The sequence below is a fragment of the Streptomyces daghestanicus genome (assembly GCF_020521275.1).
Taxonomy (GTDB): Bacteria; Actinomycetota; Actinomycetes; order Streptomycetales; family Streptomycetaceae; genus Streptomyces; species Streptomyces griseoviridis.
This window is the reverse complement of sequence record NZ_BNDX01000008.1, coordinates 1,199,220-1,310,779: the sequence shown is the minus strand read 5'-3', so window position 1 is coordinate 1,310,779 and position 111,560 is coordinate 1,199,220. Positions and strand designations below refer to the sequence as shown.

The 111,560-nt window shown below is 73.1% G+C and carries 109 protein-coding genes and 1 pseudogene (2 of these 110 cut by a window edge); 55 read left to right on the top strand and 55 right to left on the bottom strand.

Going from position 1 to position 111,560, the window contains the following annotated elements; genetic code table 11:
• Positions 1-1,668 carry the 3' portion of a glycosyltransferase gene (locus Sdagh_RS15310; RefSeq protein WP_190008467.1) on the top strand. 666 nt of this gene lie to the left of the window's left edge, so 1,668 of the gene's 2,334 nt are visible here — the last part of the coding sequence; its start codon lies beyond the left edge, outside the window; the stop codon is at positions 1,666-1,668.
• A 58-nt stretch (positions 1,669-1,726) separates the two neighbouring features.
• Here the strand turns inward: Sdagh_RS15310 and Sdagh_RS15305 are convergent, their stop codons facing one another.
• From Sdagh_RS15305 to Sdagh_RS15295, 3 genes are all read right to left on the bottom strand, one after another.
• Positions 1,727-2,713 (bottom strand): hypothetical protein, encoded by a 987-nt coding sequence (locus Sdagh_RS15305; RefSeq protein ID WP_189417579.1) that lies wholly within the window; start codon positions 2,711-2,713, stop codon positions 1,727-1,729.
• Between the two features lie 162 nt (positions 2,714-2,875).
• Positions 2,876-4,213 carry a polysialyltransferase family glycosyltransferase gene (locus Sdagh_RS15300; RefSeq protein ID WP_189417576.1) on the bottom strand — a complete coding sequence of 446 codons (1,338 nt, stop codon included), beginning with the start codon at positions 4,211-4,213 and terminating at the stop codon, positions 2,876-2,878.
• Entirely contained in the window at positions 4,210-5,190 is a 981-nt protein-coding gene (locus tag Sdagh_RS15295) for a glycosyltransferase family 2 protein (RefSeq protein WP_190076742.1), read from the bottom strand. The genes Sdagh_RS15300 and Sdagh_RS15295 overlap by 4 nt, the downstream gene beginning before the upstream one ends.
• Before the next feature lie 198 nt (positions 5,191-5,388).
• Between Sdagh_RS15295 and Sdagh_RS15290 the strand changes: the two genes are divergently transcribed.
• The 5 genes from Sdagh_RS15290 to Sdagh_RS15270 all read left to right on the top strand — a co-directional run bounded on the left by Sdagh_RS15290 (position 5,389) and on the right by Sdagh_RS15270 (position 11,613).
• Entirely contained in the window at positions 5,389-6,711 is a 1,323-nt protein-coding gene (locus tag Sdagh_RS15290; protein ID WP_189417571.1) for a DUF6716 putative glycosyltransferase, read from the top strand.
• Between the two features lie 89 nt (positions 6,712-6,800).
• The gene (locus Sdagh_RS15285) at positions 6,801-8,021 is read left to right on the top strand and encodes an acylneuraminate cytidylyltransferase (RefSeq protein ID WP_189417568.1); all 1,221 of its coding nucleotides are present in this window, start codon (positions 6,801-6,803) and stop codon (positions 8,019-8,021) included.
• A gap of 7 nt (positions 8,022-8,028) precedes the next feature.
• Positions 8,029-8,967 (top strand): N-acetylneuraminate synthase family protein, encoded by a 939-nt coding sequence (locus Sdagh_RS15280; RefSeq protein ID WP_189418027.1) that lies wholly within the window; start codon positions 8,029-8,031, stop codon positions 8,965-8,967.
• 52 nt (positions 8,968-9,019) lie between these two features.
• Positions 9,020-10,084, top strand: coding sequence for a hypothetical protein (locus Sdagh_RS15275; protein WP_190076743.1), 1,065 nt, complete (start codon positions 9,020-9,022; stop codon positions 10,082-10,084).
• A gap of 293 nt (positions 10,085-10,377) precedes the next feature.
• Positions 10,378-11,613 carry a M20 family metallopeptidase gene (locus tag Sdagh_RS15270; RefSeq protein WP_189418025.1) on the top strand — a complete coding sequence of 412 codons (1,236 nt, stop codon included), beginning with the start codon at positions 10,378-10,380 and terminating at the stop codon, positions 11,611-11,613.
• A 369-nt stretch (positions 11,614-11,982) separates the two neighbouring features.
• Here Sdagh_RS15270 and Sdagh_RS15265 read toward each other — a convergent pair whose 3' ends face one another.
• The 3 genes from Sdagh_RS15265 to Sdagh_RS15255 form a co-directional block, all read right to left on the bottom strand.
• A complete protein-coding gene (locus Sdagh_RS15265; protein ID WP_226535139.1) occupies positions 11,983-12,294 on the bottom strand; it encodes a hypothetical protein in 312 nt (103 codons plus the stop codon).
• Between the two features lie 268 nt (positions 12,295-12,562).
• The gene (locus tag Sdagh_RS15260) at positions 12,563-13,015 is read right to left on the bottom strand and encodes a hypothetical protein (RefSeq protein WP_189417564.1); all 453 of its coding nucleotides are present in this window, start codon (positions 13,013-13,015) and stop codon (positions 12,563-12,565) included.
• Positions 13,016-13,109: 94 nt separating this feature from the next.
• Complete coding sequence (locus tag Sdagh_RS15255) at positions 13,110-14,321, bottom strand: helix-turn-helix domain-containing protein (protein ID WP_189417561.1); 1,212 nt, start codon at positions 14,319-14,321, stop codon at positions 13,110-13,112.
• A 270-nt stretch (positions 14,322-14,591) separates the two neighbouring features.
• Between Sdagh_RS15255 and Sdagh_RS15250 the strand changes: the two genes are divergently transcribed.
• The 8 genes from Sdagh_RS15250 to Sdagh_RS15215 all read left to right on the top strand — a co-directional run bounded on the left by Sdagh_RS15250 (position 14,592) and on the right by Sdagh_RS15215 (position 23,421).
• Positions 14,592-15,644, top strand: a complete 1,053-nt coding sequence (locus Sdagh_RS15250; RefSeq protein WP_189418022.1) for a BMP family lipoprotein — start codon at positions 14,592-14,594, stop codon at positions 15,642-15,644.
• 211 nt (positions 15,645-15,855) lie between these two features.
• Positions 15,856-16,908 (top strand): BMP family lipoprotein, encoded by a 1,053-nt coding sequence (locus Sdagh_RS15245; protein ID WP_189417559.1) that lies wholly within the window; start codon positions 15,856-15,858, stop codon positions 16,906-16,908.
• A 209-nt stretch (positions 16,909-17,117) separates the two neighbouring features.
• Positions 17,118-18,674, top strand: coding sequence for an ABC transporter ATP-binding protein (locus Sdagh_RS15240; protein ID WP_189417557.1), 1,557 nt, complete (start codon positions 17,118-17,120; stop codon positions 18,672-18,674).
• The gene (locus Sdagh_RS15235) at positions 18,674-19,801 is read left to right on the top strand and encodes an ABC transporter permease (RefSeq protein ID WP_189417555.1); all 1,128 of its coding nucleotides are present in this window, start codon (positions 18,674-18,676) and stop codon (positions 19,799-19,801) included. The genes Sdagh_RS15240 and Sdagh_RS15235 overlap by 1 nt, the downstream gene beginning before the upstream one ends.
• Positions 19,798-21,063 carry an ABC transporter permease gene (locus Sdagh_RS15230; RefSeq protein ID WP_189417552.1) on the top strand — a complete coding sequence of 422 codons (1,266 nt, stop codon included), beginning with the start codon at positions 19,798-19,800 and terminating at the stop codon, positions 21,061-21,063. The genes Sdagh_RS15235 and Sdagh_RS15230 overlap by 4 nt, the downstream gene beginning before the upstream one ends.
• A complete protein-coding gene (locus Sdagh_RS15225; RefSeq protein ID WP_189417551.1) occupies positions 21,060-21,452 on the top strand; it encodes a cytidine deaminase in 393 nt (130 codons plus the stop codon). The genes Sdagh_RS15230 and Sdagh_RS15225 overlap by 4 nt, the downstream gene beginning before the upstream one ends.
• Positions 21,453-21,464: 12 nt before the next feature.
• Positions 21,465-22,742, top strand: a complete 1,278-nt coding sequence (locus tag Sdagh_RS15220) for a thymidine phosphorylase (RefSeq protein ID WP_190008477.1) — start codon at positions 21,465-21,467, stop codon at positions 22,740-22,742.
• A 94-nt stretch (positions 22,743-22,836) separates the two neighbouring features.
• The gene (locus Sdagh_RS15215) at positions 22,837-23,421 is read left to right on the top strand and encodes a Uma2 family endonuclease (protein WP_190076744.1); all 585 of its coding nucleotides are present in this window, start codon (positions 22,837-22,839) and stop codon (positions 23,419-23,421) included.
• Between the two features lie 6 nt (positions 23,422-23,427).
• Here Sdagh_RS15215 and Sdagh_RS15210 read toward each other — a convergent pair whose 3' ends face one another.
• Positions 23,428-24,348: an AEC family transporter gene (locus tag Sdagh_RS15210; protein ID WP_190076745.1), complete on the bottom strand. Its 921-nt coding sequence runs from the start codon at positions 24,346-24,348 to the stop codon at positions 23,428-23,430.
• Positions 24,349-24,530: 182 nt separating this feature from the next.
• Between Sdagh_RS15210 and map the strand changes: the two genes are divergently transcribed.
• Both map and Sdagh_RS15200 read left to right on the top strand, forming a co-directional pair.
• Positions 24,531-25,307, top strand: coding sequence for a type I methionyl aminopeptidase (gene map, locus Sdagh_RS15205; protein ID WP_189417539.1), 777 nt, complete (start codon positions 24,531-24,533; stop codon positions 25,305-25,307).
• Positions 25,308-25,376: 69 nt separating this feature from the next.
• Positions 25,377-25,709 carry an STAS domain-containing protein gene (locus tag Sdagh_RS15200; RefSeq protein ID WP_226535137.1) on the top strand — a complete coding sequence of 111 codons (333 nt, stop codon included), beginning with the start codon at positions 25,377-25,379 and terminating at the stop codon, positions 25,707-25,709.
• On the opposite strand, the gene Sdagh_RS15195 is transcribed toward Sdagh_RS15200, so the two are convergent.
• Together Sdagh_RS15195 and Sdagh_RS15190 are read right to left on the bottom strand one after the other, a co-directional pair.
• Positions 25,602-26,606 carry a sigma-70 family RNA polymerase sigma factor gene (locus Sdagh_RS15195; protein WP_189417533.1) on the bottom strand — a complete coding sequence of 335 codons (1,005 nt, stop codon included), beginning with the start codon at positions 26,604-26,606 and terminating at the stop codon, positions 25,602-25,604. The two genes, Sdagh_RS15200 and Sdagh_RS15195, sit on opposite strands and share 108 nt — an antisense overlap.
• A 163-nt stretch (positions 26,607-26,769) precedes the next feature.
• Positions 26,770-28,047, bottom strand: coding sequence for an MFS transporter (locus Sdagh_RS15190; RefSeq protein ID WP_189417531.1), 1,278 nt, complete (start codon positions 28,045-28,047; stop codon positions 26,770-26,772).
• A 63-nt stretch (positions 28,048-28,110) separates the two neighbouring features.
• Between Sdagh_RS15190 and Sdagh_RS15185 the strand changes: the two genes are divergently transcribed.
• On the top strand, positions 28,111-29,061 hold the full coding sequence (locus Sdagh_RS15185) for a LysR family transcriptional regulator (RefSeq protein WP_190076746.1): 951 nt from the start codon (positions 28,111-28,113) through the stop codon (positions 29,059-29,061).
• A gap of 71 nt (positions 29,062-29,132) precedes the next feature.
• Here Sdagh_RS15185 and Sdagh_RS15180 read toward each other — a convergent pair whose 3' ends face one another.
• Positions 29,133-29,891: an alpha/beta hydrolase family protein gene (locus Sdagh_RS15180; RefSeq protein ID WP_189417527.1), complete on the bottom strand. Its 759-nt coding sequence runs from the start codon at positions 29,889-29,891 to the stop codon at positions 29,133-29,135.
• 140 nt (positions 29,892-30,031) lie between these two features.
• Between Sdagh_RS15180 and Sdagh_RS15175 the strand changes: the two genes are divergently transcribed.
• Positions 30,032-31,150 carry an adenosine deaminase gene (locus Sdagh_RS15175; RefSeq protein ID WP_189417525.1) on the top strand — a complete coding sequence of 373 codons (1,119 nt, stop codon included), beginning with the start codon at positions 30,032-30,034 and terminating at the stop codon, positions 31,148-31,150.
• 177 nt (positions 31,151-31,327) lie between these two features.
• Entirely contained in the window at positions 31,328-31,696 is a 369-nt protein-coding gene (locus tag Sdagh_RS15170) for an ATP-binding protein (protein ID WP_189417522.1), read from the top strand.
• Positions 31,697-31,794: 98 nt separating this feature from the next.
• On the opposite strand, the gene Sdagh_RS15165 is transcribed toward Sdagh_RS15170, so the two are convergent.
• The 5 genes from Sdagh_RS15165 to afsQ1 all read right to left on the bottom strand — a co-directional run bounded on the left by Sdagh_RS15165 (position 31,795) and on the right by afsQ1 (position 35,616).
• Positions 31,795-31,998 carry a PspC domain-containing protein gene (locus Sdagh_RS15165; RefSeq protein ID WP_189417520.1) on the bottom strand — a complete coding sequence of 68 codons (204 nt, stop codon included), beginning with the start codon at positions 31,996-31,998 and terminating at the stop codon, positions 31,795-31,797.
• Positions 31,999-32,091: 93 nt separating this feature from the next.
• Positions 32,092-32,643, bottom strand: coding sequence for a VanZ family protein (locus Sdagh_RS15160; protein WP_189418020.1), 552 nt, complete (start codon positions 32,641-32,643; stop codon positions 32,092-32,094).
• 93 nt (positions 32,644-32,736) lie between these two features.
• A complete protein-coding gene (locus Sdagh_RS15155; protein ID WP_189417518.1) occupies positions 32,737-33,342 on the bottom strand; it encodes a hypothetical protein in 606 nt (201 codons plus the stop codon).
• A gap of 4 nt (positions 33,343-33,346) precedes the next feature.
• The gene (locus Sdagh_RS15150; RefSeq protein ID WP_190008486.1) at positions 33,347-34,933 is read right to left on the bottom strand and encodes an ATP-binding protein; all 1,587 of its coding nucleotides are present in this window, start codon (positions 34,931-34,933) and stop codon (positions 33,347-33,349) included.
• Positions 34,934-34,938: 5 nt separating this feature from the next.
• Positions 34,939-35,616 carry a two-component system response regulator AfsQ1 gene (afsQ1, locus tag Sdagh_RS15145; RefSeq protein ID WP_024883374.1) on the bottom strand — a complete coding sequence of 226 codons (678 nt, stop codon included), beginning with the start codon at positions 35,614-35,616 and terminating at the stop codon, positions 34,939-34,941.
• Positions 35,617-35,849: 233 nt separating this feature from the next.
• On the opposite strand from afsQ1, the gene Sdagh_RS15140 reads away from it, so the two are divergent.
• Positions 35,850-36,632 carry a SigE family RNA polymerase sigma factor gene (locus Sdagh_RS15140; RefSeq protein WP_190076769.1) on the top strand — a complete coding sequence of 261 codons (783 nt, stop codon included), beginning with the start codon at positions 35,850-35,852 and terminating at the stop codon, positions 36,630-36,632.
• A gap of 231 nt (positions 36,633-36,863) precedes the next feature.
• Here Sdagh_RS15140 and Sdagh_RS15135 read toward each other — a convergent pair whose 3' ends face one another.
• Complete coding sequence (locus tag Sdagh_RS15135) at positions 36,864-37,568, bottom strand: uridine kinase family protein (protein ID WP_189417513.1); 705 nt, start codon at positions 37,566-37,568, stop codon at positions 36,864-36,866.
• A gap of 80 nt (positions 37,569-37,648) precedes the next feature.
• Here Sdagh_RS15135 and Sdagh_RS15130 point away from each other — a divergent pair, with 80 nt between their 5' ends.
• On the top strand, positions 37,649-38,056 hold the full coding sequence (locus tag Sdagh_RS15130; protein ID WP_189417511.1) for a hypothetical protein: 408 nt from the start codon (positions 37,649-37,651) through the stop codon (positions 38,054-38,056).
• A gap of 54 nt (positions 38,057-38,110) precedes the next feature.
• Here Sdagh_RS15130 and Sdagh_RS15125 read toward each other — a convergent pair whose 3' ends face one another.
• From Sdagh_RS15125 to deoC, 3 genes are read right to left on the bottom strand one after another with little or no spacing between them, the layout of a single operon-like run.
• The gene (locus tag Sdagh_RS15125; RefSeq protein WP_189417509.1) at positions 38,111-39,022 is read right to left on the bottom strand and encodes an aldehyde dehydrogenase family protein; all 912 of its coding nucleotides are present in this window, start codon (positions 39,020-39,022) and stop codon (positions 38,111-38,113) included.
• Entirely contained in the window at positions 39,015-40,451 is a 1,437-nt protein-coding gene (locus Sdagh_RS15120) for an aldehyde dehydrogenase family protein (protein WP_189417506.1), read from the bottom strand. The genes Sdagh_RS15125 and Sdagh_RS15120 overlap by 8 nt, the downstream gene beginning before the upstream one ends.
• Before the next feature lie 5 nt (positions 40,452-40,456).
• Complete coding sequence (gene deoC / locus Sdagh_RS15115; protein ID WP_190076770.1) at positions 40,457-41,434, bottom strand: deoxyribose-phosphate aldolase; 978 nt, start codon at positions 41,432-41,434, stop codon at positions 40,457-40,459.
• 112 nt (positions 41,435-41,546) lie between these two features.
• On the opposite strand from deoC, the gene Sdagh_RS15110 reads away from it, so the two are divergent.
• Positions 41,547-42,230 carry a PH domain-containing protein gene (locus tag Sdagh_RS15110; protein WP_189417503.1) on the top strand — a complete coding sequence of 228 codons (684 nt, stop codon included), beginning with the start codon at positions 41,547-41,549 and terminating at the stop codon, positions 42,228-42,230.
• Between the two features lie 180 nt (positions 42,231-42,410).
• On the opposite strand, the gene Sdagh_RS15105 is transcribed toward Sdagh_RS15110, so the two are convergent.
• The 3 genes from Sdagh_RS15105 to Sdagh_RS15095 form a co-directional block, all read right to left on the bottom strand.
• Entirely contained in the window at positions 42,411-44,042 is a 1,632-nt protein-coding gene (locus Sdagh_RS15105; protein ID WP_190076747.1) for a phospho-sugar mutase, read from the bottom strand.
• 116 nt (positions 44,043-44,158) lie between these two features.
• Positions 44,159-44,983 (bottom strand): purine-nucleoside phosphorylase, encoded by an 825-nt coding sequence (locus Sdagh_RS15100; RefSeq protein WP_189417497.1) that lies wholly within the window; start codon positions 44,981-44,983, stop codon positions 44,159-44,161.
• A gap of 80 nt (positions 44,984-45,063) precedes the next feature.
• Entirely contained in the window at positions 45,064-45,501 is a 438-nt protein-coding gene (locus Sdagh_RS15095) for a gamma-glutamylcyclotransferase family protein (RefSeq protein WP_189417494.1), read from the bottom strand.
• Between the two features lie 84 nt (positions 45,502-45,585).
• Between Sdagh_RS15095 and Sdagh_RS15090 the strand changes: the two genes are divergently transcribed.
• Positions 45,586-47,034 carry an NAD(P)H-quinone dehydrogenase gene (locus tag Sdagh_RS15090; protein ID WP_189417492.1) on the top strand — a complete coding sequence of 483 codons (1,449 nt, stop codon included), beginning with the start codon at positions 45,586-45,588 and terminating at the stop codon, positions 47,032-47,034.
• Positions 47,035-47,167: 133 nt separating this feature from the next.
• Positions 47,168-48,145, top strand: coding sequence for a DeoR/GlpR family DNA-binding transcription regulator (locus tag Sdagh_RS15085; protein WP_190076748.1), 978 nt, complete (start codon positions 47,168-47,170; stop codon positions 48,143-48,145).
• A 499-nt stretch (positions 48,146-48,644) separates the two neighbouring features.
• Here the strand turns inward: Sdagh_RS15085 and Sdagh_RS15080 are convergent, their stop codons facing one another.
• Entirely contained in the window at positions 48,645-50,417 is a 1,773-nt protein-coding gene (locus tag Sdagh_RS15080) for an acetyl/propionyl/methylcrotonyl-CoA carboxylase subunit alpha (protein ID WP_189417487.1), read from the bottom strand.
• Between the two features lie 370 nt (positions 50,418-50,787).
• Between Sdagh_RS15080 and Sdagh_RS15075 the strand changes: the two genes are divergently transcribed.
• Entirely contained in the window at positions 50,788-51,228 is a 441-nt protein-coding gene (locus Sdagh_RS15075) for a hypothetical protein (RefSeq protein ID WP_370594917.1), read from the top strand.
• Here Sdagh_RS15075 and Sdagh_RS15070 read toward each other — a convergent pair.
• From Sdagh_RS15070 to Sdagh_RS15060, 4 genes are all read right to left on the bottom strand, one after another.
• Positions 51,197-51,817, bottom strand: coding sequence for a nucleoside triphosphate pyrophosphatase (locus tag Sdagh_RS15070; protein WP_189417484.1), 621 nt, complete (start codon positions 51,815-51,817; stop codon positions 51,197-51,199). The genes Sdagh_RS15075 and Sdagh_RS15070 overlap by 32 nt on opposite strands.
• 32 nt (positions 51,818-51,849) lie before the next feature.
• Entirely contained in the window at positions 51,850-51,978 is a 129-nt protein-coding gene (gene mmpB / locus Sdagh_RS36480) for a morphogenic membrane protein MmpB (protein WP_264201191.1), read from the bottom strand.
• 126 nt (positions 51,979-52,104) lie between these two features.
• Positions 52,105-52,314, bottom strand: a complete 210-nt coding sequence (locus Sdagh_RS15065) for an acyl-CoA carboxylase epsilon subunit (RefSeq protein ID WP_189417483.1) — start codon at positions 52,312-52,314, stop codon at positions 52,105-52,107.
• A gap of 17 nt (positions 52,315-52,331) precedes the next feature.
• Positions 52,332-53,930 (bottom strand): acyl-CoA carboxylase subunit beta, encoded by a 1,599-nt coding sequence (locus Sdagh_RS15060; protein WP_189417482.1) that lies wholly within the window; start codon positions 53,928-53,930, stop codon positions 52,332-52,334.
• 110 nt (positions 53,931-54,040) lie between these two features.
• Between Sdagh_RS15060 and Sdagh_RS15055 the strand changes: the two genes are divergently transcribed.
• From Sdagh_RS15055 to Sdagh_RS15040, 4 genes are all read left to right on the top strand, one after another.
• On the top strand, positions 54,041-54,907 hold the full coding sequence (locus Sdagh_RS15055; protein ID WP_189417481.1) for a biotin--[acetyl-CoA-carboxylase] ligase: 867 nt from the start codon (positions 54,041-54,043) through the stop codon (positions 54,905-54,907).
• Between the two features lie 109 nt (positions 54,908-55,016).
• Positions 55,017-56,135 carry an adenylate/guanylate cyclase domain-containing protein gene (locus Sdagh_RS15050; protein ID WP_189417480.1) on the top strand — a complete coding sequence of 373 codons (1,119 nt, stop codon included), beginning with the start codon at positions 55,017-55,019 and terminating at the stop codon, positions 56,133-56,135.
• A 44-nt stretch (positions 56,136-56,179) separates the two neighbouring features.
• Entirely contained in the window at positions 56,180-56,980 is an 801-nt protein-coding gene (locus tag Sdagh_RS15045; protein ID WP_189417478.1) for an enoyl-CoA hydratase/isomerase family protein, read from the top strand.
• A gap of 42 nt (positions 56,981-57,022) precedes the next feature.
• Positions 57,023-58,174, top strand: coding sequence for a GGDEF domain-containing protein (locus Sdagh_RS15040; protein WP_190076749.1), 1,152 nt, complete (start codon positions 57,023-57,025; stop codon positions 58,172-58,174).
• Here Sdagh_RS15040 and Sdagh_RS15035 read toward each other — a convergent pair.
• From Sdagh_RS15035 to Sdagh_RS15025, 3 genes are all read right to left on the bottom strand, one after another.
• A complete protein-coding gene (locus Sdagh_RS15035; RefSeq protein ID WP_226535135.1) occupies positions 58,171-59,301 on the bottom strand; it encodes a hypothetical protein in 1,131 nt (376 codons plus the stop codon). The two genes, Sdagh_RS15040 and Sdagh_RS15035, sit on opposite strands and share 4 nt — an antisense overlap.
• On the bottom strand, positions 59,298-59,882 hold the full coding sequence (locus tag Sdagh_RS15030) for a hypothetical protein (protein WP_226535133.1): 585 nt from the start codon (positions 59,880-59,882) through the stop codon (positions 59,298-59,300). The genes Sdagh_RS15035 and Sdagh_RS15030 overlap by 4 nt, the downstream gene beginning before the upstream one ends.
• 125 nt (positions 59,883-60,007) lie before the next feature.
• Positions 60,008-60,313, bottom strand: coding sequence for an LAETG motif-containing sortase-dependent surface protein (locus Sdagh_RS15025; RefSeq protein WP_189417462.1), 306 nt, complete (start codon positions 60,311-60,313; stop codon positions 60,008-60,010).
• Between the two features lie 109 nt (positions 60,314-60,422).
• Here Sdagh_RS15025 and Sdagh_RS15020 point away from each other — a divergent pair, with 109 nt between their 5' ends.
• The 5 genes from Sdagh_RS15020 (at position 60,423) to Sdagh_RS15000 (ending at position 68,439) form a co-directional block, all read left to right on the top strand.
• On the top strand, positions 60,423-60,842 hold the full coding sequence (locus Sdagh_RS15020; protein WP_226535131.1) for a hypothetical protein: 420 nt from the start codon (positions 60,423-60,425) through the stop codon (positions 60,840-60,842).
• A gap of 221 nt (positions 60,843-61,063) precedes the next feature.
• On the top strand, positions 61,064-62,311 hold the full coding sequence (locus Sdagh_RS15015; RefSeq protein ID WP_189417459.1) for a L,D-transpeptidase: 1,248 nt from the start codon (positions 61,064-61,066) through the stop codon (positions 62,309-62,311).
• A gap of 169 nt (positions 62,312-62,480) precedes the next feature.
• Positions 62,481-63,971 carry an ABC transporter permease gene (locus tag Sdagh_RS15010; protein ID WP_190076750.1) on the top strand — a complete coding sequence of 497 codons (1,491 nt, stop codon included), beginning with the start codon at positions 62,481-62,483 and terminating at the stop codon, positions 63,969-63,971.
• A 90-nt stretch (positions 63,972-64,061) separates the two neighbouring features.
• On the top strand, positions 64,062-64,745 hold the full coding sequence (locus tag Sdagh_RS15005) for an ABC transporter ATP-binding protein (RefSeq protein ID WP_189417453.1): 684 nt from the start codon (positions 64,062-64,064) through the stop codon (positions 64,743-64,745).
• Between the two features lie 352 nt (positions 64,746-65,097).
• Positions 65,098-68,439 (top strand): S8 family peptidase, encoded by a 3,342-nt coding sequence (locus Sdagh_RS15000; protein ID WP_190076751.1) that lies wholly within the window; start codon positions 65,098-65,100, stop codon positions 68,437-68,439.
• Positions 68,440-68,498: 59 nt separating this feature from the next.
• Here the strand turns inward: Sdagh_RS15000 and Sdagh_RS14995 are convergent, their stop codons facing one another.
• Both Sdagh_RS14995 and Sdagh_RS14990 read right to left on the bottom strand, forming a co-directional pair.
• Positions 68,499-69,377, bottom strand: coding sequence for an alpha/beta fold hydrolase (locus Sdagh_RS14995; protein WP_190076752.1), 879 nt, complete (start codon positions 69,375-69,377; stop codon positions 68,499-68,501).
• Between the two features lie 73 nt (positions 69,378-69,450).
• Positions 69,451-69,627, bottom strand: coding sequence for a hypothetical protein (locus tag Sdagh_RS14990; protein WP_190076753.1), 177 nt, complete (start codon positions 69,625-69,627; stop codon positions 69,451-69,453).
• Here Sdagh_RS14990 and Sdagh_RS14985 point away from each other — a divergent pair.
• Positions 69,608-70,000 carry an MmyB family transcriptional regulator gene (locus tag Sdagh_RS14985; RefSeq protein ID WP_190008505.1) on the top strand — a complete coding sequence of 131 codons (393 nt, stop codon included), beginning with the start codon at positions 69,608-69,610 and terminating at the stop codon, positions 69,998-70,000. The genes Sdagh_RS14990 and Sdagh_RS14985 overlap by 20 nt on opposite strands.
• 50 nt (positions 70,001-70,050) lie before the next feature.
• Here the strand turns inward: Sdagh_RS14985 and Sdagh_RS14980 are convergent, their stop codons facing one another.
• Both Sdagh_RS14980 and Sdagh_RS14975 read right to left on the bottom strand, forming a co-directional pair.
• Positions 70,051-70,467 carry an ATP-binding protein gene (locus Sdagh_RS14980; protein WP_226535127.1) on the bottom strand — a complete coding sequence of 139 codons (417 nt, stop codon included), beginning with the start codon at positions 70,465-70,467 and terminating at the stop codon, positions 70,051-70,053.
• Positions 70,464-70,676 carry a hypothetical protein gene (locus Sdagh_RS14975; RefSeq protein ID WP_189417441.1) on the bottom strand — a complete coding sequence of 71 codons (213 nt, stop codon included), beginning with the start codon at positions 70,674-70,676 and terminating at the stop codon, positions 70,464-70,466. The genes Sdagh_RS14980 and Sdagh_RS14975 overlap by 4 nt, the downstream gene beginning before the upstream one ends.
• Positions 70,677-70,794: 118 nt before the next feature.
• Here Sdagh_RS14975 and Sdagh_RS14970 point away from each other — a divergent pair, with 118 nt between their 5' ends.
• Positions 70,795-71,658 (top strand): helix-turn-helix domain-containing protein, encoded by an 864-nt coding sequence (locus tag Sdagh_RS14970; protein WP_189417440.1) that lies wholly within the window; start codon positions 70,795-70,797, stop codon positions 71,656-71,658.
• Positions 71,630-71,833, top strand: a complete 204-nt coding sequence (locus tag Sdagh_RS14965) for a DUF397 domain-containing protein (RefSeq protein ID WP_190076754.1) — start codon at positions 71,630-71,632, stop codon at positions 71,831-71,833. The genes Sdagh_RS14970 and Sdagh_RS14965 overlap by 29 nt, the downstream gene beginning before the upstream one ends.
• Positions 71,834-71,839: 6 nt before the next feature.
• Here Sdagh_RS14965 and Sdagh_RS14960 read toward each other — a convergent pair whose 3' ends face one another.
• Both Sdagh_RS14960 and Sdagh_RS14955 read right to left on the bottom strand, forming a co-directional pair.
• Positions 71,840-72,736 carry a DUF5829 family protein gene (locus tag Sdagh_RS14960; RefSeq protein ID WP_190076772.1) on the bottom strand — a complete coding sequence of 299 codons (897 nt, stop codon included), beginning with the start codon at positions 72,734-72,736 and terminating at the stop codon, positions 71,840-71,842.
• Between the two features lie 65 nt (positions 72,737-72,801).
• Positions 72,802-73,686, bottom strand: coding sequence for a helix-turn-helix domain-containing protein (locus Sdagh_RS14955; RefSeq protein ID WP_189417438.1), 885 nt, complete (start codon positions 73,684-73,686; stop codon positions 72,802-72,804).
• A 181-nt stretch (positions 73,687-73,867) separates the two neighbouring features.
• On the opposite strand from Sdagh_RS14955, the gene Sdagh_RS14950 reads away from it, so the two are divergent.
• Positions 73,868-74,908, top strand: coding sequence for an NAD(P)-dependent alcohol dehydrogenase (locus Sdagh_RS14950; protein WP_189417437.1), 1,041 nt, complete (start codon positions 73,868-73,870; stop codon positions 74,906-74,908).
• A gap of 152 nt (positions 74,909-75,060) precedes the next feature.
• Here the strand turns inward: Sdagh_RS14950 and Sdagh_RS14945 are convergent, their stop codons facing one another.
• Complete coding sequence (locus Sdagh_RS14945) at positions 75,061-75,654, bottom strand: DUF4291 domain-containing protein (protein ID WP_190076755.1); 594 nt, start codon at positions 75,652-75,654, stop codon at positions 75,061-75,063.
• Between the two features lie 169 nt (positions 75,655-75,823).
• Between Sdagh_RS14945 and msrA the strand changes: the two genes are divergently transcribed.
• Positions 75,824-76,336, top strand: coding sequence for a peptide-methionine (S)-S-oxide reductase MsrA (gene msrA / locus Sdagh_RS14940; protein WP_189417434.1), 513 nt, complete (start codon positions 75,824-75,826; stop codon positions 76,334-76,336).
• A gap of 23 nt (positions 76,337-76,359) precedes the next feature.
• On the opposite strand, the gene Sdagh_RS14935 is transcribed toward msrA, so the two are convergent.
• From Sdagh_RS14935 to Sdagh_RS14925, 3 genes are all read right to left on the bottom strand, one after another.
• On the bottom strand, positions 76,360-76,635 hold the full coding sequence (locus Sdagh_RS14935) for a hypothetical protein (protein ID WP_190076756.1): 276 nt from the start codon (positions 76,633-76,635) through the stop codon (positions 76,360-76,362).
• 120 nt (positions 76,636-76,755) lie between these two features.
• Positions 76,756-77,223, bottom strand: a complete 468-nt coding sequence (locus Sdagh_RS14930) for a hypothetical protein (protein WP_190076757.1) — start codon at positions 77,221-77,223, stop codon at positions 76,756-76,758.
• A gap of 66 nt (positions 77,224-77,289) precedes the next feature.
• Positions 77,290-78,408 carry a hypothetical protein gene (locus Sdagh_RS14925; RefSeq protein WP_190076758.1) on the bottom strand — a complete coding sequence of 373 codons (1,119 nt, stop codon included), beginning with the start codon at positions 78,406-78,408 and terminating at the stop codon, positions 77,290-77,292.
• Between the two features lie 155 nt (positions 78,409-78,563).
• Between Sdagh_RS14925 and Sdagh_RS14920 the strand changes: the two genes are divergently transcribed.
• Positions 78,564-79,718 carry a cystathionine gamma-synthase gene (locus Sdagh_RS14920; protein WP_189417429.1) on the top strand — a complete coding sequence of 385 codons (1,155 nt, stop codon included), beginning with the start codon at positions 78,564-78,566 and terminating at the stop codon, positions 79,716-79,718.
• 10 nt (positions 79,719-79,728) lie between these two features.
• On the opposite strand, the gene Sdagh_RS14915 is transcribed toward Sdagh_RS14920, so the two are convergent.
• The 3 genes from Sdagh_RS14915 to Sdagh_RS14905 all read right to left on the bottom strand — a co-directional run bounded on the left by Sdagh_RS14915 (position 79,729) and on the right by Sdagh_RS14905 (position 81,179).
• Positions 79,729-79,977 (bottom strand): hypothetical protein, encoded by a 249-nt coding sequence (locus tag Sdagh_RS14915; RefSeq protein ID WP_189417428.1) that lies wholly within the window; start codon positions 79,975-79,977, stop codon positions 79,729-79,731.
• An 84-nt stretch (positions 79,978-80,061) separates the two neighbouring features.
• Positions 80,062-80,580 carry a sigma factor-like helix-turn-helix DNA-binding protein gene (locus Sdagh_RS14910; protein WP_189417427.1) on the bottom strand — a complete coding sequence of 173 codons (519 nt, stop codon included), beginning with the start codon at positions 80,578-80,580 and terminating at the stop codon, positions 80,062-80,064.
• Positions 80,581-80,678: 98 nt separating this feature from the next.
• Positions 80,679-81,179 carry a MarR family winged helix-turn-helix transcriptional regulator gene (locus tag Sdagh_RS14905; RefSeq protein ID WP_189418009.1) on the bottom strand — a complete coding sequence of 167 codons (501 nt, stop codon included), beginning with the start codon at positions 81,177-81,179 and terminating at the stop codon, positions 80,679-80,681.
• Between the two features lie 169 nt (positions 81,180-81,348).
• On the opposite strand from Sdagh_RS14905, the gene ilvA reads away from it, so the two are divergent.
• The 3 genes from ilvA to Sdagh_RS14890 all read left to right on the top strand — a co-directional run bounded on the left by ilvA (position 81,349) and on the right by Sdagh_RS14890 (position 84,760).
• Positions 81,349-82,578, top strand: a complete 1,230-nt coding sequence (gene ilvA / locus Sdagh_RS14900; protein ID WP_189417426.1) for a threonine ammonia-lyase — start codon at positions 81,349-81,351, stop codon at positions 82,576-82,578.
• A 341-nt stretch (positions 82,579-82,919) separates the two neighbouring features.
• Positions 82,920-83,906 (top strand): ATP-binding cassette domain-containing protein, encoded by a 987-nt coding sequence (locus tag Sdagh_RS14895; RefSeq protein ID WP_190076759.1) that lies wholly within the window; start codon positions 82,920-82,922, stop codon positions 83,904-83,906.
• Positions 83,903-84,760: an ABC transporter permease gene (locus Sdagh_RS14890; RefSeq protein ID WP_190008526.1), complete on the top strand. Its 858-nt coding sequence runs from the start codon at positions 83,903-83,905 to the stop codon at positions 84,758-84,760. Before Sdagh_RS14895 ends, Sdagh_RS14890 begins: the two co-directional genes overlap by 4 nt.
• 315 nt (positions 84,761-85,075) lie before the next feature.
• Here the strand turns inward: Sdagh_RS14890 and greA are convergent, their stop codons facing one another.
• Together greA and Sdagh_RS14880 are read right to left on the bottom strand one after the other, a co-directional pair.
• On the bottom strand, positions 85,076-85,573 hold the full coding sequence (gene greA, locus Sdagh_RS14885) for a transcription elongation factor GreA (RefSeq protein WP_189417419.1): 498 nt from the start codon (positions 85,571-85,573) through the stop codon (positions 85,076-85,078).
• Between the two features lie 185 nt (positions 85,574-85,758).
• Complete coding sequence (locus Sdagh_RS14880; protein WP_190076760.1) at positions 85,759-86,157, bottom strand: DUF4307 domain-containing protein; 399 nt, start codon at positions 86,155-86,157, stop codon at positions 85,759-85,761.
• A gap of 150 nt (positions 86,158-86,307) precedes the next feature.
• Here Sdagh_RS14880 and mca point away from each other — a divergent pair, with 150 nt between their 5' ends.
• Both mca and Sdagh_RS14870 read left to right on the top strand, forming a co-directional pair.
• On the top strand, positions 86,308-87,189 hold the full coding sequence (gene mca, locus Sdagh_RS14875) for a mycothiol conjugate amidase Mca (protein WP_189417414.1): 882 nt from the start codon (positions 86,308-86,310) through the stop codon (positions 87,187-87,189).
• Positions 87,182-87,427, top strand: coding sequence for a hypothetical protein (locus Sdagh_RS14870; RefSeq protein ID WP_190008528.1), 246 nt, complete (start codon positions 87,182-87,184; stop codon positions 87,425-87,427). The genes mca and Sdagh_RS14870 overlap by 8 nt, the downstream gene beginning before the upstream one ends.
• A 36-nt stretch (positions 87,428-87,463) precedes the next feature.
• Here Sdagh_RS14870 and Sdagh_RS14865 read toward each other — a convergent pair whose 3' ends face one another.
• Complete coding sequence (locus tag Sdagh_RS14865) at positions 87,464-90,667, bottom strand: tetratricopeptide repeat protein (RefSeq protein ID WP_189417409.1); 3,204 nt, start codon at positions 90,665-90,667, stop codon at positions 87,464-87,466.
• A 171-nt stretch (positions 90,668-90,838) separates the two neighbouring features.
• Between Sdagh_RS14865 and Sdagh_RS14860 the strand changes: the two genes are divergently transcribed.
• On the top strand, positions 90,839-92,845 hold the full coding sequence (locus tag Sdagh_RS14860; RefSeq protein ID WP_189417406.1) for a thioredoxin domain-containing protein: 2,007 nt from the start codon (positions 90,839-90,841) through the stop codon (positions 92,843-92,845).
• A gap of 661 nt (positions 92,846-93,506) precedes the next feature.
• On the opposite strand, the gene Sdagh_RS14855 is transcribed toward Sdagh_RS14860, so the two are convergent.
• From Sdagh_RS14855 to trhA, 3 genes are read right to left on the bottom strand one after another with little or no spacing between them, the layout of a single operon-like run.
• Positions 93,507-94,220, bottom strand: coding sequence for a Mut7-C RNAse domain-containing protein (locus tag Sdagh_RS14855; RefSeq protein WP_189415513.1), 714 nt, complete (start codon positions 94,218-94,220; stop codon positions 93,507-93,509).
• An 18-nt stretch (positions 94,221-94,238) separates the two neighbouring features.
• Positions 94,239-94,874, bottom strand: a complete 636-nt coding sequence (locus Sdagh_RS14850; protein WP_189415511.1) for a TetR/AcrR family transcriptional regulator — start codon at positions 94,872-94,874, stop codon at positions 94,239-94,241.
• A gap of 37 nt (positions 94,875-94,911) precedes the next feature.
• Positions 94,912-95,616, bottom strand: a complete 705-nt coding sequence (gene trhA / locus Sdagh_RS14845; RefSeq protein WP_189415509.1) for a PAQR family membrane homeostasis protein TrhA — start codon at positions 95,614-95,616, stop codon at positions 94,912-94,914.
• A gap of 324 nt (positions 95,617-95,940) precedes the next feature.
• Between trhA and Sdagh_RS14840 the strand changes: the two genes are divergently transcribed.
• A complete protein-coding gene (locus Sdagh_RS14840) occupies positions 95,941-97,761 on the top strand; it encodes a phosphoenolpyruvate carboxykinase (GTP) (RefSeq protein WP_189415507.1) in 1,821 nt (606 codons plus the stop codon).
• A 377-nt stretch (positions 97,762-98,138) separates the two neighbouring features.
• On the opposite strand, the pseudogene Sdagh_RS14835 reads toward Sdagh_RS14840, so the two are convergent.
• Positions 98,139-98,358, bottom strand: a pseudogene (locus Sdagh_RS14835) (hypothetical protein); the annotation flags it as partial.
• Positions 98,359-98,627: 269 nt separating this feature from the next.
• Between Sdagh_RS14835 and Sdagh_RS14830 the strand changes: the two are divergent.
• Complete coding sequence (locus tag Sdagh_RS14830; protein ID WP_189415505.1) at positions 98,628-100,373, top strand: Ig-like domain repeat protein; 1,746 nt, start codon at positions 98,628-98,630, stop codon at positions 100,371-100,373.
• A gap of 85 nt (positions 100,374-100,458) precedes the next feature.
• On the opposite strand, the gene Sdagh_RS14825 is transcribed toward Sdagh_RS14830, so the two are convergent.
• From Sdagh_RS14825 to Sdagh_RS14810, 4 genes are all read right to left on the bottom strand, one after another.
• Positions 100,459-100,881, bottom strand: coding sequence for an SCO4983 family protein (locus Sdagh_RS14825; RefSeq protein WP_189415503.1), 423 nt, complete (start codon positions 100,879-100,881; stop codon positions 100,459-100,461).
• A gap of 141 nt (positions 100,882-101,022) precedes the next feature.
• On the bottom strand, positions 101,023-102,234 hold the full coding sequence (locus Sdagh_RS14820; RefSeq protein ID WP_189415501.1) for a pyridoxal phosphate-dependent aminotransferase: 1,212 nt from the start codon (positions 102,232-102,234) through the stop codon (positions 101,023-101,025).
• A gap of 85 nt (positions 102,235-102,319) precedes the next feature.
• The gene (locus Sdagh_RS14815; protein WP_190077526.1) at positions 102,320-103,927 is read right to left on the bottom strand and encodes an N-acyl-D-amino-acid deacylase family protein; all 1,608 of its coding nucleotides are present in this window, start codon (positions 103,925-103,927) and stop codon (positions 102,320-102,322) included.
• A 12-nt stretch (positions 103,928-103,939) separates the two neighbouring features.
• Positions 103,940-105,217: an amino acid deaminase gene (locus Sdagh_RS14810; RefSeq protein WP_189415497.1), complete on the bottom strand. Its 1,278-nt coding sequence runs from the start codon at positions 105,215-105,217 to the stop codon at positions 103,940-103,942.
• Between the two features lie 135 nt (positions 105,218-105,352).
• Between Sdagh_RS14810 and Sdagh_RS14805 the strand changes: the two genes are divergently transcribed.
• The 7 genes from Sdagh_RS14805 to Sdagh_RS14775 all read left to right on the top strand — a co-directional run bounded on the left by Sdagh_RS14805 (position 105,353) and on the right by Sdagh_RS14775 (position 110,619).
• On the top strand, positions 105,353-106,399 hold the full coding sequence (locus Sdagh_RS14805) for a sugar kinase (RefSeq protein WP_189415495.1): 1,047 nt from the start codon (positions 105,353-105,355) through the stop codon (positions 106,397-106,399).
• Positions 106,396-107,160 (top strand): IclR family transcriptional regulator, encoded by a 765-nt coding sequence (locus tag Sdagh_RS14800; protein WP_189415493.1) that lies wholly within the window; start codon positions 106,396-106,398, stop codon positions 107,158-107,160. Before Sdagh_RS14805 ends, Sdagh_RS14800 begins: the two co-directional genes overlap by 4 nt.
• On the top strand, positions 107,157-107,567 hold the full coding sequence (locus Sdagh_RS14795; RefSeq protein ID WP_190008542.1) for a RidA family protein: 411 nt from the start codon (positions 107,157-107,159) through the stop codon (positions 107,565-107,567). Before Sdagh_RS14800 ends, Sdagh_RS14795 begins: the two co-directional genes overlap by 4 nt.
• 124 nt (positions 107,568-107,691) lie before the next feature.
• Positions 107,692-109,170: a GntP family permease gene (locus tag Sdagh_RS14790; RefSeq protein ID WP_190077525.1), complete on the top strand. Its 1,479-nt coding sequence runs from the start codon at positions 107,692-107,694 to the stop codon at positions 109,168-109,170.
• 43 nt (positions 109,171-109,213) lie between these two features.
• Positions 109,214-109,789: a winged helix-turn-helix domain-containing protein gene (locus Sdagh_RS14785; RefSeq protein WP_190077524.1), complete on the top strand. Its 576-nt coding sequence runs from the start codon at positions 109,214-109,216 to the stop codon at positions 109,787-109,789.
• The gene (locus Sdagh_RS14780; protein WP_190008548.1) at positions 109,789-109,986 is read left to right on the top strand and encodes a hypothetical protein; all 198 of its coding nucleotides are present in this window, start codon (positions 109,789-109,791) and stop codon (positions 109,984-109,986) included. The genes Sdagh_RS14785 and Sdagh_RS14780 overlap by 1 nt, the downstream gene beginning before the upstream one ends.
• A gap of 93 nt (positions 109,987-110,079) precedes the next feature.
• Positions 110,080-110,619 (top strand): hypothetical protein, encoded by a 540-nt coding sequence (locus Sdagh_RS14775; RefSeq protein ID WP_190077523.1) that lies wholly within the window; start codon positions 110,080-110,082, stop codon positions 110,617-110,619.
• Here the strand turns inward: Sdagh_RS14775 and Sdagh_RS14770 are convergent.
• A protein-coding gene (locus Sdagh_RS14770; protein ID WP_189415486.1) for a M14 family metallopeptidase crosses the window boundary here: on the bottom strand, positions 110,616-111,560 show its 3' portion. 408 nt of this gene lie beyond the right edge of the window; 945 of the gene's 1,353 nt are visible here — the last part of the coding sequence; the start codon falls outside the window, past its right edge — the gene reads right to left on this strand; the stop codon is at positions 110,616-110,618. The two genes, Sdagh_RS14775 and Sdagh_RS14770, sit on opposite strands and share 4 nt — an antisense overlap.

Sequence of the window (111,560 nt, the reverse complement as noted above, 5' to 3'; positions counted from 1 at the left end):
GACCTGCCGGTCCCCGAGGACACCGCGATCCTGCACTTCACCGGGCGGCACAAGCCCTGGCAGGGCGGCGAGTCCGGGTACTCCCAGGCGGAGGAGCGCTGGCGCGAGTTCGAGATGTCCGACGCCGAGTTCCACGCCGCCTACCTCAACTCCTCCGGCGGTCTCCACCACGACCTGCTCGTGCACTTCGGCACCCCGCACGTCAAGCGCACCGGCAACGTCGAGTACGCCCGCAAGGTGGCCGCCGCGCACATCGCGGCCGGTGACTACCAGGACGCCGTCGACATCCTCTCCGGGGTGCGCATCCCGCTCGACGAGGCGTGGCCGCACGAGGTGCTCGGCCACGCCCTGATGAGCGTCTCCCGCCACGACGAGGCCAAGGCCCAGCTGCTGCTGGCCGCCGCCGCGCCCAACCGGGCCGCGACCGCCTACGCCCGGCTCGCCCAGATGGCCTGGGTGCACGGCGACAACGCCGAGGCGCTGAAGTACGCCACGGCCGGCCTCGCCGTCGACCCCACCCACCGCTCCAGCCGTCTGTGGGCGCAGCGCGCGGCCAGCGTGCCCGCGCAGGAGCTGGGCGCCCCCGAGGACCAGCTCGCCCACGTCGCGTTCTACATGGACCGGCAGGGCAACGCCGGTGACAAGCTGCTCCCCGAGACCGTCCGCCTCGGCTTCGGCCCGGACACCACCACCCGGCGCTGGCACTCGGTGCACGCCCACCGCTACTTCGACAAGGCGGCCCTGGACCGGGTCAACGCCCGGCGCGGTCTGGTCATCGGCGGCGGCGGCCTGTTCATCCCGGACACCATGCCGAACGGCAACAGCGCCTGGCAGTGGAACGTCCCCGACGAGCACCTGCGCGCCATCGACGTGCCGATCATGGTGTACGCGGTCGGGTTCAACGCCTTCGACGGCCAGTCCTACCGGGCCGGGCGGTTCCGGGAGAGCCTGCGTCTGCTGGTGGAGAAGTCGGCCTTCTTCGGGTTGCGCAACCACGGGTCCATCGCCAAGGTGCGGGCCATGCTCCCCGCGCACCTCCAGGACAAGGTCCGTTTCCAGCCCTGCCCCACCACGGTCAGCCGCCAGCTGGTCCCCGGCTGGACCGACCCGGCCTACCGCGAGGACACCGTCCTGCTGAACGCGGCCTACGACCGCGCCGGGCTGCGCTTCGGCCACGACTACGCGCACTTCCTCGGCGAGATAGCCAAGGCGGTGCGGGCCATCGGGGCGCACACCGAGGTCCGCTGCGTGGCGCACTCCCTCGACGACGAGAAGATCGCCTTCGATCTGCGCCGCGAGCACGGCATCTCCCTGCCGGTCATCCCGATGTACGACTTCGACAACGACGAGATCCGGGAGCTGTACGCCAAGACACGCCTGGTCATCGGCATGCGCGGGCACGCCGGCATGATCCCGTTCGGGGTCGGCACGCCGATCATCAGCCTCATCTCGCACCCGAAGATGGCGTACTTCCTGGCCGACATCGAGCGCCCCGAGTGGGGCGTCTCCGTCCACGACAAGAACCTGGGCGCCGTCCTCACCGAGCGGGCCATCGGCATCCTGGACGACCACGCCGGTACGGTCGCGGACGTCCACGACCGCCAGCGGGAACTGTGGAAGGTCACGGAGGCCAACGCCGCCGACATCAGGGCGATCCTGGGCGCCTGACGCACGGCCCGAGCCCCCGCGGTCACCGTGACCGCGGGGGTTCGGGCGTGCCGGGCCGTCAGCGGCCGACGGCCTTCTTCACCAGCCGGCCCAGCCGGGAGCCGCCCCCGTGCGCGGCGCGGTCCTGCTCGTAGGCCTTGCGCAGCTGCTCGAAGTGGTCGGCGCGGGTCCGGCTCAGATACTCGTCGGAGGTCAGCGGCTTCGCGATCGACCAGGCCCGCTTGTGATCGCCCTCGTAGTGGGCGACGTACGCCTTGGCGAACTCAAGGACCGGGCGGAACGGGATGCCGCCGGTGTGGTCCCGGTCGATCCGCTCCTGCACGGCGGCGATCAGCTCCAGCTTCTCGTCCACCGTGTAGGCGTCCTCGGCGATCCGCTTCAGCACGTCCTCGGGGATCGGCCGCACCACCTCGAAGGCGAGTGTGGAGCGGATCGGCGGGCCCGCGATCTCGATGTACGGCAGCAGCGCGCCGGTGCTGTGGTGCAGCCACGGCAGCCGGGGCCCGGCGAAGTCCTGGTGCAGCACGACCGACCCCGGCACGAGCCGGGTCAGGAACCGCTCGGTGACACAGCGGAACACGCGGGCGGTCTTGGCGATGTCGATGTGCAGGAACTCCACCGCACTGGTGTCGTGCGGGTCGGACGTCCGCCACAGGTCCCCGGCGTGGATCTCCAGGAACGGCAGGAACGGCGCGAGCCGGTCCCGGAAGTCGTTCAGGAAGGAGTTGTCGTCCTGCGGCTTGGCCCCGGAGGTGAAGAACTTCTCCGTGGCGAAGGTGCCCTTGCCGACCCGGAAGAAGTCGTACGCGTGCAGCCGGCCCGTCCGCTCGTCGAAGACGGGACTCTCCTTGAGGCCGAGGGCGAGGGCGTACGTCGAGCCGCCGCCGCCGGAACCCAGCTCGACCAGCCTGCCCTCCCCCCGCAGGTGATGACGCCCCAGCAGGTAGAGGAACCGCAGCTCCCAGGAGCTGACCTGGGAGTAGGGGATCGTGTCCGGCAGCTGGACGTCGTCGAGGAGGGGGTAGAGCCGGCCGAGGTTCGTCATGGATGCCTCACGGTGTCGATGGCGCAAGAGGAAGGCGGCGCGTGCGATCCTAGGGGGACAAGGGGTAGTTCACCATGGTTTCCATGGCTTTACGCCGATGTTCCCTATTGTTCCTCCGGCCTTGGCCCGAGGTTCACCGACGGGCCGGCGCCGCCTCCCCGGTCAGCGCCCCGCCACCCGCCGGCGCAGGCTGCGGGCCTTGCGGGCGACCCGCCGCACCGTCGGGTTGCGGGGCAGGAAGCCCAGCTGGGCGGGGACGCCGCCCGGCAGGCCCAGCGAGGTCAGCCGCTTCTTCTTGAAGTACCGCCAGGTGCGCTCGTCCAGCCGCGCCGCCAGATACGCCTCCGTCTCCGGCCGCAGCGCCGGCAGTATCCGCGGCTGCATCGTGAAACCGACCGCCCGGACCAGCGCGGCGAGGGCGTCGGTGTCGATGCCGGGCCGGCGTCCGGTGACCGCCGCGGGATCGGCGAGGTCCGGGACCAGCGCGTCGACGACGGTGACCGGGATCCGGTTGCTGTTCTCGAACGGCGTCAGCCGGTCCAGCAGCGTCTCCGTCCCCACCCGCGCCACCGGCAGTCCGTACAGCGCGGACGCGGTCAGCAGGGCCGTGGAGAAGCAGCCGACGACCAGGGCCGGGCGCATCCGCTGGTACAGCACCTCGGCCAGCACCGGGGTGTCCACCACCGTCAGCTCGACGCCGAGCTTCTCGGCCTCCTCCTCCAGGGTGCGGGCGAAGCGGGCCGGGGCCGTGGGGTGCGGCTTGAACACCACCCGGGTGTGGCCGAGGCCGGCGGCGCCCCTCAGCATCCGGACGTGCAGGCCCTCCTCCTCGTCGGCGGAGAGGATGTTCAGCGCCGACAGGTACTGGCCCAGCAGCAGCGCGGGCGCCTCCACGTCCGGCAGCCCGGCGCCGGTGCCGGCGAGTCCGGCCAGCACCTTGGTGAACACCTCGGTCGGCACCACCTCCGGCTCGACCTCGAACTCGGTGAGCAGCAGCGGCTTCAGACCCGGCACCAGGTCCAGGTGGAGCAGCCGCTCCACGCGCGTGCCGACCAGCGGGTCGATCTTGTTGCGGGTGGGGCCGTAGCTCATCAGGCCGTCCGCGTAGACGGTGACGGGCGCGTCGGTGAGGATCTGCGCCACCCCGAGCGCCGGGTTGACCTGGATCGACTCCACCACGAGCGCGAGATCGTCGTCGCCGAGCCGCCAGAGCAGCCGCAGGTACCTCTCCCACATCGGGATGTCGTCCGGCCGGGGCGACCAGGCGCCCGGGTGGAACGGGAAGATCGCCTCGTTCCAGTGGACGACCTCGTCGAACCGGGTCCGCAGCGCCTCGAAGCCGGGCATCCCGGCCACCGACGGGGTGGTCTCCGGCGTCGTCGCGTTGTTGGAGACGAGCAGGACGCGCCGCCCGGCCGGTGGGAAGCAGCCCGCGTCCAGGGCGGCGGCGAGCGTGGCGGTGCCGTACAGCGTCGACGCCATGAAGATCTGCGTGGTCACGCCGCCACCTCCGCGCCCGCCACCGGACGGCGGCGCAGCCGGCGCAGCCGCCCGGCCCGCTCGGCGTCCATCGACGCCAGCGCGTCGTCCAGCACGTCCTGCGGCATCCGCCGCAGCGCGGCGGTGCTCATCGCCTTCAGCTTCCGGGCCACGGGTGCCTCGAACCTTTCGACGGAACCGAGGTGATGGGAGATGATCGCGCAGTACGTGCGCACCGCCTTCGGCAGCAGCCGCGCCGCGTCCGGGTCGGCCGCGGTCTCCTCGATCACCTGGTCGAAGGCGCGGATGAAGTCGAGCTGCCGGGCGTCCCCGATCTGGGTGAGCGAGGAGGCGACCCCGCGCCGGTAGAAGACGCCGAGCAGGCTGGTCACCGCGAAGGACTCCGCCTCCCGGTGCAGCTTCCAGATCCAGGGCCGGTCCTCGGCGGTGCGCAGCCCGTGCGTGAAGTGCAGCAGGCCCCGCTCGACCAGCCGGCGGTGATAGATCCCGGCCCAGGCGTAGGCGTAGTCCACGGACGTGGTCCGGTGGGTGGGCAGGATCGCCTCGCGCGGCGTCAGCACGACGTTGCGGCGGCCGTGCGGCACCCGGTGCACGGCGCGGGCCCGTGCCGTGCACTGCACGTGGTCGGTGCGGACGAAGTCGCAGCCCAGCTCCTCGATGACGGCGACCAGGCGCTCGTAGTAGCCCGGCGCCAGCCAGTCGTCGCCGTCCAGGAACGTCAGGTACTCCCCGCGGGCGGCGTCGATGCCGGTGTTGCGGGCGGTGGCCAGCCCGCCGTTCTGCTCGTGTCTGAGCAGCACCGACCCCGGCAGCCCGGGCTGCTCGCGCGCGAGGAGATCCGCGGTCCCGTCGGTCGAGCAGTCGTCGACGAGAATGAATTCGAAGTCCGCGCGCGCGTTGGCGCGCAGACTCCGCAGGGCATCGGGGACGTATTGCCGCACGTTGTAGAACGGCACGATGACGGAGAGCTTTGGCACGCACCGGACGTTAGGGCCCGGCCCGGCATGCGGATTGTCCCGCACCTTGCTGCCGGGTGAACGCCGCGTGGCGAAGCCGTGAAGCGAACGCGTTTCCGGGTGTCCGGCGGCCCGATTCGCCATTCGGCGGCGTGCTGTTAACCGTTTGTTGTGTTCCGGTTGGGCCGTTCATCGGAATGGCTTCCTAGCGTCATCGACGTGCCAGCAAGTGCAACGAAGGCCCTGCGGGTCGCGGTTCTCGCGGACTCCGACACCCGGTGGAAATGGGGCGCGCTCACCGCGAGCCGTATCGCCCCGCGCTCCCCGGGCGACGCGGACATCCGTCTCGACGGCTACCTGCTCCGCGGCCGCGCGACCCCGACCCCCCGCCAGCTGAGCGAGGTCGGCGTCCACGCGGACGCCCTCACCGAGGTCACCGCCGTCGAGTTCCTGCGGGCGATGGGGGAGAAGGAGTACGACCTCGTCGTCCTCGCCCTCGTCGGCGGCGGTGTCCAGGCGATGCTGCACGGCCTCGGCCGGGTCTGGGCCGACCGCGCCGACCGCCCCGTGGTCGTCACCGGCTATGTCGGAGTCGTCTACGAGAAGCTCGCCGACGGCCTGCTGCTGCGGCACGGCGCGGATCTGGTCCTCGCCAACTCCCGCCAGGACGCGGAGCGTTTCCGGGCCGTGTACGAGGGGGTCGGTGCCGACGCCTCCGCCGTCACCGAGGTCGCGCTGCCCTTCCTCGGCGGCGCCCCCTACGCCGGGGAGCACGACCCGTACACGGTCGTCTTCGCCGCCCAGCCCTCCGTGCCGGACAGCCGCCGGGACCGCACGTACCTGCTGAACCGGCTCATCCGGCACGCCCGTCGGCACCCCGAGCGCGAGGTCGTGCTCAAGCTGCGCTCCAAGCCCGGCGAGCACACCACCCACATCGAGGAACTGCCGTACCAGAAGCTGGTCCAGAAGGCCGACCCGCCGCCCAACTTCTCCCTGCGCTACGGGAACATGGGCGAGGTCCTCGACCGCACCGACCTGCTGGTCACCGTCAGCTCCACGGCCGCCCTGGAGTCCCTGCACCGGCGCATCCCGACCGTGGTCCTCACCGACCTCGGGGTGCGCGAGGCGCTCGGCAACCACCACTTCACCGGCTCCGGCTGCCTCGCCTCCTGGGACCAGCTCGACGAGGGCCACCGGCCCGTCCCCGACGAGGCGTGGCTGGCCCGGCAGGGCGTCGCCGCCGACGGAGGGTACGAGACCGCCTTCGACGCCGCCCGGGAACGCATCGCCAAGCTGCTCGCCCGCCCCGGCGGACGCGCCCCGCTCACCCCGTACTACACACCCGTCACCGCGCCCGGCTACCTGCCCGGCATCCTCGCCCGGCACCACCTCGCCCCCGACGGCCACCCGCTGCCCGGCGCGCCCGCCGCCGACAAGGAGCCCGGCCCGGTCCGGCAGGTCGTGCGCCGCGCCGCCCGCGGCGCCTACCGGCACGGCGTGCAGCGCGTGGCCCCGGTGATCCGGCGGATGGGCGAGCTGTGACCGCCCGGACGGAAGGGCGAGCCATGACCGCCCGGACCGACGAGCGGGCCGCGACCGCCGTCCCGACCCCCGACCGAGAGGTACACCTCATGTCCGATCCGCAACCGGTACGCCGCGTCCTCGCGGTCATCCCCGCCCGCGGCGGCTCCAAGGGCGTACCCGCCAAGAACCTCGCCCCCGTGGGCGGCGTCCCGCTGGTCGTGCGGGCCGTGCGCGAGTGCCTCGCCACCCGGCTGGTGACCGACGTCGTCGTCTCCACCGACGACCAGGCCATCGCCGCCGCCGCCCGCCAGGCCGGCGCCGAGGTGGTGCTGCGCCCCGCCGCGATCGCCGGGGACACGGCCACCTCCGAGGCCGCGGTGCGCCACGCCATGGACGCCCACGAGGCACTGCACGGCGCCGCCGTGGACGTGGTGCTGCTCGTGCAGTGCACCAGCCCGTTCCTCGTCCGCGAGGACATCGACGGGGTGGCCGGCGCGGTCGTCGAGGGCGGCGCGGACACGGCCGTCACGGTCGCCCCCTTCCACGGCTTCGTCTGGCGGGAGGGCGCCGACGCGGGCGAGGAGCCGGGCGGCCACGGCGTCAACCACGACAAGACCTACCGCCCCCGCCGCCAGGACCGCCCCCAGGACTTCCTGGAGACCGGCGCCGCCTACGCGATGGACGCGGCCGGCTTCCGCACCCACGGCCACCGCTTCTTCGGCCGCACCGAGCTGGTCCGCACCGACCCGGCGCGGGTCCTGGAGATCGACGACCCGCACGACCTGGCCCGCGCCCGCGCGCTGGCCCCCCTCTTCGACGGCGCCCGCCCGGGTGCCCTGCCCACCGCCGCCGACATCGACGCCGTGGTCCTCGACTTCGACGGCACCCAGACCGACGACCGGGTGCTGATCGACTCCGACGGACGCGAGTTCGTCTCCGTCCACCGCGGCGACGGCCTCGGCATCGCCGCCCTGCGCAAGGCGGGCCTGCCCCTCCTCGTCCTCTCCACCGAGGTCAACCCCGTCGTCGCCGCCCGCGCCCGCAAGCTCCGGGTCCCGGTCCTGCACGGCGTCGACCGCAAGGACCTCGCCCTGAAGCAGTGGTGCGAGGAACAGGGCATCGCCCCCGAGCGCGTGCTCTACGTCGGCAACGACGTCAACGACCTGCCCTGCTTCGACCTCGTCGGCTGGCCCATCGCGGTCGCCGGCGCCCATGACGTCGTCCGCGGCGCCGCCCGCGCGGTCACCACCGTGCACGGCGGCTCCGGCGCGATCCGGGAGATCGCCGGCTGGCTGCTCGGCCCCTCTCTCGACACCCTCACCAAGTAAGGAACCCCTGATGAGCAACTCCCGTATCCGCAAGTTCGGCAACCGCGAGGCCGGTCCGGGCCGCCCCGTCTACATCTGCGGCGAGATCGGCATCAACCACAACGGTGAGCTGGAGAACGCCTTCAAGCTGATCGACGTGGCCGCCGAGGCCGGCTGTGACGCCGTCAAGTTCCAGAAGCGCACGCCCGAGATCTGCACCCCCCGCGACCAGTGGGACATCGAGCGCGACACCCCCTGGGGCCGGATGACGTACATCGACTACCGCCACCGCGTGGAGTTCGGCGAGGACGAGTACCGCCAGATCGACGCGTACTGCAAGGAGAAGGGGATCGACTGGTTCGCCTCCCCGTGGGACACCGAGGCCGTCGCCTTCCTGGAGAAGTTCGACGTCCCCGCCCACAAGGTGGCCTCCGCCTCCCTCACCGACGACGAGCTGCTGCGCGCCCTGCGCGCCACCGGCCGCACCGTCATCCTCTCCACCGGCATGTCCACCCCGAAGCAGATCCGCCACGCGGTCGAGGTCCTCGGCTCGGACAACATCCTCATGTGCCACGCCACCTCGACCTACCCGGCGCAGGCCGAGGAGCTGAACCTCCGCGTCATCAACACCCTCCAGCAGGAGTACCCGAACGTCCCGATCGGCTACTCCGGCCACGAGACCGGCCTCCAGACCACGCTGGCCGCGGTCGCCCTCGGCGCCACCTTCGTCGAGCGCCACATCACCCTGGACCGCGCCATGTGGGGCTCCGACCAGGCCGCCTCCGTCGAGCCGCAGGGCCTGGTCCGCCTGGTCCGCGACATCCGCACCATCGAGGCGTCCCTCGGCGACGGCGTCAAGAAGGTCTACGAGTCCGAGCTGGGCCCGATGAAGAAGCTGCGCCGCGTCACCGGCGTGGTCGCCGAGGCGGAGATCGCCGCCGCGGCCGGCGAGCCGGTCACCGTCTGACCCGCACCGCCACCCCCTACCCCACGCCCAGAGACGGGACGGTTTTACGCCGATGAGCCCCCGCGCCGGGAACGCCGGCCCCCACACCCTCGCCTTCGTCGAGAGTCCGGTACAGCTCCTGAACGTGCTGGAGTGGGCGCACGCCCGCGCCCCCTGGACGGGGCTCACCCTCGTCGTCCTGTCGCCCGTGGACCCCATGACCCGGGGCCAGCTCCGCCGCATGTCGGAGCTGGCCCGCGAGGACGGTCACGAGGTCCGCTGGGAAGAGGCGCGGGGCGGGGCCTCGGCCCCCTTCCGCACGGTGGGCGGCCTGGCGGGCCTGCTCCGCCGCGCCGGCCGCATCGTCATGGGGGACCCGTTCTCCCGTTACGTCCAGCTGCTCCTCACCATCACCCACGCCCGCGAACTGGTCGTCGTCGACGACGGCACCGCCACGATGGAGTTCGCGGGCCAGCTCGCCCGCGGCGAACGCCTGGTCCGCTGGCACCGCAAGGGCAGCCGCCCCGGCCCGCGCGACCTGCTCTTCGCCCCGGTCTCCTCCTCGGCCCGCCGCCGCCTGTCCCCGTCGGGCCGCCGCAAGGTCGAGATCTTCTCCTCCATGCCGATCACCGAGGTCCCCGAGGGCGTCACCGTCACCCCGCACTCCTTCGCCTGGACCCGTGACCGCTTCGGCCCGCCCCGCATCACCAAGGGCGCGGACATGGTCGGCACCTCCCTGGTGGAGACCGGCGTCGTCGACGCCGCGGCCTACCTGGACGCCGTCCGCCGCCTCGCCAAGACCCACGGCGCCACCCGCTACTTCGCCCACCGCCGCGAATCGACCGAGAAGCTCCACCGGCTGGCCGTCGAGACGGGCCTGGAGGTCGTCCGCCCCGACCTCCCCCTGGAACTGATCGCCCGCCGCGGCCCGGTCGGCCGTACGATCCTCAGTTTCCCCTCCACGGTCGTGCACACCCTGCCGCTGGCCCTGGCCGGCACGGAGGTCAAGGTCGCCGTCTGCGACATCGACCCGGCCTGGCTCACCCGCACCGCCTCCCCCCGTGCGCAGGGCTTCCTGGACGGCGTCACGGGGACGGCGACGGGCGTGGAGCGGCTGCTGGCGGTGCCGGGCGTCTGAGGCGCGGCGCCACACCGCCACGGCCTCCTGGGCCCCGCCCCGCGCCCCCGCCCCGTACGCGGGCGCCAGGCGTAGGAGGCGTGGGGCGTGGTAGCCGTGAGGAACGGGTGGGTGCGCGACCCGGGCGCCGGCGGCGGCAGCGGAGCAATCGATATTCGGGCCGTTGTACCCACCCACGCCGACGCCTATGCGTCCGGCGGCGGCACTTTCTTCCCTCGCACGGGTAGAAGTTTTGTTGATCGTGGGTCAGCCGGCCGTCCGGGCGTCCTACCCTACAAAGGGTGAAGCAACTGATGTCACTGGAGTCCGAAGCCGACGTCCCCGGGGAAGCCACACTGCCCGGCCTCGTGCCGGAGGCGCTGCGGGCGGAGCTGATCGCCTTCCGCCGCGACCTGCACATGCACCCGGAACTGAGCAATCAGGAGTTCCGCACCACCGCCGCGATCAAGGAACGCCTCGAACGCGCCGGGCTGGCACCCCGGGTCCTCCCGTCGGGGACCGGGGTCGTCTGTGACATCGGCACCGACCCCCGGCGCCCGGACGCCACCGGCTCCGGCCTGCTCGCCCTGCGCGCCGACATCGACGCCCTGCCCATCCCGGACGTCAAGAGCGGCTGCGCCTACCGCTCGACCGTGCCGGACCGCGCCCACGCCTGCGGCCACGACGTGCACACCACCGTCGTCCTCGGCACCGGCCTGGTGCTGGCCGCCCTGCACGAGCGCGGACTGCTGCCCCGCCCGGTCCGGCTGATCTTCCAGCCCGCCGAGGAGGTCCTCCCCGGCGGCGCCGAGGACGTCGTGGCGGCCGGCGCGCTGGACGGCGTACGGCGCATCCTCGCCGTGCACTGCGACCCCCGGGTGGACGCCGGCCGGATCGGGCTGCGCGAGGGTCCCATCACCTCCGCCTGCGACCGGCTGGAGATCGCCCTCGCCGGCCCCGGCGGCCACACCGCCCGGCCGCACCTCACCACCGACCTGGTCACCGCCGTCGCCCGGGTCGCCACCGACGCCCCCGCGCTGCTCGCCCGGCGCATCGACGCCCGCGGCGGCCTCTCCCTGACCTGGGGCCGCATCGAGTCCGGCCACGCCGCCAACGTCATCCCGCAGCACGCCGAGCTGTCCGGGACCGTGCGCTGCCTCGACCTGGACGCCTGGCGGCAGGCCCCCGACCTGGTCGTCGCGGCCATCGACGAGATCGCCAACCTGCACCGCGCCAAGTCGGAGATCACCTATGTGCGGGGCGTGCCGCCGGTCGTCAACGAGGTGACCAGCGTCGAACTGCTCCAGACCGCCATGATCGCCCGGCGCGGCCCGGACTCCGTGGAGTCCACCGAGCAGAGCCTGGGCGGCGAGGACTTCTCCTGGTACCTGGAGCGCGTCCCCGGCGCCATGGCCCGCCTCGGCGTCCGCCCGCCCGGCGAGCGCACGGTCCGCGACCTCCACCAGGGCGACTTCGACGTCGACGAGCACGCCATCACGGTCGGCGTGGAACTGTTCACGGCGGCGGCCCTGATCGACATCACGGACTGACCGGGACAGACCACGCCGGGCGCGGGCCGCCTCCGCGGCCGTCACTCCGGGGGCAGCCCCCCTGTGCCCGGCCCGTGCCCGGCACGACCCGGCCATGGCGCCGAGCCGGTCCGCGTCGGGCTTCCGGGCCGGCGGCGGTCCGGTACAGCCGCAGCCGGGCGGCGGCGAAGGCGTCGACCGCCGCCGGAGCCGCCTCCCGCCACGCGGGCCGCCCGGCCGCCCACACCTCCGCGCCGCCGGGGGTGTGCCGGCCCCGGTCCCAGCGGGTCTCGGTCCAGTCCCGTTCCGTTCCCCCTCCGGGGGTGCGGTCGCTCCCGGGCGTTCCCGGCGGGCACTCGTCGTCGGTGCCGGGGGAACGGGAGCGACGCTTCAGTGCCGCGGCAGGGCGTGCGGCTGGGACGCGTGTCCGGATGCAGCGCCTACGGCGTGGCCGGTGGCTCGGTCCCGGTCGTGGGACTGGACGCGCACCATGTGGCCCAGCTCCGCGACGCACGGGCCGCACGCGTACACGTCACCCGTCGCGCCGGGCGTCGACACGGTGCCGACCCACAGCACGCGCACGCCCTCCCGCCGGCAGTACAGCCAGCAGGTGCCGCTGACCCACCGGTTGCCGTCGCCCGACTGCGCGACGAGCGGCCATACGTCCCGCCACGGGTGCGCGGCGGACGGTGCGAAGATCACGACGCTTCCCCGTCCGCCGGCCCCGGGCCGGACAGCCCCGCCGCGGGGCGCGGGACCGCGTGGTCGCCGACGGCCCGGCGGCAGCGCCGACGCCCCGACTCCTGCGTGCGCCCGCGCCGCCCCTCCTCGACCGGCCCCGGGCCACCATGCGTGCCGGACGCCGCGCCGCACTCGGTCCCGTCGTCGGATACGCAACGAACCTCGTACTCCGGTTCAGCTGTCCGGTCCTGCTCGATGGTGAACGGGACGTGGCGGAACACGGGCCGGGTCACCGCGCCGCCCGTTGCCCACCGCGTGCCGCGGCCATGACGTGCAGGAACCCCCCGGCCTTCTCGACCTCGCGTGCCACCTCGTCGAACTCCTGCGGAACGGACGAGATCATCGAACGGCACGACGTGAGCACCGCCCCGGCCGCTTCGCTCCTGACGTGTTCGACGGCCCGCTTCAGTCCCTCCCGCCCTTGCGGCGGCAGCAGGCCCACGCGCTCCTCGATCACGTCCGTGATCCCCCACCCGAACGCCTCGGCGTACTCCGCGCACTCCTCGCGGGGCCCGGCGATGTCCGTGCCGGGAGCACCGCACAGGTAGATCACGCAGTGGAACCGTTCGATCGGCGGCATACCCGCCGCCGCGTCCGCCAGTGCCCGGCGCCGTCTCAGGTCCCCCTCGGTCCGGCGGGCCCGTGCTCGTTCCTGCGTCTGTGCGCTCTTGTCGCTGACCATGCGCCAAGCGTGCCCGCACGATCACGCGGAGTGAAGTGACGAGGCGTACGACGGAACGAGGTTGCCCGGCCCCGGCTCGTACGCTCCGTAGGATTCACGTGATCAGCGGCATGCCGATCACTTCACCGATCCTGCGCACACGGGCCGTCGACACCTTCGCCAGCCGCTTGCCGATGACCCCGGGCAGCGCCTGGTGCCTGACCCACTCCGGTGCGTCGAGGCCCACCTCGATCAGTGTGTCCCCGGCCTGGTCATGGAGGCCGACCGCGCACTGCGCCAGAGCGACGTCCAGTTTGTAGCGGTTGCGGGCCACTTTCGACATGGACGCGGGAAGCTTCTTCATGTCCGGCTGGCCGGCGAGTTTGAGCGCGCGTCCGTAATTCTTCAACGCGACGTGGATCCCCACGGCCTCGGTCTTCGCCGCGGTCGGGCCGAAGACCGTTCCGTACAGCTTCTCGTCCCGGCCCAGCCTCGCCGCTGCGGCGTGCGCCTGGGACAGATAGTCGTCGGCCGCGCGCTCGTCCTCACGCCTGGACGCGGCCACGGCTGCGGAGATCATCAGGCGCCCGTACGCGAGCAGTTGCGGGCGGGATCCGCTGCTGAAGGACGGCTCGATCGTCAGCGCCGCGCGCTCGGCCACGGAGACGGCGCGGGGCACCTTGGCGCTGCGCAGATAGATCCAGGACAGTGTGGACTCCAGCAGCGCTGCCATCACGGGGTCGTCGCCGCGCTCCGCAAGGTGCTTCGCGGACGTGAGGGCGCTCAGCGCAAGGTCCCGTTGCCCGAAGCCGTTCGAGCACGACGCGGCTACGCGGTACGTGCTGGCCAAGATCGGCACCAGCCGGTCACGCTCGCTTCCGGTGGCGCCGGCGTACCGGGCCTGTCCTTCCATGAGGACCCTGGAGGCGTAACTGCTCACCTTGGCCGTGTCGCTGGCCCAGTAGGCATCCCATGCGCGGTCTCGGGCCTCACTCAGTTCCTCGACGGTGCTCGGATCGTCGATGCCCTCCCACATGCCCAGCGCACTGTCGTGCACGGCGTCCGAGAGGCGGCGTACGGCGGCCCGGGTGCCGCTGTCCATCCCCCGGCGAGGGGCCTGCTGCCCCAGGATCACCGACACGTCCGTGTGCAGCGCGTGCGCGAGCTTGAGCAGGGAGCCGACCGACAGCTCCCCCCGGTCCTGCTCGGCCTTCTGCACCAGGGCGAGGGACAGCCCCGACGCCTCGGCCAGCCCCTGCTGGGTCAGATCCGAGCCCCGCAGGTGTTTGATGCGCTTACCGGTCGTAAGGTCGGCCCAGTTGCTCACGATCACCCCAGTGGGTCAGTTCGCTCCGGCTTGCTGCGCTTCGATGGTAGGCCCGCATACCGGCGCCCCCTCCTCCATGTACCCGCCGTCACCCTTTTCGGCCCCTTCGAGCCCTTGGTTCACGGGACCGTAACCCCCACCGCCACGAATGCATAACGGCCCCGAGGAACCCCGTTCCCAGGGCTTTCTACGCGCGTTAATGTGCGCCGAACCGGGCGCCAGCCTCGGGGAGTTGAAGATGGGGAGCTTCAGATGCGTCGGACAACGAGCCTGCGTCGGACACCGAGACTGACCAGCGCCGCGGTGGGGGTCGCGTCGCTCGCCCTCGCCGCCACCGCCTGCGGAGGCACCAGCACCGAGGACGGCGGCGACGACGGCGGCAAGGAGGACCTCGGTCTGGCCATCGCCTACGACATCGGCGGCAAGGGCGACCAGTCCTTCAACGACGCCGCCTACGCGGGTCTGGAGCAGGCGAAGAAGGAGTTCGGCTACAAGACCGCCGACATCGAGCCCACCGACGGCGAGACCGACGCCGACAAGGAGCAGCGGCTCGCCTCGCTGGCCAAGCAGGGCTACAACCCGGTGATCGGCGTCGGCTTCGCCTACGGCCCCGCGATGGAGGCCGTCGCCGCCGACTACCCGGACACCACCTTCGGGATCGTCGACTCCGTCGTCGAGGGCGACAACGTCGCCTCCCTCGTCTTCGCCGAGAACGAGGCGTCCTATCTGGCCGGGGTCGCCGCCGCGAAGGCGACCAGGACCAAGACGGTCGGGTTCGTCGGCGGGGTGGACGTACCGCTGATCCACAAGTTCGAGGCCGGGTACAAGCAGGGCGTCGCCGACACCGATCCCGAGGTCAAGGTGGTCTCGCAGTACCTGACGCAGACCGCCGAGGAGGGCGGCTTCTCCAGCCCGGACAAGGGCAAGGCCGCCGCCGAGGGGCAGATCGAGAAGAAGGCCGACGTCGTGTACCAGGCGGCCGGCCTGTCCGGGCAGGGCGTGATCGAGGCCGCCGCCGCCAACAAGGTGTGGGCGATCGGCGTCGACTCCGACCAGTACCGGCAGGAAGCCCTCGCCAAGTACAAGGACTCGATCCTCACCTCCGCGCTCAAGGACATCGACGGCGCGGTCTACGCGCTGGCCAAGTCCGTCGAGGACGGCAAGCCGCTCACCGGCACCCAGACCTTCGACCTGAAGTCCGAGGGCGTGGGCCTGTCCGAGAGCAACCCGAAGTACGCCGAGGTCGCCGGGCTCAAGGACGCCGTGGCCAAGGCCCAGGAGGCCGTCGTCAGCGGCTCGGTCAAGGTGCGGACCGAGCCGTAGGCCGGGTCCGGCGCCCCCGCCCGGCCGTCCCCGCAGGGCGGCCGGGCATCACTGAAAGCCACCTTCCGTTTGCGCCCGGCAAGGGTTGGGCACGGCCCGATAACAAGGTGGACAGAAGGGGTTTTCAGGCCGGTCTACGCGCGTTAATCTGCGGCGAACCCAGCGCCGCAGCCGAACCCCGTCCGGCGCTTGTACGACAGGAGCACCACACATGCGCCGGATTTCCCGGATCACGGTCGCAGGCGCAGCGACCGCCTCCCTGGCCCTCGCGCTCGCCGCCTGCGGTGGTACCTCGACCTCGTCCTCCTCGTCCTCGGACAGCAAGGACGACAAGGGCCTCGCGATCGCGTACGACGTCGGCGGCAAGGGCGACCAGTCGTTCAACGACGCGGCCTTCGCCGGCCTGGAGCTGGCGAAGAAGGAGTTCAAGTACGAGACGGCCGACATCGAGCCGACCGACGGTGAGACGGACGCCGACAAGCAGCAGCGCCTGGAATCCCTCGCCAAGCAGGGCTACGACCCGATCGTGGGCGTCGGCTACGCGTACGCCGCCGCCGTCAAGGGAGCGGCCGAGAAGTTCCCGGACGTCACCTTCGGCATCGTCGACGACTCCACCATCGAGGCGAAGAATGTCGCGGACCTCGTCTTCTCCGAGGAGGAGGCGTCCTACCTCGCCGGTGTCGCCGCCGCCGAGTCCACCGAGAGCAACGTGGTCGGCTTCATCGGCGGTGTGGACAACCCGCTGATCCACAAGTTCCAGGCCGGCTTCGAGCAGGGCGTCAAGGACACCAACCCCAAGGCCAAGGTGCTCTCCCAGTACCTGACGCAGACCGCGGAGGAGGGTGGCTTCTCCAGCCCCGACAAGGGCAAGACGGCCGCCGAGGGCCAGATCGAGAACAAGGCCGACGTGGTGTACGCCGCGGCCGGTCTCTCCGGGCAGGGCGTGATCGAGGCCGCCGCCGCCAACAAGGTGTGGGCGATCGGCGTCGACTCCGACCAGTACCGGCAGGAAGCCCTCGCCAAGTACAAGGACTCCATCCTCACCTCGGCGATGAAGGACGTCGCCAAGGCGGTGTACAACCTCGCGAAGTCCGTCGAGGACGGCAAGCCGGAGACCGGTATCGTTCGGGGCGATCTGAAGTCCGGTGAGGTGAGCCTGTCGGACTCCAACCCGAAGTTCGCGGACGACACCGAACTCCAGGGCGCCCTGAAGACGGCCAAGGAGAAGATCATCAGCGGCGAGATCAAGGTCAAGAGCAGCTGACACCCGGCACCACCCGCACCGTGCCACCGTGGTCGCGCACACGCCCGGCGGGGCACGGGGAGGACGCCTCCCCGTGCCCCGCCGGAGCAGGTGCGCCACCGCTTTCGATGCCGTAGGGGCGCTACGCGCGTAGACGACCCCCGTCCCCAGGAGAGTGCGCCATCAACGCGTCCAGCAGCCCTCCGGCCTCGGCAGCGGCGGGCGGTCAGGTGACCGCCGTCGAACTCGCCGGGATCACCAAGCGCTTCCCCGGAGTCGTGGCCAACCACGACATCCACCTCACCGTCCGCAAGGGCACCGTCCACGCCCTCGTCGGCGAGAACGGCGCCGGCAAGTCGACGCTGATGAAGATCCTCTACGGCATGCAGAAGCCGGACGAGGGCACGATCGCGGTCGACGGCGAGCAGGTCTCCTTCTCCTCGCCCGCCGACGCCATCGCGCGCGGCATCGGCATGGTCCACCAGCACTTCATGCTCGCCGACAACCTCACGGTCCTGGAGAACGTGGTCCTCGGCAGCGAGAAGCTCCACGGCATCGGCGGCAAGGCCCGCCGCAGGATCCAGGAGATCTCCGAGCGCTACGGTCTCGACGTCCGCCCCGACCTGCTGGTCGAGGAGCTGGGCGTCGCCGCCCGCCAGCGCGTGGAGATCCTCAAGGTCCTCTACCGGGGCGCCCGCACCCTCATCCTCGACGAGCCGACCGCCGTCCTGGTCCCGCAGGAGGTCGACGCGCTCTTCGACAACCTGCGCGAGCTGAAGGCCGAGGGCCTCTCCGTCATCTTCATCTCCCACAAGCTGGGCGAGGTGCTCTCCGTCGCCGACGACATCACCGTCATCCGGCGCGGCACGACGGTCGGCACCGCCGTCCCCGCCGAGACCACCCCGCGCCAGCTCGCCGAGCTGATGGTCGGCAGCGAACTGCCGACGCCGGAGACGGCCGAGTCCACGGTCACCGACCGTCCGGTCCTCACCGTGGAGAAGCTGCGGCTGGTGGCCCCCGGCGGCAAGGCCCTGCTGGACGACGTCACCTTCACCATCCACGCCGGCGAGGTGCTGGGCATCGCCGGTGTCGAGGGCAACGGCCAGACCGAGCTGGTGGACGCGCTGATCGGCCTGCGCTCCGCCGACTCCGGGACGATCCGGCTCGCCGACGACGAGATCACCGGCTGGACGACCAGGAAGCGCCGCGAGCAGGGCGTCGGCTACATCCCCGAGGACCGCCACCGCCACGGCCTGCTCCTGGAGGCGCCCCTCTGGGAGAACCGCATCCTCGGCCACGTCACCGAGAAGCCCAACGCCAGGGGCGTCTGGCTGGACCCGAAGGCCGCCCAGGCCGACACCCGGCGGATCGTGGAGACGTACGACGTCCGCACCCCCGGCATCGACGTCACGGCCGCCTCCCTCTCCGGCGGCAACCAGCAGAAGCTGATCGTCGGCCGCGAGATGAGCCACGCGCCGCGCTTCCTGATCGCCGCCCACCCCACCCGGGGCGTGGACGTCGGCGCCCAGGCCGCGATCTGGGACCACATCCGCGAGGCCCGCCGCGAGGGACTGGCGGTCCTGCTGATCTCCGCCGACCTGGACGAGCTGATCGGCCTCTCCGACACGCTCCGGGTCATCTACGACGGCCGGCTGGTGGCGGACGCCGACCCGGCGACCATCACCCCCGAGGAGCTGGGCTCCGCGATGACGGGCGCGGCCACCGGCCACCTGGAGCACGAAGAGAGTCCCGAGGCCGGGACTTCCCCGAAGGGCGAGGCCCACTGATGAAGAAGTTCGACAAGGAGCGGGTGCTCCTCGCGGTGGCCGGCCCGGTCATCGCGCTCGCCGTGGCCTTCGTGCTGAGCGCGATCGTGCTGATCGCCTCCGGCAAGAACCCGGTGGAACCCTTCGCGCTCATGTTCGAGCAGGCCGGGTTCTCCGACATCCAGGTCCTGATCATCAACCAGGCGTCGATGTACTACATCGCCGCCCTCGCGGTCGCCATCGGCTTCCGGATGAACCTGTTCAACATCGGCGTCGACGGCCAGTACCAGCTCGCCGCCATGATGGCCGCCGTGGTCGGCGCGCACGTCGCCCTCCCCGGCGTCCTCCAGATCCCGCTGCTCCTCCTCACCGCCGTCCTCACCGGCGCCTTCTGGTCCGGCATCGCGGGCGTCCTGAAGGTCACCCGGGGCGTCAGCGAGGTCGTGGCGACGATCATGCTGAACTCCATCGCCACCGCCGTCATCGGCTACCTGTGGCTGCCCGACGTCTTCGGCGTCAAGGTCGGCAACAACAACACCACCGGCGAGATGCACGACTCCGGCTGGGTTCCCGGCATCGACATGGGCGCGGCCGGCGAGGTCTACGGCCTGGTGATCCTCGCGGTGCTGCTCGGCATCGGCTACTGGGTCGTCCTCAACCGCACCCGCTTCGGCTTCGACCTGCGCGCCTCCGGCGCCTCCGAGACAGCCGCCGCGGCCAGCGGCGTCAGCCCCCGGCGGATGGTCCTCACCGCGATGCTCCTCTCCGGCGGCCTCGCCGGTCTCGCGGGCCTGCCGATCCTGCTCGGCGACACCCACACCTACAGCCTCAACTTCCCCACCGGCATCGGCTTCCTCGGCATCGGCATCGCCCTGCTCGGCCGGAACAGCCCGGTCGGCATCGCCTTCGCCGCCTTGCTGTGGGCCTGGCTCGACAAGGCCAGCCCCGAGCTGGACTTCCACGGGTACGACAAGGAGATCGCGGTCATCATGCAGGGCCTGATCGTCCTTTCCGTGGTCGTCTCCTACGAGGCCGTCCGCGAATGGGGCCTGCGCCGCCAGCAGCGCCGGGTCGGCGCCGAACTGGCCGCCGGTCACGTCCTGGGCGCCACCACCGACAACACCGACAAGGAGGTGGCGGCGCGATGACCACCGTGACCGACCTGAACCAGCCGACGCTGCGGCCCACGGCGCCCACCGGCCGCCGGATGCCGCTGCCGGTCCTGCTCCTGGTCATCGCCGGAGCCCTGGCGCTGACCTCGATCGTCCGCCTGATCACCGGCGCGGACGGCATCACCAACGTCAGCCAGATGTCCACCGCCCTCCAGCTCGCCGTGCCGATCGGCCTCGCCGGTCTCGGCGGCCTGTGGGCGGAGCGCGCGGGCGTGGTCAACATCGGCCTCGAAGGCATGATGATCCTCGGCACCTGGTTCGGTGCCTGGGCCGGCTTCCAGTGGGGCCCGTGGACCGGCGTCCTCGTCGGCATCGTCGGCGGCGCGCTCGGCGGGCTGCTGCACGCCATCGTGACGATCACCTTCAACGTGAACCACATCGTCTCCGGCGTCGCCCTCAACATCCTCGCCCTCGGCGCCACCCGCTACCTGGCCCCCCTCGCCTTCGAGGGCCACCAGGGCGGCTCCGCCAAGCAGTCCCCGCCGGTCGACTCGCTCGGCCACTTCACCGTCCCGGGCCTGTCCGACGGGCTCCAGACCCTCAACGACAAGGGCTGGTTCCTGGTCTCCGACATCGCCGGCCTGCTCGGCGGCCTGGTCACGAACGTCTCCTGGCTCACCCTGATCGCGGTCGCGCTGGTCCCGGCGAGCTGGTGGATTCTCTGGCGCACCCCGTTCGGCCTGCGGCTGCGCTCCTGCGGTGAGAACCCGGTCGCCGCCGAGTCCCTCGGTGTCAACGTCTACAAGTACAAGTACCTCGCCGTGATCATCTCCGGTGGACTGGCCGGCCTCGGCGGCGTCTTCCTCTCCATCGTCGCCAACCCCTTCTACCTGGAGGGCCAGACCAGCGGCCGCGGCTACATCGGCCTCGCGGCGATGATCTTCGGCAACTGGATGCCGGGCGGCCTCGCCATCGGCGCCGGCCTGTTCGGCTACACCGACAGCCTCAACCTGCGCGGCGGCTCGGCCAACGTGCACGCGCTGCTGCTGCTGGGCGCGCTGCTGCTCCTGGTCGGCGCGATCTGGCTCGTGGTCCGCAAGAAGTACGTCAAGGCCGTGATCACGCTCGTCGTCGGCGCGCTGGTCTTCGCCTGGTACGCGGGCACCGACGAGGTCCCCAACCAGGTCGTCTCGGCCACGCCGTACGTCATCACCCTGGTCGTCCTCGCCCTGTCCGCGCAGCGGCTGCGCATGCCCAAGGCGGACGGCATGCCGTACCGGAAGGGGCAGGGCAAGTGACGGGCGTCGACTGGGAGTCGCTGCGCCGGGCGGCCCGGGACGCGATGTCCCGGGCGTACGCCCCGTACTCCGGGTATCCGGTCGGCGCGGCGGCCCTGGTCGACGACGGCCGCACGGTCACCGGCTGCAACGTGGAGAACGCCAGTTACGGCCTCGGCCTGTGCGCCGAGTGCGGGCTGGTCTCCGCCCTGCTGAACTCGGGCGGCGGGCGGCTGACCCACTTCACCTGCGTCGACGGCCAGGGCGAGATCCTCGTCCCGTGCGGCCGCTGCCGGCAGCTCCTGTACGAGTTCGGCGGCGCGGAGCTGCTCCTGGAGACACCGGCGGGGGTCCTGCCCCTCGCCGGGATGCTCCCGCAGGCCTTCGGCCCCGACCACCTCACCAAGTAAGGAACACCCGTCATGGACGTCATCTCCGTCATCCGCACCAAGCGCGACCGCGGTGAACTCAGCGACGACCAGATCGACTGGGTCATCGACGCGTACACCCGCGGAGCCGTGGCCGACGAGCAGATGTCGGCGCTGGCGATGGCGATCCTGCTCAACGGCATGAACCGCCGCGAGATCGCCCGCTGGACGGCGGCGATGATCGCGTCCGGCGAGCGGATGGACTTCTCCTCGCTCTCCCGGCCGACCGCCGACAAGCACTCCACCGGGGGCGTCGGTGACAAGATCACCCTGCCGCTCGCGCCGCTGGTCGCGGCCTGCGGCGCGGCCGTCCCGCAGCTCAGCGGCCGGGGCCTCGGCCACACCGGCGGCACCCTGGACAAGCTGGAGTCCGTCCCGGGGTGGCGCGCGCTGCTCTCCAACGACGAGATGCTGGAGGTCCTGGACTCCACCGGCGCGGTGATCTGCGCGGCCGGCGACGGGCTGGCCCCCGCCGACAAGAAGCTCTACGCCCTGCGGGACGTGACCGGCACGGTGGAGGCGATCCCGCTGATCGCCTCGTCGATCATGTCGAAGAAGATCGCGGAGGGCACGGGCTCACTGGTGCTCGACGTGAAGGCGGGCAGCGGCGCCTTCATGAAGACGGTGGAGGACGCGCGCGAACTGGCGTCCACGATGGTCGGCCTCGGCACCGACCACGGCGTCCGCACGGTCGCCCTGATCACCGACATGTCCACGCCGCTCGGCCTGACCGCCGGCAACGCCCTGGAGGTCCGCGAGTCGGTCGAGGTCCTCGCCGGCGGCGGCCCCGCGGACGTCGTGGAACTGACCCTCGCCCTGGCCCGCGAGATGCTCGACGCGGCGGGCGTCAAGGACGCCGATCCGGCGAAGGCGCTGGCCGACGGCTCCGCGATGGACGTCTGGCGCCGCATGATCGCGGCGCAGGGCGGCGACCCGGACGCGCCGCTGCCCACGTCGAAGGAGCAGCACGTCGTGACGGCCTCCGCCACCGGCGTCCTGACCCGCCTGGACGCCTACGGCATCGGTGTCGCCGCCTGGCGCCTGGGCGCGGGACGTGCCCGCAAGGAGGACCCGGTGCAGGCGGCGGCGGGCGTGGAACTGCACGCCAAGCCCGGCGACGAGATCCGCGCGGGCCAGCCCCTCCTCACCCTCCACACCGACACCCCCGACCGGTTCGCCTACGCCCTGGAGGCGATCGGGGACTCCTACGACATCGCCGCCCCGGGCACCGAGCACACGCCGTCCCCGGTGGTCCTGGAGCGCATCGGCTGACCTGGCGATCGCCCGATCGGACGAACGGGACCGGTGGACCACCGCCGGTCCCGTTCGGCATGCTGGGATCGGTGATGACCGTTAGGAGACGGCCGTGAGCGCACTCACCGTGAGCCAGGACCCCGAGCAGAGCTGGGACGATCTCGTCCGGTTCTGGGAGGAGATGGAGTGGCCCGAGGGCAGCAAGGTGGAGATCATCGAGGGGATCATCACCGTGTCACCCGCTCCCGCTGTCCGTCACAACGTCATCGCGGCGCGTATCGCACGTCGCCTCTACCCGGTGATCTCCGAGGACTGGGAGATCTTCCAGACACTCGCGATCGCTGTGCCGTCCCGTCTCGGCATGCTCATCCCCGACCTCGTGGTGGCTCCCGTGCCGGATGACGGCGAGTCCGACAGCCACATCCCCGCGTCCCTCGCCGAACTCGTCGTCGAGGTCACCTCCAGGTCGAACGCGCGCCACGACCGCGTCACCAAGCCCGCCGCCTGTGCCACCGCCGGCATCCCCCTGTACCTGCTGGTCGACCGTTGGGCTCCGGGTGGACCGACCGTCACGCTGTACGGCGAACCGCGGGGTGACGTCTACCGCACGCTGCACGCGGGCAGGTTCGGTGATCCGGTCGAGCTGCCCGCACCCTTCGGTCTGCGGCTCGACACCAGCGAGTTTCCCACCGGCTGACCGGCGTCACCCCAGTACCGCCGCCACCCCCACCAGGACCGGGACCGCCGTCACCGTCGAGACCAGGACGGCGTCGCGGGCCAGGCGTTCGCCGACGCGGTAGGCGGAGGCGTAGGTGTACATGTTCTGGGCGGTCGGGAGGGCCGACGTCACCACCACGTCCAGCAGGTGCGCGCCGCGCAGGCCGAAGACGCCGGCGGCCAGGGCCCAGGCGACGGCGGGCTGGCCCACCGACTTCAGGGCCACCGCCAGCAGGACGGGGGAGCGGTCCGGGCCCCGGAAGGGCATCGCGCTGCCGCACAGGGAGATGCCGAACGCCATCAGGACCGCCGGGACGGACATGTTGCCGATCAGGGTCAGCGGGTCCATGACCGGCGCCGGCACGTGGACGCCGAGCGCGGCCACCGCGACGCCGGTCAGCGAGCCCAGCGCTATCGGGTTGCGCAGCGGGGCGAGCAGCCGGGACCAGGGGGAGCCGGAGCGGCCGTCGCCGGCCTGGTCGAGGAAGGCCATCCCGACCGGTGCGACCACGACGAGCTGGAAGAGCAGCACCGGCGCCACCAGCGACGCGTCGCCCAGCACATACACGGCGATCGGGATGCCGAGGTTGCCGGAGTTGACGTAACCCGAGCACAGGGCGCCGATCGTGGTCCGGCCCACGCCCCAGCGGCGTACCACGCCGACCGTGACGAAGACGCCCGCGACCGCCGCCGTGCTGAGCGCCGTCACCAGCAGGCTGCTGGAGAAGACCACCGACAGGTCGGCCTGCGCGCAGGTCGTGAACAGCAGGGCCGGCGAGGCCACGTGGAAGGCGAGCCGGGTCAGCACCTCGCGGCCCTGGTCGCCCAGATAGCCGCGCCGGCCGAGCAGATAGCCGACGGCGATCACCACCGCGATCACCGCGAAGCCGGTCAGCACGCCCTGCACGGCACCCCCCGAACGGCGGGTACGGCGGCGGGCAGAGCACGGGGAGGGGATGCGTGGGGCATACAGCGAACCCTCTGACACCAGGCATGCCCAGGTCAACGCCGGTCTTCCGTGCGGGCCATTCAAATACCGGTATAGTATGGCCGGTATAGTTATTGGAAGCGTGTGAAAGGCGCCGACGCGTGATCGAGATCCTCAACCCCACCCTGCTGGACCGCGCGCGGGACACCGGCGCGCTGGTCGCCGACATCCTGCACACGCTGAAGGGCCGCAGCACCGTCGGCACCAACCTCCTCGACATCGACCGCTGGGCCAAGGAGATGATCCTCGACGCCGGCGCCACGTCCTGCTATGTCGACTACGCGCCCTCCTTCGGCCGCGGCCCCTTCGGGCACTACATCTGCACGGCCGTCAACGACGCCGTGCTCCACGGACGGCCGCGGAACCAGACCCTCGCCGACGGCGACCTGCTCACCCTCGACCTCGCCGTCTCCCTCGGCGGGGTCGCCGCGGACGCCGCCATCAGCTTCCTGGTGGGCGAGGCGCGGCCCGAGGAGAGCGTGAAGCTGATCGACACGACCGAGCGCGCGCTGGCCGCCGGGATCGCCGCCGCCGGGCCCGGCGCCCGCATCGGCGACCTCTCGCACGCCATCGGCACCGTCCTGAAGGAGGCCGGATACCGGGTCAACACCGAGTTCGGCGGGCACGGCATCGGGTCCACGATGCACCAGGACCCGCACGTCCCGAACACCGGCCGCCCCGGCCGCGGCTACCCCCTGCGCCCCGGCCTGCTGCTCGCCCTGGAGCCGTGGGTCATGGCGGACACCGCCACGCTCGTCACCGACGACGACGGCTGGACCCTGCGCAGCGCCACCGGCTGCCGCACGGCCCACAGCGAGCACACCATCGCCATCACCGAGGACGGCGCCGAGATCCTCACCCTGCCCACCCGGGCCTGAGCGCGCCGGCGCCGATGAGTTCCGCCCCGGACCCCGGTCTACCGGGGCGTGGATGCCGAGACACCTGCCGTGCTCGCGCTGCCGGGGCCCGTCTCCCGCCAGACCCTGCCCCGGCTCTGCGCCGACGTACGCGCGCTGCTGGACGCCACCCGGGCCGGGGTGGTCGTCTGCGACGTCGGCGGGCTGGGGCCGCCCGGGCTCGCCGCGGTCGACGTGCTGGCCCGGCTCCAGCTGGCCGCGCTGCGCCACGGGGGCCGGATCAGACTGCGCGCTCCCGATCCGGCCCTGCGCGCCCTACTCGCTCTGGTCGGCCTCCGCTTCGAGGTGGAGGGGGAGGCCGAACAGCGGGAACCAGCGCGCGGTGTCGAGGAAGCAGTGGAACCCGGTGATGCGGCCCGCTGAGATCTCCAGCACCTGCACCGCCCACGGCGAGAAGCCGCCCGCCTCCGGGTCCGGCTTGTAGTGCGCGAAGGCCGGCAGCCCGTTGGCCCGGACCGGCACCAGGCGCGAGCCCGCGCAGGACGCGCCGATCGTGGTCATGAAGCCCGTGATGTCCGCCGGACCCGCCAGCCACAGGTCGAACGGCGGCATCGTCATCACCGCGTCCTCGTGCAGCAGCGCGGTCAGGGCCGTCATGTCGTACCCCTCGAACGCGGCCACGTACCGGTCGAGGAGCTTGCGCTGCTCCTCGTCCAGCGGGTCGGACACCTCCCCGGCGGGGCCCTCGCCGTCCCGCTCCGCCAGCGTGGCGCGGGCCCGCTGGAGCGCGCTGTTGACCGACGCGACCGTGGTGCCGAGCAGCTCGGCGACCTCGCTCGCCCGCCAGGCGAGCACCTCGCGCAGGATGAGCACCGCCCGCTGCTTGGGCGGCAGCCGCTGGAGGGCCGCCATGAAGGCGAGCCGCACCGACTCCTTGGCCACCGCGGCCTCCGCGGGGTCGTCGGCCGCCGGCAGCATCCGGGCGTCCGGCATCGGCTCCAGCCAGGTGTGGTCCGGCCGGGGCGACAGGACCGCCCGGGCCAGCGGGGTGGCCTCCGTCAGGTCCATCGGCCGCGCCCGCTTGCTGCCCGCGCTCAGCATGTCCAGGCAGACGTTGGTCGCGATGCGGTACAGCCAGGAGCGGAGACTGGAGCGGCCCTCGAACTTGTCGTAGCTCCGCCAGGCGCGGACCAGGGTGTCCTGGACCGCGTCCTCCGCCTCGAAGGAGGAGCCGAGCATCCGGTAGCAGTACCCGGTCAGCTCGACCCGGTGCTTCTCCAGTGCCGCGTCCAGCTCCGGCGCCGCCGTGCCGTTGGTCATCGTCCACCCACCCCTGTGGAGTCCTGCCGCGCGCGTCTTCGCGCCCCGCACTCCGGAAGCTACCGCAGCGCACCGACAATGGCGCGCAGAGTGCGGAAAGCAGCAGGTCAGGGGCGCGGGGAGGCAGGGCGGCAGGTCGGGGGCGGGCCGGGGGCGGGGGAGGTCAGGCCGTCGCGGGAACCCGCGCGGCCTGCCGGCGGGCCGCCCGCGTGCCGAGCAGCGTGATCGCCACGACGCCCGCCATCGCCACCAGCCCGACGCCGACCGTCCCCGGCCAGCCCCCGGCGTGGAAGGCCGTCGCGCCGGCCGTGCTGCCCACGCTGGAACCGATGTAGTACGCCGACTGGTACAGGGCCGACGCCTGTGCCCGGCCGTGCGTCGCCGTCCGGCTGACCGCCGAGGAGGCCACCGAGTGCCCCGCGAAGAAGCCCGCCGTGATCAGGACCAGGCCCAGCAGGACGAGCGGCAGGGTGTCCGCAAGCGACAGCAGCAGACCGGCCGCCGTGGTGCCGCCCGCCAGGTACAGCGCCCCGCGCCGTCCCAGCCGGCCCACCAGCCGGCCCGACGTGGACGCCGAGACCGTGCCGACCAGGTACACGAGGAAGATCGAGCCGACGATGCCCTGCGGCAGCGAGAACGGGTCCCCGGTCAGGCGGTAGCCGATCACCGTGTAGACGCCGCCGAAGACCGTCATGAACAGGGCGCCGATCGCGTACAGGCGCCGCAGCAGCGGGTCGGAGAGGTGGTCGCGGACGGTCCCGGCGAGGACCCGCGGGCGCAGCGACCCCGGGCGGAAGTGCCGCGGCCTCGGCAGCAGCATCCGGAACGCCACCGCACACCCCACGGCCACCACGCCGATCACGCCGACGGCCACCCGCCAGCCCCACTCCTGCGCGACCCAGCCGGTGATCACCCGGCCGCTCATGCCGCCCACGCTGTTGCCCGCGACGAACAGGCCGATCGCCGTCACCAGCGCCTTCGGGGTGACCTCCTCCGCGAGGTACGCCGTCGCCGAGGCCGGCAGCCCGGCCAGCGCCGCGCCCTGCACCGCGCGCAGCGCGACCAGCGCCGGCAGCGAGGGGGCGAAGGGCACCAGCAGTCCGACGGTCACCGCGACCGCGAGCGCGGCCGTCATGACCGTACGCCGGCCGAACCGCTCCGACAGGGCGCTCATCGGGAGGACGAACACCGCCAGACCGCCGGTCGCGGCGGCCACCGTCCAGCTCGCGTCGCCCGCCGACACCCCCAGGTCACCGGAGATCAGCGGCAGCAGGGCCTGCGTGGAGTACAGCAGCGCGAAGGTGGCGACGCCCGCGAGGAACAGGGCGAAGCTCATGCGGCGGTAGCCGGGCCCGCCCGGGGCCACACGCGAGTCGGGAACATCGGCGACGGGTGCGGCGGCGCCCACGGTGGTGGACGCCCCGGTATCGGCGGGAGTCATGCCCACGACCGTAGGAGCCCCGCACTCATCCGTCCAATGCACGGAACGTCCATAATCGTTCCCATGGCGCATCAGCGAAGCTCACAGCGGCGGCTGTCACGGGACAGTGACACAGAAGACATCGTCGCGCTGCTCGCGCCACGCCTCGCGCACTTCGCCGGCGTGGCCCGCACCGAGCACGTCACCCGTGCCGCGCGGGAGATGAACGTCCCCCAGTCGACCCTCTCCCGGGCACTGGCCCGCCTCGAACAGGACCTCGGCGTCGACCTGTTCGCCCGGCACGGCCGCACCCTCTCCCTCACCCCCGCCGGGCACACCTTCCTCGCCTCCGTCGAACGCGCCCTCGCCGAGATCGAGCGGGCCGCCGACGCGGTCCGCGCCGACGCCGACCGCACCACCGGCAAGGTCGCCTTCGGGTTCCTGCACACCCTCGGTGTCGAGACCGTCCCCGGACTGATCCACGCCTTCCGCGCCGACCACCCCCGCGTCCGCTTCAGCCTCGTCCAGAACTACGGCGAGGCCATGCTGGAGCGGCTGCGCGCCGGCGAACTGGACCTCTGCCTGACCTCCCCGGTGCCCGACGCCCCGGACCTCGTCGGCCGCCGCCTGGACGAGCAGCGGCTGCGCCTGGTCGTCCCCGCCGACCACCGGCTGGCCGCCCGGCGCCGGGTCCGGCTCGCGGAGGCCGCCGACGAGCCCTTCGTGACCCTGGAACCCGGCTACGGGCTGCGCCGCATCACGGACGCGGTGTGCGAGGAGGCCGGGTTCCGGCCCCGGGTGGCCTTCGAGGGCGAGGAGGCGGAGACGCTGCGCGGCCTGGTCGCGGCGGGCCTGGGCGTCGCCCTGCTCCCGCCGCCCGCCGTGCCCCGCCCCGGAGTCGCCGAACTGACGGTCACCGCACCGCGCGCGGTCCGGGAGATCGGCGTGGCCTGGCTGGCGGGGCGGACGGACACACCCCCGGTCGCCGCCTTCAAGGAGTTCCTGCTCTCACGGCGCGGCCGTCTGCTGCCGTGACGGGCGCGGGCACGGCGCGACCGGCCGTGGAGCCGCCCGCACCCGCCGGCGGACCCCGCACCGCTGCGGCGTCACCGCAGCGTCTTGCCGAACCCCACCGCCAGCGGCATCCGCAGCCCCAGCGGCGGCGGCGCCGCGAGCGCGTCCGTCACCGGGCGGGAGAACGGGCGGCCGAACAGCGCACCCATCGCGAAGTCCTCCACCAGCGCGGCCACTTCGTCCCGGAAGTGACGCAAAGCGTGCCCGTCGGAGTGCACTTCGAACCGGCACACGTCCCGGTTCGCCTTCTTCGCCCGCGCCGCCAGCCGGAACGACAGCTCCGGGTCGCAGCGCCCGTCGTCCGTGCCGTGCACGATCAGCACCCGGCGCCCGGAGAGCTGCTTCACCGGTTCGGGCGGCGCCGCCATGTCCTCCTCCGGCAGCCAGGGGGCGACCGCCACGACCGAGTTGACGGCCTCGTGCCCGCCCGCGCGCAGCGCCGCCCGCCCGCCCATGCCCACGCCGATCAGGCAGACCGGGACGTCGCCGTAGCGCCGTACGGCCTCCCCGGCGGCCCAGGCGGCGTCCCGGGCGAGGTGCGCCTCGCTGCCGTTCCACCCTCGGTAGCGGTAGTGCACGACGTGCGCGGCCAGCCCCTCGTCGCGGCCCGCCCGCGTCAGCCGCCGCCCCCACGCCCGCACCGAGGTTGCCGCCAGCACGGGGGACGGTCTGCGGCCGGAGACCTCGTCGCCCGCCGGGAGCAGCACCGCCACCCCGCTCACCGCCGCCGTCTGCGGACCCAGCGCCCGCCCCAGCCGGGCCTCGCGCACCGGCGTCGCTTGTTGTGCCATGGCAGAACAGTGTCAGAAGCGCGGGTGTCCGCCATCCGTATGCGCGGTCACCGTTACGTATCGGCCGGGTCCGGTGCCGCGCGGGCCGCCCGGTCCCGCGCACCCTCCCGATCTACGCGCGTAGGAGTTAGAGTGCGGAAATGACGAGCCAGACCACCGCGAAGTCCCCGACGCCGGACCGGATCCGCCGGGCGCCCAAGGTTCTGCTGCACGACCACCTCGACGGCGGGCTGCGCCCCGCGACCGTCGTCGACCTCGCCCGCGAGAGCGGCTACCCGGCGCTCCCCGAGACCGATCCCGACCGGCTCGGGCGCTGGTTCCGCCAGGCCGCCGACTCCGGTTCGCTGGAGCGGTACCTGGAGACCTTCTCGCACACCGTCGGTGTGATGCAGACCCGTGCCGCGCTGGTCCGGGTGGCCGCCGAGTGCGCCGAGGACCTCGCCGCCGACGGGGTCGTCTACGCCGAGGTGCGGTACGCGCCCGAGCAGCACCTGGAGGGCGGCCTCACCCTGGAGGAGGTCGTCGAGGCGGTCAACGAGGGCTTCCGGGAGGGGGAGCGGCGGGCCCGCGAGGCCGGGCACCGCATCCGGGTCGGAGCCCTGCTCACCGCCATGCGGCACGCCGCCCGCTCCCTGGAGATCGCCGAACTCGCCAACCGCCACCGCGATCTCGGCGTCGTCGGCTTCGACATCGCCGGCGCCGAGGCCGGCTACCCGCCCACCCGGCACCTCGACGCCTTCGAGTACCTGAAGCGGGAGAACAACCACTTCACCATCCACGCCGGCGAGGCGTTCGGGCTGCCGTCCATCTGGCAGGCGCTCCAGTGGTGCGGCGCCGACCGGCTCGGGCACGGGGTGCGCATCATCGACGACATCCAGGTCCACGACGACGGCACGGTGAAGCTCGGACGGCTCGCCTCCTACGTGCGGGACAAGCGCATCCCGCTGGAACTGTGCCCCAGCTCCAACCTCCAGACCGGGGCGGCGTCCTCGTACGCCGAGCACCCCATCGGGCTGCTGCGCCGGCTGCATTTCCGGGCCACGGTGAATACCGACAATCGGCTGATGTCCCACACCAGCATGAGCCAGGAATTCGAGCACCTTGTCGAAGCGTTCGGTTACACGCTCGACGACCTCCAATGGTTCTCCGTCAATGCGATGAAATCGGCCTTCATCCCTTTCGATGAACGACTGGCCATGATCAATGACGTGATCAAGCCCGGATATGCCGAGCTGAAGTCCGAATGGCTGTTCCAGTAGACCGCTCCGGCCTGCGGTGACGCGGGGAACGGGTGGGCGGAGGCGGTGATCGGTCTTCGAGGGCGCGAATCGGCTTTCACCATTCGTTCGCATTTCGATGTTTGCGGCCGGTGACGGCGCGTGTTTACGGTCGAGGACCGCTCTCATCCCCGACGAACCGTTTCGAGGACGCATTTCATGAAGCAGTCTGCTGCCAAGACCCTCGGTGTCGCCGTTCTCGGTGCCGCCTTCGCCGCCGCCGGCGCGGGTGCCGCCAGTGCGGCCCCCGCGGTCCCGGACCTCGCCCAGACGGCCGACGGCGTCGCCCGGACGCTCCCGGCCGAGACCGTCGCCCAGGCCGCGCCCGGCGCGGGCAACGCCCTCGACGCGGGGCGGCGCGCCGCCGGCACCGGTCTGACCGCCGCGCAGCCGGTCGTCGAGCAGCTCGTCGCCGAGCAGCTGGCACACGGGCCGACCAAGCCGGTCGCCGGACTGCTCGGCGGCCTCCCGCTGAGCGGCCTGCCCACCGGCGGTCTGCCGGTGAACGGCCTGCCGCTCGGCGGCTGAGCCCGCCCCTCCCGACGTGCCGACGGGGCGCACCCGGTCCGTGCCGGGTGCGCCCCGTCGGCGTACCAGTACCGGAGGGAGAACTCCTCGCGGAGGTGTCACCAGGCCGTGCGGGCCGCCTTCTCCTCCGAGGGGAGGAGGATCCACAGCGCCAGGTAGAGCAGGAACTGCGGGCCGGGCAGCAGGCACGAGACCAGGAAGACGACGCGCATGGTGGTCGCGGAGGTGCCGAAGCGCCGCGCCAGCGCGGCACACACCCCGCCGATCATGCGGCCGTGGGTCGGGCGGGCAAGGCGGGACATGGCGGCTCCTTCGTGAGCGTCGGTCCGAGGCGCCCCCGTCGGTCGCCTCATCTGCCTTCCACGCTACGGGGACGAACAGGGCGAAGCATCGCTCTACGGGGCGATCCCGACCCTGGGAATCGTCGGGGTCCGACCCTGAGAGGGCTCCTCCTGCGGTACGGCCCCGGGCCGCCCGGCCCCGGCCCTGCGACGGAGCCAGGCCCGGCCCGCCGGCACCACGGCGAGGTGCGCCAGGGCCACGCCCAGGGTGTTCAGCAGCAGGGAGTCGATGTCGGCGACCCGGCCGGGCACCCCGGTCTGGAGCAGCTCGATGCCCAGCGACAGCAGGGCGCCGGCGGCGGTGCAGCGCAGCAGCGAGGCCGGTGCCGAGACGACGGTCCGCCCGTCCACCATCGGCAGCAGCACCCCCAGCGGCGCCAGCAGCCCGAGGCCCCCGCCGATGCACCGGACCGCCTCCGGCCAGCCCAGCGCGGCCTCGGCGCGGATGCCCGCGAAGGGACGCGGATTGGCGGGCGTCACCCAGGGGACGTCCAGCGGACGCAGCGTGAGCCAGGCGACGACCACGAGGTGCGCGACCAGGAGGACGCCTCCCGTCGCGCGGATGCGGAGCGCGGCGCTGCCGCCGGAGAACCCTTGACGCTGCACGCCCCCGTAGACGCGGCGCCCGGCGCGCGCGGTTCCGGAGTCTCCCCCGGACGGGTGAGTCATGCGCCACACCTCGCGGCCGGGCCCCCGCCGTCAGCCCCCGGTGACCACGGCGGACGGCGGTTCGTTGCTGCCCGGCCGGGTGCGGACCTCGTCCGTGCACGTGTACCGGCGCGGCGCCCGCTCGTCCGGCCCGGCGAGGATCACCGAGCCGTCGTCCTCGGCCGCCTCGGACCCGGCGACGGTGCAGACGACCTGGGCGAGGGCGTACGAGGTGAGGTCGCCGGGCGCGGTGCTCAGCCGCAGGGTGCCCGCGGGGTCGCCCGCGCGCGGCCCCGACACGGTGATCCCGCCCGGCACGTCGGTGGTGTACCGGGCCTCCGTCTCGGCGGCCGAGGGCGGCGCGGAGAGCTGGGCCAGCAGCCCCTTGGCGACCAGGACCCGGCGCTCGGCGCCCGGGGTGCCGTCCGGCACCCGTACCGTCCGCTCCACCGTCACCAGCGACGAGCCGCAGAGCAGCAGGACCCGCACGGCCGTGCCGGTGGTGGTGTCCCGGGCCGCCGCGTCCGGCTCGGCGAGCGAGCAGCGCACCCGGGAGGGCGCGGGCCCGAAGTCCGTCGGCACCTCGGTGGCCCGGATGCCGCACCCGGCGAGGGTCGCGGCGAGCACGGGGAGCGCCAGCAGGCGGCGTACGGTCATCAGCTCAGCCCTGTCCCTTCGCGTCCTTGGCCCCGCGTCCGCCCCGGGGGTCCTCGGCGTCCCGTTCCGCCAGCTCCGACGCGTCCCGGGGCAGCCGCAGCGTGAACTCCGCCCCGCCGTCCGGGGAGTTGCCGGCCGTGATCTCGCCGCCGTGGATGTGCGCGTTGGCCAGGGCGATCGACAGGCCGAGGCCGCTGCCCTCGGAGCGCGGCCGGGAGGCGCTGGCCTTGTAGAACCGGTCGAAGACGTGCGGCAGGACGTCCTCCGGGATGCCCGGCCCGTGGTCGCGGACGGCGATCACCACCGCGTCCTCGGCCGCCCGCACGGAGACCCGCACCGGCGACCCGCCGTGCTTGAGGGCGTTGCCGATCAGGTTGGCCAGGATGACGTCGAGGCGGCGCGGGTCGAGCCGGGCGTGGATGCCGCGCGGCGCCTGCAGCTCGACGGCGTCCAGCCAGGCGCGGGCGTCGACGCAGGCGGTGATCTGGTCGGCGACGTCCACGTCGTCCAGGACCAGCCGGGCGGTGCCCGCGTCGAAGCGGGTGACCTCCATCAGGTTCTCGACGAGGTCGTTCAGCCGCCGGGTCTCGCTGACCACCAGCCGCACGGCGGGCTCGATCATCGGGTCGATGGTGCCGCCGTCGGCGTCCAGCTCCTCCTCCAGCACCTCCGTGACGGCCGTGATCGCGGTCAGCGGCGTACGCAGCTCGTGGCTCATGTCCGCGACGAACCGCCGGGACGACGCCTCCCGCGCGGCCATGTCCTCGACCCGCTTCTCCAGCGACTCCGCCGCGTTGTTGAACGTCCGCGACAGATCGGCGAGTTCGTCGGTGCCGGAGACCCGCAGCCGGGTGTCCAGCTTGCCCTCGCCGAGCCGGCGGGCGGCGGTGCCCAGCCGGTGCACGGGCTTGAGCACGGTGGTCGCGAGGGCCTGCGCGAGCAGCGCGGAGCCGATCAGCGCCAGCGCGGTCGCGATCCCCAGCGACCAGGCCAGCGAGTCGATGTCCTTGGCCTCCGGCTCCAGCGACTTGAGCATGTACCCGGTCGGCCCGCCGCCGATCACCCGGCTGCCCGCCACCAGGTACGGGGTGTCGTCGACACTGATCCGCTGCCAGTAGAGGTGGTACGCAGACTTGTTGGCACCGGTGACCTTCTGCTTCCGGTCCACCGCCGTACGCAGCGACGCGGGCACGTCCGCCAGCGAGAACCCGGCCGGCTCGCCCGCGCTGCCGTACACGGTCTTCCCGGTGCTGTCCTCGGCGACCAGCAGCACGCCGAAGCGCTGGCTGCTGTTGGCCATCTGACCGGCCGTGTGCTGCAACTCGTCCTGGGTGGGGTGCTCCGGCAGCGAGCCGGCCCGGTTGCGCATCTCCTGCTCGAAGTCGCCGAGCACGGCGTCCTGGGCGCGGGTGAGCACGGCCTCCCGGTTGAGCCAGTACGCGATCCCGGACGCGGAGACGGCGGCGGTGAGCGCCACCAGGCCGAAGACGACGACCAGCCGCAGCCGCAGGCTGGTGAGGCGCAGCCGCGACCGGACGCCCTTGCGCGCCGCGGACCAGCCGCGGGCACCGGCCGGCCGTTCCTGTGTCACCGAGGTCACTGAGGCGGGTCCAGCCGGTAGCCCACGCCCCGCACGGTACGGATCAGCGTCGGGGACGACGGCACGTCCTCGACCTTGGCGCGCAGCCGCTGCACACAGGCGTCCACCAGCCGCGAGTCGCCGAGGTAGTCGTGCTCCCACACCAGCCGCAGCAACTGCTGCCGGGAGAGCGCCTGTCCGGGCCGCCGGCTCAGTTCGAGGAGGAGGCGCAGCTCGGTCGGCGTGAGCTGGAGGTCCTCGCCGTTCTTGGTGACGGTCATCGCGGAGCGGTCGATGACCAGGCTGCCGAAGGTCGCCGAGTCGCTGGACTCCCTCTCCCCGCGCCGCAGTACGGCCCGGATGCGGGCGTCGAGGACGCGTCCCTGCACCGGTTTGACGACGTAGTCGTCGGCGCCGGACTCCAGGCCGACGACCACGTCGATGTCGTCGTTGCGCGCGGTCAGCAGGATGATCGGCAGCTGGTCGGTGCGCCGGATGCGCCGGCACACCTCGAAACCGTCGATGCCGGGCAGCATGACGTCCAGCACGATCAGGTCCGGCCGTTGCTCGCGCAGCAGCTTCAGACCGTCCTCACCGCTGGCAGCCGTGGCCACCCGGTGGCCCTGGCGCGTCAGAGAGAGCTCCAGGGCCGTGCGGATGGCGTCGTCGTCCTCGATCAGCAACAGGGAAGGCACGGGCTCATTCTGGCCTATGGAGGGGCCGGGGTTCGACGGGGTGGGCGGTCGAGCGGGTTCTCCTGCCCCGGGATTCTGTGCCGGGCCTGTGGTTCCGGCCTGACCGGCCGCTGTGACAGGTCTGTGACAGTCGGCGGACACGGCGATGAAGTGGCGTCGGCAGGATTCTCGGCACAAGCACGACAGCGGGACCGCAAGCCGGACACCGGGAACTCCACGACGGGGGGCGCATGATGAACACGCTGACTCGCACCAGCACCAGCGCAGTGATCACGCGTCTGCACGACGTGAACGGGGCCTGGGGCCGTGAGAAGTCCGGCCCCGACGGGGGTACCTCCCACGCGGGTCTGTTCGAGCGTGCGGGAGGGCGGGGGTGCGCTCGCGGGACCGGGCGTCAGCATCCGGCGGCGTACATGTCGGTGGTCGACGCGAGGACGGGGGAGTCCCAGGGGGGGACGGCGCACGGGGAGGAGCCGGGGGAGCGACGCTCGCTGTCGGAGGCGGAGTTCACCGCCTACGTCCAGGAGCGCCGCGCCTCCCTGTACGCCACCGCCTATCACCTGACCGGTGACCGCTTCGAGGCCGAGGACCTGCTGCAGAGCGCGCTGTTCTCGACCTACCGGGCGTGGGACCGGATCAGCGACAAGGCGGCGGTCGGCGGTTACCTGCGCCGCACCATGACCAACCTGCACATCAGCGCGTGGCGCCGCCGCAAGCTGAACGAGTACCCGACCGAGGAACTGCCGGAGACGCCCGGCGGCACGGACGCGATGCGCGGCACCGAACTGCGCACGGTCCTGTGGCAGGCGCTGGCCCGGCTGCCCGAACTCCAGCGCACCATGCTGGTCCTGCGCTACTACGAGGGCCGCACGGACCCGGAGATCGCCGGCATCCTCGGCATCAGCGTCGGCACGGTGAAGTCGAGCATCTGGCGTTCGCTGCGCCGGCTGCGCGACGACGAGGTCCTCAGCTTCGGCCGGGACCACGAGGACGCCTTCGGCGAACTGGTCGCCTGACCGGCCCGAGGGGGGGCGGAAAAAAAGTAGGGGTCCGGGTGTATCAGGGGGCGGGGACCGGGCTCTTACTCACGGGGGGAACACCACGGGGGACACGGGGGAAAGGAAGAAACGGGGGACACGGGGGAAGTACGGGGGATACGGGGGACACGGGGGAAGAAGCGGGACTGGGGGGCCGGGGGGTCCATCCAGTCCCGCTTCGCCGTGTACGGGCCCGCGGGCGTACGTCCGTCAGGCCGGCGTCCGGGTCGTCGCGCAGCGCCCCGCCGCCGCGGCGGCCAGCCGGCCCATCGCCTCGTCCCGGTCGCAGGCGTGGGCACCGAGCGCGGTCTGGCGGGCCACGATCGACCGCTCCTGGCGCATCAGCCGCCAGCCCCGGCGCAGCAGGAACGGCGCCGACTTGCGGCCCTCCTTCAGATCCCGCAGGAAACGGCGGCGGAAGGTGGTCAGGGGGCCGCGGCTCAGACAGAGCGCGTCGGCCAGGACCCCCAGGTCGCGGCAGCGCGTCACGATCTCGGCGGCGAAGACGCCCTCCGCGATGAACAGCGGTGTCCGCCCGATGTCGACGCTCTCCTCACCGGTGCGCGCGCTGAGCGCGATGTCGTAGACCGGCACGACGGTACGGCCCGTGCGGCACAGCTCCGTGATGGCGGCGACGGCGGTGTCCGCGTCCCAGGAGCCGGGGTGGTCCCAGTCGATGTCGGAACTCCCCGCCACCAGCGGCAGCGTCGGGTCGGTGCCCTCCTTGTAGAAGTCGTCGAGCCGCAGCACCGGGAGGCCGGAGCGGGCCGCGAGGAGGGACTTGCCGGAGCCGGAGGGGCCGCAGAGCAGCACGACTCGGGTGGGTATGGGCGGATGGGAGCTCACGGGAGACCAGTGTGCGGCATCGAACGGCCGCTGTTCGACCCCGCGGGTCGGCTTTGAAGCGCGCGTCACACGTCAACTACGCTTCGCGTCGACCCGATTACTCTCGGCAGTACCGTGACGGTACTCCCCAGCAAGAGGTGGCAGCAGCGATGGCCCGACACGCGTCCCCCCGCACCCCGTCCGTCCCGCGCGCCCTGGTCGCCCTCGCGACCGCCGGCGTGGCCCTGGGGGCGGGAGCGGGAGCGGCCTGCGCCGACGAGACGGAGACGGTCGCGGGCGTGCTGCACGCCCGTCCGTCCTCTCTCGGCACGATCGACCCGCAGGCCGGCCTCCAGGCCACCGCCGCCGCGCTGCCCTACGTCACCGGTCCGGTCTCCGGCCTCAAGCCCAACCCGCTGGCCGGCACGGGCGTCGACCCCCTGGACAACGGCGTCGGCACCCAGGTCGCCGACTTCCAGCCCCTGACGTCGACGGCCCTGACCCGCCCCGTCGCCCAGGCCCCGTCCCTCGGCAGCGTGCCGGTGGTGGGGCAGCTGACAGGGGTGCTGGGCGGCTGACACCGTCGAGGGGCGGGCCGCGCCGGGCGCCCGGACGCGCATCCGGGCAGCGGGTCAGTACGACGACCCGGACACCCCCAGCGCCCCCGTCGGGTGCCACACCGTCTTCGTCTCCAGGAAGGGCGTCATGCGGTCCAGGCCCGGGGTCGCGGTCCAGTCGTCCACAGGGTGTGGACGCAGGACGCGCTTGAGGTTGTCGGCCGCGGCCACCTCCAGTTCCTTCGCCAGGGCCGGGTCCGCGCCCGCCAGGTCGATCGCGTTGACGTCCTGGTGGGCGGCGAGGGCCGGGGCGATCTCCGCCGTACGGCCGGACAGGAGGTTGACGACTCCGCCGGGGACGTCGGAGGTGGCGAGGACCTCGGCCAGGGAGAGGGCGGGCAGCGGGGACCTCTCGGAGGCCACCACGACCGCCGTGTTCCCGGTGGCGATCACGGGCGCGACGACCGAGACCAGGCCCAGCAGGGACGACTCCTGGGGGGCCAGGACCGCCACCACGCCGGTCGGCTCCGGGGAGGACAGGTTGAAGTACGGGCCCGCCACCGGGTTGGCGCCGCCGAGCACCTGGGCGATCTTGTCCGTCCAGCCCGCGTACCAGACCCAGCGGTCGATCGCGGCGTCCACCTGCTCGGCCGCCCTGGACTTCGGCAGACCCTCGGCCGCCGCCACCTCCCGGGCGAACTGCGCCCGGCGGCCCTCCAGCATCTCCGCGACGCGGTAGAGGACCTGGCCCCGGTTGTACGCCGTCGCGCCGGACCAGCCGCCGAACGCCTTGCGGGCGGCGACCACCGCGTCGCGGGCGTCCTTGCGGGAGGCCAGCGGGGCGTTCGCCAGCCACGCGCCCTTCCCCGCCGCGTCAGCGGCTGATGTCCTCGTGGTCACCTCGTACACCCGGCCGCTCTCCGAACGCGGGAACTTCCCGCCGACGTACAGCTTGTAGGTCTTGAGTACGGACAGTCGCTCAGACATCGAGGTACGCCTCCAGGCCGTGGCGGCCGCCCTCGCGGCCGAAGCCCGACTCCTTGTAGCCGCCGAAGGGCGAGGTCGGGTCGAACTTGTTGAACGTGTTGGACCAGATGACGCCCGCGCGCAGCCTGCCCGCCACGGCGAGCATCCGGGAGCCCTTCTCGGTCCAGATGCCCGCCGACAGGCCGTACGGGGTGTTGTTGGCCTTGGCGACCGCCTCGTCCGGGGTGCGGAAGGTCAGCACCGACAGGACCGGGCCGAAGATCTCGTCACGGGCGATGGTGTGCGCCTGGGTGACGCCGGTGAAGACCGTCGGGGCGAACCAGTAGCCCGAGGAGGGCAGTTCGCAGGACGGGGACCAGCGCTCGGCGCCCTCCGCCTCGCCCTGGTCGGCCAGCGCGGTGATACGGGCGAGCTGCTCGGCGGAGTTGATCGCGCCGATGTCCGTGTTCTTGTCCAGCGGGTCGCCCAGGCGCAGGGTGGAGAGCCTGCGCTTGAGCGCGTCCAGCACCTCGTCGTGGACCGACTCCTGCACCAGCAGGCGGGAGCCCGCGCAGCAGACCTGGCCCTGGTTGAAGAAGATGCCGTTCACGATGCCCTCGACGGCCTGGTCGACCGGGGCGTCGTCGAAGACGATGTTGGCGCCCTTGCCGCCCAGCTCCAGCGTGAGCTTCTTGGCCGTGCCGGCGACCGTGCGGGCGATCTCCTTGCCGACGGCGGTGGAGCCGGTGAAGGCCACCTTGTCCACGTCGGGGTGGGCGACCAGCGCGGCGCCGGTGGCGCCGTCACCGGTGACGATGTTGACCACGCCCCTCGGCAGCCCCGCCTGGCGGCAGATGTCCGCGAAGAACAGGGCGGAGAGCGGGGTCGTCTCGGCGGGCTTCAGCACGACCGTGTTGCCGGCCGCCAGGGCCGGGGCGATCTTCCACGCCAGCATCAGCAGCGGGAAGTTCCAGGGGATGACCTGGCCGGCCACGCCGAGGGGGCGGGGGTCCGGGCCGAAGCCCGCGTGGCCGAGCTTGTCGGCCCAGCCGGCGTAGTAGAAGAAGTGCGCGGCGACCAGGGGGAGGTCGGCGTCGCGGGTCTCCCGGATCGGCTTGCCGTTGTCCAGTGTCTCCAGGACGGCCAGCTCACGGCTGCGTTCCTGGATGACGCGGGCGATGCGGAAGAGGTACTTCGCGCGCTCGGCGCCGGGCAGCGCCGACCACGTCTCGAACGCCTTGCGGGCGGCCCGGACGGCGCGGTCGACGTCCTCCGCCGTGCCCCGGGTGTACTCGGCGAGCACTTCCTCGGTGGCCGGGCTGACCGTCTTGACCAGGTCGCCGCCGGCGCTCTCGGTGAACTCGCCGTCGATGAACAGGCCGTAGGACGGCGCGAGATCGACGACGGCGCGGGACTCGGGCGCCGGTGCGTACTCGAAAACAGGTGCCATGGTGATCAGTCCACCGTCACGTAGTCGGGGCCGGAGTAGCGGCCGGTGGCCAGCTTCTGGCGCTGCATCAGCAGGTCGTTCAGGAGCGAGGAGGCGCCGAAGCGGAACCAGTGGTTGTCGAGCCAGTCCGCGCCCGCCGTCTCGTTGACCAGGACGAGGAACTTGACCGCGTCCTTGGCGGTGCGGATGCCGCCGGCCGGCTTCACGCCCACCTGGACGCCGGTGGCGGCGCGGAAGTCCCGGACCGCCTCCAGCATGAGGAGGGTGTTGGCGGGCGTTGCGTTGACCGCCACCTTGCCGGTCGACGTCTTGATGAAGTCGGCGCCGGCCAGCATGCCGAGCCAGCTCGCGCGGCGGATGTTGTCGTACGTCGACAGCTCGCCGGTCTCGAAGATGACCTTCAGGCGGGCGTCCGTGCCGCACGCCTCCTTCACGGCCGTGATCTCCTCGTACACCTTCAGGTACCGGCCCGCGAGGAACGCGCCGCGGTCGATGACCATGTCGACCTCGTCGGCGCCCGCCGCGACCGCCTCGCGCACGTCGGCCAGCTTCACGGCTAGGGAGGCGCGGCCCGCCGGGAACGCGGTGGCCACCGAGGCGACCTTGACGCCGGAGCCGGCGACGGCCTCCTTGGCGGCCGGCACCATGTCCGGGTAGACGCAGACGGCGGCGGTGGACGGGGTGGCGCGGTCGGCCGGGTCGGGGCGGACCGCCTTGGCGCCGAGCGCCCGGACCTTGCCCGGGGTGTCCGCGCCCTCCAGCGTCGTCAGGTCGACCATGGAGATGGCGAGGTCGAGGGCGTACGCCTTCGCGGTCGTCTTGATGGACCGGGTGCCGAGCGCGGCGGCGCGCGCCTCCAGGCCGACCGCGTCGACCCCGGGCAGCCCGTGCAGGAAACGGCGCAGGGTGCTGTCGGAGGCGGTGACGTCGGCGAGTCCCGGTACGGATGCGGTGGACCCCGGTGCGGGTGCGGTGGTGGGCATGGTCACCAGCCGAGCATATCTACGCGCGTAGCGGCTGTACAGCCCCCGGAGCGGCACCGGGCGGGTGAGCCCCCGGGCGGGCGCCGGGCCGGCGTCGGGCACAATCGGCAGCATGACCACCCCGGAGCACCCCCCGCCCGCGCCGCGGCCCCCGGCGCCCGCGTCCCAGGACCGGATCTACCGCTCGTCCGCGGGCATCGCCGGCGGGGTGCTGCTGCTCGCCATCGCGCTGTGGCTCGGCATCGACGCGCTGGTGGCGGGCGAGGGCCGCACCCCGTGGCTGGCGCTCGCCGCCCTGCTGCTCGTGGTGCCGCTGGTGACCGCCTACACCCTGCGGCCTGCCGTCTTCGCGGACGAGGAGCGGCTGCGCGTGCGCAACCCGCTGCGCGTCGTCGTGCTGCCCTGGGAGCGGGTCGGCGCGCTGCGCTCCGGCTACTCCAACGAGGTCGTCGCCGACACCGGCGCGAAGTACCAGCTGTGGGCCGTGCCCGTGTCGCTGCGCGCCCGCAAGCGGGCGGCCCAGCGCGAGGCGCGGCGGACGGCGGCGGACGGCCGGAAGCCGGCCGGGCGGGCCGGCTTCGGGCTCGCCGGCCGGCGGACCGCCGCCGAGGCCGATGACGGGCCGGTGCGGGCCGAGGGCGACAAGGTGATGGACGAGCTGCGCTCCCTGCTGGCGGCCCGGGAGGGGACCAGCGGGACGGCCGGGGGCGAGATCGGCGTCCGATGGGCCTACGAGATCATCGCGCCCGCGGTGGCCGGGGCGGTGCTGCTGGCGGTGCTGGCCGCCACCGGCTGACCGGGTGCCGGGGCGCCCGCTCCTGGGGGGAGGGGCGGGCGGCCTGTGGTGGGTCAGGGTCCGGCTGTGGTGGTCGGGTCGTGTCTGACGGCCGCCGGCCGCCCCCGCCCCCGCCGCCGTGGTCCGGGCCGTGGGCGGTCCGGTGCGGTCGGCGGCGGGGACGACCTGGCCTGTGGTGGGTCAGAGTCCGGCTGCGGTGGCCAGGTCGCGTCTGACGGCCGCCAGCCGGTCCGCCGCCGCGGTCCGGGCCGCGGGCAGCCCGGCGCGGTCGGCGACGGGGACGACCACCTCCAGGTAGCACTTCAGCTTCGGTTCGGTGCCGCTCGGGCGGACGATGACGCGGGCGCCGTCCAGGGTGTACCGCAGCCCGTCGGTGGGCGGCAGCCCGTCCGCGCCGTGCGCCAGGTCCTCGCTGCGGACCACCGGCAGGCCCCCCAGCGCGGCCGGCGGACGCGTCCGCAGCCGGTGCATCGCGTCGGCGATGACGGTGAGGTCCTCCACCCGCACCGAGAGCTGGTCGGTGGCATGCAGGCCGTGGGCGACGGCGAGGTCGTCGAGGAGGTCGAGGAGCGTGCGGCCCTCCGCCTTCAGGACCGAGGCCAGCTCCGTGACGAGGAGCGCCGCGGTGATGCCGTCCTTGTCGCGGACGCCGTCCGGGTCGACGCAGTAGCCGAGGGCCTCCTCGTAGCCGTAGCGCAGGCCCTCGGCGCGGGCGATCCACTTGAAGCCGGTGAGGGTCTCGGTGTGGGGCAGGCCGGCCCGCTCCGCGATGCGGGCGAGGAGCGAGGAGGAGACGATCGACTCCGCGAAGGTGCCGCGCGCCCCGCGCCGCACCAGGTGGGCGGCGAGCAGCGCGCCGACCTCGTCGCCGCGGAGCATCCGCCAGCCGGTGCCGTCGGGCACCGCCACGGCGCAGCGGTCGGCGTCCGGGTCGTTGGCGACGACCAGGTCCGGGGCGGCGGCGCGGGCCGTCGCGAAGGCGAGGTCCATCGCGCCGGGCTCCTCCGGGTTGGGGAAGGCGACGGTCGGGAAGTCCGGGTCGGGGTCGGCCTGTTCGGCGACGAGGACCGGCTCCGGGAAACCGGCGCGGGCGAAGGCGGCGAGCAGGGTGTCGCGGCCGACGCCGTGCATCGGCGTGTAGACGGTGCGGGCCGTGCGGGGCGAGCCGGGGGCGAGCACGGCGTCCGTGCGGGCGAGGTAGGCGTCGAGGACGGCGTCGTCGAGGACGTCCCAGCCGGCCTCCGGGCGCGGTACGTCGTGCAGGGAGCCCACGGCGTCGATCTCGGCGGCGATGTCCGCGTCGGCGGGCGGCACGATCTGGGAGCCGTCGCCGAGGTACACCTTGTAGCCGTTGTCGCGGGGCGGGTTGTGGCTGGCGGTGACCTCCACACCGGCGACCGCGCCGAGGTGCCGGACGGCGAAGGCCAGCACGGGGGTGGGCAGCGGGCGGGGGAGCACGGCCGCGTGCAGGCCCGCGCCGGTCATGACGGCGGCGGTGTCGCGGGCGAAGTCGTACGACTTGTGCCGGGCGTCGTAGCCGACGACGACGAGGCCGCCGTCGTGGCCCTGCTTCCTCAGGTACGCGGCCAGCCCGGCGGCGGCGCGGACGACGACCGCGCGGTTCATGCGCATCGGGCCGGCGCCCAGCTCGCCGCGGAGGCCGGCGGTGCCGAACTGGAGGGTGCCGGCGAAGCGGGCGGTGAGTTCGGTGACGTCTTCGGCGTCGATGAGGGCGGAGAGCTCGGCGCGGGTCTCCGGGTCGGGGTCCTCGGCCAGCCAGGTCCTGGCGGCGGCGATGACATCGGTGTGCACGGGAGTCCTTTCGCTTTCGGTCCGTCGGGGGCGCGCGTTCCCGGGGGCTCCGCGCCCGGAACCCCCGGCCGTCCGGGAGCCCGGCGGGACGGAGCCCCCGGGTGAGGCCGCGGCGACTACAGCCGGCCCAGCACCTGCGTCAGCAGCGAGCCCATCCGGGCCGCCGAGTCCCGCCCGGCCTGGAGGACCTCCTCGTGGTTGAGCGGCTCGCCCGTCATCCCCGCGGCGAGGTTCGTGACCAGGGAGATGCCCAGCACCTCGGCCCCCGCCTCCCGCGCCGCGATGGCCTCCAGGACCGTCGACATGCCGACCAGGTCCGCGCCGATCACCCGGGCCATCCGGATCTCGGCCGGCGTCTCGTAGTGCGGGCCGGGGAACTGGGCGTAGACGCCCTCCTCCAGCGTCGGGTCGACCTCCTTGCACAGCGCCCGCAGCCGCGGGGAGTACAGGTCGGTCAGGTCGACGAAGTTCGCGCCGACGATGGGGGAGGTGGCGGTGAGGTTGATGTGGTCGCTGATCAGCACCGGCTGACCGGGACGCATGCCCTCGCGCAGACCGCCGCACCCGTTGGTCAGCACGACCGTCTTGGTGCCGGCCGCGACGGCCGTCCGCACCCCGTGCGCCACGGAGGCCACGCCGTGACCCTCGTAGTAGTGGGTGCGGCCGAGGAAGACCAGGGCGCGCTTGTCACCGACGGAGTACGAGCGGACCTTGCCGCCGTGCCCCTCCACCGCGGGCTGCGGGAAGCCGGGCAGCTCGGTGACCTGGAACTCGGCGTCGGGGGCGCCCAGGGCGTCCACCGCGGGGGCCCAGCCGGAGCCCATCACGAGGGCGACGTCGTGGGTCTCGGCGCCCGTCAGTTCGCGCAGGCGGGCCGCGGCGGCGTCGGCGGCGGCGTACGGGTCGCCCTGGAGGTCGTCCGGAAGAAGAGATGCGTTCACGCGGACGAGGGTAGCCGCTTTGGGCCTACGCGCGTAGATGGTGGAGGTGACGGGTTCGCACCCGATTCCCCGGGCACCGGTCAGCAGGGCCGTTTGCGCAGTTCCATGACGTAGTCGTGCGGGGCGCCGGCGGATTCGGCGGCGTCGGCCAGCTCCCCGAGGTAGCGGGCCGAGGGCAGGCCGCCCTCGTAGGCGTTCAGGACGTACGTCCAGGCGCCCTCCTCGCCCTCCAGGGTGTGGGCCCGGACCCGGGCGCGGCGGTAGATGTCCAGGCCCGCGCCCTCCCAGCGGTCCAGGGAGTCCTCGTCCATCGGGGCGATGTCGTAGAGGGCGACGAAGACCTGGGAGAACGGGTCCTCCACGAGGGTGGCCAGGGCGCCCTGCCAGCCGAGCTGCTCGCCGCCGAAGGTCAGCCGCCACCCGTTCAGCCAGCCGGTGGCGCGCAGCGGCGAGTGCGGGGCGCGGCGGGACATCAGCCGCGCGTCGAGGTTGCCGGCGTACGCGGCGTAGAGCGACATGGGGAGAGGGTACGGCCTCTTCCGGATCACGGGGGCGTATCGGCCGGGCCCCCGGGGCGGTCGCCGGGCGGGGCGTACGGGACAATGGAGTACGTGACTCGGATCGTGATCATCGGTGGCGGACCCGGCGGATACGAAGCGGCGCTGGTCGCCGCGCAGCTCGGCGCGGAGGTGACCGTCGTCGACTGCGACGGTCTGGGCGGGGCGTCGGTGCTGACCGACTGCGTGCCGTCGAAGACCCTCATCGCCACGGCCGAGGTGATGACCACCTTCGACTCCTCCTACGAGGAGCTGGGCATCATCGTCGCCGACGACACCCCGCCGGCGGAGCAGTCCGCGCGGGTGGTCGGCGTCGACCTCGGCAAGGTCAACCGCCGCGTGAAGCGCCTCGCGCTGGCCCAGTCGCACGACATCACCGCCTCCGTGACCCGGGCCGGCGCCCGGGTCATGCGCGGGCGCGGCCGGCTGGAGGGCATGCAGGCCCTCGACGGCTCCCGCAAGGTCGTGGTGCGCGCCGCCGACGGCAGCGAGGAGACGCTCACCGCGGACGCCGTGCTGATCGCGACCGGCGGCCACCCGCGCGAGCTGCCCGACGCCCGCCCGGACGGCGAGCGCATCCTCAACTGGACGCAGGTCTACGACCTCGACGAACTCCCCGAGGAACTGATCGTCGTCGGCTCCGGTGTGACCGGCGCCGAATTCGCCGGCGCCTACCAGGCGCTGGGCTCCCGGGTCACCCTCGTCTCCTCCCGCGACCGGGTGCTGCCCGGCGAGGACCCGGACGCCGCCGCCGTCCTGGAGGACGTCTTCCGGCGCCGCGGCATGAACGTGATGGCGCGCTCCCGCGCCCAGTCCGCCGAGCGCGTCGGCGACCGCGTCGAGGTCACCCTCGCCGACGGCCGGGTCATCACCGGCTCGCACTGCCTGATGGCGGTCGGCGCCATCCCGAACACCGAGGGCATGGGCCTGGAGGAGGCCGGCGTCCGGCTCAAGGACTCCGGGCACATCAAGACCGACCGGGTCTCGCGCACCTCCGCCCCCGGCGTCTACGCCGCCGGTGACGTGACCGGCGTCTTCGCGCTGGCCTCGGTCGCCGCGATGCAGGGCCGGATCGCCATGTACCACTTCCTGGGCGACGCGGTGGCCCCGCTGAACCTGAAGACGGTCTCCTCCAACGTCTTCACCGACCCGGAGATCGCCACCGTCGGCTACACCCAGGCCGACGTCGACGCCGGCAAGATCGACGCCAAGTCGGTGAAGCTGCCGCTGCTGCGCAACCCGCGCGCCAAGATGCAGGGCATCCGGGACGGCTTCGTCAAGATCTTCAGCCGCCCCGGCACCGGCATCGTGGTCGGCGGCGTGGTCGTCGCCCCGCGCGCCTCGGAACTGATCCACCCCATCTCGGTCGCCGTCGACAACAACCTGACGGTCGAGCAGATCGCCAACGCCTTCACGGTGTACCCGTCCCTGTCGGGATCGATCGCGGAGGTGGCCCGGCAGCTGCACACCCGGCAGGCGGGGGAGCCCGCCTGAAGCCACGCGGTTCCCGGGAGCGAACCCTCGCGTCCGGGGTTCTATACCACTTCGCATGACCCGGTGCGAACAACTTCTGTTATTCGCCGCAAACTGCTGAAAGCAGACGGTCGCTGGGGTTACTGTCAGTTTCGTGTTCGCTGCAGAACGTCGCCAATTGATCCTCGAAATGGTGCGAGCGAACGGGGCCGTGTCGCTCCGTGAACTCGCCCGCGTCGTCCAGACCTCCGAAGTGACCGTACGGCGGGACGTGCGCGCACTGGAGGCAGAAGGACTCCTCGACCGCCGGCACGGCGGTGCGGTACTGCCGGGCGGCTTCACGCGGGAGTCCGGCTTTCCGCAGAAATCCCATCTCGCGACCGCCGAGAAGACGGCCATCGCCGATCTCGCGGCGGGCCTCGTGGGGGAGGGCGAGGCCATCGTGGTGGGGGCGGGAACCACCACCCAGGAGCTGGCCCGCCGGCTCGCCCGGGTGCCCGGCCTGACCGTCGTCACCAACTCGCTGCTGGTCGCCCAGGCCCTCGCCCACGCCAACCGGGTGGAGGTCGTGATGACCGGCGGCACCCTGCGGGGGTCGAACTACGCCCTCGTCGGCAGCGGTGCCGAGCAGTCCCTCCAGGGCCTCCGGGTCTCCAAGGCCTTCCTGTCGGGCAGCGGTCTGACCGCCGAGCGGGGGCTGTCCACGTCCAACATGCTGTCGGCCTCCGTGGACCGCGCGCTGGTCCAGGCCGCCGCCGAGGTCGTGGTCCTGGCCGACCACACCAAGCTGGGCACCGACACGATGTTCCAGACCGTGCCCACCGAGCTGATCACCCGCCTGGTGACGGACGAGCCACCCGGTCACGACGACCGGGCCGGCACCGAACTCCAGGCCCTGGCCGATCAGGGCGTACAGATCGCCGTGGCCGGTGCGTCGGGGGGAGCCGCGGGCCAGGGAAGCCCGGGGGGTGATGCCGGCCCGGCGCGTCAGCAGCGCCGGGACGTGCCCCTTCCCGGCCCGCGTCGCCAGGTCCCCGGCACGGCACCGGGGCTGCGTCCGGCCGCGTCCCTGGGCGACCAGGGCACCGGGCCGGAGCAGCGGGCGAGGGTCGCGGACCTGCGCCGGCGGTAGGGCCTGTCGTTCGGAGCACGCCGCGGACGCGGGGCCTGGCGCGCGCACCTGCCGCGTTGTCGTCACTCGCGGACGCTCCGCGTCGATTCCCTCCTCCGCCTTGCATCCGCACGCACCAGGCCCCGCTCACCGGCGCGAGGAAGGCGCAGCCGCTTCCCCGTGACCTGATCCGAACGACAGGCCCTGGGCCCGCCGTTCGGATCAGGTCGCAGCGCGCCGGTGGTGCCGGCCGGCCCCGCCTGCGCGGCGCCCGGTCGGCCCCGCGTGCGCGGCGTGGTCCCGGCGACCGGCCCGGCCGCCTACCGCTCCCGGGCTGTCGTCCGGGCGGACGCCGCGTGGTGCGGCGCGCCCCGTCCAGCGGGCCCCGGGCCCTGCGGGGTCCGTCGTGGCGCGCGCGAAGGCGTCCGGGCGGAGCGGCTGTCGCGGTCCGCGGCGCACGCGAAGGCGCCCGGCGGACCGGCTGCCGTGGTCCACCGGGCGCCCCTGCGGCGTCGTGGGATCAGTCCTTGATCTCGCAGATCGCGGCGCCGGACGTGACCGACGCGCCGACCTCAGAGGTGAGGCCCTTGATGGTGCCGGACTTGTGGGCGTTGAGCGGCTGCTCCATCTTCATCGCCTCCAGGACGACGATCAGGTCGCCCTCCTTCACCTCCTGGCCCTCCTCCACGGCGATCTTGACGATCGTGCCCTGCATCGGGGAGGCGAGGGTGTCACCGGAGGCCGCGGGCCCGGACTTCTTCGCCGCCCGGCGCTTCGGCTTGGCGCCCGCCGCGAGACCCGTACGGGCCAGCGACATGCCCAGGGACGACGGCAGCGAGACCTCCAGGCGCTTGCCGCCGACCTCGACGACGACCGTCTCGCGGCCGGTCTCCTCGTCGGTGTCCGCGCCGGCGCCGGCGGTGAAGGGCTTGATCTCGTTGACGAACTCGGTCTCGATCCAGCGGGTGTGGACCGTGAACGGGTCGGTGGAGCCGGTCAGCTCCGGCGCGAACGCCGGGTCCCGCACCACCGCGCGGTGGAACGGGATGGCCGTCGCCATGCCCTCGACCTGGAACTCCTCCAGCGCGCGGGAGGCCCGCTCCAGCGCCTCCTTGCGGGTGCGGCCGGTGACGATCAGCTTGGCCAGCAGCGAGTCCCACGCCGGGCCGATGACCGACCCGGACTCCACGCCCGCGTCCAGCCGGACACCGGGGCCGGACGGCGGGGCGAAGGTGGTGACGGTGCCGGGCGCGGGCAGGAAGCCCCGTCCCGGGTCCTCGCCGTTGATGCGGAACTCGAAGGAGTGGCCCCGCAGCACCGGGTCGCCGTACCCCAGCTCCTCGCCGTCGGCGATGCGGAACATCTCGCGGACCAGGTCGATGCCGGCGACCTCCTCGGTCACCGGGTGCTCGACCTGGAGGCGGGTGTTGACCTCCAGGAAGGAGATCGTGCCGTCCAGGCCGACCAGGAACTCGACGGTGCCGGCGCCGACGTAGCCGGCCTCCTTCAGGATCGCCTTGGACGAGGCGTACAACTGGTCGAGCTGGGCCTGGGAGAGGAATGGCGCCGGGGCCTCCTCGACCAGCTTCTGGTGGCGGCGCTGCAGCGAGCAGTCACGGGTGGAGACGACCACCACGTTGCCGTGGGTGTCGGCCAGGCACTGGGTCTCCACGTGCCGGGGCTTGTCCAGGTAGCGCTCCACGAAGCACTCCCCGCGCCCGAAGGCGGCGACCGCCTCGCGCACCGCGGAGTCGTACAGCTCGGGGACCTCCTCCAGCGTGCGGGCCACCTTCAGGCCGCGCCCGCCGCCGCCGAACGCCGCCTTGATGGCGATCGGCAGGCCGTGCTCCTCGGCGAACGCCACGACCTCGTCGGCGCCGCTCACCGGGTCCGGGGTGCCCGCCACCAGCGGCGCGCCGGCGCGCTGGGCGATGTGCCGCGCGGCGACCTTGTCGCCGAGGTCGCGGATGGCCTGCGGCGGCGGGCCGATCCAGATCAGACCGGCGTCCAGGACCGCCTGGGCGAACTCGGCGTTCTCCGAGAGGAAGCCGTAGCCGGGGTGGACGGCGTCCGCCCCCGACTCGCGGGCCGCCTTCAGGACCTTCCCGATGTCCAGGTAGCTGCTCGCCGGGGTGTCACCGCCCAGGGCGAACGCCTCATCCGCGGCGCGGACATGCAGAGCGTCCCGGTCCGGGTCCGCGTAGACGGCCACGCTCGCGATTCCGGCGTCCCGGCACGCGCGGGCCACCCGGACAGCGATTTCGCCACGGTTGGCGATGAGCACCTTGCGCACGATTGAGGCTCCCTCCTTGAAACAAGCCGAGTTTAGGGACTGCCGACACGGACCTTCGACCCGTCCCCATTGGTGAGCTTGCCCACACGGAGCGTGATGCGAGGCTCGCTCGACCCGCGAAAGCCCTTGTCGCCACAGGGTGCGCCGGACTCTTCCCCAAAACCCTAGCCGCCCGGTGTGGCCAAGGTCTCTGTGAGGGCGTGCTGCGCGCCACTCCGTTTCTTTGTGGAGTCCCTACGAATGGACCAATGAATCTTTGCCCGCGCCCGGACTCTTGTCCGCCGCTTTACCCGCTAGTAACGTCCGCGGCACAGCGAACGTACTCGGAGTAACCGCACAACTGCTCGGACGATCGGAAGAGGTGGGACCGGTGGTGCGCAGACCGGTGGCGTGGGTGGTGGCGGTCCTGCTCTTCGCGGAGGCGGTCGGCGTGGCGGCGCTCAACTGGCTGCTCAGCGTCTTCGTGGACCGCCAGCAGATGTCGCTCGCCGGGCTCGACGCCGGCCTGATGGCCGTCTCCGCCAAGGTGGGCGGCGTCGTCTTCGGTCTCTACTTCGCCCTGTGCGGCCTGGTCGCGCTGCTGGTGGCGGTCCGCGACCGCCGGCCCGCCGGCCTCGGCCGGGTCCTGCTGGTCAGCGCGGCCGTGGTGCACGGCCTGCTCGGCGCCTTCTGCTGGGGCCCGGTGGGCTGGACGGCGTTCCTCTTCATGGTCCTGGTCCTCGGGCTCATCGTGCTGCTGCTGACCAGCTACGACGTGCCCGAGGAACCGCGCGACCGGGTCAGTTCCCCGTCGGCGCCCACAACTCCGTGATGCCGACGCCCAGTTCCGCGAGGAGGCGGCGCAGCAGGGGGAGGCTGAGGCCGATCACATTGCCGTGGTCGCCCTCGATGCCGTCGATGAACGGGGCCGAACGGCCGTCGAGGGTGAAGGCCCCGGCGACGTACAGCGGCTCGCCGGAGGCGACGTAGGCGGCGATCTCCTCGTCGCTCGGCTCACCGAAGCGGACGACGGTGGAGGCGGTGGCCGAGGTGTGGCGGCCGGTGGCCGTGTCCCACACGCAGTGGCCGGTCTGCAGGGTGCCGGCCCGGCCGCGCATCGCCTTCCAGCGGGCGGTGGCCTCCTCGGCGTCGGCGGGCTTGCCGAGGGCCCGGCCGTCCAGGTCGAGGACCGAGTCGCAGCCGATCACCAGGGCGCCGTGCACCTCCGGCCGGGCGGCCACCACGGACGCCTTCGCCTCGGCGAGGGCGAGGGCCAGCTCGGCGGGCGTCGGGGCGGTGACGGCGTCTTCGTCGACACCGCTCACGATGACCTCGGGGGCGAGTCCGGCCTGGCGCAGCAGTCCCAGCCGGGCGGGGGACTGGGAGGCGAGGACGAGTCGGCGGCGGGGCTGATCAGTCATGCGGTCAGGTTAGCCACGGCGGGGCCTCCGGCTCACCTCGTGTAGATCACGATCATCGCCAGGACCATGGCCAGGGCCATGAGGAGGCCGAGCCGCCGCAGCATGGCCTGCGCGTGGCGCAGGTCCTCGGGGGGTTTGTCGTCGGGGTCGGACCAGAGCATGCCACCAGCGTGGGGCCCGGGCGGGGAGAGCGCCTGAGTAGGGGTACTCATTCGGCGCCCTCGGTTTCGGTTCCGCGGGCCCACGCGGCGGAGCCGCGTGTCCACACAGCCTCACGCCCCTGACGGTCACCCGGGCCAGTAGGTGCGGGTCCACGCGGTCGGGCCCGGGTGGGGGACGCGAGGCCGGGCGATGCGGGACGGGTCGGACCAGGCGTCCCCCGCGGGCTCCGGGGCCGGCTCCTCGGGGGCCGGGGCCGCCGCGCGGGCCTTGACCACGGCCAGGGCGGCGGCCAGTTCCTCCGGGGACGGGTTGCCCCGTACGACCTTGATGGTCACAGCGGCTCCTTACAGGCTCAGAGGGGGATGTTGCCGTGCTTCTTCGGGGGGAGGGATTCCCGCTTGGTGCGCAGGTGGCGCAGGCCCCGGACGATGTGGGCGCGGGTGTCGGACGGCAGGATCACCGCGTCGACGTAGCCGCGCTCGGCGGCGGTGTAGGGGTTGAGGAGGGTGTCCTCGTACTCCTGGATCAGGCGGGCCCGGGTCGCCTCCTCGTCCCCGGTGGTCTCCGCGGCGGCCAGCGTCTTGCGGTGCAGGATGTTGACCGCGCCCTGTGCGCCCATCACGGCGATCTGCGCGGTGGGCCAGGCCAGGTTGAGGTCGGCGCCCAGGTGCTTGGAGCCCATGACGTCGTAGGCGCCGCCGAACGCCTTGCGGGTGATGACCGTGATCAGGGGGACGGTCGCCTCGGCGTAGGCGTAGATCAGCTTGGCGCCGCGCCGGATGATGCCGTCGTGCTCCTGGCCGACGCCCGGCAGGAAGCCGGGGACGTCCACGAAGGTCAGCACGGGCACGTTGAAGGCGTCACAGGTGCGCACGAAGCGGGCGGCCTTCTCGGACGCGGTGATGTCCAGGCAGCCGGCGAACTGCATCGGCTGGTTGGCGACCACGCCGACCGGGCGGCCCTCGACCCGGCCGAAACCGGTGAGGATGTTCGGCGCGAACAGCGCCTGCGTCTCGAAGAACTCCGCGTCGTCCAGGACGTGCTCGATGACCGTGTGCATGTCGTACGGCTGGTTGGCGCTGTCCGGGACGACCGTGTCCAGCTCCCGGTCCTCGTCCGTGACCGTCAGGTCGGCCTCCTCCGGGAAGGCCGGGGGCTCGGAGAGGTTGTTGGACGGCAGGTACGACAGCAGCTGCTTGACGTACTCGATGGCGTCCTTCTCGTCGCCGGCCATGTGGTGGGCCACGCCGGAGGCGGTGTTGTGGGTGCGGGCGCCGCCCAGCTCCTCGAAACCGACGTCCTCGCCGGTCACCGTCTTGATGACGTCCGGACCGGTGATGAACATGTGCGAGGTCTGGTCGACCATGACGGTGAAGTCGGTGATCGCGGGGGAGTACACCGCGCCGCCCGCGCAGGGGCCGACCACCAGGGAGATCTGGGGGATCACACCGCTCGCGTGGGTGTTGCGTCGGAAGATCTCGCCGTACGCCCCCAGCGAGGCCACGCCCTCCTGGATGCGGGCGCCGCCGGAGTCGTTGATGCCGATGACCGGGCAGCCGGTCTTCAGCGCGAAGTCCATCACCTTGCAGATCTTCTGCCCGTACGTCTCGCCGAGCGCGCCGCCGAAGACGGTGAAGTCCTGCGAGAAGACGGCGACCGGACGGCCGTCGACCGTGCCGTAGCCGGTGACGACGCCGTCGCCGTAGGGGCGGTTGTCCGCCAGGCCGAAATTGGTGGAGCGGTGCCGGGCGAACTCGTCCAGTTCGACGAACGAGTCCTCGTCCAGCAGCAGGCCGATGCGCTCACGGGCCGTCAGCTTGCCCTTGGCGTGCTGCTTCTCGACGGCGCGCTCCGAACCGGCGTGCGTCGCCTCCTCGATACGGCGTCGCAGGTCCGCGAGCTTGCCCGCGGTGGTGTGGATGTCGGGCTGCTGCTCTTCCGGCTCGGACATCGCGATACGGCTCCCTGCCTGGTCACATGGGGGGACGGGTGTTCCATCGCAGCGTAGTGGGGTGGCTACCGATCGGCAGTGCGGTGTTTCCCACACCTAGGGTGGCTTGCATGACGCCGCGAGATGTCCCCGAACGGAACAGCAGCCCGTGGTCCGACCTGGACCGGCCGCCCCTCGACGCCCGCGCGCTGCGGCGCGGCCTGGTCCGGGAGGGCGGGCTGTGGCGCGAGGTGGAGGTGGTGCGGCGGACCGGCTCCACCAACTCCGACCTGGCGGCACGGGCCGCCGACGGCCGCGCGGCGGAGGGCGCCGTCCTCGTCGCGGAGGAGCAGGACGCCGCCCGGGGGCGCCTGGACCGGCGGTGGACCGCCCCGGCCCGCTCGGGCCTGTTCTTCTCCGTGCTGCTGACCCCCGCCGAGGTCCCGGTCGCCCGCTGGGGCTGGCTGCCGCTGCTCACCGGCGTCGCCGTCGCCACCGGCCTGTCCCGCGCGGCCGGCGTCGACACCGCCCTGAAGTGGCCCAACGACCTCCTCGTCACCGTCGGTGGCGAGGAACGCAAGGCCGGCGGCATCCTCGCCGAACGGGCCGGGGCCGCCGGCGTGGTCATCGGCGTCGGCGTCAACGTCACCCTGCGCGCCGACGAGCTGCCCGTGCCGCACGCCGGCTCCCTCGCCCTGGCCGGCGCGGTCACCACCGACCGCGACCCGCTGCTGCGCGCGATGCTGCGCTCCCTGGAGGACTGGTACGGCCGCTGGCGGGAGGCCGGCGGCGACCCGGGGCCCTGCCGGCTCCAGGAGACCTACACCGCGGGCTGCGCGACGCTCGGCCGGCACGTACGGGCGGAACTGCCGGGCGGCCGGGACCTCACCGGGGAGGCGGTGGCCGTGGACGGCGACGGGCGGCTGGTGCTGGCCACGGAGGACGGCGTGCGGGAACCGGTGGGCGCGGGGGACATCGTCCACCTGCGCCCCGCGTAGCACCACCGCCCCTGTGAGCCTCCCGCTCGCGGGAGTGAGCTGGCCCACAGCTGACGTAAAGTTGGGGCCGGTCGATACCTGACCGCGGCAGATCGGAAGGGCAGCACGCGTGACCGTCGACGACACGGGCTCCGGCACGGACGGGGACGGCGAGGTGGACCCCGCCGACCCCGGCGACGACCCGCTCGCGCTCCGCCTGGAACAGCTGATCCTGGGCGCCGGGCGCCGCTACACCCCTTTCCAGGCCGCCCGCAGCGCGGGTGTCTCCATGGAGCTGGCCTCCCGTTTCTGGCGGGCCATGGGCTTCGCCGACATCGGCCAGGCCAAGGCGCTCACCGAGGCCGACGTCCTGGCCCTCAGGCGGCTGGCCGGCCTGGTGGAGGCGGGGCTGCTCAGCGAGGCGATGGCCGTGCAGGTGGCCCGGTCCACCGGCCAGACCACCGCCCGGTTGGCCGAATGGCAGATGGACTCCTTCCTGGAGGGCCTGACCGAGCCCCCCGAGCCCGGCATGACCCGCACCGAGGTCACGTATCCGATCGTGGAGCTGCTCCTGCCCGAGCTGGAGGAGTTCCTCGTCTACGTCTGGCGGCGCCAGCTCGCCGCGTCGGCCGGGCGGGTCGTCCAGGCCACCGACGACGAGGAGATGGTCGACCGGCGCCTCGCCGTCGGCTTCGCCGACCTGGTCGGCTTCACCCGGCTGACCCGCCGGATGGAGGAGGAGGAACTGGGCGAGCTGGTCGAGGCCTTCGAGACCACCGCCGCCGACCTGATCGCCGCCCGCGGCGGACGCCTGGTCAAGACGCTCGGCGACGAGGTCCTCTACGCCGCCGACGACGCCGGTACGGCGGCCGAGATCGCGCTGCGCCTGATCGAGACCATGGCGCACGACGAGACCATGCCGGAGCTGCGGGTCGGCATGGCCTTCGGCACGGTCACCACCCGGATGGGCGATGTCTTCGGCACGACCGTCAACCTGGCCTCCCGGCTCACCTCGATAGCTCCCCGCGACGCCGTCCTCGTCGACACCGCCTTCGCGGAGGAGCTGATCCGCACCGGGGACGCGCCCTCCTCCGAGGCGGAGGCGGCGGAGGAGGCCGCGGCGGCGGAGAAGGAGGGCGAGGAGCCGCCGGCGTACCGGTTCGCGCTCCAGCCGATGTGGCAGCGCCCGGTCCGGGGCCTCGGGGTCGTCGAGCCGTGGCTGCTGACCCGACGGGGCGAACCCGCGTAGACCGCAGCACGTCCACTGTCCCGATCCGATGTTGGAGGGGTGTCATGAGCGAGGCACGGTACGGGGAGTACGTCCTGGTCAGGCGGCATGCCGAGGGGCATGTCGCGGAACTGGCGCTGGACCGGCCGAAGGCCATGAACGCGGTGTCCAGCGGCATGGCGACGGCGATCGCGGAGGCCTGCGCGGCGCTGGGCGCGGACCCGGGCGTCCGGGCCGTGGTGGTGACCTCGACGCACGAACGGGCGTTCTGTGTGGGCGCCGACCTGAAGGAGCGCAACTCCTTCACCGACGCCGACATGCTGCGCCAGCGCCCGGTCAGCCGGGGCGCGTACACCGGCGTACTGGAGCTGCCGGTGCCGACGGTCGCCGCCGTGCACGGCTTCGCGCTGGGCGGCGGCTTCGAGCTGGCACTCTCCTGCGACGTGATCGTCGCCGACCGTACGGCGGTGGTGGGGCTGCCCGAGGTGTCGGTCGGCGTGATCCCCGGCGGCGGCGGCACCCAGCTGCTGCCGCGCCGGGTGGGGGCGGCGCGCGCCGCCGAGCTGATCTTCAGCGCCCGCCGGGTGGAGGCCGCCGAGGCGCGGGAGCTGGGCCTCGTCGACCGGCTCGTCGACGAGGGACGGGACCGGGAGGAGGCGCTGGCCCTGGCGGGCCGGATCGCGGCCAACTCCCCGGTCGGGCTGCGGGCCGCCAAGCGGGCGCTGCGGCTCGGGCAGGGCCTGGACCTGCGGGCCGGCCTGGAGGTCGAGGACGCGGCGTGGCGGACGGTCGCCTTCTCCGGGGACCGGGCGGAGGGCGTCGCGGCGTTCAACGAGAAGCGCAGACCGGAGTGGCCGGGGGAGTGATCCCCGGCGGCGGCCTGCCCGGTATGTACCTAACCTGATGAAATGGGTGAGGACAGACGCCTCGCGGCCGTCGTCGCGCTGGCGCAGGGCATGGCCGCCGCGCACGGCCTCCAGGAGGCGTGGCGGGCGGCGGCCCTCGGCGGCTGCCGGGCGCTGGGCGGCAGCTTCGCCGCGCTGTCGGTGTGGGAGCGGGAGCTGGGCCGCCTGCGGGTGCTGGTGAACGTGGGCGAGCGGGCCGAGGACGAGGAGGAGTTCCCGGAGGACGAGTCCTACCCGGTGCACCAGTTCGCGGAGATCACCGAGTTCCTGCACGAGCGCTGGGCCGGCGGCGGCGAGCCCGACGCCTGGGTGGAGACCGCCGAGGGTCCGGCGGCCGGGAGCCCCGGCTACGTCCATCAGCGGGTCGCCGCGCTGCGCCGCCGGGGCCGCGGCTGCTGCGTCGTCGCCCCGATCGTGCTGCACGGCCGCGCCTGGGGCGAGCTGTACGTGGCCCGGCCGGTGGGGGTGCCCGTCTTCGAACGGGCCGACGCCGACTTCGCCACCGTCCTGGCCTCGGTCGTCGCCGCCGGGATCGCGCAGACCGAGCGCCTGGAGGAGGTGCGGCGGCTGGCGTACACCGACGCGCTGACCGGGCTGGCCAACCGCCGGGCCGTCGACGCCCACCTCGACGAGGCCGTGGAACGCCACCGCCGCGACGGGGTGACCGTCAGCCTCGTCGTCTGCGACCTGAACGGGCTCAAGCGGGTCAACGACACCCACGGGCACGCGACCGGCGACCGGCTCCTGGAGCGGTTCGGCTCGGTGCTCTCGCTGTGCGGGGCGATGCTGCCGGGCGCGCTGGCGGCCCGCCTCGGCGGCGACGAGTTCTGCCTGCTCGCGGTCGGCCCGCCCGCCGACGAGGTGGTGGCGGCGGCCGGTGAGCTGTGCCGCCGGGCGGCCGTCCTGGAACTGGGCGACGGGGTCGCCTGCGGGGTGGCCTCCACCGGGGACCCGATCGGCCCGGTCGGCTCCGCCCGCCGTCTCTTCCGGCTCGCCGACGCCGCCCAGTACCGCGCCAAGGCCGAACGCTCGGGCCGTCCCGTCGTCGCCGGGCGCGCGGGCCCCGACGACCCCGTCGTCCGTCTGGCCGACGAGCCGTCCCGCGAGGAGCGCGACGGCGAACGCCGCCGCTTCCGGGGCCGGCACGCGCCCTAACGGCGGCGCCGGCGCAGCCATCCCCGGATGCCGCGGGGCGCCGGGGGCGGGGTGCCGGTGCCGTCCGCGGCCCGCACCCGGAGGAGGTCGCGGGCGGCGCGGAGACCGAGGACGGCGGCCTCGGCCACGGTCAGCGCGGCCAGCTCGCAGCCGGGTGCGTGCCGCCGCGTGTGATGGCAGCCGGGGCAGGCGTCCGCCGGCGGCGGCGCGCCCGTGGCCGGCGGGGCGGCGCGCAGCGCGTGGACGCGGTCGAGCGCCGCGTCGTACCCGAGCACCGCGGCGTCCCGCACCGGCAGCGGTTCCAGGACGCAGCCCCGCTGATGCCGCCGGGTGTGGTGACAGGCGGGACAGGCGTCGGCCGGGGGCGGCGCGCTGCCGGGTTGCGGGCCGAACCCCTCGCCGCCGTGGCCGAGGGCGGCGGCGTCGGCGACGGGGAGGGGGGTGAGGGGGCAGCCGGGTGCGTGGGTGTGGGTGTGGTGGCAGGTGGGGCAGGCGGGGGCCGGGGGCGGTGGGGCGCCGTAGCCGGTGTCCCGTGCGCGTACCTGTGCGAGTGCCGTGTCGTGGCCGAGGGCGGCGGCGTCGGCGACGGGGAGGGGGGTGAGGGGGCAGCCGGGTGCGTGGGTGTGGGTGTGGTGGCAGGTGGGGCAGGCGGGGGCCGGGGGCGGTGGGGCGCCGTAGCCGGTGTCCCGTGCGCGTACCTGTGCGAGTGCCGTGTCATGGCCGAGGGCGGCGGCGTCGGCGACGGGGAGGGGGGTGAGGGGGCAGCCGGGTGCGTGGGTGTGGGTGTGGTGGCAGGCGGGGCAGGCCGGGGCCGTCGGCGGGGGCCGGAGCCTGTGCGCCGGCGGGGCCGGTGCGGGTGGGGCCAGCGGATAGTCCCCGTCGGCGCGGGCGCGCAGGAACTCCAGCGCCGCGTCGTGGCCGAGCGCGGCGGCGTCCCGCACCGGCAGCGCGGCCAGCGCACAGCCCGCCAGGTGCTCGCGCGTGTGGTGACAGTCCGGACAGGCGGGCCCCGGCGGGGGTGAGGCCCCCGCAGCAGCGGCCGGCACCCCGGCCCCCTCGCCACCGTGGAGGTCACCGCCGCGCTCATCACCGTGGGGGCCACCGCCCCGCCCGTCGCCGCCGGTCATGGCCCTCCCCGCAGCAGCCGCCGACGCCGTACCCGGCGCTCGGCCCACGGATACGCGCTCCACACCGCCTCGACCACCGCGGCAGCCGCCGCCACGGCCGCCGCCGCCCAGCGGAACGGGGTGTCGAGGGCGCCGCTCGGCGCGGGCGGCGCCAGGACCAGGGACACCCCCAGCCAGAGCATGATCATGCCGCTCGTGTAGGCGGCGTAGGTCCTGCGGCGCCAGCCTTCCCACAGCGCGAAGTCGTGGTGCTGTTCCTCGCGCAGCAGCTCGTGGCGGTCCCGGACCTCCTCCTCGGTCCACCAGGCGGTGACGTCGGCGTACGAGTAGAGGTGCCGGCGGGCGTGGAAACCGAACTGCACGCACATGACGAACGACAGCGCCGCCAGGGTCAGGAACAGCAGCACGGGCCCCGGCCAGCGGAACTTGTCGCTGTCCGCGGCGACCACGCCGATGGCCGCGACGGCGAACCCCGCCAGCAGCGGCGCGGCCACGTTGCTCACCGCGTCCACGGCCGCGCCGAAGCCCAGCGGCGACGGTTTGCGCCACCGCGGCGGCGCCGGCCCGTTCCCGGTCAACACGTCCTCCCGGTCATCGGGGAAGCCCTTGCGCGAGCCACCCGGCGGCGCCCCGCGTCAAAGAAAAGTCAAGGAGTTCCAAAGGTTTGAGAAACCCTCAGAATCTCCCCGGGATTCGCCCGGGTTCCTCAGAAACCGAGGCGTTCGCGGCGCACGGAGTACACCACGAAGCCGGCGCCCAGCCCCAGCAGGGCCGTGCCGCCGACGACGTACGGCGTGCTGTCGAAACTGCCGGTGTCGGCCAGCCGGGTGTCCGGCACGGCCTGCGGCTCCGCGACTCTCGCCTGCTGTGTGACCTGCGGGGACGCGGAGGGCGCGGGGGTGCTCTCGGCCGGGCTCTGCGAGGTCGCGTTGGCCGACGGCACGAACCACAGGGCGCACAGCAGGCCGCCGGCTGCGGCGGCGGTCAGCAACGAACGGCGAGCGGATGACACTGAATATCGATCCCCTTGTGGCGCTGGTGAATTGGCCGTGTGGGGCGATGTTAGTGAAAGGCGCGGGTCACGGGAAAGTCACGGGAGCCGGCGGCCTTACGCTCCGGGCATGAGCACTGCGGACGCATCACGCTATGTACGGATTCGAGCCGAACTCGTCCTGGAGGTCGAGGACGCCGAGGCGATCACCCGGGCCGCGCTGCGGCGGATCGCCGAGGACCCCGGCCTGCCGGAGGCGGAGCGCACCGGCGCCCGGGGCGCTGTGACCGAGGACACCGCGGAGGCCCTGGCCCATCTGGTCGACCCGTTCGACCTGGTCAGCGAGGTGCCGGGGGTCGGACTCCAGCAGGCCACCTGGAGCGGCGAGCGGATCGCGTACGACCCCGATTCGCCCGACTGGGGTCTTGACGAGGATGATGAGGATGATGGCGACCTGGACGACGCGTACGACGGACCGCACGGACGCCACGGACCACACGGACCGGACCGGCGGGTCGACGAGGACGGCGCGGAAATGACGGTCGGCTGACGCTCTTTGGGGAAACCGTGACCCCGGACGGCAACCGCCGTCCGGGGTTCCGTCGTCTCACCCGGCGCACCGGCCGACACCGGCAGGGCCCCGCGCCCCGCCGGACGTGGTGTGGCCCACACCTGGGGGCCATGTGGAACGGGACGAACCGGTCGTAGCGTTGAACAGGTTGACGGGGAATCTCGGGGTTGACGGGATCGGTAGCAATGGAGAAGCGTGTGATGACGAACAGTAGGCGGCGCAAGGGCCTCGCGGCCGCGTCCGCCCTGCTCGGCGGGGTGCTGGTGCTCTCGGCCTGCTCCGGCGGTGACGACGACGCCTCCGGCGGCGGGGGCGGGTCCTCGCAGGCGCAGGTCGACAAGGCGGCGGCCGAGAAGACCTCCGAGGCCCAGATCAAGATCACGCCGAAGGACGGCTCCTCGAACGCCTCCATCAACAACTCCGCGACCGTCTCGGTGGCCAAGGGCACCCTCACGGACGTGAAGATGACCACCTCGGACGGCACCGAGGTCAGCGGGGAGATATCCGCCGACAGGACGAGCTGGAAGCCCAGCGCGCAGCTGGAGCGGGCCACCACCTACAAGGTGACGGCGACCGCCCAGGACTCCGCGGGCCGTGCCGCGCACGAGAACGCGTCGTTCACGACCGTCTCCCCCGACAACAGCTTCATCGGCACCTTCACGCCGGACGACGGCTCCACGGTCGGCGTCGGGATGCCGGTGTCGATCAACTTCGACAAGGCGATCACCGACAAGGCCGCCGTCCAGAAGGGCATCACGGTCAGCACCGACGGCGGCCAGGAGGTCGCCTGTCACTGGTTCAACGCCAACCGCATGGACTGCCGCCCCGAGGACTACTGGAAGGAAGGCTCCACCGTCACCCTGAAGCTCGCCCTCGACGGCGTGCAGGGCGCGGACGGCGTCTACGGCGTCCAGCAGAAGACGGTCACCTTCAAGATCGGCCGCAACCAGGTCTCCTACGTCGACGCGCAGACCAAGCAGATGAAGGTCACGCAGGACGGCAAGACCGTCAAGACCATCCCGATCTCGGCCGGCTCCCCGGAGAACAAGACCTACGAGGGCCAGATGGTGATCTCCGAGAAGTACAAGGAGACCCGGATGGACGGTTCGACGGTCGGCTTCACCGACGACGACGGCAAGGGCGAGTACGACATCAAGGACGTCCCCCACGCCATGCGGCTGAGCACCTCCGGGACGTTCATCCACGGCAACTACTGGGGCGCGAAGTCCATCTTCGGCAGCCAGAACACCAGCCACGGCTGCGTGGGCCTGTCCGACACCAAGGGCGCCAACGACCCGAACACCCCGGCGGCCTGGCTGTACGAGCACTCCCTCATCGGTGACGTGGTCGTCGTCCAGAACACCGGCGACAAGACCATCGCCCCGGACAACGGCCTCAACGGCTGGAACATGAACTGGTCGGAGTGGAAGGCCGGTTCGGCCGTCTGACGCTCCGCCGGCTCCCGCCGCGCACCCGACCGCCGCTCGCCCTCCGGGGCGGGCGGCGGTTCCGCTTTCACCCCGCCGGCTTCATCACGCGTCGGCAACGCCCAGCCTTCTCATCGTCCTCTTATCCGGGCCTTATGCCGCGATCACGCGCCGTCCCTACTTTGCGGCCATGTTCTTCACCTACCTGAGGCGCGAACTGCGCCGCCGCAGAAAGGCGGCCCTCGTCGTCGCCTCCGGACTCGCGCTGGGCATCGCGCTGGTCATCGTGGTCAACTCCGTGTCCTCGGGCATGAGCAAGGCGCAGGACAAGGTGCTGGAGTCGCTGTACGGGCTCGGCACCGACATGACCGTCACCAAGGCCGCCGCCGCGGCGGGTGACGGCGAGGGCGGCCAGGGCGAGCGCCCGCGGTTCCAGTTCGACGCGCAGGACGGCGACTCCGACGAGGAGCAGTCCAGCGACCGCGTGATGGTGCAGGGCTTCCAGACGCTCGCGAGCTCCACCGTCGGCAAGGTCGCCGACCAGAGCGGCGTCGCCGACGCGGTGGGCGGCCTCAGCCTCCAGGTCATGAAGGTCAGCGGCCAGTTCACGCGCGGTCAGTTCCAGCAGGGCGGCGACGGTCAGACGCAGGGTCAGGGCCAGGGCGGTGCCCCGAGTGGCGGCACCGGCGGCCAGGGCGGCGAAGTACAGGGCGGCGGCGCGGACTTCGACGTCAACAGCTACTCCGTCTACGGCACCGACGTCACCAAGACCGGCCTCGGCCCGCTGACCTCCTCAAAGATCACCAGCGGCCGCACCTTCAAGACGTCCGAGACGAACGCGAAGGTCGCCGTCGTCGACTCGGCGTACGCCAAGGAGAAGGAGCTGAAGACCGGCTCCACGGTCACCATCTCGGACACCGAGTTCACGGTCATCGGCATCGCCACCGCCGACAGCGGCGACGCGGCGGCCAATCTCTACATACCGCTGGCGCGGGCCCAGACGCTCGGTGACGTGAAGAACAAGGTCACCACCATCTACGTCCAGGCCGCCGACTCCCAGCGGATCGACAGCGTCAAGTCGGCCATCCAGAAGAACATCTCGGGGACCACGGTCACCACCTCCGCCGACCTCGCCGACACCGTGTCCGGCTCGCTGTCCACCGCCTCCTCGCTGGCCACCAGCGTCGGCACGTGGCTCTCGATCCTGGTGCTGGTCGCCGCGTTCCTCGTCGCCGGCCTGCTCACCTCCTCGGCCGTCTCCCGCCGGGTGCGCGAGTTCGGCACCCTGAAGGCGCTCGGCTGGAAGTCCGGCCGGGTCACCCGGCAGGTCGTCGGCGAGGCCGTCGTCAGCGGCCTGGTCGGCGGCGTCCTCGGCATCGCGCTCGGCCTGGCGGGCGCGTACGCGGTCACCGCGGTCAGCCCCGGCCTGGAGGCCGAACTCGGCACCGCCGCGAGCGGTTCGGGCGGCGGACCCGGCGGCATGGGCGGTGGCCCCGGCGGCGGCATGGGCCGGCAGGCCGCGTCCCGGACGCTGGAGGTCGCCCTGACCGCGCCGGTCAGCCTCACCACCATCGCCCTCGCCGTCGTGCTCGCCGTGGCCGGCGGGCTGATCGCGGGCGGCTTCGGCGGCTGGCGCGCCTCGCGGCTGCGCCCGGCGGACGCCCTGCGCCGCGTCGAGTAGCACCGCCGCTTCCCCCCCGCACCGGGGCCTGCCCGCCCCACCTCCCGGGCGGCGGGCCCCTCCCCCTTACGCAACCCCAGGAGTCGGACCATGTACGAACTCAGAGGCGTCACCAAGCGCTACACGCGCGGCAAGGACACCGTCAACGCCCTCGACGGCATCGACCTGACCATCCCCGACGGCGACCGGCTGGTCATCCAGGGCCCCACCGGCGGCGGCAAGTCCACCCTGCTCCAGATGCTCGGCGCGCTGGACCGGCCCACCTCGGGCGAGATCGTCCTCGACGGCACCGACCTGGCCACGCTCTCCGAGGCCCGGCTGACCCGGGTGCGCAGCGAGACCATCGGCATCGTCTTCCAGTCCTTCAACCTCATCCCGACGCTGACCGCGCAGGAGAACGTCGAGACCGCCCTCGTACCGCTCGGGGTCAAGACGAAGGAGCGGCGCGAGCGGGCCGCCGAGGCGCTCGCCTCGGTCGGGCTCGGCGAGCGGCTCGGGCACCTGCCCGGCGAGATGTCCGGCGGCCAGCAGCAGCGCGTCGCCATCGCCCGCGCGCTGGTGAAGCAGCCCAAGGTGCTGCTCGCCGACGAACCCACCGGCAACCTCGACGAGTCGATGCGCGACGAGATCATGGAGGTGCTGGAGCGGATGTGGAAGGAACTGGGCCTGACCTTCGTCATGGTCACCCACGACTCCGCGATCGCGAAGAAGGCACCGCGCCTGGCGACCATCCGCAAGGGAAGGATCACCATCCGGGAGAACGCGTCGGCGTGACGCCACCCGTGACACCCGTGACGCCACACATGCCCCCCGGGAGTCCTTCCGTGCCCCCCGTGAAGCCACCCGTCGTGACGCCACCCGTCGTGACACCCGTGAGGCCGCCCGTCGTGAGTCGCGTGACCCCTGTGGCCGCCGGTAACCCATCGGTCCGGTAACGGACTTCGGGCGGGCGGGTAACAACCACCCGGCGGTTTTCTCACCTTTCTCTCATCCGCCGAGCCTTCCATTGAGACGGTGATCACCCCCCGGCATACTGCGTGACTCCGGGGGGTGCGCACAGGCGTACGAGACCACCCCCGGCCGGGTGAGCCCGAGCGGTCCGCCCGGACATCCGCTAGGGGGAACCTTGCGCAGACGAACGAACACTGGCCCGGCGGGGAAGGGACGCGTCGCCGCGGTCGCCGCGGCGGCGGCCGTCGCCCTCGCCGCCGGACTCACCACCCCGGCCGCCGCGGCCGGGACCACCGCCGACCGCCCGGCCGGCGGTGCTCTCTCCGCCACCCACCGCATCACCCTGATCACCGGGGACCGGGTCCTCGTCGACGCCCGGGGCCGGGTCACCGGGGTCGAGCCCGCCAAGGGCCGCGAGCACATACCCGTACAGGTCCGCCGGTCCGGCGGCCACACCCTCGTCATCCCCGCCGACGCCGCCCGCATGGTGGCCGGCGGCAAGCTCGACCGGCGCCTGTTCGACATCACCGAACTGAACCGGGCCACCACCCGCAAGGCGCAGCGGAGCGGCCTGAAGGTCATCGTCGGCTACAAGGGCGCCCCCGCGGCGACCAAGTCCGACGTCCGCGCGGCGGGCACCCTGCGCCGCTCGCTCACCTCGCTCAACGCCGACGCCGTGCAGACCCCGCACCGGGACACGCCCGACCTGTGGAAGGCGGTCACCGACGGCGGGAAGACCGCCTCCGGCATCGCCCACGTCTGGCTCGACGGCGTCCGCAAGGCCAGCCTCGACAAGTCCGTGTCCCAGATCGGCGCCCCGCAGGCCTGGGCGGCCGGCTACGACGGCAAGGGCGTGAAGATCGCCGTCCTGGACACCGGCATCGACGCCACCCACCCCGACCTGAAGGACCAGGTCGTCGCCGCCAAGAACTTCTCCGTCTCGCCCGACGCGACCGACAAGTTCGGCCACGGCACGCACGTCGCCTCCATCGCGGCGGGCACCGGCGCCAAGGCCGGCGGGAAGTACAAGGGCGTCGCGCCCGGCGCCCAGCTCCTCAACGGCAAGGTCCTCAGCGACGACGGCTACGGCGACGACTCCGGCATCCTGGCCGGCATGGAGTGGGCAGCCGCGCAGGGCGCCGACATCGTCAACCTCAGCCTCGGCGGCGGCGACACCCCGGAGGTCGACCCGCTGGAGGCCGAGGTCAACAAGCTCTCGGCGGAGAAGGGCATCCTCTTCGCCATCGCCGCGGGCAACGAGGGCGAGTACGGCGACCGGTCCATCGGCTCCCCGGGCAGCGCCGCCGCGGCCCTGACCGTCGGCGCCGTCGACGACAAGGACGCGCTGGCCTCCTTCTCCAGCACCGGTCCCGGCCTGGACGGCCAGATCAAGCCGGACGTCACCGCCCCGGGCGTCGACATCACCGCCGCCTCCGCCAAGGGCAGCGTCATCGCCCAGGAGGAGGGCGAGAACCCGGCCGGATACGTCACCATCTCCGGTACGTCCATGGCGACCCCGCACGTCGCGGGCGCCGCCGCGCTGCTCAAGCAGCAGCACCCGGAGTGGACCTACGCCGAGCTGAAGGGCGCCCTCACCGCGTCCGCCAAGGGCGGGGCGTACACCCCGTTCCAGCAGGGCGCGGGCCGCATCCAGGTGGACAAGGCGATCGCGCAGACCGTCGTCGCCGACCCGGTGTCGCTGGACTTCGGCACCCAGCAGTGGCCGCACACCGACGACCAGCCGGTCGCCAAGCGGCTGACCTACCGCAACCTCGGCACCGAGGACGTCACCCTCAAGCTGAGCGCGTCCGCGCTCGACCCCAAGGGCAAGGCGGCCCCGGCCGGCTTCTTCACCCTGGACGCCGACACGGTCACCGTCCCGGCGGGCGGCACCGCCTCCGTGGGCCTGACCGCCGACACCCGCCTCGGCGGCACCGTCGACGGCGCGTACTCGGCGTACGTCACGGCGACGGGCGGCGGGCAGATCGTCCGCACGGCCGCCGCGGTGCAGCGCGAGGTCGAGTCGTACGACGTGACGCTGAAGGTCATCGGCCGCGACGGCAAGCCGTCCGCGAACTACAGCGCCGACCTGGCCGGCGTCTCGGGCCTGGCCGCCGACGAGTGGTACGCGCCCTACGAGGCCGACGGCACGGTCACCGTGCGCGTGCCCAAGGGCGGTTACATCCTCAACTCCGGGATCTTCGTCAGCGCCGACCCGATGGTGGACAAGGGCACCGACTGGCTGGCCCAGCCGAAGCTCAGCATCACCAAGAACACCACGGTGACGCTGGACGCGCGGACCGCCAAGCCGGTCGACATCACCGTCCCGGACAAGGGCGCGAAGCCGTCCCTGGCCTCCGCCGACTTCTACGTGGAGACCGCGGACTCCGGTTACGGCTTCGGCTGGTTCCTGGACGGCTTCGCCAAGTTCCGCACCCGCCACCTCGGTCCGCAGGTCACCGACGGCTCCCTGAGCCAGCAGTGGGACGGCCACTGGCTCAAGGGCTCCACGGAGCAGTACGACACCGTCGCCGGCGGCGCGGTCAAGCAGCTGGCCACCGGGTACACCCGGCACTACAAGGCGAGCGAGCTGGCCACGGTGAAGGTCGCCATGGGCGCCTCCGCGAAGGGCAAGAAGGGCGAGATCACCGCGCTGGGCTGGCTCCCGAACAGCTCCGGCGGCTCCTCGGGCGGCTCCCTCCAGACCCTGCCCGGCACCCGCACCCTGCACCTGTCCACCGCCTCGGGCGTCCGCTGGGACACGCAGTTCACCCAGTACGGCGGCGTCGACGAGGAGGGCTACCCGCTCGCGGACGCCTTCTACCTGGTCGGCACCGGGCAGGCGTTCAAGGCGGGCAAGAGCTACTCGGCGAAGGTCAACACCGGCGTCTTCGCCCCGCGCGTGACCTCCGACTACGGCCTCTACCGTGACGGCAACGCCATCGGCGGCATGATCCCGCTGTTCTCCGACGGCGCCGGCCACGCGGGCTCGTCCGACTTCTCCTCGGTCGCCACGACGCTCTACCGCAACGGCACCAAGGTCGGCTCGAACAAGGACCCGCTCTTCGGTGACGAGGAGTTCAAGGTCCCGTCCGGCGAGGCCGAGTACAAGCTGACCACGTCGGTCAAGCGCTCCGCCAAGGTCGCCGCGGCCAGCAGCCGCATCGACGCGAGCTGGACCTTCCGCTCCAAGAAGACCTCCGCCTACACCATGCTGCCCGCCTCCTCGGCCCGCTTCGGCGCGGCCGTGTCGCTGGACAGCACGGTGAAGGCCGGTCAGAAGGCGACCTTCCCGGTCACCGTGGAGGGCGCCGCCAAGGGCTCGAACCTCAAGTCCCTGACGGTCTGGGCCTCCTACGACACCGGCAAGACCTGGAAGAAGCTCACCGTCACCAAGGGCAAGGTCACCACCAAGAACCCGGCGAAGGGCAAGGGCATCTCCCTCCGCGCCAAGATCATCGACAAGAAGGGCAACACGTCGCTGATCACGGTGTTCAACGCCTACCACGGCAAGTGATCCGCTAGCTCCCGAAGGCGACGGCCTGTCCGCGACCACCCGGTCCGGGCAGGCCGTCGTCATGCCGCCCCCACGGTCCCCCAGAACTCCCGCAGCGCGGTGACGAGCGGTCCGGGCGCGTCCTCGGCGATGTGGTGCCCGGAGACGAGCGGACCGCCGGTCAGCGGGGCGTCCACCCAGTCCCGCCAGACGCCGAGGACATCGCCGTAGAGGTCCGCCATGTCGTCACCGGTGGCCCACAGCACCTGCGTCGGGCACCGGACGCGCCGTCCGGCCCGCCGGTCGGCGTCGTCGTGCTCCCGGTCGACGCCGAGCCCGGCCCGGTAGTCCTCGCACATCGCGTGCACGGTGGCCGGGTCGTGGACGGCCCGCCGGTAGTCCTCGTAGGCCTCGGCGCCCATCTGCTCGGCGGTGCCCTTGTACCAGGCGTCCGGGTCGGCGTCGATGACGCGTTCGGCGGGCTTGTCGGTCTGCCCGAGGAAGAACCAGTGCCACCAGCGCGCGGCGAACCCCGCGTCGCAGCGCCGCAGCGCCTCCCCGAGGGGCACCGCGTCCAGCACGCTGAGCGCGGAGACGGCCTCCGGGTGGTCCAGGGCGAGCCGGGTGGCCACGTAGGCGCCCCGGTCGTGGCCGACGACGGCGAACCGGCGGTGCCCCAGGCGCCGCATCACCGCCAGGCAGTCGGTGGCCATCGCGCGCTTGGCGTACGGGCGGTGCCGCTCGTCGGTCGGCGGCTTGTCGGACGCGCCGTAGCCGCGCAGGTCGGGACAGACCACCGTACGGCCGGCCGCCACCAGCAGCGGGGCGACCCGGTGCCAGGTGGCGTGGGTGCGCGGATGCCCGTGCAGCAGCAGCACCGGCGGCCCGCTCCCGCCGTGCCGGACGCGCAGGTGCGCGCCCTCGCCCTCGTACCGGCCCAGCTCGAAGCCGTCGAACACGTGCCCTCCCGGGTCCCTGGCGGTCACGGCCCGCCTGCCCCGGCGGTCCGCCGCCCATACGTCGGTACGCCGCTCAGGGCGCGCTGGCCCACCGCCCCGGCCGGCCGAGGCGCGCGGTCAGCAGGTTGGCGTCCCCGCCCGTGGTGAGCGCGCCGCTGGTGACGTGGACGGTGCCGTCGTCGACGGCGACGGACGTGGGGTTCTGGAGGCCGTCGGCCGTGTCGAGGGCGGTGCGCGCGGTCTTCGCCACACCGCCGTCCGGGGCCGGCCGCGCCTCCCTCTTCCCCTTCGCCGCGGACGGCGCGGCCCTCGTCGCCGACCTGCGGCTGACCCGCGCCGCCTACCCGGGGGAGAAGGAGATCGAGGACCTGGTCGAGGAGGCCCGGCGGGCCGGCGCCGGCTTCGGGGAGCTGTGGGCCACCGCGACGCTGGGGACGCGCCTCGGCGGCACCAAGCGGGTCCGGCACCCGCTCGTCGGGGAGCTGGTGCTGGACAGCGACGTGCTGAAGGTGCCGGACCACGACATGCGGATCATGACGTTCACGGCGGAGCCGGGGACGCCGGACGCGGAGGGACCGGACCGCCTGCGGGCGGCGGCCGAGGGAGCGGACGTGTCCGTGTGAGGCGACGTGTCCGTGTGAGGCGGAGGTGTCCGTGTGACGCGGACGGCCGCTCAGCCGGCCGCCGGCGTCAGCGGCCCCGTGGTCCCTGCCTCCCCCGCCGCCCGCGCGGGGCGGGGAAGGCCGGGAAGCTCGCACCAGACGGTCTTGTGGTCCGCGCCCGGCTCCACGCCCCACCGCACCGCCACCGCGTCCACCAGGGCGAGCCCGCGCCCGGACTCGCTCGTGCCGGGCGCCCTCAGCAGCACGGGCAGCGCGCGCGGGTCCGGGTCCGTCACCTCCACGCGGGTCCGGCCGGTCCCCGTCCCGTACACCCGGACGGTCACGGGTGTGCCCTCGCCGAGATGGTCGATGACGTTCGTCAGCAGCTCGCTCGCGCAGAGGCGGACGTCGATGTCGTGGCCGCGCAGCAGGCGCCGCAGCTCGGGCACGGCCTTCGGCGCGGCGAGCAGGCCGATCTCCAGGGTCACGCCGGGGCCGCCTTCCGCAGGGCGGCGGTCAGCGCGCGGGCGGTGTCGCTGTTGCAGCTCCCGAGCGCGACGAGCCCCGCGTACGCCCCGTGGTAGGTCAGCGGGTCCGCGCGGAGGGAGGGGAGCGTGATGCCGTGGACGGCGAGCGCGGCACGGAGTTCGTCCACGCAGCGGGTCAGGTCGTCTTCCTGGGGGCGGGGGTGCGGCATGGGGCGGCGCCTTTCCGTGTGCGGGGTGTGACGAATCGCTCACAGCGTGACGCCGGGCGCCCTACCGTGAGAAGGGGCCGCGCGTGGGCGGCCCGGAGTGCGGAAGAGGCAGGGGCACATGGCACGGCGCAAGGACATCGACGGCTCGATGAGCGTCCCGACCTTCTACGGCAAGGAGTTGCGCTGGAAGCGGGAGGCGGCGGGCCTGTCCCTGGAGGGCCTGCTCGAAGGGAGCTTCTACGGGAAGTCGTACCTCAGCGACATCGAGCACGGGGAGCGGCGGATGCCGCTGGATCTGGCCCGGCATGTGGACCGGGTGCTGGGGACGGACAAGTTCTTCGAGCGGAATTGCGAGGATGTGCGGAGGGCCCGGCGGGCCGGTCACGCCGAGTATTTCGAGCAGGTCCTGGAGGCGGAGAAGCACGCCAAGGCCATCGAGGAGTGGTGTCCGAGTCTCTTCCCCGGACTTCTCCAGACCCCCGCGTACGCGCGTGCCGTCGTCCTCGCGACCCATCCGCAGGCGCTGGACGAGGAAGTGGAGCCGAGGGTCAGCGCGCGGATGGCACGCGCCGAACTCTTCGAGGCGGACCACCATGTCCCGTCATACTGGGCGATTTTGCACGAGGCGCTGCTGCTGGACCCGATCCTGCCCGCGCCTGACATGGCGGAGCAGCTTGACCGGATCACCGGGCTGGCCGTGCGGCGACGCATCGTTCCGCAGATCCTTCCGCGGACGTGCGGCCCGCACCCCTTCATGGTCGGTACCGCGAAGCTCATGACCTTCCCGGACGCACCACCGCTGGTCTACACGGAGTCGTTGCACACGGGGGTCACCATCGATGATCCGATTCTCGTGGAGGAGTACCGCAAGTCGTACGATCGGCTCAGGGCCGTCGCGCTGTCACCTGAGGCGTCCCTGGCCATGATCCAGGCAGCGGCAGAGGACTACCGAAATGGCAAGCAGCCCGACCGACTTGAGTGACGTGCCGTGGAGGAAGAGCAGCTACAGCAATGGCAGCGGCGGTGATTGCGTAGAGATAGCCACCGGAGTCCCCGGACTCGTCCCCGTCCGGGACTCCAAGGTCTCCGAGGGCCCCGTCCTCATGGTCACCGCCGCCGCCTGGGCGCCGTTCCTCACGGCGTTGAAGGCGCGCTGACCGGCGCTACTCCGCGCCGCCCGTGAACGTCCAGGACGCCCCCGCCCCCGGCCCGACCACCAGGGCCGAGTTCCCGATGCGCTCCACGTGCCGCTCGGCCACGCTCCGGTCGAGGGCGAAGCCGATGTGCCGCAGGCCCGCGTCCTCGCGCGGTACGGGGTCCAGCCGGACCCTGGTCATGCCGTCGTCGGCGACGACGCCGCCCCCCGGCAGCGTCCGCACCGAGAACCCGCCCGCGCGCAGCAACGGCACCGTGTCCGCGAGGTCGGCCGCCGTCACGCCGAGACGGACGGAGGTCACATCCCGCATCAGGTGCCCGGCGTAGGCGTCGGACAGGTACCGCTCCCGGCCGACGTCGCCCGGCCCGCTCGCCGGCTCGGTGTCGCCGCGCGGGTCCGCGAAGTACTCCGGCCGGTACTCCATCCCCCACGCCCCGAAGGCGTCGTACCGCGTGTCGGTGAACACCGCGTCGAACCAGGGCACCGGCACCCCGTCCCCGAAGTCGCGGGTCTGCTGGAACAGGACCGGCTCCGCGACCCCGAACGACGGCAGCCGGTCGACGGCCCTCGCCAGGTCACCGGCCCGCTCGGCGGACACCCCGAGCCCGGCGGCGCCCAGCGTGCCGTCGGGCCCCGCCAGGTCACCCACCCCGAACAGCTCGACGTACGTCTCGCGCCCCATCAGATAGCGTCCGGTCCAGGTCTGCCCGTCGGCTCCGGTCGTCGTCCGCACCTGGAAGTCGGCGAACTCCCGCAGATACGCGGAGTCCTCGATCGCGTCGGCGGTCTCCCGGTCCAGGACGCCGTACGCGTGGTTGAAGTACAGCAGCGGACGCCCGTCCGCGTGCGCGGTCGTCCCACCCGCGACCACCCCCGTCAGCACCACGGCGAACATCATGATCATTCGTAACGTTCCGCGAAGCAGCATGCGGGGGAGGGTAGTTGCCGCACCCTTGCCGCGCCCGGCGTTTACGCGGGCGCAGCCGCCCCCGCGGTCCAGCTCGCCAGCAGCCGCAGCGCGTCCGCCGACGCCGAGCCCGGCTCGGCGTGGTACGTGACCAGGGACTGGTCCGCGTCGTCCACCAGGCGGAACGTCTCGAAGGACAGGGTCAGATCCCCGACCACCGGATGCCGCAGCCGCTTGAGCCCGTGGCTCTTCTCCTTCACGTCGTGCGCCGCCCACAGCCGCCGGAACGTGTCACTCTTCACCGACAGCTCCCCGACCAGCGCGGCCAGCTGCGGATCGTCCGGGTGGCACCCGGCGTCCATCCGCAGGTAGCCGACGATGTCGGCCGCCTTCTGGTCCCACTCCACGAACAGCTCGCGGTAGTCCGGCCGCAGGAACACCAGCCGCGCCCAGTTCCGCTCCCGGGCCGGCATCCGGTCCCAGCCGCCGAACAGGACCGAGGCCATGCCGTTGAAGGCGAGCACGTCGGTACGCCGTCCGGTGATGTACGCCGGGACCGTGTCGAACGACTCCAGCAGCTGCCGCAGCGTCGGCCGCACCTGCTGGGCCCGGGCCGACGCCTGCCGGTGCCGCTGCTGCTTCGGCTTCGCCAGATGCGTCAGGTGCGCGCGCTCGGCGTCCGACAGCCGCAGCGCGCGGGCGATCGCGTCCAGCACCTCCGCCGACACGTTCCGCCCGTTGCCCTGCTCAAGGCGGGTGTAGTACGCCACCGACACCCCGGCGAGCTGCGCCAGCTCCTCCCGCCGCAGCCCCGGCACCCGGCGGGCCCGCCCGAACACCGGCAGCCCGACGTCCTCCGGCTTCAGCCGGGCCCGCCGGGTCCGCAGGAACTCGCTCAGCTCGGCACGCTGGTCCAGACCGGGACCGGCTTCGGGTGGTACGTCCATGTCCTCCAGTATCACCGCCGCGTATTCCCGGTGTCTGTGGTCGTAGGCACAGCAGCCTGACCCTGCCGGTGGTACGCACGGCGGACGTACGCAAAACCGTGGTCTGGGTAGCCGCGCCGCAGGTCGGCACCCTGGGAGACGTACAGAACCACCCGTCACGAGGAACTCCGGAGAACCCGGCATGACCACTGTCGCCGCGTACGCCGCACCCGCCGCCAAGGCTCCGCTGGAGCGCACCACCATCGAGCGGCGGGACGTCCGCGAGCACGACGTCCTGATCGACATCCAGTACGCCGGCATCTGCCACTCCGACATCCACCAGGCCCGCGAGGGCTGGGGCGAGGCCATCTTCCCGATGGTCCCCGGCCACGAGATCGCGGGTGTCGTCACCGAGGTCGGCTCCGCCGTGACCAGGTTCAAGGTGGGCGACCGGGTGGGCGTCGGCTGCATGGTCGACTCCTGCCGCGAGTGCGAGAGCTGCAAGGCGGGCCGGGAGCAGTACTGCGAGCGCGGCCAGGTCGGCACGTACAACGCCGTCGGCTACGACGGTGAGGTCACCTACGGCGGCTACTCGCAGAAGATCGTCGTGGACGAGGCGTTCACCGTCCGCATCCCCGACGGCCTCTCCCTGGACGTGGCCGCGCCGCTGCTGTGCGCCGGCATCACCACGTACTCCCCGCTGAAGCGTTTCGGCGCGGGCCCCGGCAAGAAGGTCGCCGTCGTCGGCCTCGGCGGTCTCGGCCACATGGCCGTCAAGATCGCGCACGCCCTCGGTGCCGAGGTGACCGTGCTGTCGCAGTCGCTGCGCAAGAAGGACGACGGCCTGAAGCTGGGCGCCGACCACTACTACGCCACCAGCGACCCGGCGACCTTCACCGAGCTGGCCGGCCGCTTCGACCTGATCGTCTCCACGGTCTCGGCGCCCCTGGACTTCGGCGCCTACCTGAGCCTGCTGAAGGCCGACGGCACCCTGGCCAACGTCGGCGCCCCCGAGGAGCCGATCTCCCTCAACCTCTTCTCCCTCATCGGCGGCGGCAAGAACCTCGCCGGCTCGATGATCGGCGGCATCGCCGAGACCCAGGAGATGCTGGACTTCTGCGCCGAGCACGGCATCGGCGCGGAGATCGAGCTGATCGAGGCGAGCCAGATCAACGAGGCCTACGAGCGCGTCCTCGCCAGCGACGTCCGCTACCGCTTCGTGATCGACACGGCGACGATCTGACCCAGAGGATCTGACCCAGAGGATCTGACCCACCCCCACGGGACGCCCACGCCCCGCCGGCCGGTACCGCACCGGCCGGCGGGGCGTGGGCGCGGCGCTGCGGGGCGGTGCCACCGCTCCGGTCCGGTCCGGTCCGGTCCGGGCGACCCCGGTCACGCTCCCAGGTGCGCCGTCAGCTCGTCCCCGGCCGGATAGGGACGTTCCTCGGGCAGCAGCCGGGCCGCCGCGTCCAGGTCGCCCCTGCCGACGTGCTCGTGGACGGTGCGGGCGAGCGGGGTGACGTCGGTGATCGAGACCGTCCAGTCGTCCGCGTACCGGCGTGCCGCCTCGCCGGAGAGGCCGAGCTGGAGGGAGCGGTGGGGGAGCGGGGCGAGACGCAGGTCCCGCTCCGGGTCCCACTGGACGCGGGCCGGGGAATGCCTCAGCTCGCGTCGCCAGGCGGCCCGGTCGGGGTGCGCGCCGGGGTCGTGGCTCGACAGGCAGGCGTGGCGCAGCGCCCACGCGAAGCCGTCACGGGTGATCTCGACGGCGAGCACGGTCTCCTGCCCCGGCTTCGTCGCCCAGCCGCAGCGGTACATCATCCACAGGAACGACGGCTTGATCCACGTCATCCGGTCCCGCTTCCAGGCGCCGGGGAACCGCCCGTCCCGGGCCGCCGGCAGGCCGATCGCGGGCGGGTACGCCTGGTAGACGGTGATCGTCGAGGGGCCGTAGGTCGCGCGGATCTCGCGCTGCGGTCGTTCCATGACCGACAGGGTGCGGGGCGGGGCACGCGGCCGGCCACCGGTTTTCCGCGTACCCGCGGGCGGTGCGGAATCGGGCGGTGCCCTGATGTGTTGACAGGGGTGGCCGTCGGGTACCGGCCGGTGAGCCGGGTGGCCCGAGTGAACGAGTGACCAAGAGTGGAGGGCCGTGATGGCCGGGCAGACGCAGAGGGCCGTGCTGGCGGGCGGATGTTTCTGGGGGATGCAGGACCTGATCCGCAAGCTTCCGGGCGTGACGGCGACCCGGGTCGGCTACACCGGGGGTGACGTGCCCGACGCGACGTACCGCAACCACGGGACGCACGCGGAGGCCATCGAGATCCTCTTCGACCCGGAGCAGACCGACTACCGGGCGCTCCTGGAGTTCTTCTTCCAGATCCACGACCCGACCACCAAGAACCGCCAGGGCAACGACATCGGCATGAGCTACCGCTCCGCGATCTACTACGTGGACGACGAGCAGAAGCGCATCGCCGAGGACACCATCGCGGACGTCGACGCCTCCGGACTGTGGCCCGGCAAGGTCGTCACCGAGGTCGAGCCGGTCGGCCCGTTCTGGGAGGCCGAGCCCGAGCACCAGGACTACCTGGAGCGCTACCCCGAGGGCTACACCTGCCACTTCCCCCGCCCGAACTGGCGCCTGCCGGCCCGCACCCAGGGCTGACCCGGCGGCGGCTCCGGCCGCCGTCAGCCATCCTCCGGGCGGTCGTCGCCCGGGGGCACGGCACCGAGGGCCTCGGCGGCACGGTCCGCCTCCGCCAGGGCCGTCGACTCCACCTCGCCGATCACCAGCGCCTGCACGATCACGTCGTTCGCCTGCCGGGCGCGGCCCCTTCCCATGGCCACCAGCAGGGCCGACAGCGCGAACGCCAGGAGGAACAGCGGCGAGACCCGCACGGAGAGCGCGACGGCCAGGACCGCCACGCCGGCCCCCACGTTGACCCGAAGGTCCGCCTCCGCCATCAGCCGGTCCTGGTCGGCGTAGAGCGTCGAGTTCTTGGCGTGCAGGCGGGTGCCGAGCTGGCCCAGCTCGTCCAGGACGTCGCGCAGCAGGATGTTCTCGGCGACCTCGCGGTGCCGCTTCTAACGGTGCGTCTCCAGCCACCGCGGCAGCGGACTCGTCCGCACGTGGGCCCGCAGGTCCGCCCAGGCCTGCCGGGTCAGCAGCCGGGTGTCCGTGAAGGCCGGGTAGCTCCCGGAGGCCGCCGCCCGGTACTGGGTCAGCACCGGACGGCCCTGGACGACGGGCCACCGCTCCGGCAGCACCTGGACCGCGCCCCAGGCGTCCTGGGCGGCGGGCTCCCGCAGCAACTGGTTCGCCGGGACGCTCACCACGCTTCCGACGACGTACGCGGTGAAGAGCAGGGCGGCACCGACTCCGGGCCGCCCGACCAGCTCCGCCAGCTCGTAGACGCGCGCCGCGAAGCCCGTGGCACGGGCCCGCTCGGGCACGCGGTCACCGAGGGCCACCCAGAGCGTGAGCAGCCACAGGACGCCCGTCGCCAGGGGCGTGCGCAGCTCGCGGAACCCGGGCAGTACCTGAGTGAGCACGGCCCCCCTCGGCCATCTTGTCCATCGGCGATGCGTACGAGCCGCGTGTCCCGGCCCCGGCCGGCGTCAGTGCGGCAGCGTGGCCGGGCTGCCGCCGTTGGCCTCGTAGCCCGCCACCGCCAGGGCCCGGTAGACCGCGAACTCGGCCGCCGGGTCGGCGGACAGCGTCCACGGCAGGGCGCCGACGTGGCCGTCTATGCGCACCAGCTGGTCCATGGCCTCCGACCAGCGCTCGCCGCGGACCAGGAAGAACAGCAGCAGATGGCGGACGTGCGCCGTCATCGGGTCGTCGGGGCGGGCCGAGTGCACCGCGTGCAGGGCGCCGTGCACCGCCTTGGTGACGACCTCGCTGCGGTGGAAGGAACCGACCAGGTTCACCTCCGGAAGGTGCTCGAACACCGCGAACAGCGGCATCGCCGCCAGCAGCGAACCCCGGGGCGCGCGGGCCGCCGCCGCCTCCGCGAAGGAGTACGCCAGCTCGCGCGAGCCGTGCCACTTCTCGCACCAGTAGTGCAGCGCGGCCAGGTGCGCGCCCATGTGGGCCGGGTCCCGGTCGAGGATCTTCAGCCAGAGCTGCTCGAACTCCGCCCGCTCGTACCCGAGACCGCGGGCCACCGACAGCTCGACGATGTACGGCACCGGATCGCCGGGGGCGAGCAGGGCCGCGTCACCGCACGCCGCCCGCGCCTCCTCCATGATGATCCGGAACTCGTCCGTGCCGGGCGTCGACGTCCGCCACGCCTGCTGCACCAGGAACTCGGCGTGCACCGCCGCACCGCCCGCGTCCTTCGGGTGCTCCGCCCGCCACACCCGCAGCCACTGGCCGCCCGGCGTCTCCTCGACGCCGCCCGGCCGCTGCTGGAGCTCCAGCGCCACCGCGCCCGCGAACGCCTGCACCCGCTGCCAGCGCCGCTCGCCCGTCGCCTCCGTGCCGGCCAGCAACTGCTCGGCCGCGCGGTAGTCACCCGTGCGCTGCACCAGGTCGAGGACGTCGAGCAGGTCCTGGTCGGGCCCCGGCATGCGGATGTCCAGCTCCTCCTCGCGCACGAAGCCGTAGTGCGCGGGGTCCGCGGCGTCCGGGTGGCCCGGCGGCACCTGCTCGATCATGCCCCGCCGGCGCCGGAAGACGGGGAGCAGCACGAAGCCGAAGAGGACCAGTGCCAGCAGGACCCAGAGAATCTCCATGCCTCAAGCGAACCAGACCGCGCCGACAATTGGCCAACCTGCGCCCTCGGGCCTGTGGAAAACCCCGCGCCTGTGGAAAAACCCCGCCCCGCCGCCCCGCCGCCCGCGCCCCGGTCCGGCCTCACCGGCCGCCGCCGCGCACTACGCTCGGGCCCATGAGCGACAGGCACTTCAGTCAGCACTTCGAGACCCTCGCGATCCACGCGGGCAACACCGCCGACCCCCTGACGGGCGCGGTCGTCCCCCCGATCTACCAGGTCTCCACCTACAAGCAGGACGGCGTCGGCGGGCTGCGCGGCGGCTACGAGTACAGCCGCAGCGCCAACCCGACCCGCACCGCGCTGGAGGAGAACCTCGCCGCTCTGGAGGGCGGCCGGCGCGGCCTCGCCTTCGCCTCCGGACTGGCCGCCGAGGACTGCCTGCTGCGCACCCTGCTGCGCCCCGGCGACCACGTGGTCATCCCCAACGACGCCTACGGCGGCACGTTCCGCCTCTTCGCCAAGGTCGCCACCCGGTGGGGCGTGGAGTGGTCCGTGGCCGACTCCGCCGACCCGGCCGCCGTACGGGCCGCCCTGACGCCGAAGACCAAGCTGGTCTGGGTGGAGACGCCCTCCAACCCGCTGCTCGGCGTCACCGACATCGCCGCCGTCGCCCAGGTCGCCCAGGACGCCGGCGCCCGCCTCGTCGTCGACAACACCTTCGCCACGCCCTACCTCCAGCAGCCGCTGGCCCTCGGCGCGGACATCGTCGTGCACTCCCTCACCAAGTACATGGGCGGCCACTCCGACGTCGTCGGCGGCGCGCTGATCGTCAGCGACCCCGAGCTGGGCGAGGAACTGGCGTTCCACCAGAACGCCATGGGCGCCGTCGCCGGGCCCTTCGACTCCTGGCTGGTGCTGCGCGGCACCAAGACCCTCGCCGTCCGCATGGACCGGCACAGCGAGAACGCGGCCAAGGTCGCCGACATGCTGACCCGGCACGCGCGCGTGACGCGCGTTCTCTACCCCGGGCTGCCGGACCACCCGGGCCACGAGACCGCCGCCAAGCAGATGCGGGCCTTCGGCGGCATGATCTCCTTCCGGGTGGAGGGCGGCGAGGAGGCGGCCGTCGAGGTCTGCAACCGCGCGAAGGTGTTCACCCTGGGCGAGTCCCTGGGCGGCGTCGAGTCGCTCATCGAGCACCCCGGCCGCATGACGCACGCCTCCGCGGCCGGTTCGGCCCTGGAGGTCCCGGCCGACCTGGTCCGCCTCTCGGTCGGCATCGAGAACGCCGACGACCTGCTGGCGGACCTCCAGCAGGCCCTCGGCTGACCGCTGCCGGTCACCAGTCCGTCAGGGGTGGTGTCGTCTCGGACGGCGGCGCCACCCACGGCTGGACGGCCAGCGCCCAGACGGCGAAGGCCACGGCTGCCGCGAGCAGCAGCAGCCACAGCAGCCGCCGCGCGGCCGTCCTGCGGCGCAGCAGCCGGCCGCCGCGCCGGACGGCGTCGGCGCACAGGCCGGGCGGCACCCGCGGCGGCGACCGGTCCATCGACCGCCGTACCGCCGCCTCCCGCTCCCGCCGGTTCACGACCGCTCCCGCCGGCACCGGTTCACGACCGCTCCCGCCGTTCCCGCTGGTTCGCGACCGCTTCCCTCCGCCGTCCCCGCTCGTTCACGACCGCGTTCCTCCGCCGGGTGCCGTCACCGTCGCCGGCCGGGCGCCGTCGCCGCTGCCGCGTGCCGACCACAGGGTCGCCGTGGCGCGGGCGCAGAGCGTGTCGACCCGCTCGCGGGGCAGGCCCAGCAGCGCCGCGGCCTGCTCCTCGGCGACTCCCTCGTACAGCCGGAGGACCACCACCAGGCGCTCCCGCGGGCCGAGGGCCGCCAGCGGACCGGCCGGGCGGCGGCGGGCGCGGCCCGGGACGCCGTACCGGTGCCGGAGGTCACGGGCGAAACGGGTGACCAGGTGGCACCGGACGCGGTCGTACGGGTCCTCGCCGCGCAGCCGGTCCCACCGCGCGTAGGTGTCGGCGAGGGCGCGGGTCAGCAGCCGCAGGGCGCGCGGGTTGTCGTCCGGCGGCTCGGCCGTCAGCAGCGTCGCGGCATGCAGCAGCCGCCCGGCCGCGCCCGCGACGAACGCCTCGAACTCACGGGCCCGGCGGGCGTCCCGTGCCGCGTGCCGTGCGCGCACCGCGCCTCCCCCGAGCGGGCGACCCTGCCGTTCTCATCTGAGGACAGGCGCGGTCCGCCGGTCAAGAGCCGGGGCGTACCGAGTGCGGCCGGACGCGGTCAGGCGACCGGCGGCTGCTCCGCCTCCGCGCTCCCCTGGGGGGCCATACGGGCGGACAGGGCGCCGTTGAAGCGCGTGAGGAGCGCGCAGAACGCCTCGCGCTCCTCCGGTGCCCAGTCGTGGGTCAGGTCGGCCATGAGCTGACGGCGGGAGGTCCGTACCTCGTCGAGCCGGGACGCCCCGCGCGGCGACAGCTGGAGCACGACCGCCCGTCCGTCCTCCGGGTGCGAGGTGCGCTTGACGAGCCCGCTGTCGACCAGCGGGGCGACCTGCCGGGTGACCGTCGAGGAGTCGATCCCCATGCTGGAGGCGAGCGCCTTGACGCCCATCGGGCCCTCCTGGTCGAGGCGGTTGAGCAGCAGATACGCGGCGCGGTCCATCGTGTTGCGCACCTGCCCGACACCGCCGAGCCGGGTCTGTTCGGCGCGGCGGGCGAACACCGCCACCTGGTGCTGCAGCGTGTCGAGAAGACCGGGGTCACCGGCGGTCGTCATGTCCATCGACATTTCGGGTGTTGTGGGCATGGCCGGGGGCTCACTTCGTGAAGGGCTGCTGGTTGGGGGACAGGGTACGCGGAGCGGGCGCGGGCCGTACCGGCGCTGCGCAAAGCGGGTCTCGGTCGTTGGTCACACAGTTCGCCGTCCGCTGTGAACTGCGATGCTGGAGGGCATGAGCTACAGCACGGCTGACCTTTCGCGGACCGTCACCCTGGACGATGTGCGAGGGGCCCAGAAGATGCTCTCGGGCGTGGCGCGGACGACCGCGATGGAAGGCAGCAGGCACCTGTCCCAGCTGGTCGGGGCGCCCGTGCTCTTCAAGTGCGAGAACCTCCAGCGCACCGGCTCGTTCAAGCTGCGCGGCGCCTATGCGCGGATCGCCGGGCTGCTGCCGGAGGAACGGGCCGCCGGGGTGGTCGCCGCCAGCGCCGGCAACCACGCGCAGGGCGTCGCCCTCGCCTCGGCGCTGCTGGGCGTGACCTCGACCGTGTTCATGCCGAGGGGCGCACCGCTGCCCAAGATCAGCGCCACCCAGGACTACGGTGCCGAGGTGCGCCTGCACGGCCAGGTCGTCGACGAGACGCTGGCCGCCGCGCAGGAGCACGCGCGCCAGACGGGGGCCGTGTTCATCCACCCCTTCGACCACCCGGACGTCATCGCGGGCCAGGGCACGGTCGGGCTGGAGATCCTGGAGCAGTGCCCCGAGGTCCGGACGATCGTGGTCGGCGTCGGCGGCGGCGGACTGGCGGCCGGGATCGCGGTCGCGGTGAAGGCGCTGCGGCCCGAGGTGCGGATCGTGGGCGTGCAGGCGGAGGGCGCGGCGGCGTACCCGCCGTCGCTGGCCGCCGGGCGCCCGGTCTCCCTCGCCCACCCCGCGACGATGGCCGACGGCATCAGGGTGGGCCGGCCCGGTGACGTGCCGTTCGGGATCGTCGGGGACCTGGTGGACGAGGTCCGCACCGTCACCGAGGACCAGCTCTCCGCGGCGCTGCTGCTCTGCCTGGAACGGGCCAAGCTGGTGGTGGAACCGGCCGGGGCGAGCCCGGTCGCGGCGCTGCTCGCCGAGCCCGGCGCCTTCGAGGGGCCGGTGGTGGCGGTGCTGTCCGGGGGCAACGTGGACCCGGTGCTGATGCAGGGCGTGCTGCGGCACGGCATGGCCGCGCAGGGCCGTTACCTGGCGGTGCGGCTGCGGCTGACGGACCGGCCGGGCGCCCTCGCCACGCTGCTCGGGGTGTTGTCAGGGGCCGACGCCAATGTCCTGGACGTGAGCCACGTGCGGACCGACCCGCGCCTCGGACTCACGGAGGCGGAGGTCGAGCTGCACCTGGAGACGAAGGGCCCCGAGCACTGCGTCGAGGTCGGCCGGGCGCTGCGGGACGCGGGTTACACGGTGATGCGGTAGGCGCCGAGGACGCCGGTCCCGCGTCCGCGTAATCACGTTGAGAGACGCGTTACATCGCCTTACCGTGAACCGGCTCGACGACGCACCGTACGCGCGGCTCGACGCACGTGTACGACGCTCGACGCACCCGTACGCGCGGCTCGACGCACGTGTACGAGGCTCGACGCACCCGTACGCGCGGCTCGACGCACGTGTACGAAGCTCGACGCACCCGTACGCGCGGCTCGAGGCACCCGTACGAAGCTCGACGTACGCGTACGGAGTACGACGTACGCGTACGAAGGCAGTACCGACGCACGACCGAGGCACAGCGAAGCATCCCCGACGACGTGGAGACTCATATGCCTGGCGCCATCTATGCCGAGGGCCTGGTGAAGACCTTCGGCGACGTAAAGGCTCTGGACGGCGTCGACCTCGACGTCCCCGAGGGCACGGTCCTGGGCCTGCTCGGCCCGAACGGCGCGGGCAAGACCACCGCCGTCCGCTGCCTGACGACCCTGCTGCGGCCCGACCGGGGCCGGGCGGTCGTCGCCGGCCTCGACGTGCTGGGACAGCCCGACGCCGTACGCCGCTCGATCGGCCTCTCCGGCCAGTTCGCGGCGGTCGACGAGTACCTGACCGGCCGGGAGAACCTCCAGATGGTCGGTCAGCTCTACCAGATGCGCGCGAAGCCGGCGAAGGCGCGCGCCGCCGAGCTGCTGGAGCAGTTCCACCTCGCCGACGCCGCCGACCGGCCCGCCAAGACGTACTCCGGCGGTATGCGCCGCAGGCTCGACCTGGCCGCCGCCCTGGTGGTCTCGCCGCCGGTGATGTTCATGGACGAGCCGACCACCGGCCTCGACCCCCGCAACCGGCAGCAGCTGTGGGAGGTCATCAAGCAGCTCGTCTCCGGCGGTACCACCCTGCTGCTGACCACCCAGTACCTGGAGGAGGCCGACCACCTCGCCCACGACATCGCCGTGGTCGACCACGGCCGGGTGATCGCCCAGGGCACCTCCGACCAGCTCAAGGCCCGCACCGGCGGCGAGCGCGTCGAGGTCGTGGTGCACGACCGCGAGCACCTCTCCGCCGCCGCGGCCGTACTGGGCGGCCTCGGCAAGGGCGAGGCCACGGTCGAGGACCACATGCGCAAGCTCACTGTCCCCGTCACCGGCGGCGCCAAGCTCCTCTCCGAGATCATCCGCGAGCTGGACGGCCGCGGCATCGAGATCGACGACATCGGCCTGCGCCGTCCCACCCTCGACGACGTCTTCCTCTCCCTCACCGGCCACGCGGCCGAGACCGAAGAGACCGAGGGGCCCCAGTCAGGCAAGGAGGCCGCCCTGTGAGCGCCGTCACCGACGCCGTCCGCGCCGACGCGCCCGGCAACCGCCTCGTCCGGTCCGTACGCGACTCCCTGGTCGTCGCCCGCCGGAACCTGATCCGGATGACCCGCATCCCCGAGATGGTCCTCTTCGGCATCATCCAGCCGGTGATGTTCGTGGTGCTGTTCACCTACGTCTTCGGCGGTTCCATCAAGGTCGGCAGCACCACCGACTCGGGCGTCTACAAGGACTTCCTGATGGCGGGCATCTTCGCGCAGACCGTCACCTTCGCCACCGCCGGATCGGCCGCCGGCATCGCGGACGACATGCAGAAGGGCCTCGTCGACCGGTTCCGCTCGCTGCCGATGGCCCGGGGCGCGGTGCTGACCGGCCGTACCGTCGCCGACCTCGCGCAGACGGCCGTCACCCTGCTCGTCCTCGCGATCGTCGCCCTGCTCGTCGGCTGGCGCACCGGCACCGCGGAACCGACCGACCCCGGCAGAATCCTGGCCGGCTTCGGCCTGCTCCTGCTCCTCGGCTACGCCTTCACCTGGATCGGCGCGCTCATCGGCCTGTCCGTACGCACCCCGGAGGCGGCGACCTCGGGCGGCATCATCTGGCTGTTCCCGGTCACGTTCGTCTCCAACGCCTTCGTGGACTCCACCCAGATGACGCCCTGGCTGCGGCACATCGCCGACTGGAACCCGTTCAGCGCCAGCGTCCAGGCGTGCCGCGAGCTGTTCGGCAACCCCGGGGTGTCCACCTCCGACGCCTGGCCGATGCAGCACCCGGTGTGGGCCACGCTGCTCTACTCGATCCTGATCATCGCCGTCTTCCGGACACTGGCGGTGCGCAAGTACCGCGGGGCGGCGGGGTAGCCCCCGACTCCTCCGAAGAGGGCGGCCAGAGGCGACCCGGAGTCCCCTTCACGCGCGTCGTGACGGGGACTCCGGCGTTCGGGCACAGGGCATAGGGGATACGGACAGCGAGCGGCGGACCGAGGTGGCCCCGACCCTCCCGGAGGAGCGGATGCCGGCCTTCCTCACCCAGCGCGTTACCCGGCGCTGCGCTGGGAGCGCCGTCCCGACCGGTCCGGACGAGGCGCGGATCGGCACCCCTGGCCGGGAGCATGAAGGGGCGCACGACGAGGCCCCCGGCGTCACACGGACGCCGGGGGCCTGCCATGCGTGCGGTCAGCCGTTGTACGGCTCGGCCTTGAGGATCTTGACGGAGGCCTTCTTGCCGTTCGGCAGCTCGTACTGGGCGTCGTCGCCGACCTTGCGGCCGATCACGCCGGTGCCGAGCGGGGACTGCGGCGAGTACGTCTCGATGTCGGCGCTCGCGTACTCGCGGGAGGCGAGCAGGAACGTCAGCGTGTCGTCCTCGTCGCCGTCGAAGGCGATCGTGACGACCATGCCCGGCGCGACGGCACCGTTGGCCGCGGGCGCCTCACCCACCTTGGCGGTCTCCAGGAGCTGGGTCAGCTGGCGCACACGGAGCTCCTGCTTGCCCTGCTCCTCCTTCGCCGCGTGGTACCCGCCGTTCTCGCGCAGGTCCCCCTCCTCACGCGCCGCGGCGATCTTGGCAGAGATCTCCGTGCGCGCAGGACCAGTAAGGTAGTCAAGCTCCTCCTTGAGCTTGTTGTACGCCTCCTGGGTGAGCCAGGTGACGTTCTCGCTGGTCTGGGTCACAGGTGCTCCTCGTCCGTACCGGGAATACAAAGCATCGCCCTACCCAGAAGCATGTTCCTTCACGGAAGGGCGAAACCACGAGCCTAACAATTGCGCGGCCAAAGGGGGAGGACATAAGGCACCAGATTCACGTCGACGCAGGTCAGCCCCGAAGTGTCGGCGTGACCGGGTGCGCGGCCCCGGGCTCAGTCCGTGTGGCAGCCGAGCAGCTCCGCCGTGGAGCCGGGAGCCTTGGTGCGCAGCGTGACGACCTGGTCGAAGCGGGTCCGGTCACCGCTGAAGCGGAAGTCCGCCCGGCCCACCTCGGCGCCGTCCTCCGACTGGGAGCGCACGGTGCAGTAGCCGTCGACACCGGCGTCCTTGTGCACCTCCAGGTGCACCTTCACCGCGTCCTCGCCGGTCTCGAAGGTGATCACCTCGCCGCTGATCCCGCTCTGCGCCACGTAGTGGTACGCGAACCAGCCGATCAGCGCGAGCAGGGCGGCCCCGAGGACCGTGCCGACGACCTTGAGCGTACGATCCGCCCGGGCGTCCGAGGAACGGCCGTAGCGGCTCTCGGGCGGGCGTGTCGTCGCCGTACTCATGATCGTCCTCTCGGCAGGAGCGGGACGGATGTCCCGAAAGGGGCCCCGGGAGCACGACCCCGGAATTATTCGCCCTCCGATTCGGTCACTATAGAAGCCGCCGAACGCGCTCGAAGACACCGGGGCGCCGACTTAACCGAGGATCGAGTCTTGACTGACCAGCTGCGACTGATGGCCGTACACGCCCACCCCGACGACGAGTCGAGCAAGGGCGCGGCCACCATGGCGAAGTACGTGTCCGAGGGGGTGGACGTGCTCGTGGTGACCTGCACGGGCGGGGAACGCGGCTCCATCCTCAACCCCAAGCTCCAGGGGGACCCGTACATCGAGGAGAACATTCACGAGGTACGCCGGAAGGAGATGGACGAGGCCCGCGAGATCCTGGGCGTCAAGCAGGAGTGGCTCGGCTTCGTCGACTCCGGGCTGCCCGAGGGCGACCCGCTGCCGCCGCTGCCGGAGGGCTGCTTCGCCCTGGAGGACGTCGACAAGGCGGCCGGCGAGCTGGTGCGCAAGATCCGCGCCTTCCGGCCGCAGGTGATCACCACGTACGACGAGAACGGCGGTTATCCGCACCCCGACCACATCATGACCCACAAGATCACGATGGTGGCGTTCGAGGGGGCGACGGACACCGAGAAGTACCCGGAGAGCGAGTACGGACCGGCGTTCCAGCCGCTGAAGGTGTACTACAACCAGGGCTTCAACCGGCCCCGCACCGAGGCCCTGCACCAGGCCATGCTCGACCGCGGCCTGGAGTCCCCCTACGGGGACTGGCTCAAACGGTGGAACGAGATCGAGCGCGTCGAGCGCACCCTCACCACCCACGTGCCGTGCGCCGAATTCTTCGAGATCCGGGACAAGGCGCTGATCGCGCACGCCACGCAGATCGACCCCGAGGGGGGCTGGTTCCGCGTTCCGATGGACCTCCAGAAGGAGGTCTGGCCCACCGAGGAGTACGAGCTGGCGAAGTCGCTCGTGGACACTTCCCTCCCCGAGGACGACCTCTTCGCGGGCATCCGGGACAATGCCTGACATGAGCGCTAGCGCAAGCCAGGCAATGACGCACCTCGTCACCCTCGCCGAGGTGGACGAGAACAAGGTCACCCCCGGCGTCCTCGGCTTCATCGTCTTCGCGGTGATGGCGGTGGCGGTGTGGTTCCTGATGAAGTCGATGAACCGGCACATGGGCAGGGTCGACTTCACGGAGTCCGCCGAGACGGAGCCGGAGGGCGGCCCGGTCTCCGGCCGGGCCAAGCCGCAGCAGGGCTGAGGGCGCGGCAGGGCCGGCGGCCGCCCGCGCGGCCGCTCAGTCCTGCCCCACCCCCACCTCCACCCCCATGACCTCCCGCGCGTGCCGGTTCGGGACCATGCCCAGGCGCCAGCCCTGCCAGCCGGACTCCAGCCGGACGCCGCGCTCCAGCAGCAGCTCGTAGGCGCGCAGGCCGTCCGTCAGGCGTTCGTCGCGGGCCGGGTGCGTCGCGCGGGCCAGCTCGGCCAGCTCCTCCTGCGCCACCGCCGTACCGACCTCCACACCGCCGGGCGCCCCGTACGGCAGCAGGGTGCAGCGCAGGAAGCGGGCCCAGTCGTCGCCGCGGCGGTCGCCGTACGACGCGAACAGCGTGACCGCCTCGTCGCACAGGTCGAGGGCCTGCGCGGTGCGGCCGTTGCCCGCGTCGACCACCGCCAGCTCCAGACAGGTCCACGCCTCGCCGTGCGCGACCCCGATCCGGCGGAAGTCGGCACGGGCGTCGACCAGGAGCTGGCGGGCGAACCCGGAGTTGCGCAGCGAGCCCGTCTGCGCGGCGCGCTGGTCGCGGGTGACGCGGGCCGAGTGGTGCCGGGCGCAGGCCAGGCCGTAGACGTCCCGCATCCGGGAGAACATCGTCCGGGACCGCTCCAGCTCGCGGACGGCCCGGTCCAGGTCGCCGGTCTCCTCCAGCGCCTGGCCCAGGTAGTAGACGGTCCACGCCTCGCCGCGGGCGTCCTCGTTGTCGCGGTGCCGGGCCGCCGCCCGGTACAGGTCCTCCACCGCGCGCACCGCGTCCTGGTCGACCAGCCGGGCCCGCGCCAGCTGGGTCAGCGCCCACGCCTCGCCGCGGGCGTCCTGGGTGCGGCCGTACAGGCCGAGCGCGGCCCGCAGGTCGGCCTCCGCGCGGGGCACGTCACCGCGGCGCAGATGGAGCTGGCCGAGCTGGTAGTGGGCCCATGCCTGGCCGTGCACCGACTCGCCCGCGCGGTGCAGGACCAGCGACTCCTCCAGCAGCCCCAGGGCCTCCGCCAGCCGCGACCGGTCGCGCTGCACCGCCGCCAGGGCGTGCAGCGTCCACGCCCGGTCGGTGGCCAGCTCGGGACCGGCCTGGAGGCCGAGGGCCTCGTGCAGCTTGGCCGCCGCCCCGGTCAGGTCTCCCTGGTGGTGCAGGGTGATGCCGAGCGAGGTCAGCGCACGGGCCGCGCCCGCGTCGTGCTGCGCCTCCAGGTACAGGTCGACCACCGAGGTCAGCGTGGTCCGCGCCTTGTCCAGCTCGCCGAGCTGCCGGGCCGCGATACCGGTGCGCCACTGCACCGAGCGCAGCAGCAGCCCCTGGTCGACGGCCTGCGCCAGGTCGCTGATCTCCCCGAGCCGGTACAGGTCGCCGCGGAGCAGGCAGTAGTCGCACAGCGCGCCCAGCAGGTTCAGGACCGCGCCCTGGTCGACGCCCTCGGCGTGCCGCAGCGTCGCCGTGATGAAGCTGGACTCGTCGTCCAGCCAGCGCAGCGCCTCGTCCAGCGAGGTGAAGCCGTGCGGGCCGAACCGGTCCGAGCGGGTCGACATGTTGCCGTCCACCAGCCGCAGCACCGAGTCGGCCAGCTCCCCGTAGTTCGCGATGAGCCGCTCCTGCGCCGCCGTCCGCTCGGCCGCCTCCTCCTCGTCGCCCAGCCGGGCCTGCGCGAAGGCCCGCACCACGTCGTGCAGGCGGTACCGGCTGCCCCGGACCCGGTCGATCAGCCCCGCCCGGGACAGCGCGGTGAGCTGCCGGGTCGCCTCCGGCTCGTCGGTGGCGAGCAGCGCCGCGGCGGCGGCGGCGCCCAGGGAGGTACGGCCGGCCAGCGCGAGCCGGCGCAGCAGCCGGCGGGCCGCGTCCGACTGGTCGGTGTAGCGCAGCCACAGCGCCCGCTCGGCCGGCTCCACCGGACCGTAGGCGCCCAGGTCGGCGGCGAGGGCGCGGGGCGAGCGCGGTCCCAGCGCGGAACCGGCGATCCGCAGCGCCAGCGGCAGCCCCCCGCACAGCTCCCGCACCCGGTCGGCGGCCTCGGCGTCGTAGGGCTCGTCCGGGTCCTGCGCGGCGGCCCGCAGCAGCTCCTCGGCGCCGGCCGCGTCCAGCGGCTCCACGGGGAGGTGGTGCACCCGGGCCGGCAGGTCCGCGGGCAGCTCCAGCGGGTGCCGCGCGGTGACCAGGACGAGGCTGTCGGACCGCTCAGGGAGCAGCGTGCGCACCTGCTCCACGTCACTGGCGTCATCGAGTACGACGACGACCGGGACGCCCGTCAGATGCTGGTGGTACAGCTCGCTCAGCCGTCTGACCTGCTGGTCCGCCGAGGAACGCTCCCGGAACAGCAGTTGCTCGCGGGGCGCGCCGAGCCGGTTGAGCAGATGCAGCAGCGCGTCCCGGGTGGACAGCGGCGTCTCCCCGGAGGTGTCGCCGCGCAGGTCCACCACGCAGGCACCGCGGAAGTGGTCCTTCAGGTCGTGGGCGGCCCGCACCGCCAGCGTCGTACGGCCGCTGCCGGGAGCCCCGTGCAGCACCACCACCGTCGGTTTCGTCTCGGTGCTCGCGCGGGCCTCCCGCACCCACTGCCGCAGCCGCGCCGTCTCCCGCCGCCGCCCCGCGAACACCCCCTCCGGCACCGGAAGCTGCCCGAACGACTGTTCCAGCACCGTCCGCCCGCGGGCCGCCGCGCTCTTGTCGGCGCCGCGCAGCTTCGGCCCCGGCTTGCTCGGCCCCGTCGACGCGGCGAGCACCCGCTGCTGGTCCAGGAACGGCCGGATGCCCCGCACCTCCAGCGCCGTCAGCCACTGCAACCGCAGCGCCTCCGGGCCGCCGGGCTGCTGCGCCGCGCCGGCCCGGTGATGGGCGGCGGGCAGATGGACGCCGGCCACCTTCACCACGGTCGCCGCCGCGCCCACCACCCCGACCGCGACGCCCGCGCCGACCGCGGTGCCGGTGCCGGTGCCCAGGGCGACGTCGGCCACCACCGCGGCGACGGCCGCGACCCCGGCCACCAGCAGGGGAGTGCCGGCGCCCTCCTGGGCGTAGCGCCGGCGGAAGGTGAGCCGGCCGGCCTCGCCCTCGTCCAGGGCCCGGACGTACGCGTCGTACTCCTCGGCGGCGGTACGCGCCATCGCGTCCAGCGCGCCGCGCGCCCGCGCCAGCAGCACGCTCCCGTCGGCCCGGCCCCCGGTGCGGCGGACCTCCTCCTCGACGGCCCGCGCGAGCACCCGCTCGGCCTCCGCCCGATGACTGTCCCGCATGTCCCGTCCCCCTCCGGCAGCCCCGGTCGCCCCCTGCGCCGCCCGGCCGCTCCACGGGTCCTTCCCACGTCGACCCCCGGCCAAATGTCCCGCCGGGTGAAGGCCCTGGGAAGAGGGACGGCGGCGGTGTGCCGTCCGGGGAGGCGCGGGTACTGGGGCAGGATGGACCCCATGGCGAACCGACTGGCCCGCGAGACGTCCCCCTACCTGCTGCAGCACGCCGACAACCCCGTCCACTGGTGGCCCTGGTCGGAGGAGGCGTTCGAGGAGGCGCGGCGGCGGGACGTGCCGGTGCTGCTGTCGGTCGGCTACTCGGCGTGTCACTGGTGTCACGTCATGGCCCACGAGTCCTTCGAGGACCAGGCCACCGCCGACTTCCTCAACTCGCACTTCGTCAGCGTCAAGGTCGACCGCGAGGAGCGGCCCGACGTCGACGCCGTCTACATGGAGGCCGTGCAGGCGGCGACCGGGCAGGGCGGATGGCCGATGACGGTGTTCCTCACGCCGGACGCCGAGCCCTTCTACTTCGGCACGTACTACCCGCCCGCGCCCCGCCAGGGCATGCCGTCCTTCCGGCAGGTCCTGGCCGGGGTGCACCAGGCGTGGACCGACCGGCGCGGGGAGGTCACCGAGGTCGCCGGGAAGATCGTCCAGGACCTCGCCGGGCGGGAGATCTCCTACGGCGACGCCCGGGCCCCCGGCGAGGAGGAGCTGGCGGGGGCGCTGCTGGGCCTGACCCGGGAGTACGACGCGCGGCACGGCGGATTCGGCGGGGCGCCGAAGTTCCCGCCGTCGATGGTGATCGAGTTCCTGCTGCGCCACCACGCCCGCACCGGCGCCGAGGGCGCGTTGCAGATGGCGGTGGACACCTGCGAGCGGATGGCCCGGGGCGGGATCTACGACCAGCTGGGCGGCGGCTTCGCCCGGTACTCGGTGGACCGGGAGTGGGTCGTGCCGCACTTCGAGAAGATGCTGTACGACAACGCGCTGCTGGCCCGGGTCCACGCCCACCTGTGGCGGTCCACCGGCTCCGGCCTCGCCCGGCGGATCGCCCTGGAGACCGCCGACTTCCTGGTCCGCGAACTGCGCACCGCCGAGGGCGGGTTCGCCTCCGCGCTGGACGCCGACAGCGACGACGGCACCGGGCGGCACGTCGAGGGCGCCTACTACGTCTGGACGCCCGAGCAGCTCCGGGAGGTACTCGGGGACGCCGACGCCGCCCTCGCCGCGCAGTACTTCGGGGTGACCGAGGAGGGCACCTTCGAGCACGGCGCCTCGGTGCTCCAGCTCCCCCAGCACGAAGGCGTGTTCGACGCCGAGCGGGTGCTCTCCGTACGGGAGCGGCTGCTCGCGGCGCGGGCCGGGCGGCCGGCGCCCGGCCGGGACGACAAGGTCGTCGCCGCCTGGAACGGCCTCGCGATCGCCGCGCTCGCCGAGACCGGCGCCTACTTCGACCGGCCCGACCTCATCGAGGCCGCCGTCGCCGCCGCCGACCTGATGGTCCGGCTGCACCTGGACGACCAGGGGCGGCTCACCCGCACCAGCAAGGACGGGCGGGCCGGCGCCAGTGCGGGCGTCCTGGAGGACTACGCCGATGTCGCCGAGGGCTTCCTCGCGCTGGCCTCCGTCACCGGGGAGGGCGTCTGGCTGGACTTCGCCGGGCTGCTCCTGGACCACGTACTGACCCGGTTCCGGGACGAGGCGGGGTCGCTGTACGACACGGCCGTCGACGCGGAGCGGCTGATCCGGCGACCGCAGGACCCGACGGACAACGCGACGCCCTCCGGGTGGACGGCGGCGGCGGGCGCGCTGCTGACGTACGCCGCGCACACCGGGTCCGCGCCGCACCGGGAGGCCGCGGAGCACGCGCTGGGCGTGGTGAAGGCGCTGGGGCCCCGGGTGCCGAGGTTCGTCGGATGGGGGCTGGCCGTGGCGGAGGCGTATCTGGACGGCCCGCGCGAGGTCGCCGTCGTGGGCGACGGGGAGCTGCGCCGGGCCGCGCTGCTCGGGACCGCGCCGGGGATGGTGGTCGCCTTCGGCGAGGAGGGCAGCGAGGAGTTCCCGCTGCTGGCCGGACGACCGCTCGTGCAGGGGCGGCCGGCGGCGTACGTGTGCCGGGGCTTCGTCTGCGAGGCGCCCACGACGGACGTGGGGCGGCTGCGGGACGCGGTGCGGTGACGGCCGCGCCCGCGCGGGGAGCGCGCGGGACGCGGTGCGGTGACGGGTGTGCGGGGCGATGCGGTTCGGTGCTCGGTCGGGCCGGTGCGGGGGCGTGAGTGGTGCGGTGGTGGGTGCGGCGTCGCTGGTCGCGCCTGCGCGGGGCGATGCGGTTCGGTGCTCGGTCGGGCCGGTGCGGGGGCGTGAGTGGTGCGGTGGTGGGTGCGGCGTCGCTGGTCGCGCCTGCGCGGGGCGATGCGGTTCGGTGCTCGGTCGGGCCGGTGCGGGGGCGTGAGCGGTGCGGTGGTGGGTGCGGCGTCGCTGGTCGCGCCTGCGCGGGGCGATGCGGTTCGGTGCTCGGTCGGGCCCGTGCGGGGGCGTGAGCGGTGCGGGGGTGGGTGCGGTGGCGCCGGTCGCGCCTGCGCGGGGCGATGCGGTTCGGTGCTCGGTCGGGCCCGTGCGGGGGCGTGAGCGGTGCGGGGGTGGGTGCGGTGGCGCCGGTCGCGCCTGCGCGGGGCGATGCGGTTCCGTGTTCGGTCGGGCCGGTGCGGGGGCGTGAGTGGTGCGGTGGTGGGTGCGGTGGCGCCGGTCCTGCCCGTGAGGGGACGGCTCTGCCCGGTGTCCGGTCGCGTGGGGACCGCGCCACTGCCCCGCCCTCGCCGTGAGGGGCATGCGCCCCCCTTTACGGCGCGTGTTTCCTGACGATCGCCTCCAGTTGCTCGTGGTGGGCGCCCCGCCAGTACGCGCGGCCGCACTCCGCGCACTGGGCGAAGACGTCGTACGACCGCTGCGTACCGCTTTCCAGCTGGTCGGCGACCTCCTCCTTGGTCGCCTCGCGCAGCAGCCCGTTGCAGGCCGTGCAGCGGGTCCACGGGTGGAGGGCGGGGGCGAAGCGGTCCAGGATGTCGGAGAGCTGGTCGTCGGGGCGGGTGCTGTAGACGAACGCGCCGGCCCACAGTTCGCGGCGGCGCAGCAGGCCCCGGTCGCGGCTGAGCAGCACCCGGCGTTCGGCGGCGGAGCGGGCGGCCAGCGCCGGGTCGCCGATGTCCGCCGACTCGTACGCGGCGTCCACGCCGAGCAGGCGCAGGCGGCGGGCGAGGGTGCCGAGGTGTACGTCGAGGAGGAAGCGCAGCGGGGCGCCCGGGACGCGCTGCGGGCGGTCCACGGGGCGGACGGCCACCGACTCGCCGGCGACGGGGACGTGCCCCGGCGGTACGCGGTGGCCGTCGACGAGGAGGGTGCCGACCTCGGTCAGCGGGACGCCCAGGGACTCCACGACGTGGCCGAGGGTGGACACGCCGTCGACGGGGGCGCGGATGGTGCCGGCCGGGCGGGCCCGGGGGACGAAGAGCAGCAGTTCCGGGGCGAACCCGACCTGGATCTCGGGACCGTTCACCCGGTCAGGATGTCATGATCACCGGGTGGCGGGCAGGTCCCGGAAGACGTCGAGGGCGTGGTCGGCGAGCCGGGCCAGGTCGTCCCGGCAGCCGCCTTCGACCCAGAGGGCCATCGCCTCCAGCAGGGCTCCCGTCAGGCCCATCGCGTAGAGGCGGACCTCCGGGTCGCTCTCGTCGCGGCCGGTGCGGGCGGCGAGGGCGCGGCGCATCAGGCGGGCCGTGCCGGACCCGCTCTCCAGCAGGCGGGCGCGGACGGCCGGGACCTCGGCCAGCAGCCGGACGCGGAGCAGCAGGTCGTCGCGGTGCGGAGGCCCGCCCGGGGGCAGGGCGGTCACGCGGCGCAGCACCCACCGCAGTGTCTCCGGCACCGGCTCGTCCGCGGGGCGGTGCCGCAGCAGTTCCTCCAGCAGGGGCTCGTACGCGTCGGTGAGGACGATGTCCTCCTTGGCGGGGAAGTAGCGCGCGACCGTGCTGGGGGAGACGTCGGCGCGCTCGGCGATCCGCTCGACGGTGGTGGCGTCGTACCCCTGCTCGCGGAACAGGGCGAACGCGGCCTGCCGGATCGCGAGCCGGGTCCTGAGCTTCTTCCGCTCCCGCAGCCCCGGCGGCCGGGGCGCGGCCTCGGGGGCGGGGGTGCGGGACGCCGGGGTCATGCCGTCCATTGTCCTCCCGGCGTCCGCACCCGGCCCGTCAGTACGCGACCAGGGAGATCCCCACGTAGTGGGCGGTGAACGCCGCCAGCGTGAAGGAGTGGAAGACCTCGTGGAAGCCGAACCAGCGCGGGGACGGGTTCGGGCGCTTGATGCCGTAGATGACGCCGCCGATGCTGTAGAGCACCCCGCCGAGGACGATCAGGAAGAGGACCGCGACGCCGCCCTCCCGCAGGAAGTCGGGCAGGTAGAAGACGGCCGCCCAACCCATGGCGAGGTAGCAGGGCGTGTAGAGCCAGCGGGGGGCGCCGACCCAGAAGACGCGGAAGGCGATGCCGGCCACCGCGGCGGCCCAGATGCCCCACAGCAGCAACCGTCCCTGGGACTCCGGCAGCAGCAGGATGGTCAGCGGGGTGTAGGTGCCCGCGATGATCAGGAAGATGTTGGCGTGGTCCAGGCGGCGCAGGACGCCGTCCATCCGCGGACTCCAGTCGCCCCGGTGGTACAGGGCGCTCACGCCGAACAGCAGGCAGGCCGTCAGGACGTAGACCCCGCAGGCGACGCGGCCTCTGGTCGAGTCGGCGAGCGCGGTGAGCACGAGGCCCGCGACGAGGACGGCCGGGAACATTCCGAGGTGCAGCCAGCCGCGGAGCTTGGGCTTGACCGGATGCGGCAGGGAGAGCGCGACGGGACCGCGGCCGGCGGCCGGGGAATCCGTGTGCGCATCGGAAGCGGACGCAGTCATATGGGAAGCGTACCTACGCACCCGTAGGTTACGCGTCAGTACAGGCGTACGAATCCAGTCGCCCGCTCATCTTCCCACGGCGGCCGAGTAAAAGAAGTTCCAGGTGAACCCAACGTATACGCAAAGAAACGGCGCCATACCCCCTGGTGCGTGGCGATCCTCACGCCGCTCAGCTGTGCGGCCCTCTGGACAGATGGGCGCGAGCGTCGGATGATCAAATGAGTGCGGTCGGCACCGGATGAGCGCGCGGGTGATCACGGGCAGGCATCCGGGTCGCAGCCCCCACGGGGCCTCCAACAAAAAACCCCTCATCTAGGAGCAAACGTGGCGCGCGACATCGCGGCTTCCCCCGTTCCCACCCGGCACCAGGAGCTGCTCTCCTGGGTGGACGAGATCGCCGGACTGACGCAGCCGGACCGGGTGGTCTGGTGCGACGGTTCCGAGGCCGAGTACGAGCGACTGTGCGAGGAGCTCGTCGCCAAGGGCACCTTCCGGAAACTCGACCCGATCAAGCGCCCGAACTCCTACTACGCCGCCTCCGACCCCAGCGATGTCGCCCGCGTCGAGGACCGGACCTTCATCTGCTCCGCCAAGGAGGAGGACGCCGGCCCCACCAACCACTGGAAGGACCCCGCCGAGATGCGGGAGACCTTCACCGGGGAGAACGGCCTGTTCCGCGGGTCGATGCGCGGGCGGACCATGTACGTCGTGCCGTTCTGCATGGGGCCGCTGGGCTCGCCGCTGTCCGCGATCGGCGTCGAGATCACCGACTCCGCGTACGTCGCCGTCTCGATGCGGACGATGACCCGCATGGGGCAGCCGGTCCTGGACGAACTGGGCGACAGCGGCTTCTTCGTCAAGGCCGTGCACTCCCTCGGCGCCCCGCTGGCGGCGGGCCAGGAGGACGTGCCCTGGCCCTGCAACAGCACCAAGTACATCTCGCACTTCCCCGAGGACCGCGAGATCTGGTCCTACGGCTCCGGCTACGGCGGCAACGCGCTGCTCGGCAAGAAGTGCTACGCCCTGCGCATCGCCTCCGTCATGGCCCGCGACGAGGGCTGGCTCGCCGAGCACATGCTCATCCTGAAGCTGACCCCGCCGCGCGGCGAGGCGAAGTACGTCGCCGCCGCCTTCCCGAGCGCCTGCGGCAAGACCAACCTCGCCATGCTGGAGCCGACCGTCCCCGGCTGGACGGTGGAGACCATCGGCGACGACATCGCCTGGATGCGCTTCGGCGAGGACGGCCGCCTCTACGCCATCAACCCCGAGGCCGGCTTCTTCGGCGTCGCGCCCGGCACCGGCGAGCACACCAACGCCAACGCGATGAAGACGCTGTGGGGCAACTCGGTCTTCACCAACGTCGCGCTGACCGACGACAACGACGTGTGGTGGGAGGGGATGACCGAGGAGACCCCCGCCCACCTCACCGACTGGAAGGGCAACGACTGGACGCCCGGGTCCGGCACGCCCGCCGCCCACCCCAACGCCCGCTTCACCACGCCGGCCGCGCAGTGCCCGATCATCGCGCCGGAGTGGGAGGACCCCAAGGGCGTGCCGATCTCCGCGATCCTCTTCGGCGGGCGGCGCGCCACCGCCGTGCCGCTGGTCACCGAGTCCTTCGACTGGAACCACGGCGTCTTCCTCGGCGCCAACGTGGCCTCCGAGAAGACCGCCGCCGCCGAGGGCAAGGTCGGTGAGCTGCGCCGCGACCCGTTCGCCATGCTGCCGTTCTGCGGCTACAACATGGGCGACTACATGGGCCACTGGGTCGACGTCGCGAAGGACAAGGACCAGGCGAAGCTGCCGAAGATCTACTACGTCAACTGGTTCCGCAAGGACGACGACGGCCGGTTCGTCTGGCCCGGCTTCGGCGAGAACAGCCGCGTCCTGAAGTGGATCGTGGAGCGTCTGGAGGGCAGGGCCGAGGGCGTCGAGACGCCGATCGGCGTGCTCCCGGCCAAGGGCGCGCTGGACACCGACGGCCTGGACCTGTCCGAGGCCGACCTGGACTTCCTGCTCACCGTCGACAAGGAGGTCTGGCGCGAGGAGGCGGCCCTCGTCCCCGAGCACCTGAACACCTTCGGCGACCACACGCCGAAGGAGCTGTGGGACCAGTACCACGCGCTGGTGCGGCGCCTGGGCTGACGCCCGCGCGGGTTTCGCGGCCGGTCCGGCAAGCCCTGACCAGCGTTGTCGTCACGAAGGCCGGTCGCGAGGGGGTTCCTCCCCGCTCCAGTAGCTCGATGTCCCGGAGCGCGGGGGAGGAACCCCGTCCGGGCCGGGTCCCCGCACAACGGCGTGCGACGGACCCGGCCCCACAGCGTCCTCGGCCCGCTCGGTCCGGTCTCCGGTCACGTCCGGTCAGTCCGGCGAGGCGTCCGGCCGCCGCCGGGGCAGCCCGGCGTCCGCGAGGCAGGCGCGCCGGCCTTCTCCCGGGGCACGGCGGCCACCGGTCCGGGCGGCGTTTCGGGTGGGTGGGGGTGAAGCTGTCGTCGGTCTCGGTCATGCCGGTCCCCCCGTCGTCCACGCGCCCGGCGGGCGATCTCGCGCGGCACCGCGGAGGTGGGCACGGGCGCCTGCCGGACGCCGGTCAGTCGCCGGTCGGGACAGGCGGTGCGGTCCTGCGTCGCCTGTCCCGGTGGGCTCGGCGGTCGCGCCCTGCGGCCGGAACCCGTGCCGGACGGCGAGCTTCCGCGGCTCCGGGTCCCACACCGCGGCCAGCAGGACCGCGAGGACGGTTCCCGCGATGCGTCTCACAGGCGGAGCGGCGTCGCGGAATCCCAGGTTCCCCGGTGTCCGGGGTGACCGGGCGGTGACCGGGCCATGCCGGTACGCGACAGGAACCGGCCACTCCGCCGCGCCGGAGCCGTTTCCCGCGGCGCCACGCCGCCGAAAAGCCTCCGCCGTTCGGGAGGTGGCGGGGTACGCTCCCGATCCCGCTCGACCCGAACGCGCGTTCCCCATCGGTGGGGAGCCGTACCGGGTCGCCGACAGCCTGTGGGGGGCACAAGGTGAATACAGTTCGAGGTATCAGACGTACCGGGCGGCTCGGGGGCACGCTGCTCGCGGCGGCGCTCGCGGCCGGCGCCCTGACCGTCTCCGCCGCACCCGCCGCGCACGCCGCGGCCTCCGACCTCGTGGCCAAGCTGCCGATCTCCTCGTTCTCGGCGCTGACGGTCGACTCCGCGCACCAGCGCGTGTACGTCGCCGACAGCAACATGGGCAGCTCGTCCAACACCGGACTCATCGCCGTCTACGACTTCTCCGGCGTGCGGCTCAGCACCATCACCACCCAGCGCCACGTCTCCGGCCTCGCGCTGAACGCCGACGGCAGCGTGCTCCACGCCGGTGGCCGGGAGACGATCCTGCGCTACGACACCACCACGTACCAGGCGCTCCCCGCCGGGGCGGCCAGTACGGACACCTGCGGGCGCAGCCTGGCCTTCGCGGGCGGCAAGGTCCACCACACGGTGTCGTCGTACATCACCTACCTCTCGGACTGCGACACGTCACTCACGTACCTGGATCACAGCCGGCCCGACAACACCTGGCAGCGCAGCGGATGGCAGGACTACGGCAGGCTCCAGCTGGAGGCCGGCCCCGGTGACCGGCTGATGATGGGCCAGCCGGCGAACAGCAAGGCCGCGAACCCGTTCCTCGCGGTGTTCGACGCGAGCGGGGAGACCCTGGTGCGGACGGCCGCCCGCCGCTTCGCCGACGGCGAGGGCAAGGGCGCGCTCGACTTCAAGGACATGGCGTTCTCTCCGGACGGCACCGCGGTGGCCGTCGCCGACGCCACCGCGGGGACCCGGCTGCTGAACACCGCCGACCTGTCCGACGCCGCGACCGGCTACCCGGCGCTGCCGGCCGGCGCCGCCGCTTCCGCCGTCGCCTTCAGCGGGGACGGGAAGTACCTCGCGCGCGGCGCCTCGGCCCAGGGCGCCACGCCCGACCTGCTGCTGTCGCCCGCCGACCCGGAGGACGCGACCCCGGCGCTGGAGTTCGCCTTCGAGGGCAGCCTCGACGGCGACCGGGTGGCGCCGCGCGGCCTGGAGTGGTCCGCCGACGGCTCCCGGCTCTTCGCGGTCACCACCAACACCGCGGGCAGCCAGTACTGGCTGCACGTCGTCCAGCCGCCGGCCGTCCAGTACGACGCCCGCTTCACCGGCGGACTGACCCACAGCCCCGCCGGGGCGGTCGCCGGCGAGGCGCTGGCGGTGCGCGGCAGGCTGGAGCTGGACGGACCCGCGCCGGCCGAGCCGCTGAAGGTGACGGCGACCCGCACCGACGCGGGCGGGACGCGCGAGCTGGGCACCGCGACCGTCAGGGCGGACGGCACCTTCACCGTGCTGGACGAGCCGGACCTGGTCGGGGAGGCGACGTACACGGTGTCGTTCCTGGGTGACCTCACCCACCGCCCGGCCACCGACGTCACCCGCACGGTGTCCGTCGGCCGGGCGGGCAGCGCGATCACCCTCACCGCACCGGCGGAGGCGTCGAAGAGCGCCGGCGTGCACATCACCGGCACGTTCACCGCGCGGGGCGCGGCGCTGCCCGAGCGGGCGGTGCTGACGGTGGAACGCACCGACCGGCTCGGCACCGGCACGCTGTCGTCGGTGACGGTCGCCGCCGACGGCACCTTCACCATCGACGACCTGCCGCGCACCCGCCGGGACACGACCTACACGGTCGGCTGGCCCGGCGACGACCTGCACGACGGGACCACGGCGTCGGCGACGGTCCGCGTCACCGCCTGACCCGGACGGCACGCACCCACGGGCGGGGTGCCCCGGGCAGGACGTCCGGGGTACCCCGCCCGTGCGCGCAGGGGCACTGCGGGGCTCAGCGGGACGCGAGGGCGAGCGACTCCAGGGCCGCCGTGTGGGCGTCCATCCGCTCGGCGGCGAGGATCGCCACCACCGTGTCGGCGCGGGAGGCCGCCACGACCAGCGCGCGGCCCGCCAGGGCGTGCGCCCGCCGGTGCAGGCCGGCGAGGCGCCCGGTGTCGCGCACCACGGAGAGCGGGACGCGGACCGGCGGCTGCCCGCCCCGCAGCCGGGCCACCTGCGCGGCCAGCCGCTCGGCCGCCGCGTCCAGTTCCGCACCGGGCGCGAGGTCCCGCAGCTCGTCCGTGACGGTGAGCAGTGCGGCGAGGTGGCCCGCGAGCTGGATGTCCAGCTCCTCCTCGCGGGAGCGGTGGGGGAAGTCCGGGCTGCCGTCGGCCATCGTGCTGTGGACCGACTTGGTACGGATCGGCTCGTACATGGATGGCCTCCTGACTACTACCAGGAAACCATCCTACATTGGAATCATTCTAAAGTTGTGCCGATCCCGGGAAGACGGGTCCCGAGAAGACGGGTCCCGAGAAGAGGGGCCTGAGGAGAGTGGTCCTGAGGAGAGGGGCCGTCAGGGCTGGCCGTAGCCCTCCAGGAAGTGCTTGATGCGCCCCACCGCGTCCCGCAGGTCCACCACCGAGGGCAGGGTGACGACCCGGAAGTGGTCCGGCTCGGGCCAGTTGAAGCCGGTGCCGTGCACGACCATGATCTTCTCCTGGCGGAGCAGGTCCAGGACCATCTGCCGGTCGTCCTTGATCTTGAAGACCTCGGGGTCCAGGCGCGGGAAGAGGTACAGCGCCCCCTTCGGCTTCACACAGGTCACCCCCGGGATCCGGGTCAGCAGCTCGTACGCCGTGTCCCGCTGCTCGCGCAGCCGCCCGCCCGGCAGCACCAGGTCCGTGATGGTCTGCCGGCCGCTGAGCGCGGCGACCACCCCGTGCTGGCCCGGCATGTTCGCGCACAGCCGCATGTTCGCCAGGATCGTCAGGCCCTCGATGTACGACTCGGCGTGCGCGCGCGGACCGGACACCGACATCCAGCCGACCCGGTACCCGGCCACCCGGTACGCCTTCGACATGCCGTTGAAGGTGAGCGTCAGCAGGTCCGGGGCGATCGAGGCGGTGGGGACGTGCACGGCGTCGTCGTAGAGGATCTTGTCGTAGATCTCGTCCGAGCAGACCAGCAGGTTGTGGCGGCGGGCGAGGTCGGTCAGGCCCCGCAGCAGCTCCTCCTCGTACACCGCGCCCGTGGGGTTGTTCGGGTTGATGATGACGATGGCCTTGGTGCGGTCGGTGACCTTGCGCTCGATGTCCGCGAGGTCCGGCATCCAGTCGGCCTGCTCGTCGCAGCGGTAGTGCACGGCCGTGCCGCCGGACAGGGAGACGGCCGCCGTCCACAGGGGGTAGTCCGGGGCCGGTACCAGCACCTCGTCGCCGTCGTCGAGCAGCGCCTGCATCGCCATCACGATCAGCTCGGAGACGCCGTTGCCGATGAAGACGTGCTCGACGTCCGTCTCGATGCCGAGGGTCTGGTTGTGCATGACCACCGCCCGGCGCGCGGCCAGCAGCCCCTTGGCGTCGCCGTAGCCGTGGGCCGAGGAGACGTTGCGGAGGATGTCCTCCAGGATCTCGGGCGGGCACTCGAACCCGAACGCCGCCGGATTGCCCGTGTTCAGCTTCAGGATGCGGTGACCGGCCGCTTCCAGCCGCATCGCCTCCTCGAGCACCGGGCCCCGGATCTCGTAACCGACGTTGGCGAGCTTGGTCGACTGGATCACCTGCATGCCCGCGAGCTTACGGCCCGGTCCGGGGGGCCGGGCCGTGTTTTCCACCACGTGGGACGGGTGGTTCGCGAGGATTTCTCCTCCCTCAGCGGGGTGTCCTCCGGACCGACCGTCCCGCCAGGACGTCCGTGCGGCGGCCGTCCTCGATCACGAAGCGGCCGTCGACCAGGACGTACGGGATGCCCGTGGGCAGGCGGCGGGGGTCCTCGAAGGTGGAGCCGGCGGCGACCGTCGCCGGGTCGAAGAGGACGAGGTCGGCGCGGTGGCCCTCGCGGACCAGGCCCCGGTCGGGCAGGCGGAGCCGGGCCGCCGGGCGGGAGGTGAGGTGGGCCACGCACTCCTCCAGGGAGAGGACGCCCAGCTCGCGGACGTAGTGCCCGAGGTAGTGCGGGAAGGTGCCGTAGGCGCGCGGGTGGGGCTTGGCGCCCTGGAGGATGCCGTCCGAGCCACCGGTGTGCACGCGGTGGCGCATGATCGCGCGGACGTTCTCCTCGTGGCCGACGTGCTGGAGGATGGCCGTGGCGAGCCGGTCGGTGCGCAGCAGGCGGCGGGCGACCGTCCACGGGGTCTCGCCGCGGGCCGTCGCCGACTCCTGGACCGTGCGGCCGACGTACGGCGCGAGGGCGGGGTCGGCCACGCCGGAGATCTCGATGGTCTCCCACTCCACGGGCACGCCGTGGCAGCCGTCGGAGCCGGTGACCTCCAGGTGGTGCCGGACGCGCTCGGCGGTGTCGTCGTCGGCGAGGCGCCTGAGGATCTCCTCCGGGCCGCCCTCGCTCGCCCAGCTCGGCAGCAGCGCGGCGAGGGTGGTGGAGCCGGGGGTGTACGGATAGGTGTCCAGGGTGATGTCGGCGCCGCCGGCGAGGGCCTCGTCCAGGAGGGCCAGCAGTTCGGGGGCGCGGCCCTTGTTGACGCCGAAGTTCATGGTGGCGTGGGCCAGGTGCAGGGGGCAGCCCGCCTCCCGGGTCAGGGCCACCATCTCCTCGTACGCCGCGAGGGCGCCCGCGCCGTACGAGCGGTGGTGCGGGCAGTAGTAGCCGCCGTACTCCCCGACCACCCGGCACAGCTCGGTCAGCTCCGCGTCCTCGGCGTACATGCCCGGCGTGTACGTCAGTCCCGACGACATGCCCACCGCGCCCTGCTCCAGGCCCTCGGCGACCAGCCGCCGCATGCGGTCCAGCTCGGCGGCGGTGGCCGGCCGGTCCTCCCAGCCGACCGCGAGGGCGCGGACCGTGCCCTGCGGGATCAGGTAGGCGGCGTTGACGGCGATGCCCCGGTCGAGCCGGTCCAGGTACTCGCCGACCGAGCGCCAGTCGAAGTCGACGTCGTCGCCGGGGCCGTTCCACCCGGCGATGGCGCGGCGCACCTCGCCGAGGGTGCGGTCGTCGACCGGCGCGTAGGACAGGCCGTCCTGGCCGAGGACCTCCAGGGTGACGCCCTGCGCCGCCTTCGCGCTGTGGTCGGGGTCGCGCAGCAGCGCGAGGTCGCTGTGCGCGTGCATGTCGATGAAGCCGGGGGCCAGCACGAGGCCCTCGGCGTCCAGCTCGCGGCGGGCGGTGGGCCGCTGGCAGCCGGCCGCCGCCTCCTTCACGATGGACGTGATCCGGCCGCCGTCGACCACGACGTCCGCCCGGTAGGCGCTCCCGCCGGAACCGTCCACCACGTCGGCGTCCCGGATGACCAGCTCTTCCACGCGAGTCTCCTTCTAGAAGAACGTACGGATGTACTCGACGACCGTCCCGTCCGCCTCGGCGACCGGGATGAGCTGCCACTTGTCGAAGGACGTGCAGGGGTGCGACAGGCCCATGCCGACCCAGTCCCCGACCTCGACGTCCGCCTCCGGCTCCGTACGCAGCCAGGCGTGCTGGTCGGACAGGCCGGTCACCTCGACGCCGGTGGCCGGGCGCTCGGTGCCGTCCCGCCGGATCACCTGGGCGAAGGGCAGGTGGAGGTCGTACGCCGCGTCCCGCTTGCCCGCGTTGGTGAACGCCTGCCCGGGGGCGGGCCGGGAGACGACCTGGCTCCACAGGCGGAACGCGGGCTCCAGGGCGCCCTCCTCGGGGACCCGGTTGAACGGCGTCAGCTCGCGGTAGTGGCCGTCGTCATGGGAGACGTACGCCCCCGAGCGCAGCAGCTTCAGCACGGGCCGGGAGAGCGCCGGGAGCTCCGCGAACACGTCGGCCACCGCGTCGAACCAGGCGCTGCCGCCCGCGCTCACCACGATCTCGCCGGCCTCCGCGAAGCAGCCCCGCCCGTCGAGGCCGGCGGCGAGCGCGACCAGCCGGCGCAGATACGCCCGCACCCGCTCCGGGCTCGCGTCCGGCACCTCGCCCTCGTACCCGGCGACGCCGGCCAGCCGCAGTCCCGGCGCGGCCGTCACCGCGTCCGCGACCGCCGCGCACTCCGCCTCCGTCCGCGCCCCGGTGCGGGCGCCCTCGCCGGCGGCCAGCTCCACCACCACGTCCAGCGGGCGGGCGGCCCCCGCGAGCGCCGCGTCCATCAGCTCGACGCCGCGCACGGAGTCGACGTAGGCGATCAGCCGGAAGTCCGGGTCGGCGTCCTGCTCGGCGGCGATCCAGCGCAGGGCGGCGGCGTCGACGAGTTCGTTGGCGAGGAAGATCCGCCGGACACCGAAGGCCCGCGCGACCCTGACCTGGTGGGGGACGGCGAGGGTGATGCCCCAGGCGCCGTGCTCCAGCTGGCGGTGGAAGAGCTGCGGGGCCATCGAGGTCTTGCCGTGCGGCGCGAAGGCGAGGCCGTGCCGGGCGGAGTAGGTCTCCATCAGCGCGAGGTTGTGCGCCAGGCGCTCGGCGGACAGGGCCAGCACGGGCGTGGTGAAACCGCCGGTGAAGAGGTCGCGGCGCTGCCCGGCCAGCTCGGCGACGGTCAGCCCGTACGCGTCCGGCGGAAGGCCCTTGAAACGGTGGTCGATGTGCTCCTCGGCCAGCTTGGCGAGGGCTTCCGTACCGGTGACGAGGGCCATCGAGCCTCCCTGATCAGGTGTGTTGCATACTCTGCAACACCCATTGCGTATATCGCTTACTGCTGTCTAACATCTCGGCGAACGCGGGGTCAACGGAGCCGCCGCCCGCGCGACGCGACAAGGAGCCTGCCCATCGTGACCCCCGACGGACCCCGCAGCGCCGCCCCCGCCCCCGGGGACCTGGCCGATGTCGTAGCGCTCGGCGAGTCCATGGTCACGTTCCTGCCGTCCCGCCCCGGCCGCCTCGCCGACGTCCCCTCCTTCGACCGGGCCATCGGCGGCGCCGAGTCCAACGTGGCCTGCATGCTGGCCGCCGCCGGACACCGGGTCCGCTGGGCCGGCCGGGTCGGCGCGGACGGCTTCGGCGACCACCTGGTCGAGACGATCGGCGGCTACGGGGTCGATGTGAGCGCCGTCCGCCGGGACCCGGCGCGTCCCACCGGCGTCTACTTCCGCACCGCCGGGGACCGGGCCACCGACGCCCACGAGGTGGCGTACTACCGGGCCGGATCGGCCGCCTCCGCCATGTCCACCGCCACCATGGACCTGGCGGCGGTCCGCGCCGGGCGGGTGCTGCACCTGTCCGGCATCACCGCCGCGCTCTCCGCCGACTGCCTGGAACTGATGCGGGAGCTGACGGCCCGCCGGCCCGGCCGCCCCCTGGTCTCCTTCGACGTCAACCACCGGCCCGGCCTCTGGCGGGACCCCGCTGACGCCCCCCGCGTCCTGCTCGGCCTGGCGCGCGGCGCCGACCTCGTCTTCGTCGGCGAGGACGAGGCGTGGGACCTCGGCGGCCCCGAGGCGGTCCGGGCCGCGCTGCCCGAGCCCGAGGTGCTCGTCGTCAAACAGGGCGGCACCGGCGCCGTCGCCTTCCACGGCCGGCACGCCACCTCCGTGCCGGCCCTGCGGGTCGACGTCACCGCCGCCGTCGGCGCGGGCGACGCCTTCGCCGCCGGGTTCCTCTCCGCCACCCTGCGCGGGCTGCCCGTACGGGACCGGCTGCGGCACGGGCACCTCTGGGCCGCGGCCGCCCTCACCGTCCCCGGCGACCTCGCCCCGCCGCCCGCCCGCGACCTGGCCGACCGGCTGGCCGCCCTGGACGAGGAGGCATGGGGGAGACTGCGACTCGGCCCCGGCTGGACCCGTGCCGAGAAGGCCGACGAGGAGGTACGCACCCCATGAGCCAGACCGTCGACCGCGCGCTCAGCATCCTGCCGCTGCTCGCCGAGGGCCCCGCCGACCTCGGCCGGGTCGCCGACGCCCTCGGCGTCCACAAGTCCACCGCGCTGCGCCTGCTGCGCACCCTGCACGACCACGGCTTCGTCTACCGCCAGTCCGACCAGCGCTACCGCCTCGGCTCCCGGCTCATCGCCCTCGCCCAGGAGGCGATGGAGAACCTGGACGTCCGCGAGATCGCCCACCCCCACCTCGTGCGCCTCAACGAGCAGTGCGGGCACACCGTGCACCTCGCCGTCCACGAGGAGGGCGAGGTCCTCTACATCGACAAGGTCGAGAGCCGCTACCCGGTCCGCATGTACTCCCGGATCGGCAAGCCCGTCGCCATCACCGTCGCCGCCGTGGCCAAGCTGCTGCTGGCCGACCTCCCCGAGAGCGAGCGGCGCGCGGTCGCCGAGAGGCTCGACTACCCCCTGTACACGTCCCGTTCGACACCGGGCGCCGAAGCGTTCCTCAAGGAGCTGGCCACGGTGCGCGAACAGGGCTGGGCCACCGATCTCGGCGGCCACGAGGAGTCCATCAACTGCGTCGCCGCGCCCATCCGGGACGCGGCCGGCCGGGCGGTCGCCGCGATGTCGGTCTCCGCGCCGAACGTCGTCGTCACCGCCGAGGAACTCCTCACCCTGCTCCCGCTGGTGCGCCGTACGGCGGACGCCATCAGCGGCGAGTACTCCGGCAGGACCCCAGTCAAGGAAGTCAGCACATGACCGAGAAGACCGCGCTCACCCCCTCCACCCACACCGTGCCCCCGGCGAAGTTCAGCCACGGCGTGAGGAAGGGCAACATCCTCCAGGTCGCCGGCCAGGTCGGCTTCCTCCCCCACGAGGACGGCAAGGCCCCCACCCCGGCCGGCCCGACCCTGCGCGAGCAGACCCTCCAGACCCTCGCCAACGTCAAGGCGATCCTCGAAGAGGGCGGCGCCACCTGGGACGACGTGATGATGATCCGCGTCTACCTCACCGACGTGGACCACTTCGCGGAGATGAACGAGATCTACAACGCCTACTTCGAGGAGCAGGGCCTCACCCAGCCCCCGGCCGCGCGCACCACCGTCTACGTCGGCCTGCCCGCCGGTCTGCTCATCGAGATCGACGCGCTGGCGGTCCTCGGCTAGGCCGTCCCGCCCCGCCCGCCCGTCTGTCTGTCACACGGCACGGCACCTCCGTTCCACCGCGTGGGTGCCGTGCCGCGCCCTTCCCTGCCCGAAAGCAGTATGCGCTTACCCAGAGGACCCCCGAATGCCCGGAATACCCCTTCAGTTCGCCGCCGCCGAGACCCCACCCCACACCGGTGGCCTGCTCACCCTGATCGACGGCACGGCCGGCCTGCTCACCGTCGCCGCGATCGGCATCGCGCTGCTGCTCTTCCTCATCATCAAGGTGCGGCTCCAGCCGTTCGTCGCGCTGCTCGCCGTCTCCATCGCCGTCGGCCTGCTGGCCGGCCTGTCGGTCACCGAACTCTTCGGCACCGTCCAGAAGTCCGACGCCGTCTCCACCATCGAGTCCGGCATGGGCGGCATCCTCGGGCACGTCGCCATCATCATCGGCCTGGGCACCATGCTCGGCGCCATCCTCGAGGTCAGCGGCGGCGCCCAGGTGCTGGCCTCCCGCCTCCTCGGCCTCTTCGGCGAGAAGCGCGCGCCCCTCGCCATGGGCCTCACCGGCCTGATCTTCGGCATCCCGGTCTTCTTCGACGTCGGCATCTTCGTCCTCGCGCCCATCGTCTACGCCGCCGCCAAGCGCTCGGGCAAGTCGGTCCTGCTGTACTGCCTGCCGCTGCTGGCCGGCCTCTCCATGACCCACGCCTTCCTGCCGCCGCACCCCGGCCCGGTCGCCGCCGCCGGACTGCTCCACGTCGACCTCGGCTGGGTCATCCTCATGGGCGTCGTCTGCGGCCTCCCGGCCGTGCTGGCCGCCTGGGCCTACTCCGCCTGGATCGGCCGCCGCCTCTTCGTCGCCGTGCCCCAGGACATGGTGGAGGCCGCCGAGGAGGCCAAGGAGGCCGTCCTCGCCGAGCAGCGCGCGGCCGGCGTCACGCCGAAGGAGACCCCGGTGCCGCTCGGCACGGTCCTCGGCATCATCGGCACCCCGCTGGTCCTGATCCTCGCCGCGACCTTCTCCTCGATCGCCCTGGACCCCTCCACCGGCCGCTCGGTGATCGAGTTCTTCGGCAACCCGTTCGTCGCCCTGACCCTCGCCCTCTTCCTCGCCTACTACCTGCTGGGCATCCGGCGCGGCTGGTCCCGCAAGTCCCTGGAGGCCGTCTCGACGGCCTCGCTGAAGCCGGTCGGCAACATCCTGCTGGTGGTCGGCGCGGGCGGTGTCTTCGGCGCCGTCCTCAAGGGCAGCGGCGTCGCCCAGGCCCTCTCCGACACCTTCAACGGCGTCGGCCTGCCGGTGATCGTCCTCGCCTACCTGATCTCGCTGGTCCTGCGGGTCGCCCAGGGCTCGGCGACGGTGGCGATCGTGACGACGGCGGGCATCGTGGCCCCGCTGCTCGCGGAGGGCGACCACTCACAGGCGTTCGTCGCCCTGGTCATCATGGCCATCTCGGCGGGCTCGATCTTCGCCTCGCACGTCAACGACGGCGGCTTCTGGATGGTCGCCAAGTACTTCGGCATCAGCGAACGGGACACGCTCAAGTCGTGGACCGTGCTGGAGAGCGTGCTGTCGCTGGCCGGGTTCGCGGTGGCGGCGGTGGTGAGCCTGTTCGTCTAGGCGGGCGGCCGGCCCGCACCGGGAACCGTATGCGAAGAGGGCGTTGCAGAGGTTCCTCCGCAACGCCCTCTTCGCGTGCACGACCGAGTCACCGGACCACGAGGTCCGCGGTCTCGACGCCCGTTCGCTGCGCGGGCTCGCGCGCCCGCTGCGCATGGAGCCGCTCGACGCCCTGCGGCGCGGCGGCCCCGCCACCTCCTCCCAGTCGGCCGCGCGGCTGGGCGAGTCCAGCGGCGCCACCGGCCACCACCTGCACCGGTCCGCCGCGCACGGCTTCGTCGAGGACGCGCCGGAGCACGGCGAGGGGCGGGAGCGGTGGTGGTGGGCGGTGCGCGGGGCCGCCGGCCTCTTCCCGCACGAACTGGCCGGCCAGCACACCAGGGAGCCAGCGACCTGGCTCGGCACTCGCGGCGACCGGCCCGAGGACCGGCGCCGCGCCTCGGACCTGAGCGACTGGACGCCGAACCTCACCCCCGCCCTCGCCCAGGAACTCATCGAGAAGACGCACGACCTGCTGGAGAGCCACCGCGCGCTCGACCCCGGGGACGCCCCGGACGCCGGGCGGGTGCGCCTCCACACGCACGTCCTCCCCGCCCGTACGGACCGAGAGGCCGGCTGATGCGTCCCGGCACCCATCTCGCCCCGCACCGCCTGCGCACCGCCGAACTCCGCGCCGAGGCGGACGCGTACCGCCGCGCCGCCCGGGTCCGGCGCCGCCGGGACCTCCGCGGCCGGCTCGGCTGGACGCTCGTGGCGGCCGGCCTGCGGCCGGCCGTCACGCCCAGGACGGCGGTCGCCGTGCCGCGCGCGCTGTGAGGGGGCGGTCGCGGCGGGAGCGGTGGCGTAGGAACGGTAACGATGCCGGAGCCGACTGTGTCCCGCACAGGAACGTCGACCATACTTCGCGCTGTGGAGCAGCGCATTGGATCGAGCAGCCAGCCCCTGGAGGGCGCCGGGTTCGACCCGGCCTTCGTCCCCGGGCTCACCTCGCCCGCGTCCGGTGACCCGGAGGAGGTGAAGCCGGCGGCGGAGACCGAGCCCGAGCCCGAGGACGCCGCCGAGGAGCGGGACCCCGCGCCCGAGGAGCCCGCGGCGGACGCGGTCCCCGACGGTCCCGTCTTCGAGGCGTCCGACCGGCGCGCCCGGGTGGTCGCCGACCACCGCGGCGTGCGGCTCGCCCTGGACGACCAGGAGTGCGAGTTCCGCTGGGACGAGATCGCCGCGGTGGAGACGGAGACGCCCCGCTTCGGCAAGCGGTTCACCGTGACCGTGCACACGCCGGACCGGCGCTGGTACTACCTGGAGGTCGAGGCCGCCTCCCGCAGCCGCTTCGCGGAGTGGGACACGGCGCTCGACGCCGTCCTGGACGCCTACTTCGAGGACGGCCAGGACGGCCGGGACGCCCGGGACGACGGGCCGGAGCAGGCGGAGGAAGCGGCGTCCTCCTAGGAGGCCGCGCAGTACTGGGCCTGCTTGCCGATCGACCGGTACATGCAGTCCGCGTTCTCCAGGAGCTGCAGCACCGCGTCCCGGTTGCGCGACGTCTCCCGCTCGATCACCTCGTCGGGCGGGTAGAAGCCGCCGCCGGAACTGGACGCCGGGTACATCTCGAAGGTGTAGCCGAAGATCTTCTGGTTGCCCCACAGCCAGTCGTCGATCGACCCGTCGGTGATGTACAGGTCGCTGGACTGCTCCGCCGTGTAACCGTTGCTCGCGGCCATCTTCTGCCCGATCGCCGCGAAGGCGTTCCGGTCGTCGGCGGTCATCCCGGTCGTGGTGTCGGCGGTGGTGTACCCGAAGGGCCAGAGCACCAGTTCGCTGTACGTGTGGAAGTCGATGCCCGCCTTGATCTGCTGGACGCCGCCGACGACCCGGCTGCGCACGAAGTCGGCGACGACCTTCACCTCGGGCGCCGACTCGCCCGCCGATCCCCGGTAGGTCTCGGAGGACGCCGAGCCGGAGGAGCCGCCGCAGCAGCCCCAGCGGTACGCCCAGTTGCGGTTGAGGTCCGTACCGACCGCGGTGGAACCGGAGTTGGGCTGGCGGTTCTTGCGCCACGAGCGGTAGGAGCCGGTGGCGATGTCGTACTCGCCGCCGTCCGGGTTGAGGTCGGGGACGATCCAGATCTCCCGGCCGTTCACCATGCTGGTGACCCGGGAGTCGGAGCCGTAGCCCGCGCCGAGTTCACGGATCAGATAGAGCGCCATCTCCACCGTCAGGTGCTCACGGGCGTGCTGGTGGTGGGTGAACAGAACCTCGGGCTCGTTCTCGTCCGCCGCCACGTTGTCGCTGATCTTGACGGCGACGATGTCCCGGCCCTGGTACGACTTGCCGATCACCCGCTTGCTCATGATGCCGGGGTACGCCGCGATCCGGGCGTCGATCTCGGC

Coding starts and splice junctions, on each gene's coding strand:
- Sdagh_RS15305 (WP_189417579.1), bottom strand. CDS start 2,713: ATGACGAACCTCGGCCGGCTCTACCCCCTCCTCGACGACGTCCAGCTG.
- Sdagh_RS15285 (WP_189417568.1), top strand. CDS start 6,801: ATGTCCGATCCGCAACCGGTACGCCGCGTCCTCGCGGTCATCCCCGCC.
- Sdagh_RS15275 (WP_190076743.1), top strand. CDS start 9,020: ATGAGCCCCCGCGCCGGGAACGCCGGCCCCCACACCCTCGCCTTCGTC.
- Sdagh_RS15270 (WP_189418025.1), top strand. CDS start 10,378: ATGTCACTGGAGTCCGAAGCCGACGTCCCCGGGGAAGCCACACTGCCC.
- Sdagh_RS15260 (WP_189417564.1), bottom strand. CDS start 13,015: ATGGTCAGCGACAAGAGCGCACAGACGCAGGAACGAGCACGGGCCCGC.
- Sdagh_RS15245 (WP_189417559.1), top strand. CDS start 15,856: ATGCGCCGGATTTCCCGGATCACGGTCGCAGGCGCAGCGACCGCCTCC.
- Sdagh_RS15235 (WP_189417555.1), top strand. CDS start 18,674: ATGAAGAAGTTCGACAAGGAGCGGGTGCTCCTCGCGGTGGCCGGCCCG.
- Sdagh_RS15230 (WP_189417552.1), top strand. CDS start 19,798: ATGACCACCGTGACCGACCTGAACCAGCCGACGCTGCGGCCCACGGCG.
- Sdagh_RS15220 (WP_190008477.1), top strand. CDS start 21,465: ATGGACGTCATCTCCGTCATCCGCACCAAGCGCGACCGCGGTGAACTC.
- Sdagh_RS15195 (WP_189417533.1), bottom strand. CDS start 26,606: ATGACCAACGGCACGGCGGCGCCGGAGCTGGACGCGGCACTGGAGAAG.
- Sdagh_RS15190 (WP_189417531.1), bottom strand. CDS start 28,047: ATGACTCCCGCCGATACCGGGGCGTCCACCACCGTGGGCGCCGCCGCA.
- Sdagh_RS15185 (WP_190076746.1), top strand. CDS start 28,111: ATGGCGCATCAGCGAAGCTCACAGCGGCGGCTGTCACGGGACAGTGAC.
- Sdagh_RS15180 (WP_189417527.1), bottom strand. CDS start 29,891: ATGGCACAACAAGCGACGCCGGTGCGCGAGGCCCGGCTGGGGCGGGCG.
- Sdagh_RS15175 (WP_189417525.1), top strand. CDS start 30,032: ATGACGAGCCAGACCACCGCGAAGTCCCCGACGCCGGACCGGATCCGC.
- Sdagh_RS15170 (WP_189417522.1), top strand. CDS start 31,328: ATGAAGCAGTCTGCTGCCAAGACCCTCGGTGTCGCCGTTCTCGGTGCC.
- Sdagh_RS15165 (WP_189417520.1), bottom strand. CDS start 31,998: ATGTCCCGCCTTGCCCGCCCGACCCACGGCCGCATGATCGGCGGGGTG.
- Sdagh_RS15155 (WP_189417518.1), bottom strand. CDS start 33,342: ATGACCGTACGCCGCCTGCTGGCGCTCCCCGTGCTCGCCGCGACCCTC.
- Sdagh_RS15140 (WP_190076769.1), top strand. CDS start 35,850: ATGAACACGCTGACTCGCACCAGCACCAGCGCAGTGATCACGCGTCTG.
- Sdagh_RS15130 (WP_189417511.1), top strand. CDS start 37,649: ATGGCCCGACACGCGTCCCCCCGCACCCCGTCCGTCCCGCGCGCCCTG.
- Sdagh_RS15125 (WP_189417509.1), bottom strand. CDS start 39,022: ATGTCTGAGCGACTGTCCGTACTCAAGACCTACAAGCTGTACGTCGGC.
- Sdagh_RS15120 (WP_189417506.1), bottom strand. CDS start 40,451: ATGGCACCTGTTTTCGAGTACGCACCGGCGCCCGAGTCCCGCGCCGTC.
- deoC (WP_190076770.1), bottom strand. CDS start 41,434: ATGCCCACCACCGCACCCGCACCGGGGTCCACCGCATCCGTACCGGGA.
- Sdagh_RS15110 (WP_189417503.1), top strand. CDS start 41,547: ATGACCACCCCGGAGCACCCCCCGCCCGCGCCGCGGCCCCCGGCGCCC.
- Sdagh_RS15095 (WP_189417494.1), bottom strand. CDS start 45,501: ATGTCGCTCTACGCCGCGTACGCCGGCAACCTCGACGCGCGGCTGATG.
- Sdagh_RS15090 (WP_189417492.1), top strand. CDS start 45,586: ATGGAGTACGTGACTCGGATCGTGATCATCGGTGGCGGACCCGGCGGA.
- Sdagh_RS15070 (WP_189417484.1), bottom strand. CDS start 51,817: ATGACTGATCAGCCCCGCCGCCGACTCGTCCTCGCCTCCCAGTCCCCC.
- mmpB (WP_264201191.1), bottom strand. CDS start 51,978: ATGCTCTGGTCCGACCCCGACGACAAACCCCCCGAGGACCTGCGCCAC.
- Sdagh_RS15060 (WP_189417482.1), bottom strand. CDS start 53,930: ATGTCCGAGCCGGAAGAGCAGCAGCCCGACATCCACACCACCGCGGGC.
- Sdagh_RS15055 (WP_189417481.1), top strand. CDS start 54,041: ATGACGCCGCGAGATGTCCCCGAACGGAACAGCAGCCCGTGGTCCGAC.
- Sdagh_RS15045 (WP_189417478.1), top strand. CDS start 56,180: ATGAGCGAGGCACGGTACGGGGAGTACGTCCTGGTCAGGCGGCATGCC.
- Sdagh_RS15040 (WP_190076749.1), top strand. CDS start 57,023: ATGGGTGAGGACAGACGCCTCGCGGCCGTCGTCGCGCTGGCGCAGGGC.
- Sdagh_RS15035 (WP_226535135.1), bottom strand. CDS start 59,301: ATGACCGGCGGCGACGGGCGGGGCGGTGGCCCCCACGGTGATGAGCGC.
- Sdagh_RS15020 (WP_226535131.1), top strand. CDS start 60,423: ATGAGCACTGCGGACGCATCACGCTATGTACGGATTCGAGCCGAACTC.
- Sdagh_RS15015 (WP_189417459.1), top strand. CDS start 61,064: ATGACGAACAGTAGGCGGCGCAAGGGCCTCGCGGCCGCGTCCGCCCTG.
- Sdagh_RS15010 (WP_190076750.1), top strand. CDS start 62,481: ATGTTCTTCACCTACCTGAGGCGCGAACTGCGCCGCCGCAGAAAGGCG.
- Sdagh_RS15005 (WP_189417453.1), top strand. CDS start 64,062: ATGTACGAACTCAGAGGCGTCACCAAGCGCTACACGCGCGGCAAGGAC.
- Sdagh_RS14975 (WP_189417441.1), bottom strand. CDS start 70,676: ATGCCGCACCCCCGCCCCCAGGAAGACGACCTGACCCGCTGCGTGGAC.
- Sdagh_RS14970 (WP_189417440.1), top strand. CDS start 70,795: ATGGCACGGCGCAAGGACATCGACGGCTCGATGAGCGTCCCGACCTTC.
- Sdagh_RS14965 (WP_190076754.1), top strand. CDS start 71,630: ATGGCAAGCAGCCCGACCGACTTGAGTGACGTGCCGTGGAGGAAGAGC.
- Sdagh_RS14960 (WP_190076772.1), bottom strand. CDS start 72,736: ATGATCATGATGTTCGCCGTGGTGCTGACGGGGGTGGTCGCGGGTGGG.
- Sdagh_RS14955 (WP_189417438.1), bottom strand. CDS start 73,686: ATGGACGTACCACCCGAAGCCGGTCCCGGTCTGGACCAGCGTGCCGAG.
- Sdagh_RS14950 (WP_189417437.1), top strand. CDS start 73,868: ATGACCACTGTCGCCGCGTACGCCGCACCCGCCGCCAAGGCTCCGCTG.
- Sdagh_RS14945 (WP_190076755.1), bottom strand. CDS start 75,654: ATGGAACGACCGCAGCGCGAGATCCGCGCGACCTACGGCCCCTCGACG.
- msrA (WP_189417434.1), top strand. CDS start 75,824: ATGGCCGGGCAGACGCAGAGGGCCGTGCTGGCGGGCGGATGTTTCTGG.
- Sdagh_RS14935 (WP_190076756.1), bottom strand. CDS start 76,635: ATGGCGGAGGCGGACCTTCGGGTCAACGTGGGGGCCGGCGTGGCGGTC.
- Sdagh_RS14925 (WP_190076758.1), bottom strand. CDS start 78,408: ATGGAGATTCTCTGGGTCCTGCTGGCACTGGTCCTCTTCGGCTTCGTG.
- Sdagh_RS14920 (WP_189417429.1), top strand. CDS start 78,564: ATGAGCGACAGGCACTTCAGTCAGCACTTCGAGACCCTCGCGATCCAC.
- Sdagh_RS14905 (WP_189418009.1), bottom strand. CDS start 81,179: ATGGACATGACGACCGCCGGTGACCCCGGTCTTCTCGACACGCTGCAG.
- ilvA (WP_189417426.1), top strand. CDS start 81,349: ATGAGCTACAGCACGGCTGACCTTTCGCGGACCGTCACCCTGGACGAT.
- Sdagh_RS14895 (WP_190076759.1), top strand. CDS start 82,920: ATGCCTGGCGCCATCTATGCCGAGGGCCTGGTGAAGACCTTCGGCGAC.
- Sdagh_RS14880 (WP_190076760.1), bottom strand. CDS start 86,157: ATGAGTACGGCGACGACACGCCCGCCCGAGAGCCGCTACGGCCGTTCC.
- Sdagh_RS14870 (WP_190008528.1), top strand. CDS start 87,182: ATGCCTGACATGAGCGCTAGCGCAAGCCAGGCAATGACGCACCTCGTC.
- Sdagh_RS14865 (WP_189417409.1), bottom strand. CDS start 90,667: ATGCGGGACAGTCATCGGGCGGAGGCCGAGCGGGTGCTCGCGCGGGCC.
- Sdagh_RS14860 (WP_189417406.1), top strand. CDS start 90,839: ATGGCGAACCGACTGGCCCGCGAGACGTCCCCCTACCTGCTGCAGCAC.
- Sdagh_RS14850 (WP_189415511.1), bottom strand. CDS start 94,874: ATGACCCCGGCGTCCCGCACCCCCGCCCCCGAGGCCGCGCCCCGGCCG.
- trhA (WP_189415509.1), bottom strand. CDS start 95,616: ATGACTGCGTCCGCTTCCGATGCGCACACGGATTCCCCGGCCGCCGGC.
- Sdagh_RS14825 (WP_189415503.1), bottom strand. CDS start 100,881: ATGTACGAGCCGATCCGTACCAAGTCGGTCCACAGCACGATGGCCGAC.
- Sdagh_RS14820 (WP_189415501.1), bottom strand. CDS start 102,234: ATGCAGGTGATCCAGTCGACCAAGCTCGCCAACGTCGGTTACGAGATC.
- Sdagh_RS14810 (WP_189415497.1), bottom strand. CDS start 105,217: ATGGCCCTCGTCACCGGTACGGAAGCCCTCGCCAAGCTGGCCGAGGAG.
- Sdagh_RS14800 (WP_189415493.1), top strand. CDS start 106,396: ATGAGCCAGACCGTCGACCGCGCGCTCAGCATCCTGCCGCTGCTCGCC.
- Sdagh_RS14795 (WP_190008542.1), top strand. CDS start 107,157: ATGACCGAGAAGACCGCGCTCACCCCCTCCACCCACACCGTGCCCCCG.
- Sdagh_RS14790 (WP_190077525.1), top strand. CDS start 107,692: ATGCCCGGAATACCCCTTCAGTTCGCCGCCGCCGAGACCCCACCCCAC.
- Sdagh_RS14780 (WP_190008548.1), top strand. CDS start 109,789: ATGCGTCCCGGCACCCATCTCGCCCCGCACCGCCTGCGCACCGCCGAA.